Raw genomic sequence first — 114,366 nt, forward strand, 5'->3', positions numbered from 1 at the left:
ACCTTCGACTACACCGCGACGCTTTCGGGACTTTCGATGATGCCTGGCGGCATCGCCATGCTGATGCTGATGCCGATTTCCGGCTTCGCCTCCGGCTTCGTGCAGCCGAAATACCTGATCATGATCGGCATGTCGGCGGTTGCCGTGGGATTGTGGCACCTGACTTCACTGTCGCCGAATGCCGGTTTCAGCTATTTCACCTATGCCCGCATTTTCATCACGGTAGGGCTTCCCTTCCTGTTCATCCCCATTTCGACGGCCGCCTATGTCGGCCTGCCGCCGCAAAAGACCAACCAGGCCTCGGCGCTGATCAATGTCGCCCGCAATATCGGCGGCAGCGTCGGCGTATCGCTCTCCAACACCGTCGTGGCGCAGAACGCACAACTGCATCAGACCCATCTGATCGGCAACACGGCGCAGTCCTCGCCTGTCTATCAGCAGATGCTTCGGCGCATGACTGACTATTTCGTCGCTCAGGGCTCGCCCGCGGTCGAGGCGAAAGTCCAGGCGGTCGGCTGGATTGGCCAGACGATAGGCCGGCAGGCGACGCTTCTGGCTTACGTGGACTTGTTTCGCTACTCCGCGATCGCGACCGCCCTGCTCGTGCCGCTCGCACTTTTGCTGCGCTCTCCCAAGTCGAGTTCCTCCGCGAAATAGCTTCTACCGAGGCAGGCGCTCCTTCGAGCAAGGCAGTTTCATGGAACCGGGCGGCGCTTGTCTGGTTACGTCCCATGACACGGAAAAAAGGAGACAGACCGATGGCCAAGGAAAAGATCCGGCCACAAGACGAAGATCGCGAAGCCGTGCATCTGGCCGAAACGACCGACGTCTCGCCCAAGCAGGCGAAAGATCTTATCCGCAAGCACGACAACGACAGGAAAGAGGTGAAAAAGGAAGCCAAGAACTTCAAGGCTGAGGGGTAGGCGTTCGGGCGGATACTGCCGGCCGCTTCGACGCCGCGCGCCTGCCGCAATATGGAACCGGGACGCGAACGGTTCGTTCGAATAAGTGGGCCGGCCTGAAAATTCACCGCCAAGGTTTCTGCACCTTGGCCACAGGACAACGGCAATGAAATCGAAACTGGTTTCGAAAGTCGCGGGACAGAGGACCTTCGTGGTGGTGCTCGAGCCTGGCGAAGAGGCGATTGGCGTGCTCACTGCCTTTGCCAGCGAAGAACAGATCGACGGCGCATCGCTGACCGCGCTCGGCGCGTTCGAGCGAGCAGCGGTCGGTTGGTTCGATTTCGAGGCAAAGGACTATCGCAAGATACCGGTCAACGAGCAGTGCGAGGTTCTCAGCGCGATCGGCGACATTGCCTTGGGCGATGACGGCAAGCCCAGCCTCCACCTGCATGCCGTGCTCGGACTGAGCGACGGAGCGACGCGGGGCGGACATCTGCTGGGCGGCGTGGTGCGACCGACCCTGGAGGTCACACTGGTCGAGTCCCCCGCTCATCTGCGCCGCACGAAACACGCCGATCTCGGCATCGCCTTGATCGACCTGAGCGCCTGACCTGGACATTGCTTCGAGATCAGGTCCAGTTGGAAAGAACCGTCTCCATCTCGACCGTTTCGACCTGCTGCGCGAACCGCTGATGATAGACGGTCATCAGCGCGTCGTGTGTTGCATCCGAAGAGCTGCACAGGGCATCCGTCACCAGAACCACGCGGTAGCCGATATCGATCGCGCCAAGCACTGTCGCCAGAACGCAGACGTCGGTCTCGCCGCCGGTGATGACGAGAGTGTCGATCCGGCGGGATGAAAGCAGCGTGTGCAGATGCCCTTCGGGCCACGGTGAGTAGATGTGCTTGTCGACAACGATCGCCGGCGGGCAGCATGCCGCCAGCGGCGGCAGGAGTTCGATCATCTCCTCGCCGATCCTGTCGATGGTCATCGATGCCCAGCGTTCATAGTACCGCTTCCAGGTGCCGGTGCCCTGCCCCGGGCGTCGCGCCGGAAGGAAGCGAGTGAAGATCGTTTGTGAAGGATATCTTTCGGCAAGGCTGACGATCCGGGGAAGGACACGGGTGATCCAGGGTGTCGCCCACTCCGACGGCTCGGCGAACAGCCGCTGCATGTCGACACACAGATGGGCACAATGATCGCCCAGAGGTCCATATGCCAGACCCGGAGCCGACATCAGCAGCGACCCGCTTTGTCGTCTTCGGCGTCGAGCCGGCACAAGGCGGCCAGGGACGGATACCTGAACGCACATGCCAGCCGCATAGGGGTTCCGTTCAAGTCGACATCCTTGCGCTAGTCCCCAGTTTCTCGAGTGCCGACCAAACGCGAGGCAGCGAAACTCGTTCCCCTCGGGCTCTCGGAAACCACATCATCGGTGGAACGTTGACCAGCATCGAGGTTCGAGAGATCGGCCAATGGTCGCGCAGCAAGAAATGAGAGAACGAACCGGGGGATGCCTGTGCGGCAACGTCCGCTATCGCACCATCTCCAGGCCGCGCACTCACTATTGCCACTGCGACATGTGCCGACGCTCGACCGGCAGTGCGTTCGCAGTCCTGGCGTGGGTACCATCAGCCAGCTTGGAATGGCTTTCCAACAAGCCTTTCTGCCGCAGGTCATCACCCATCGCACAAAGAAGCTTCTGCCGCGACTGCGGATCGCCCGTCGCGTTGGCCTACGATGCATCGCCGGATGAGATCGCCCTGCATGTCGGAACCTTCGACGATCCCGCCGATCTCGAGCCACGCTACAATTACGGATCCGCGCAACGGCTCGGATGGACATGCTGCGGTGTGGACCTGCCGCACCACGACGCCGAAGAGCGGTGGTAGAAGCCGTGGCCGCTGCTTTTCCGCTGCCTTTGGATACCCGCCCCATGGAGGCCAAGGCGGCCGACGCACTGCCGGGCGACGACGGTCTCTGGCAGTATGAGCCGAAGTGGGACGGATTCCGCTGCCTGGCCTTCAAAGGCACCGCAAGCGTCGATCTCAGGGCCAAGTCCGGCAAGCCGCTCAGCCGGTATTTTCCGGAAATAACGACACTGTTGCGCGATCTCGATACCCAGTCTTTCGTTCTTGACGGCGAGATAGTCATCGAAGTGAATGGCGATCCTTCCTTCGAGGCCTTGCAGATGCGGCTTCACCCTGCCGAAAGCAGGATTCGCATGCTGAGCGCGCAAACCCCGGCCCGTCTCGTCCTGTTCGATATTCTCGCCGATCCGGACGGGGGGATCATGCTCGACAAGAGCTTGACGGAACGACGGGCCGCGATTGAGCGCTTCGTCATGAGGTCGGGCGTTTCCTCGTTGCGGTTGTCGCCGCGCACCACCGACGTGACCACCGCCAGGCGCTGGCTGGGCGAGGCCGGCCACGGCTCCACCGATGGAGTTGTCGCCAAACTGCTGATGGACCCTTATCGGCCGGGCGAGCGCACCATGATCAAGGTGAAGCGGCTGCGCACCGCGGACTGTGTCGTCGGCGGGTTCCGCTACCTGACGGGCAGCAGCCAGGTCGGATCCCTGCTGCTCGGTCTCTATGACGACCACGGCAAACTCGACCATGTCGGGTTTACGTCGACGATCGGCAAGGACGACAGGGCAGAAATTACCGCGAAGCTCGAGAACCTGAGAGGCGGACCCGGCTTTACCGGCAAGGCTCCCGGCGGGCCGAGCCGCTGGAGCACCGAACGCAGCGGGGAGTGGGAGCCCGTGCGGCCGGAGTTGGTGGTCGAAGTCCGTTTCGATCACGTCACCGGCAATCGGTTTCGCCATGGAACGAAACTGCTGCGATGGCGGCCGGACAAGGCGCCCCGGCAATGCGGGTTCGAACAGATTGAATGAAGGGAGGCTGGCAATGAGCATGCTCTACCGCGCGGCCAAGATTGCCGAGGACGCGCATCGATCGCAGACCGACAAGACCGGGCAACCCTATATCGAACACTGCAGGCGCGTGGTCGACACGGTCGAAACCCTTGACCAGAAGATCGTGGCTTATCTGCATGACGTCCTCGAAAAAGGGGAAGGCTGGACAAGGACAAGGCTGAAATCGGCGGGGTTTGGTCCCTCGATTGTCGCTGCGGTCGATGCGCTGACGAAGAGGCCTGGCGAGAATGAAATCGCTTTCGTGCGCCGGGCTGCGTCAAATCCCCTGGCGCGGCCGGTCAAGCGTGCGGATCTGGCCGACAACCTGTGGCAAGCGCGGCGGGCCGGGATTCCCCTCGCGAAATTTGAAGAGGGCCTGCGCATTCTCGACGAAGACCGCGCAGCGTGAAGGCGACCTGGGCCCGGTGTCATCGCACGACAACCCAATGGAATCGGTTCCCTTGGATAAATCCTGCCGCTGTCCTGCTATTCCACTATGTGAGGCGTGTGGCGCTCGTCTTCAGCGGGATCGGCGTCTATGCGAGCCTTGCCGGGATCGAAGGCGGCGTGGCGAGCAAGCACCCGGACAGGCGCCTCGGGCTCTTCATACGCCCACATGAAATCATCCGCCGATCCGCCAACGGCATGCACGCGCCAATAGCTCGCAGTGCCTTTTGGCGATATCGAGGTGGTATCGGTTTTCTCGAGCAGGTCGAAATAGATGTCCTGGAACGGGATGTAGAACACAGGATCCCTCCCCGTTTCCTGGACCTGCAGCGCATGTTCGGTGGAGGCGATGATGGCGTCGGAGAATCTGACAGTCACCGTTCCATGGAAAGGCTGAATATGGAGATTGTTTCCCGACGGTGATCGGGGCTCGGCTGAAGGGTTCATTTGAGTGTCTCTGAGATTTCCAATTGGTAAAGTTCAAGGGCCGGTCTCAAAGGCAAAACGAGGTAATGCGGGATTGGTTGCGCGAATGCGGCGGCTACCCCGCGATGCTGCATCCCAGGCCCAAGGCGGAACACCAACCGATCCCACTGAGAGGAACAACGGGCCGGGTCGGCGGTTATCCGTTAGCCTTTCCGATTCCACGATCCATCAGGATAGCCGAGTTCTGGCGGCGGAAAGCGACGCAACTGGCGACAAAGGGGCCACATGAGGCACCCGTTCATATCGGAGACATGAGATGGAACCGCGCAAGAAGCAACGATCCGAACAACGGGACGAAACTGAAGCCCCGGCAATCCAGCAGGCGGACTGGGATGCAATCAAGGGCGGCAGGGTTCTTCCAGACAAGGTGTCCGACAATGTCGACGCCGTCGTCGACGTCGAGAAGGAAGGCGACCTGCCGGAGGAGGACGATGACAACGCCTACCAGAACAGCGACGAGGCATTGCCCGATGACGAAGAGGAAGGTGCCATATCGCGCGATCTGGCCAGGCGAGCCGGGCCTTTTGACGAGCCCTGACCCCAAGGGCGCCGACACGGGCACTCCGTGCGTCACGAAAATCTCTTCACTTTCCGACGCCGGGATACTGCCTTTCCTTCAGCACGCTGGCCAGATGGGCCGCATTCGAAGCCGTCATTTCGATCATCTCGACCACGGCTTTCGGCGTTCCGGGCAGGTCGACATAGTTGACGTCGCCCATAGCCTGCCCAACCCAATACACGCCGCCATTGGCAGGAATCGTGAAGCCGACGTCGTTTAGCGCCTGAAAGCACGCCGCGTGACAGGCGTGAGCGCCGTCTTCATTGCCGACGATCGCCACGATCGCGACCTTGCCGGCGGCCGGCATCCGGCCTTGTTTGTCGGTCTCCGATAGAAACGCATCCATGCGCTCCAGGATGCGCTTGGCGACACTCGACGGCTGGCCGAGCCAGATGGGCAGGCCCAGCACGAAGATGTCGGCGTCGAGGATCTTCCTGCGGAGCTGCGGCCAACCGTCTCCCTCGCCCATGTCCGACAGCACGCCGGGTTTGACGTCATAGTCGAGGGCGCGAACAATCTCGCCGCGGACCCCATGCGGCACCATTGCCGCCAGCAGATCCGCCAGCAGGCGGTCCGTGGACGACTTCTCGGCGTCGTCGGAGGCCTTCAAGGTGCAATTGAGCGCAAAGGCGGTGAGCGGCATGGAAAGATCTCCCGAGTGAGTTCTGTGCCAAACGCAGCGGGACGTCATGGGTTTCCTGAAACCCGACAAGAAGCTTCACCTTCCATCCTTGGGAACCATCGAACGCTCCGCGGTGTTGGAGAACGAGCCATTGCGTGAGTCGTCCCCGCTATGACCATGCCGCTTCATCCAACCTTGACCGACCTAGCCCTGCGCCTGGCTCTTGCTTTTGTTGCCGGCGGGATCATCGGAATGAACAGGGAAGCCCGCGGCCACACCGCCGGGCTCAGAACAACCGTTCTGGTCGGCCTGGCGGCCGCGATCGCGATGATGCAGGCCAATATCCTGCTCGAGGTGGGTGGCAAGGATGCGGATTCGTTCAGTGTGATGGACGTGCTGCGTTTTCCGCTGGGCGTGCTGACGGGTGTCGGTTTCATTGGCGGCGGAGCCATTCTCCGCCGCGGCGATTTCGTGACGGGTGTCACCACGGCCGCCACCTTGTGGGTCATGACCGCAATCGGCCTCGCCTTCGGCGGCGGGCAACTGGCACTTGGCACAGCGGGGACGGTTTTGACGTTGATAACGCTTCAGGTGCTGAAGCAGGTCGATCTGTGGGTCCCACGAACCCATCATGCGATCCTGGCGATCTCGTCGGCGAACGGCGTTCCGCCTGACCTCGACGCGCTGGTTCAACCGCTGGGCTATCGCTGGCGCTTTCTCGGAATGCAGCACGACATCGAGCGCGGCCGGTTCGTATTCTCCTTCGAGCTGAGCTGGAAACAGCCCGACGCGGCCAAACCCTCCGTCGAGATACTGGCGCGGATCAGTCCGCGCTACGACATCGAACGGTTTGACGCGATCAGCGATAAAGGTCCCCGACCATAGGCAGGGCAGCGATGCGTCCTCGTCCCTGCCTTGGATTCGATCGGAGCCGGAACAAATCCGGACTTCGCGCTTTGAACACGCAACACTGTTCGAGGCGATGGCTTGCTGTCCCTGTCGCGCGTCATCCCGATCGACCCTCCTCGAACAAGGAAGGAAGATATCATGAATAAGGCAATCATCATCCTGGCGGCACTCACTCTGGCTTTGCCTGCCCATGCTCAGTCCCAAAACGCACCCCTTCCCCCGGACGCACCGGCACCGGAAGCCGTGCCAGGTCAGACCGGCCCCGACCAGGGCATCACCGGACAGACATTCACCAACATAGCCATCGTCGCATTGGCGGACTTGCCACCCGACCTCAAGGCCAAGGTCGAGACCGTGGTTGCCCAGACCAGTCAGGAAGACCTTCACGTCCTGCAGCGCTCGGTCAGCGCGTCGCCGGAAGCCTCCTCGGTCCTGGCCGCGAATGGGCTCGATGCCTCCGAAGTGGTGGCGGCCAACATTGACGGCGACGGCACGCTGACGCTGATCATCCAGACCACGACCTGACGGCGTGGGGCAGCACTCGATGCTTCGGCGGATGTCCCATTTCCGCTGCCAGGCGGCAAAGGTCGAAGGACGGCGTCATGGCTGACGCGACGGTCCGCAATTTCACGATAAACTTCGGGCCGCAGCACCCTGCGGCGCATGGCGTCCTGCGGCTGGTACTCGAACTCGATGGCGAAGTCGTCGAACGCGTCGATCCGCATATCGGGCTGCTGCATCGAGGCACGGAGAAGTTGATCGAGTACAAGAACTACCTGCAGGCCCTGCCCTATTTCGACAGGCTCGACTATGTGGCGCCGATGAATCAGGAGCACGCCTTCTGCCTGGCGGCGGAGAAGCTGCTCGGGATCTCGGTTCCACAGCGCGGCCAGCTCATTCGCGTGCTGTATTGCGAGATCGGCCGGCTGCTGTCCCATCTGCTCAATGTCACCACGCAGGCAATGGATATCGGCGCCCTCACGCCGCCGCTCTGGGGTTTCGCCGAACGCGAGAAACTGATGGTGTTTTATGAACGGGCATCGGGCGCCCGCATGCACGCCAACTATTTCAGGGTCGGCGGCGTACATCAGGATCTTCCCCCGGACCTGTTGGACGATATCTGGGATTTCTGCGACCCGTTCCTCAAGGTCTGCGACAATCTCGAAGAACTGCTCACCGAAAACCGCATCTTCAAGCAACGCAATGTCGACGTCGGTGTCATCGGTCTCGACGATGCCTGGGCTTGGGGGTTTTCGGGCGTAATGGTGCGTGGGTCGGGCGCGGCATGGGATTTGCGCAAGGCGCAGCCTTACGAATCCTACCCGCAGATGGAATTCGATATTCCCATCGGCAAGAATGGCGACTGCTATGACCGCTACCTCGTACGAATGGAGGAGATGCGCCAGTCGGTCCGGATCATGAGGCAATGTCTTGACAAGCTACGGTCGCCGCAAGGCCAAGGACCGGTCGCAATTCCCAACCGGAAGATCACGCCGCCACGCCGCGCGGAGATGAAACGCTCCATGGAAGCGACCATTCACCATTTCAAGCTTTACACGGAAGGCCATCACGTGCCCGAGGGCGAGGTCTATGCCGCCGTCGAGGCGCCGAAAGGCGAGTTCGGCGTCTATCTGGTTTCGGATGGGGGCAATGTTCCTTACCGGTGCAAGATTCGCGCGCCGTCCTTCGCACATCTGCAGGCGATGGACTATCTGTCCCGGGGGCACATGATCGCCGACGTCTCGGCGATCATCGGCTCCCTCGACATCGTCTTTGGAGAGATCGATCGCTGAACCGCCGTCGCCGCCCGCTGGGCGCGGGCAGCGCTCTCGCTCTGTCATCGATGGTCAGTGTGCCGTCTGCGAATGCGCGCCGCCTGGCTGTGAGATGCCGTTCAGCGCTTCGCCGGCTCGTGCGGCCTCGCCATTCTTCGTGAGATCGCCAAGCGAGATGATGCCAACCAGCCGTTTTTCACGGCTGATCACCGGCAGCCGTCTAACCTGAATGTCCCCCATCTGCTGGAGCACGTCTTCGATCTCCTCGTCGTCGTAACAGTACCTGATCTCGGCGCTCATCACTTCGCGTATCCGCGTATCCGGGCCCCTACCCTGGGCGACGCCACGGACGGCGATGTCGCGATCAGTGATCATTCCGACCAGCCGGTCGTCCTCGCCTACGGGCAGAGCGCCGGCATCGAGGCTGGCCATGGCGGCGGCGGCCTCCCGCAGGGTCTGGTCCGGACTGGCGACCTGAACGCCTTGCGTCATGCAGTTGCCAACTTTCATGATGTTCTCCTTTGGTTGAAGCGCCCCTTGCCGTTGCTGTGATGGAAACACGATGGAGGGACAATGGCGCCGGCCCAAGAGGTTCCATTGCCACGGGATCGGGATTCATGCGTCGCACGTTCAGACGACGCGGCTGCCGGCATGCATCGGCGACTCTTCGTTCTCGTCGGGATTGGGCAGAGGCGCCTCGTCCGGGAGTTGTTCCGGATCAGGCTCCTCGATCGGTTCGGGCTTCCAGGTCGGCGCCGGCATCGGCACGTCGCGATTGGGATCTGGTTTTCCTGGGTTTGGCATCGGGATCACCTCCCTTCATTCGGGACGCAACTCCTGGCCGGCGTCATTTGTTCCATGGCCAATTCGCGGTCGCCTCCGGCCTTGCCGCCACGGATCGAGACGGCGCGCTGCCGATCGGATCCGCCGGTCGACTTCAGCCCCGTCTTTCGGAACCGGACGGTTTTCCAATCCGTTGTCTCGACATCGATCGAGGAGAAAGACGATGGCTGGTGACGAGAGAATTTCCGGCAGCAACTTGCCCCAAGTCGCGGTCGACAGTGAACAGGTCCGGCAACTGGTGGCGACAGCCGATCTGCCGTCCAATCAGGCACGCGAGCTCGTGCGCCGTCACGGCAACGATCCGCACAAGCTCGAAGAACTGGCAAAATCGATCAAAGCGGTAAGCTGACCGTCGGGACGGCGCCCCGACTCCGTCAGATTTCAAGCAAGGCATAGGGTCGGCCGGTCGGTTTGGAAACGTGCATGGCGACGTTGTAGACCCTCGCCCCGCCGGGCGTGCGGCCCTCATAGCTTCCCCGATGCGCATGGCCGTGCACGACAGCACTGACCTGGAACCGGTCGATCGTTTCCGCCAGCCGCGACGAGCCCAGAAACGGAAATATCTCCAGGGGTTCGCCGGCGATGGTCTCGACGATCGGAGCGTAGTGCAAAATGACAAGCGTGCGTTTTGCGCGAACCTGGCGCATCGCGTTCTCAAGCCGCATGGCCTCGCTGACGCTCTCGGCGACCATCGACTTGATGGCCGGCTCGCCGAAGGAGCCGAGCATGCGTGAACCGAACCCCCCGACGAACCCTTTCACGCCGACAAAACCGACCTCCTCTATTTCGGTCGTCTGCCCGTCGAGGAGATGGACGCCCGCTTGACGCAGGATTTCCGCGACGTCCTCGACCGCACCGGATTCATAATCATGGTTGCCGAGCACGCCGACCACCGGGATAGAGCAGGCGCGCAGGTCTTCGGCGAGGATCTCGGCTTCGCGGGGCTTGCCCAGATTGGTCAGATCGCCTGGAAGAACGAGGATATCGGCCTCGCGCGACATTTCGCCGAAGAGATCGCGATACGATGTCTGGGCGTCCTCCTTCACATGCAGGTCGCCAACGGCCGCCACCTTGATCGTGGCGGTGCCCTCCATCGCCGGAGCGTCTTCGGTCCGTTCAGCCATCACGAAATTCTCCTGTACCGCCGACGCCGGCGAAGCCCCATTCCTTGACGTCGATTTCGTAATCGGTCTGCGAAAGCAGGCGCCCGCGGCAGATCTTCATTCTGGGGGAAGGCAATTGGCGCTGCTTGGCAAGGCGGTCGAGCAGTTCGTCAAGCAGCCATGTGGGGATGCGGTCGCGCTCGCTCGGATAGATCCATCTGAAACTGAGAATCTGCATCAGCAGCACTTCCCAGTGGACTTCCAGGTAGGACAGCAGCCTGTGCCAGTCGATCTGGTCCTGCGCCTTGAGGATCGTATGGGCGATGTCCGCCCCGTCATGACGCCCTCGGTCCTGGATGAAGCATTTGGACCATATGAGCTCGGTCGGGCCGACGATCCTCACCCGGCTTCCCAGCAGTTCGGTTTGGCGGGCATGCTCCATCCACTGGTCACTTACCGGCATCGTTCCATTCGCCGAGGCGAATATGATGTCGAAGAAATGCGTGCCCTTGAAGACCTTCCCAAGCCACCGGTCATCCTCGATTTCGACCGCATAGCCGAGCTGCTTGAAATGGGCCAGGATGCGCGAGAAGTCGCCTGCCTTGCAGAAGATATCGAGATCCTTGGTCTGACGGATGACGCCGGTGTAGGCGCTTACCGCATAGGTTCCGGCGACAAGGAAAGGAATGTCGGTGGCGGCGAGTTCGCGAATGGCTTCGGTATAGAACACCTCCGCCTCGGCGTTCTTGAGCGTCGGGGCGGCCTTTGCGTCGATCGCGGGAAGGGATGCCGGAACAGTTCCCGGCAACGGATCGTTGATCATGGCACGCATGGCTCCCACACATCGGCAACCGATTGATCGCCCGCGTTGTTAACAGCGGGAACCCTGCCTGGTTCCGCCACGGTCGCGTTGCGGCCTGAAGGAAATCGGGCGCGACGGGCAAAATTACCCGCGGAGTCCTGGGTTTCAATATGGTTGCATGGGCCGTTTCCCTGCATGGAACCATCGCCATTCGGCATCGTTAGCCCGGACAGCCGAAGCTGCCTTCGGGCGATCGGGGTGTCTGGTTTCAAGCGCAGACGATATCCAGGATGTATGTTCTTGCCCTAGCGACAGACTATGACGGCACGCTCGCCGAAGACGGGGTCGTCTCCGATGCGACCTATGCTGCGCTCGAACGGCTGAAGCAGACGGGCCGCAAGCTGATCATGGTGACCGGCCGCGAGCTTGCCGATCTTGAGCGGGTCTTTCCGGCACTCGACATCTTCGACAGGGTGGTCGCCGAAAACGGCGCGTTGATCTATACGCCCGCTTCGAAGAAGGAACGGCTTTTGGCGCCGGCGCCTCCGGCTGAATTCGTCGACCGGCTGAAGCGTCGCGGGGTCGCGCCGCTGTCGGTCGGACGCTGCGTCGTGGCCACTTGGGAACCACAGGAAGCCGCCGTGCTGTCGGAAATCAAGGAGCTTGGACTTGAGCTCGAGATCATCTTCAACAAGGGCGCGGTGATGGTGCTGCCAAGCGGGGTCAACAAGGCCACCGGCCTTGCCTGCGCACTCGAGGAATTGGGGTTTTCCGCCCACAACGTCGTCGGTGTCGGCGATGCCGAGAACGACCATGCATTCCTGCGCGCCGTCGGCTTCGGCGTCGCCGTGGCCAACGCATTGCCGACCGTTAAGGAAACGGCGGATTTCGTCACAGCCAGCCCTCGAGGTGCCGGCGTGGTGGAACTGATCGAACAGCTCATATCGCGCGATGCCGGCTTCGTGGAGACGGCTCGCCAACACGTGGAAGTGGGAACCGACATAGCGGGCGCGCAGGTGCACCTTTCACCGCATGGCGGCGGCGTGCTGCTGGCCGGCACGTCCGGGATCGGCAAATCCACGCTTGCCACCGCGTTGACCGAGCGCTTTGTCGAGAAGGGGTTTCAGTTTTGCGTTCTCGACCCCGAAGGCGACTATCAGGAACTCGAGAATGTGGTGGTGGTTGGCGACGCCAAGACCCCGCCGATCTCGCGTGAGGTCTTCGATCTTCTGTCCAAGCCAACCAACAATGTCGCTGTCAACATGCTGGGGCTGAAGACCGCCGAACGGCCCGGCAATTTTGCCAAGCTGCTGCCGGACATGGCCAGCATTCGAGCGCGCACCGGCCGACCGCATTGGCTGATCATCGATGAGGCGCACCATCTTTTGCCTCAGGCCCGGGACGGCGCGTCTTTCGCGCTGCCCAAGAGCCTCCCCGCGACCATTCTGATCACCGTGCACCCCGATCTGGTTTCGCGCGACGTCCTGGCTGGCGTCGAAACCGTTCTGGCGCTTGGACCGGAAGCCGACAAGATCGTCGCAAGCTTCTGTGCCGCTACCGGCATCGACGTTCCCGACGGCGCCGTGCCGCCTCCAAAGGACGAAGTCCTGTTTTGGAACCGATCATCGGGCGAGCCGATCAGGACGGTCAAGGTCGAACGGCCTCGCCAGGTTCGCAAGCGGCACATGCGCAAATATGCCGAGGGCGACCTTGGCGACAACAGCTTCTATTTCCGGGGGCCGGACGGAGCGCTTAACCTGAAAGCGCAGAACCTGATGATGTTCCTTCACATCGCAGAAGGCATCGACGATCGCACCTGGGAACATCACCTGCGCGCCGGCGATTATTCGAAATGGTTCCGCAGCAAGATCAAGGACAAGAACCTCGCCGACGAGGTGGCGGACATAGAAACGGATACCGGCACGGACATGCAGGAGAGCCGCGCGGCCATCGCCGAGGCCATTGGCCGCCGTTACACTGCTCCCGCGGACTGACCTTGAGCCGGGGTAGACGCAAGCCCATCCCGATTCCTCGGGATGGACCTTTCTCATGTCATGATACGGAGCGAGCGTCAGCGCGCCTGGCTGAAATGCCTAGCGGTTTTTGTGGCTCTGTTGGCCCGCTCTTACATGTTGTTCGTGCGAGCCGCCCCGCATGTTGGAGCCGTCGCCCTGTTGCCGCTCATTGTTGCCTGCGGCCTGTTGCTGCTGGCGGTTCTTGTTTTCCGTGTTCTTGTGGCTCTGCTGGCCCGCCTTCACATGTTGCTCGTGGCTACCACCTTGATTGGGCATGGTAATTCTCCTTTCAATCCAACTTCGAGACGACGGTCGTCTCCCCCGGAGAATGCAGATTTCGGCGCCGACGTTCCCTCACGTAATATTTCGTGACATCCTGCCAAAGGGACGAAGGCGGACCGAGCTTGATGCCGACCGGCGGGAGAGCGACATGCCTGAACCAGCGATCATCACCCCGAGGGTGTGACGCGCCACACTGTGTTTCCGACATCGTCCGCGATCAGCAGCGCTCCGGTTTTGTCGATGGCAACGCCGACCGGCCGACCACGCGCCTCCTCTTGGTCGTTGAGGAAACCTGTGACGACGTCTTGAGCCATGCCGCTCGGACGGCCACCGCTGAATGGCACGAAGACGACTTTGTAGCCATTCAGCCCGGGACGGTCCCAGCTGCCGTGCTCGCCGACAAAGGCGCCGCCTCGATATGTCTGCGGCAGGCTGGTTCCGGTGTAGAAGGCCATGCCCAACGGTGCCACATGCGAGCTCAGCGCATAGTCGGGAACGATCGCCTTGGCGACCAGATCGGGGCGCTGCGGCATTACCCGGGGATCGACATGCTGGCCGTAATAGCTGTACGGCCAGCCGTAGAAGCCGCCATCCTTCACCGATGTCATGTAGTCCGGCACCAGATTTGGCCCAAGTTCATCGCGCTCGTTGACGACGGTCCAGAGTGCTCCGGTCTGCGGCTCGAAGCTCAAGCCGTTCGGATTGCGCAATCCGCTGGCAAAAATGCGCGATCGTCCGGTGGCCCTGTCCACCTGCCAGATCGCGGCACGATCCTTTTCCGCGCCGATGCCATTTTCGGTGATGTTGCTGTTCGAACCGACGCCGACATAGAGCAACGAACCGTCCGGGCTGGCGACGAGGCTTTTGGTCCAATGATGATCGATCGGACCGCCCGGCAATTCCGTCAACCTGACACCCGGCGCGGTGATCTTGGTGTCGCCTGGTTTGTAGGGGTAGCGCATGATCGCATCGGTGTTGGCAACATAGAGGTCGTTTCCCACCAGGGCGACGCCGAAGGGCGAATTCAGGTGATCGAGGAACACATCCCGGACGTCAGGCACGCCGTCGCCATTGCTGTCACGCAGCAAGGTGATGCGGTTGCTCGGTCCCGTATCGCCGCCCGAGGTGACAAGCGATTCGATCAGGCCCATCACGATATCCTTCGGCCGTTTGGCTGGCGGTTCCGGCGGGGCCTTCGATTCGACGACCAGCACATCGCCGTTCGGCAGGATGTAGAGCGAGCGCGGATGCTGAAGCCCGGTCGCCAGCGCATGGATCTGCAGGCCCTGCGCTACCGTCGGCGTTTCGTCCTTCTTCCAACCGACGACGGATGCAAGATGCATCGGCGGGAACAGATATTGCTTTATCTCCGGCAAATTCGGGTTGGGGCCGATCTGAGTGCTTGGGTCGGCGGCGTCGTCGCTGCAGCCGGCAGTGCCGAGCGTGGCAAAGCAAAGGAACGCAAGCCCTGTACCATAAGCGCGTCGCTTGCCGGATCGATCAAACGGTTTCATCGGCCACTCCCACGTGGTGGCGGTAGACAAGGGCCCAGCCCAGCCAGCCGGTAAATATCAGGATGAGTACCACCAGTGCCGACAGGATCAGGCCTGTCGGCAGGACCGAGGTCCAGGCATCACGGGTATGTATGAGCATGTTGAAGAAGGAGAGTATGACCGCCAGCGCATTGCCCAGCATGTGCAGCCACGCCGTTTTATGTGCGCGCACCCGGCGATCGCCCAGGAAGTCGGTGAAGCCGGCAATGGCGGCCAGCACGCCGACGATCACCCCGACCGTCAGCAGCCAGGCGGAGAAATTCGCCCACATCATCTCCGCCGTCCGCCAGTAGTTCAGGTCCGTCAGCAATGCGCCGACGAAGCAGGCGATGGGAATGGGCACGAGCATCGGATGGATGGGATGGCCGGCGATGCTGGCCGTGGAAGCCGGATTCTCCCTTGCCATGAGGAAGTCCTTCCATATCAACTCTTGGTTGGCCCATAAACAATCCCCAAGGCCGGAGGTTCCTGCCTGATGGTCCCGGCGGGTCGCCGCGGACCGAGTTCAGCGGTCAGATCGGCACGGTCGCCAGCACCTGGCGGGCGATGATCAATTCTTCGTTAGTGGCGATTGCGTAAACATCGACCGCGCTGCCCTCGCCGGTGATCCGCCCTTTTCCCGACCGGTTTGCATTCGCGTCGAGCAACACGTCCAGCCATCGCAGGCGCTCGCAAACCGCTTCACGGATCTGCCAGGAATGCTCTCCGATCCCTCCCGTGAACACCAGCGCCTCGATACCCTGGAGCGTGGCTCCCATCGCCGCGATCTCGCGGGCGATCCGAAACGTGAAGAGATCGATCGCCTCCGCCGCACGAGGATCCTTGCTGCCAAGCAAGGTCCGCACATCTGCCGACACTCCCGAAACGCCGAGCAGGCCGGACTTGTGATAGAGCAAGGTCTCCAACTCTTTCACGGACATGCCGCGCGCCTGCTGAAGGTAGAGAAGCACGCCGGGGTCGATGGCGCCCGGCCGCGTGGCCATCATCAACCCGTCAAGCGCGGTGAACCCCATGGTGGTGTCGAGACTTCTGCCTTCGCGCATGGCGCACAGGCTGCATCCGCTGCCGAGATGCGCGACCACGCAACGCTTGCCCCGGAGTCCGGGCGAAAGCGCCTGCAGCTGGCCTGCGACGAATTCGTAGGAAAGGCCGTGGAAGCCGTAGCGGCGGATCCCGCTTTCCTCGAACTCGCGCGGCAGCGCATAGCGGTTGACGGGCGGCTCCAGCGTGCGGTGAAAGGCGGTGTCGAAGCAACCGATCTGGGGTAGGCCGGGCAGCAGTTTGGAGATCGCACGAACCGGCGCCAGGCCGGCCGGCTGGTGGAGCGGTGCCATCGGCGTCAGCGCGTCGAGCGCCTCGACGATCTCGCCGGTCAGCAGGACCGGAGTCGAAAACCGCTTGCCACCATGGACGATGCGATGGCCGACCGCGCTCAGCGGAGCCTGCGCAAGATACGGATCGAGGACATCGAACAAGTCCCGCAGGAGAACCTCTACGGGCGGGCTTGCGGGCTTGACGGCGCGTTTGAAGATGGATTTGCCCGACGCGTCCTTGGCGACGAGGCTTGGCTCGTCGTCCAGGCCTTCGAATGCGCCGCTCAGCCTGAGCACTGGCCCCTCTTGCGATCCAGCTTTGAACAGGCCGAACTTCAGGCTGGACGAGCCTGCATTGAGGGCGAGTATTGCGCTGGTCACGAGCGGCACTCCCCGGCGGGCACAGCCTTAACCATCCGCCGCGCCCGCTTTGTCGCGCCAGGCCCAGTTCCGGATCTCGGGCATGTCCTCGCCATGTTCGCGAACATAGCGCGTGTGCTCGTTCAGGCCGTCGGCAAATCGGGCCCTCGCATCGGCTGCCCTGGCGCTCAGCCCCGGCACCCGGTCGATCGCCTCGATGGCTAGGTGAAAACGGTCCAGTTCGTTGAGCACCGCCATGTCGAAGGGCGTGGTCGTCGTGCCCTCTTCTTTGTAGCCGCGAACGTGGAAGTTGTCGTGATTGGCCCGTTTGTAGGTCAGCCGGTGAATGAGGTAGGGATAGCCGTGGTAGGCGAAGACCACCGGTCTGCCGGTCGTGAACAGCCTGTCGAATTCCGCGTCCGCCAGGCCGTGGGGGTGCTGCTCCTTGGGTTGCAGCGCCATCAGGTCCATTACGTTGACGACGCGTATGGCGAGATCCGGTATCGCCTGGCGAAGAAGGTCGACAGCCGCGAGCGTCTCCAGCGTCGGCACGTCTCCCGCGCAGGCCATCACCACGTCGGGATCCTCCCCTCCACGCTCGGTTCCCGCCCAATCCCAGATCCCGATGCCGGCCTCGCAATGACGTATGGCGTCGTCCATCGGCAGCCACTGGGAAGCCGGCTGCTTGCCGGCAACGATCACGTTGACCCGATTGTAGGTTCGCAGGCAGTGATCCGTGACCCAGAGCAGCGTATTGGCATCCGGCGGGAAGTAGATGCGCACGATGTCCGCCTTCTTGTTGGCGACGAGATCGACGAAGCCGGGATCCTGGTGGCTGAAACCATTGTGGTCCTGCCTCCACACATGGGAGGTCAACAGATAGTTGAGCGACGCGATCGGCCGCCGCCAGACAAGTTCACGCGAGACCTTCAGCCATTTGGCGTGCTGGTTGAACATGGAATCGACTATGTGGATGAACGCCTCGTAGCATGAGAAGAGGCCGTGCCGGCCGGTCAGCAGGTATCCTTCCAGCCAGCCTTGGCAAAGATGTTCGCTCAGCACCTCCATGACGCGGCCGTCGCGCCCCAGATGCTCGTCATAAGGCTCGATCTTTTCCATCCAGACGCGCTCGGTCGCGTCGAACACGGCGTCCAGCCTGTTTGACGATGTCTCGTCCGGTCCCATGAGCCTGAAATTGCGGGCATCGGCATTCAGCCGTATGACCTCCTCGATGAACGCTCCCATGAGCTTCGTCGCCTCGGCCCTTGCGCCGCCGGGTTTCGGGACCGCGACCCGGAAGTGGCGGAAATCCGGCAATCGCAACTCCTGCTTGAGCATCCCTCCATTGGCATGTGGATTGCTGCCCATGCGCCGCTCGCCGTCCGGCGCCAGGGCCTGTAGCTCGTTTCGAAACCTGCCCGCTTCATCGAAAAGCGTCTCGGGCCGATAGCCGCGCATCCAATTTTCCAGAGCTGCGAGATGGCCTGCATCGTTTCGCGGGTCGGTGATCGGCACCTGGTGCGCGCGCCAGAAACCCTCGACCTTCTTGCCATCCAGCTCCTTCGGGCCGGTCCAGCCCTTCGGGCTTCTCAGCACGATCATCGGCCAGCGGGGCCGATGATCCACTCTGCCGGTCTCGCGCGCTTCCTTCTGGATTTCATCGATCCGATCGAAGACAGTATCGAGCGTTTCGGCCATCAGCCGGTGCATCGCCCGCGGTTCGTCGCCTTCGACGAAAAAAGGTTCATAGCCATATCCAGCCAGCAGGCTCCGCAACTCTTGCGCCTCGATCCGGGCGAGCACCGTCGGGTTCGCGATCTTGTAGCCGTTGAGATGAAGGATCGGCAGGACAGCGCCGTCATGGACCGGATTGAGGAATTTGTTCGAATGCCAGGAGGCTGCCAGCGCGCCCGTTTCCGCCTCGCCGTCGCCGATCACGCAAGCCACGACGAGCTCCGGGTTGTCAAACGCGGCGCCATAGGCGTGAGCCAGCGCATAGCCGAGTTCGCCGCCCTCGTGGATCGACCCCGGCGTTTCCGCGGCCGCATGGCTCGGGATGCCGCCCGGAAAGGAGAATTGGCGAAAGAGCTTGCGCAACCCATCCTCGTCGCGACTGACCTCGGGATAGATTTCGCTGTAGCTCCCTTCGAGATAGGTATTGGCGACCATCCCCGGTCCACCATGGCCTGGGCCGCAAATGTAGATTACGTCGGCATCACGCTGCCTGATGATGCGATTGAGATGGACGTAGATGAAATTCAGCCCAGGCGTGGTCCCCCAGTGGCCAAGCAGGCGAGGTTTGATGTGCTCCGGCCGCAACGGCTCCTTCAGCAGCGGGTTGTCGATCAGATAGATCTGTCCGACCGACAGAAAATTCGCCGCCCGCCAATAACGGTCGATAAGATCGAGCTCTCCTTGTTCAGGCCGGCTACGCATTGCCCGCACGAGTTTCTCCTTGGCAAAGCTGGTTGAAATACGATGCGTCCCGCCCGCATTGAATAATCCGACAGCGAAGTCGAGGTTCCCATGAAATGCGAGCCGCACCACGCGGGCGGCCGGGTAAATCTTGCCTCAGCCGCGGATTTCACCATCTAAGGGCGATGCCATCGCCCGGATCCAGCAATCCCACGGACCCTCGCCAGGACGACCTCTTTGGTGCGCCCGACAGCTTGCCGGAAGGATTTCGTTACCGGCCCGAACTGATCACGCTGGCGCAGGAAGCTGAACTGGTGCGGGAGCTCGAGAGCCTGCCCTTCCAGCCATTCGATTTCCACGGCTATCTCGCCAATAGGCGCGTGGCAGGCTTCGGCCTGCGCTACGACTATGAGCGGCGCCAGGTGATGGAGGCGCCGCCCATACCAGGTTTCTTGCTGCCCTTGAGGGACAAGGTAGCCGGCTTTGCCGGCCTGCCTGCCACCAATTTCGTGCAGGTCCTGATCAACGAATATCGGCCGGGCGCCGGCATCGGATGGCATCGCGACAAGCCGCACTTCGGCATTGTCGCCGGAGTGTCGCTGTTGGCTGCGTGCAGTTTCCGCCTGCGCCGCAGGAACGGTGCGAAATGGGACCGCGAAACCGTCACGGTCGAGCCGAGATCCGCATATCTGATGGCGGGCGCCTCGCGGACCGAGTGGGAGCACAGCATACCGCCGGTGAAAGAGCATCGCTATTCGATCACGTTGCGGACGCTCCGGCCGTTGTGATTGTCGGACAGCGACTGCGACAGCCGGTGCAGCATCTCGCGTGAACTGCCGAAGCGAAGAAATTTCGGCCGGGCATGAAACTTTCCCTGCCACCGATGGTTTTGCCGACGGGTTTTGCGGGTGAGCGATTCGATTGAGGAGGCGGCGATGAGCGCTACCGGACTCGAGATTTTCGACAAGACCACCCAAACCACCAATGTCTGGCTGGACGAGATCATGGCCGACCACGGACAGGATCGCCAGTTCGCTTGGCACCTGCTCGGCGTCGTCTTGCGCACCGTCAGGGACCGGCTTCCGGTCGACATGGCTTCGCATCTTGGAGCGCAGTTGCCGCTGCTCGTGCGCGGCACCTACTATGAGCAGTTCGAGCCGTCACGCATGCCGCAAAAGAGCCGTTCCCTGGAAGAGTTTCTCGGCCCCGTTGAGCAGGGCATGGACGATACGCGTCCCGTCGACCCGAAAGCCGCGGTTCAATCGGTCTTCAAGGTCCTCTTTCACCATATCGACCCCGGCCAGATCAGAAAGGTCCGCGCCTCGCTGCCTGAGGACGTACGGCAGCTCTGTCCCGATCCCGATACGAAACACTGAACCTCCTCCCGGTTCGAGAGGCCGGCGTGCTCAATAAAGGAAATCCGCCATGCCCAATGCCGCCGAAATCCTCGTCGACACGCTGATCAACTGGAAAGTGGAGGTCGTCTTCGGCCTGCCGGGCGACGGCATAAACGGCATCATGGAGGCGTTGCGCACCCGTCAGGACCGCATCCGGTTCGTCCAGGTCAGGCACGAGGAATCTGCCGCCTTCATGGCGTGCGCCTATGCCAAATGGACCGGCAGGCTGGGCGTCTGCCTGGCCACCTCGGGACCGGGGGGCACACACCTCCTTACCGGGCTCTATGACGCCAAGCTCGACCAGGCTCCCGTGCTTGCCATCACCGGCATGCAGTTCCACGACCTTATCGAGACTTTTACGCAGCAGGACGTCGACCTGACCCGCGCCTTCAACGACGTAGCGATCTTCAACGCACAGGTCTCCGATGCCGCCCATATGGAAAACCTGGCCGGTCTCGCCTGCCGCTCGGCCCTTGCCCGGCGCGGCGTCGCCCATCTGTCGATTGCCAGCGATGTACAGGAAAACGAGTTGCCCGAGGCGGACCGCTCGAAGCGAAACCGGCCCTCGCACACCCCCGATCGATGGTTCGAAGGCAGCCGGCTTCCGGCTGCCGACCAGCTCGACCAGGCGGTTGAGATTCTCAATGCAGCGAAAAAAGTCGCTATCCTGGCCGGGCGCGGCGCACTCGGCGCGCGCGAAGAACTTGAACGCGCGTCGGACCTGCTGGCGGCGCCCGTCGCCAAGGCGCTGCTCGGCAAAGCCGTGCTGCCCGACGACCATCCGAATACGACCGGCGGCATCGGCATTCTCGGCACCCGCGCCTCGCAGGATGCGCTGAGCAAATGCGACGCCCTGCTGATCGTCGGATCGACCTTCCCCTACATCGAATACTATCCTGAACCCGGCAAGGCGCGCGGCGTCCAGATCGACCGTGACGCGCAGAGGATCGGCCTGCGCTATCCCGTCGAGGCGGGGCTTGTAGGCGATACCGCCGAAACCTTGCGCCTTCTCAACGAACGCCTCGAGCGCAAGAGCGACCGCTCCTTCCTGGGAAAGGCGCGGCAGGAAATGACCCGCTGGCGCAACGCAATGGCATTGTCCGAAGCCAAGCCGGACGTGCCGCTGAAGCCGCAACTCGTGGTCAAGGCGTTCGGCAGGCGTATGCCCGAGAACGCGATCCTGGCAGCCGATTCAGGACAGAATACCGAGATGGCTGCCAGGCACATCGACATGAAGGCCGGACAGGCGTTCGGGGTTTCTGGAGCGCTCGCCTCGATGGCCTGCGGCCTTCCCTATGCGATTGCCGCCGGCATTGCCTTTCCGGGGCGCCCTATCTTCGCAGTGGTTGGGGATGGTGGGCTTGCCATGCAACTCGGCGAATTCTCGACTGCGGTACGGCACGGCATTCCCCTCAAGGTCCTCGTGCTCAAGAACGGCATGCTGAACCAGATCGCCTGGGAGCAGATGATGTTCCTTGGCAATCCGCAATTCGGCTGCGAGCTGCAGCCCATCGATTTCGCCATGGCCGCCGAGGCCATGGGCGGCATCGGCTACAGCGTCTCGCGGCCGGAAGAGGTCGAGGGCGTGCTTGAGGCGGCCTTCGCCACGCAGGGACCGGTGATCATCGAGGCCGTCGTGGACGCCTATGAGCCAATGATGCCGCCCAGGATGCCGCCGGATTATGCGAGGAATTTCCGCAAGGCGCTGCCGGACACGCCTGGACACGACCAGATCGAGGACAATGTCGGCGAGGAGCCGCTGAAGTCCATGATGAACGAAGTTTCCGAGGAAGCGTAGGCACAGCCGATCTCGCCCCACGTCCGCGACGGATGGCGACGTGCGCGGCGACACTGCATAGGGATACTTCTACCGAGTCCGTGGGATCGGTATCGGCGCCCCGACCATCGCGGAAGTCTCGGGCCATGTACCGCTTCGGGGCAGATCCTGCTGTTGCAAGAGTGAAAGGGTCGTGCGGCAGAACTACCGCAAGCCACTGTTCTTGCATGGCAACTTAGCATCAAAAAATTTTTGGGACCCCTCTTGAAGAGATTTCTGGCCGTTCCCAGATCGTTTCGCGTCGAGGCTCCGGCTCGATGAAAAAGGCGTCGCGACACCTGCGGCGTCCCATGTTGCTTTTCGGAGGATATGGATATGAGAAGCGTGGATTTTGCACCCCTTTACCGCACGACGGTCGGCTTCGACCGTCTTTTCGACATGCTCGACAGCAGCATTCGCTCGGACTGGCCTCCCTACAACATTGAAAAGAAGAATGAGAACAATTACCGCATCACCATGGCGGTAGCAGGCTACGACCTGGACGAGCTCGAACTCGTGCAGAACGGCGCCGAACTGTGCGTTACCGGACGCAAGAAGCCCGATCCAGAGCAGCGGCAAGTTCTCCACCAAGGCCTTGCGACAGGTAATTTCAGACAGGCCTTCAGGCTGGCCGACCACCTAAGGGTGAAGGCTGCGACGCTGAACTGCGGTTTGCTCGCCATCGAGCTCGTGCGTGAGGTGCCCGAGGAACTCAAGCCGCGTCGCATCGAGATTGGCGTCCGCGGCCCTGAAAATACAACGAAGTCGATAAGCCAGGATGTGTCGCGCAAGGCGGCCTAGAATGTCGCAACAACCTGCGGTCCGCCTCCCGGCAACGCCGGGAAGCCAAGATTGCGGAGAACGGAGATGAGAAGCGAAGCTGATATCTTTCTTCAAGCCGGCACAAGAAAACCGACCCGCATCGACGTCTCGCCGGTGCCGAAAAACCCCGGCGACGTTCTCAACTGCTCAACCATGAGCCTTGAGGCGAAGCGTGCCTTGCTTGCCTCATGGGCCTCGGACGCGCATGCGGTTGACGACGCTCCGTCGCTGCGCAGGCTGGATGACGGCTCGGTCATGAATGTGGATGAGATCCTTCGCGCGCTGAAGGCACTGGATGAGCGCGAGCAAGGGCATCCGCCGCACAGGGCGGCGTCTCGGTCCCAGCGGCGTTCTTTCGGCCGCTTCCGTCGAGGGAGTTGGTCCCGCTGGATCGCGGGCATCCGAGGTGAAGACGATGATGACGATCCACCTCCGAGCCCGGTCTGCGCGGCGATCCCGCCGAGGGCAGGCGGTGGCGGGGCATTTTCCCTGCCGGAACCTGAAGCAGCCTAGAGCAATCCCGGGAAAAGCGCATACCGCTTTTCCCTGGAAATTACGTGGAAACAAACAGTTAGAGCAGTTCGGCGTCTCGTGAAACGATGAACTGCCCCAATGAAGGGGTTGGGGCCAACCCCTCAAAAGCATCCAGCCAATGGAGGAAGTTCATGAATGACAAAATGTTCGAGCAGCCTGTTCTGGTGAAGAACGGGGATTTCATGATCGAGGAAGTAGCGTGCCTCGAAGATGCATTCGAGTTTCTGCAGAATTGGCCCCGGAACCGCAGAGGCCCGATTTTCGAAACCGCCCTGCGCGCGTGTCAACGCGCCTATGACGGCCATGTCCCAGCCTCGCTGGCACGCGATGCTTTTGCCGGCTTTGCGCGCTCGGCCAGGATCCTTGAAGACGTCTCGACCTCCATACCCTGGATGGCGGGGATCAAGACGGGCAGAGGCGGCATTTCCGCCTGAGGAGAACGTTCGCCGAACCTTCGGTTTCAAGTATGTCAGGTTCCGAGCAAAGTCATGGAGAGCGCCTAATTCCGTAGGTCGTGCCGCCGGCAGGGCGCGGTGACCGGTGCTAACGCCGGTCACCATGCTTGGCGGTGCCGGTCAGCGGAACATCGAGCCGCCATCAACGTCGAGCGCCGCGCCATAGACGAAGCTCGCGGCGTCCGAGCAAAGGAATAGGATCGCGGCGGCCATGTCGTCGGGCCGGCCCATGCGGCGCATCGGCAAATTGGCCGCGATGCGGTCCTTGAGAGCCTGGTCGATATGGGAATGCATCGGCGAATCGGTCGGCCCCGGATTGAGGGCGTTGATGCGCACCTTCTTTCCCGCCAATTCGCGCGCAACCGACTTCACCAGCGACAGCGTGCCGGCCTTGGACGCCGCATAGGCGGTGTCGGCGATGAGCCCGCCGCCGCCATGCACACCGGCGTCGGAGGCCACGCACACGATATTCCCCCCGCCGGCATTGCCTTGCATGCGCTGCACCGCCCCCTGGACGGTGAAGAAGGTGCCCAGCAGATTGACGCCGAGGACGCGCTGCCAGTGCGCCCAATCCTGCTCCGCGATTCTCTTGGCAGTGATGATCGCCGCGCAGGTCACGACGTTGTCGAGCCGCGCCAGCCTGGCGTCGCAATAGTCGAACATGCGCGCGATGCTGTCGGGGTCGCCCATGTCGGCCACCACCTTGTGCGGTGGGGTCCCGGCCCTTCCGCTCAATTCGTCATGGCGCTTCGCCAACCCCTCGGTATCGCGGTCGCACATCACGACCTCGGCGCCCTTGGAAAGAAAGGCACGGGCGGTCTCGAAACCCATGCCGCTCGCGGCACCGGTCACCAGCACGGTCTTGCCGGCAAAACTGTCCTGGGCAAACGTCGCATAAGGGTCGATCATGATGTCTCCGTGAACAGTAAGGGTTGGCCGGCGGCAACGTTTGGCGAGGCGTGTTCAGGCCTTCAGGTGCAGCGTCACGAGCACGCTGCACTCCGCGCCGCTGTCGAAACGCGCCGCGACGCGCAGCCAGTTGCCAAAATGGCTAAGCCGCGCCATTGCCATGCCGTCGCGCTCGGCCGGCATGACAAACTCGGTGCCTTCGCGCAGCCAGTGCATTCCATCCGGCGAGATCTCGATCCACGCCGTTGCCGCAGGGCCGACAGGTTGCTTCAACGCGCGCACGAAGAAGATCGCCTCGCGCGCCCATCCTGCCTCGTAAGGCTCGCTGGCGGCCTCGCCGCGCCAGCGCTCGTTGCGCGAGACGACCGCGGTGATGTTCTCGGGCAGCATCAGAAGTCTCCGGAAATGCAGATGGAATCGACATAGAGGAAGGCCCGTTTGGCAACGTCGGTTTCAGCGAAGAGGCCGAAATTGAGCATGCACCACAGGTTCTTCATCGCCGGAATGCGGATCGAATCGAATCCCGAGAGATCGAAGCTGCGATCGTTGCAGCGCAGCCCGAGCGCCGTCATCGATTCCAGATCGAAATCGAAGCACAGATAAGTCCAGTTCACCTTGGTGGGGATCTCGTTGTAGCACAGGCGCTGCGATCCGCCGGGAAGGTCGAGCCATCCCTCCGGCGACAGGTGATAGTGGCTGATCGTCTTGTCGTCGCTGCCGATCGGGATGATCTTCTCGGTCTCGCGCTTGTATTGCCATTTTTGCAAGTGCTGGCCGTCGAGCGCGTTCAAAAAGCGCAGATGCGGCATGACCCGATCGCTGTTGCTATCCTGGTCTCCGCCCTGCAGGTCGAACAGGAAGCCGACGGAGCGCACATCGGTTTCGGACAGCTTCAGCGCATTGGCTTCGGGCTTGAAGGTGAAATACATTTCGAAGCGGATCGGTCCGCGCTTCCTGAATGTGTGGCGTTTGATGGCGACGTTGCGGGCTCCCGGCAGGGGACGTGTCGCAACCTTCAACGCATAGGATGAATCCATCCCCCCGTGTGAGCCGGCGTCCCAGTGCGCGAGCGTCGACAGCATCGCGCTGGTATGTTGCGCGTAGCCCGGCAGCATGGTGTCCAGATCGTTCTCATAGTTGCCGACAAGCTGCGACCAGCCGCAATGGCCGCGCGCGAAATCGTCGAACGACAATATCCGCGGCAGCGGGTCGAAGCGGCTGAGCGCGGGGTCCGCGCGCAACAACGCCAGCCGCATCGCCTCGGCGAGGTCAGCGCCCTGGTTTGGAACCTGGTTCTTCATCTCGGCCTCATCCGGCTTTCAGTTTCTTGACGGCGTCCCAGTCGATCTCGATGCCGAGCCCGGGTTTCTGCGGGACGTCGAGCGTGCCGTTCTTCTGCCTGACGCAACCGGGCGCGAGATCGGCCAGGCTGGCCTTGAACGGGCTGGCGTCGCACTCGCACTCCATGACGCCAAAGTTCGGCATCGCGGCTGACAGATGGACGCTTGCGGTCTCGCAGACGATGCCCGACATGCCGATATGCGGCGCGTAGCGGACATCATGCGCCGCGGCGTAGTCGGCCATGCGACGCGTCTCGGAGATGCCGCCCGCGCGCGCCACGTCGGGCTGCAGCACGGACAGGGTCCGGTTGGCGATCAGGCGCTGCGCCTGGTCCAACGTGAAATTGCTCTCGCCCGCGGCCAGCGGCACGTCGCAGCGCCGGCGCAGTTCCTCATAACCCTGCTCGTTTTCCGGTTGCAGCGGCTCCTCGAACCAGAAATAGCCGTTTGCCGAAAGCGCATGACCTACCTCGACCGCCTCGTCCAGATTGTAGGCCCAGTTCGCATCGACGCAGAGCCCGATCGCATCGCCGGCGCGCTTGCGGATGCGCTCGATCCGTTTGCAGGCTTCGCGCACGGGCCGCGCCATCTTAACCTTGATGCGCGTAAAGCCCTCGCCGAGATAACGATCGAGTTCAGCGTCGGCGGCATCGTCGTCGACCCAGTTGACCGCGGCGGCATAGACGTCGATGCGGTCGCGTCCGACACCGCCGAGAAGCTTCGCGATCGGCTGCCCGGTCGCCTTGCCCAATATATCCCATAGCGCGATGTCCACGCCGGCGATGGCCTCGATCAGCACGCCGCCCGCCCTGCCCGAAAGCACGCGGCGCATGGACTGCCATAGGGCGCCGATGTTGCGCGCGTCCTGGCCGAGCAGGCGCGGCTTGAGCGAGCTTTCGATCAGCTCGACATAAGCCTTGGGCGAGAACCGCGCCAGGGTTTCGCCTACGCCGACAATGCCCTCGCTCGTGCGCACTTCGACCAGGACCAGCGAGACCTTTTCATAGACGCCCCAGGACGTGACCGTGGGCCGGGGCAATGTCTGGCTGAGGGGATGGGCAATCACCTCGGCAATCTTCAGCGGCCCCGCCGCGATTGGATCGCTCACGTGCATCGGCTCCAGATTTCTCCCTTGGTCCTCTCGCACCGCCTTCATAGCTTTCACTTGTAAACTTAGCAACCAAAAAACTTAGTTGCTATGTTCGGGAAAACCGTGCTAGTGAGCTCGGAAAGGATTCCGAATGCCCCTGGACGAAGCACGCAAGCCGATTTTCTCCGCGAAACTCGCGAGCCCTTCCCGCCTCGCGGACGGCGTCTCGGATGCGATCGCCGCGGCGTTGTTCGACGGACGCATCGCGCCTGGCGAAGCGCTGCCGCCGGAAGGCGAGATCGCCCGGGAATTCGGCGTCTCCAAGCCCATCGCACGCGAGGCGCTGCGCCAGTTGACCAGCGCCGGCCTCGTTTCGACGCAGCAAGGAAAAGTTGCCCGCGCCAAGGCACTCAGCGGCGAGCCGATGGAGCGCATCTACGCCTATGCGGTCCGTTCGAGCCTGACGCGGCTTCAGGAAGCCAACGAGATGCGCCGCGTCATCGAGGTTGGCATAGCCAGGCTGGCCGCCGAGCGCCGCGATCCGCGCGGCCTGGAAATGATGCGCCAGGCCGTGCTCGACATGCACGCCGGCATCGGCAGGCCTGGCGATTTCACGCAAGCCGACATTCTGTTCCACCTCGGCCTCGCGACGGCCACGGGCAACTCCATGATCCGTATTCAGATGGAAGGGATGCGGTCTGTCCAACGCGAGGTTTCGGAACTGTTCTCCCAGCGCTCCAACCGCACGGAAGCGGATTGGAGGGCCACCGTCGAACGGCACCAGGCGATCTACGACGCGATCATGGCGGGCGACACCGATCTCGCGGACCGGCGCATTCACGAGCATTTCGACGCGGCCGACATCGCCTCGTTCGAGGTGGCCGGCAAGCTCGGGGAGCCGTCGCCGTGAGCAAGGACCGTTTTTCCCTTGCCGGACGGCGGGCGCTGGTGACCGGCGCCAGCTCCGGCATCGGGCGCGCGGTTGCGATCGCCCTGGCGCAGCATGGCGCCAGCGTCGCGCTGCATCACTTCGGTGACGCCGCCGGCGCGCGCGAAACGGCTGCCGCTATCGGCCCGGGCACCGCGGTTCTCGAGGCCGATTTCACCGATAGCAAGTCAATGTCGGCCTTTACCGATGAAGCCGCCGGCGCCGGGCCCATCGACATCCTCGTCTCGAACGGCGCGATCGAGCGGCGCCGTGCATGGAGCGAGATCGACGAAGCGCATATCCAGGCCCATGTGGCGGCAAACTTCACGGCCCTGCTCACCTTGGCCACGCGGCTCGTTCCCGCCATGGCCAAGCGCGGATGGGGACGCGTGGTCGCGACCGGCAGCGTGATGGCGAGGCGTCCGCGCGCGGAAACGATCGTCTATGCCTCGCTGAAGGCGGCGCAACTTACGGCGGTGCGCGCCCTGGCGCGCGAGGTTGCGCCGCATGGCGTCACCATGAATGTGGTATCGCCCGGCGCGATCGAGACGGAGGCAACGGCCGAGCGCTACCGGGACGCCGCCTTCCGCCAAGCGGTCGCCGCGAAGATTCCCGCCGGCCGCCACGGCCAGGCCGACGACCTCGTCGGCGCCTTCGTTTTTCTGTGCAGCGACGCCGCCCGCTACGTCACCGGGGCTGACCTGCCCGTTGACGGCGGTTGGACGATCGGCGACGCGCCCGGCGCGCTGCCGGGGACAACGGCATGACAAGTCGCCGCCGCCTGCCGGCCCGTTCGTTGCGCGCCCGCAGTTGTTGATTGGACCATCGGCGTTTCGGGAGGAAACCATGAAGACCGCAATAAAGCTTGCACTATCGACCTTGGCGCTGTGCGCCCTGTCGGCGCACTCGCTGGCCCAGGAACTCCGAGTGACCGTGTGGACGGGCAGCGAGGCCCACCTCAAGATGCTGAACGGCATCGCCCAGGGCTTCATCGCCAAGCATCCGGGCGTCACGGTGAAATTCGAGACCGTTCCGGTCGCCGACTACACGCAGAAGCTCACTTTCCAGGTCGCCGGGGGCAACGCCCCCGACATCGCCTGGATGATGGAGGATGCCGCACCCGCCTTCGAGAACGCCGGGCTGCTGATGGACATCGGCCCGACGCTCAAGGCGACCGAGGGATACAATTTCGACGATTTCTCCCAGCCCGCCATGGCGCTCTGGCAGAAGGACGGCAAGGTCTACGGCGTGCCCTTCTCCACCTCGCCTTTCCTGATCTACTACAACAAGGACATGTTCGACAAAGCAGGTGTCGAAGATCCCAACCAGCTCGCCGCGAAGGGCGAGTGGAACATGCAGAAATTCCAGGAGGTCGCCAAGAAGATCACCGAGGCCAATCCCGGCAAATGGGGCTTCGAATTCAAGGATGGCGAAGGTTACGCATCGCGTATGACGCACGCCTTGCTGCCGCCCGTGCGCGCTTACGGCGGTGATCTGTGGGCCGACGGCCAGTGCGGCCTCGACAAGCCTGAAGCGGTGGCTGCCATCAAGCAGCTCCATGATATGGTGTTCAAGGACAGGTCGATCGTGCCGCCGGGAGAGCAGGGCGACTACTTCTCCGGCAATTCGGCGATGACCGTGAACCAGATCTCGCGAGCCTCGAAGATGCCCGAGGCAGGCTTCAAATGGGGCATCGCCCCCTTGCCTTCGGGACCCGCCGGCGAAGCTCCGGTCATCGGCCAGGCCGCGCTGACAGTCTTTGCGTCCGGCAAGAACAAGGAGCTTGCCGCGCAACTGGTGGCCGACATGACCAGCAAGGACAATGTGGCTGTCATGGCCCAGTTCTTTCCGCCGGCCCGCAAGAGCGTCCTGGAGAGCGACGCCTTCGTCAACTCCAACAAGCTGATCCCGCCCGAGCAGATGAAAAGCGTCGCCGCAGCGATCGTCAACGGCCGCGTTCACCCTTCGCATGAGCATGTGCCGCAGATATTCGCCGCGATGGCGCCGCGCGTCGACGCGCTGTGGCGGGCCGACGCCAATGTCGAAGAGGCGCTGAAGGGCGTCTGCGCCGCCATTCAGCCATTGCTCTGACAGGATTTCGGTTCATGGCCGGCATGGCATCCCGGGACAATGCGGCGCGCCCTGCCAGCGCGCCGTGGCTGAGCTTGAAGGCCAGGGAGATGCTGGAGGCATGGCTGTTCGTCAGCCCGACCTTGATCGGCTTCCTGGTCTTCTTCCTTGGGCCGCTGGTCGCCATCTTCTATTATTCGACGACCGAGTGGAACCTGCTCAGCCAGCAGGCGACCTTCGTCGGGCTTCGCAATTTCCAGAATGCGCTGCTGGAGAACCCCGACTTCTGGCATGTCGTGCGCAATTCCGTGATCTTCGCGCTGGGGCTCGTTCCCCTGAACATGGCGCTGGCGCTCTCCCTCGCGCTGGCGCTTTCGCGGCCGTTCTTCGGTGTCGTCTTCTTTCGCACGGTCTTCTTCGCGCCGGTGGTCACATCGGCAATCGCCTGGGCCATCGTCTGGAAATTCATGCTGCAGGGCGAAGGCGGCGCCGTGAACCAGATGCTCGCCTGGATCGGCATCGATGGCCCGAATTGGTTGCGCGAGCCCAACTGGGCGATGGCGGCCGTCATCGTCACCCGAGTCATCAAGATGGTCGGCCTCAACATGATCCTCTACATCGCCGCGCTCCAATCGATACCGCGCGACTACGAGGAGGCAGCGGCGCTGGAAGGCGCCTCGCGCTGGCAGGTCTTTCGCATGATCACCTGGCCGCTGCTCGCGCCGACGACGCTGGTCATCATGGTTCTGACGACGATCGGCTCGTTCAAGGTGTTCGACCACATCTACCAGATGACCGGCGGCGGCCCGGAAAACGGCACCCTGGTGCTGGCCTTCTACATCTATCAGCAAGGCTTCAAATTCTTCAACGTCGGCTACGCGGCCGCGCTGGCCCTGATCATGTTCGTCATCGTGATGGCGCTCACCCTCGTGCAGGTGATGTTGCGGCGGAAGGAGATGGAGTGACCCAGCGCCGGACCGAGATTCTCTATCGCATCTGCTGGACCATGGCGCTGCTGCTTTTGGCCGTGCCCTTCGTGTTCCCGTTCCTGTGGATGATTTCCGGCGGCTTCAAGAGCACCACCGAAATCTTCGGCGCGCCGACCTTGATTCCCCGCGTCTGGCGCTTCGAGAACTTCGCGGAAGTGTTCACCTATCAGCCCTTCGCGCGGCAGTATTTCAACTCGCTCTACATCGCCGCGACGGTGACGGTGCTGACCTTGTTCATCGCCTCGCTCGCGGGCTACGCGCTGGCGCGCATCCGCTTTGCCGGCGCCGGGCTGTTGATGCTGTTCCTGATGATGGCACTGATGGTGCCGGAAGAGGTCACCATCATCCCTAATTTCTTCCTGATCCGCGCCATGGGCCTGATCGACACGCACTGGCCGCTCATCCTTCTGCCGGTCTTCGGCCCGCAGGGCGTCGTGGCGACCTTCCTGATGCGTCAGTTCTTCCTGGCGCTACCCAGGGAACTCGAAGAGGCCGGCAAGATGGACGGCCTCTCGCGCTTCGGCGTCTGGTTGAAGATCGCCCTGCCCATGGCGCGGCCGGCGCTTGCGGCGGTTGCGATCATCACCTTCCTGCATTCGTGGAACCTGTTCCTCGAACCGCTGATCTTCCTCAGTTCGCTTGAAAAATTCACGCTGCCGCTGGCGCTGTCCAACTTCAACGACAGCTACGGCCTGCCCTTGTGGAACCTGCAATTGGCGGCGACGAGCCTGGCCGTGGTTCCCATCCTCATCATCTATCTGATCGCCCAGCGCCAGATCATCGAGAGCTTCGCCCTCTCCGGCGTCAAGGGATAAGGGGAGTCATGACAAAGCTTCTGCTCAAGGACATCCGCAAGCGGTTCGGAACGGTCGAGGTCATCCGTGGCGTCGATCTCGAGATCGAGGATGGCGAGTTCGTGGTCTTCGTCGGCCCGTCGGGATGCGGGAAGTCGACGCTGTTGCGGCTGATCTCCGGCCTCGAGCATCTCAGCGAGGGCGAACTCCACATTGGCGGCCGTCTGGTCAATGAGGTTCCGGCGGCCAGGCGCGGCGTGGCCATGGTGTTCCAGTCCTACGCGCTCTACCCTCACCTGACCGTCCGCGACAATATGGGCTTCGGCCTCAAGGTCCGCAAAGTGCCGGCCGGCGAGCGCGCCCGGCGCGTCTCGGAGGCCGCCGCGACGCTGAAGCTCGAGCCGTTGCTCGACCGTTTCCCGCGTCAGCTGTCGGGCGGGCAGCGCCAGCGCGTGGCCATCGGCCGCGCCATCGTCGCCAATCCCGACGTCTTCCTTTTCGACGAACCGCTTTCGAACCTCGACGCCGAACTGCGTGTGCACATGCGCTCCGAGATCGCCGCGCTCCACCAGCGCCTGTCGACGACGATGATCTACGTGACCCACGATCAGATCGAGGCCATGACGCTTGCCGACAAGATCGTGGTTTTGCGCGACGGAAAGATCGAACAGGTCGGCTCACCGCGCGAGCTCTACGACAGCCCCCGAACCATTTTCGTCGCCCAGTTCATCGGCAGCCCGAAGATGAACATCCTGCCGCTCGCCGATGGACGGCCAATCACCCACGGGGCGTCCGTGCCCGCGACGGCCGTCTCGGTCGGCGTTCGGCCCGAGCACCTGTCGCTGGCCCAGCCCTCGTCCGCCACGCTGCGCGGCAAGGTAAAGCTTGCCGAATACACTGGCGCCGTCACGCTCATCCACGTGGAATTGAACGCGGGCCAGACATGCCTTGTCATCCACAATCAGGGGACGGCGCCCGAGATTGGCGCCGAGATCGGCCTGAAAGCAGCCCCCGCGCACCTGCATTTCTTCGACGGCGAAGGGCGCGCGGTCTGACGCGATCATGAATGGCCGCCAGCGCGTAGCCGGCGTGCGGACGCGATAACCCGCGGAAGCATGGGAACGCGGCGAATGACCGGCCGCATTGCCTTCTGTATCCGCTCGCTGGATAGTTCCGGCCATGCTGCAGAGCCTGGCGACTCACTGGCCTCAAATCCTGGCGATCATCTCGGTGGTGATCGCGAGCGTTGGCATTGCCCATGCCGTCATGACCAAGGAGGACGTCCGGGCCGCCACCGGCTGGGTCGGCGTGATGGTGCTGTCGCCGATCCTGGGCGTGCTGATCTATGCCGTGGCCGGCATCAACCGCATCCGGCGCGCCTCGATCAGCGCACAGCGCTCGCTTGCCGGCGATCTGGCGTCCGCCAGGCACGACCGCGACATTGCCGCCGAGGAGGCCCTGATCGTCGAACGATACGGGCCGCGCTTCATCGGCCTCAGGACGCTGGGCGATAGGGTGGCGCGGCGCGCGCTTCATCCGGGAAATGCCATCACGGTCCTGGAAACAGGCGACGAAGCCTACACCGCGATGTGTGCGGCCATCGACGGCGCCGAACGCAGCGTCCTGCTCGAAACCTATATTTTCGACAATGACCCCGTCGGCCTGCTCTTCGTGGAATCCCTTGCCCGGGCGGTCCGCCGCGGCGTCAGCGTGCGCGTGTTGATCGACGCCGTAGGCGCCCGCTATTCCGTGCCCAGCATATTGGGCCACCTGCGCGGCGCCGACATCACCGCCGGGCTCTTCAACGGCAACATCGTCATGGGCCTGCACCTGCCCTATGCCAATCTGAGGACCCACCGGAAGATCCTGGTGGTCGACGGCACGGTTGCCTTTACCGGCGGCATGAACATTCGCAAGGGCTTTTCCGCCGAGTTTGCCGGCTCCAACAGTTCCAGGGACACGCATTTTCGCGTGACCGGTCCAGTGGTAGCCGACCTCTTTTCGGTTGCCGCCGAAGATTGGCGTTTCGCCAGCAACGAGGCGCTGAAGGGCGATGCCTGGCGAATTGCCCCGCTGTCGCCGGCGCCCGCCACGCCCATGCTGGTGCGGGCGGTCGCGTCCGGCCCGGACGCCAGCGTCGAGACCAATCACAAGCTGCTGATCGGCGCCTTCTCCGTCGCGCGCAAATCGATCCGCCTCATGTCGCCCTATTTCCTGCCGGACCGCGAACTGATCAGCGCCCTGACGACCGCGGCAAGACGCGGTGTCGAAATCGATATCGTGGTGCCGGCGGTGAACAATCTTTTCCTTGTCGACCGTGCGATGACGGCGCAATTCGACCAGGTTCTGAAGCACTATTGCCGCGTCTGGCGCACGGAAGGACCTTTCGACCATTCGAAGCTGCTTTCGATCGATGGCGCATGGGCCTATATCGGGTCTTCCAACCTTGACGCCAGGTCGCTACGGCTCAATTTCGAGATCGACCTGGAGGTACTCGACGCCGGCTTCGCCAGCGAGGTCGAAAAGCGGATCGCGGCGGCGATCGAGACGGCCGTCCCTGTCACGCTGGAAGCATTGCGGGCGCGGCCATTCGTCATCCGTCTGTTCGATCGCATCCTGTGGCTGGGCTCGCCCTATCTTTAACAAAAGGACGTGTTTGCCAGATAGCTTGAAATCGATGATGGAACAGATGCCGAAAGGTTCTATTTTTTGAGGTGCATGGTGCAAGCAGCAGGAATGGCGGGCAAACGATGCGGGTGAACGGGCGCAGCCTGCCGGCAAGCATGCTTTTGTCCATTCGCGACAAGCGGATGCGGAAGGCCAATGCCACGTCGACCAACAAGGCGGACGCCACCGGAACGCTGGTCGCCTCCTACAATGTCCACAAATGCATCGGCGTCGACCGCAAGTTCGATCCCGAGCGCACCAGTCGCGTCATCCGCGAGATCGACCCGGATGTCATCGCCCTGCAGGAAGCGGACAACCGTTTCGGCGACCGGACCGGACTTCTCGACCTGTCCCGGCTCGAACTGGAAACCGGCCTGGTGCCGGTGCCGATTTCGGCGACCGGCAAGGGCCATGGCTGGCACGGCAACGTCTTGCTTTTCAAAAAGGGCGTCGTGCGCGACGTGCATCAGATCAGGCTTCCCGGGTTGGAACCGCGTGGCGCTCTGGTGGCGGAAATCGACCTCGACGGAAGCCAGTCCCTGCGCGTCATCGCGGCGCATTTGGGCCTGCTGCGCCGTTCGCGGTCGCAGCAGGCACAGGTCGTCCTGGATATCATGAACAGCCCCGACGAGAAGCCGACGCTGCTGCTCGGCGACCTTAACGAATGGCGCCTCGGAAACCGCTCCGCGCTGAACACGCTGCATCTGACGTTTGGACCGCTGCCTCCGGCTGTTCCCACCTTCCCCTCGAACCTGCCGCTGCTGGCGCTCGACCGCATCATGGCCAACCGGCACGGAATGATCGCGGCCGTCGAAGCGCATGACACGCCGCTGTCGCGGGTCGCCTCCGACCATCTGCCGCTGACCGCCTTTGTCCGCCTGTAGCCACGCGCCGATAACGCCTTGATGTCGACCGCGTTGGAAAGCGTGTAGGGCGGTATCGGAACGGCGGCTCCTTTTGCGAGTTGATATGGCTTGGACAACAGGAGGACGAGACATGAGAAGCTTTTTCCTGGCCTCGATGATGGCGTTGGCCGCTTCGGCTTCCGTCATTGCGCCGACGCAGGCCGCGAGCGTCACCATCCAGTCCGGCGACGAGCCCCAGTATTCGCCCGACGACGACTATGACAATGGCGAGGTCGTCGTGCGCCGCCATCACGATCGCCAGCGTTATATCGACAATCGCTATAACGACGACGAGGACAGCGATGTTCGTTACAGCGACCGCGAATACCGCCGCTACCATCGTCACCACCGCTGCCACATCGAGTTGGTGAAACACTGGCGCCACCATCACAGGGTGATCGAAGAGGTTCGTGTTTGCACCTGACCCGAGGATCGCTGAAGTGCATCTGCGTGGCCTGATTGCAATGCGGTAAGCTGCGGCCACGCCCCTTCCGCTGCACTGGCTATGCCGCATTGCACAATTCCGCGACCTTGCCCACAATGCGGGGCATGGTCCTATCCTCCCCAGCCGTCCTGGTGATCGACGAAAACCGTATCCGCGCCTCGATCATCGAGGCGGGACTGCGCGAGGCCGGCCATCAGCGGGTGACCGTCGTCCATGACGTGGCGGGCATTGCGCGCCGCATCGCCGAGATCGAACCCGACGTGATTGTCATCGACCTCGAAAACCCCAACCGCGACATGCTGGAGAACATGTTCCAGCTGTCGCGCGCGGTGAAGCGCCCGATCGCCATGTTCGTCGACCGTTCCGACCAGGCCTCTATCGAGGCCGCGGTCGATGCCGGCGTGTCCGCCTATGTCGTCGATGGCCTCAGGCAGGAACGCGTGAAGCCGATCCTCGACATGGCCGTCAGCCGCTTCAACGCCTTTTCGCGCATGGCACGCGAACTGGAGGAAGCGCGCAGCGAACTCGAGAACCGCAAGGTCATCGACCGCGCCAAGGGGATATTGATGAAATCGCGGGGTCTGAGCGAAGACGCGGCCTACACGCTGCTGCGCAAGACGGCGATGAACCAGAACCGCAAGATCAGCGACATCGCCCATAGCCTGGTGACGACAGCCGGGCTGCTCGGGCCGCTGGAGGATGAATGAGCATGACAGCTGCGCATCAGATCACCGCCGGCTTCATGCCCCTGTTCGACAGCGCCGTGCTGGTCGCGGCCGGCGAAATGGGCTTTGCCGCGCGCGAAGGCGTCGATCTCGTCCTCCACCGCGAGACCTCCTGGGCCAACATCCGGGACCGCATCGCCATAGGCCATTTCGACCTTGCCCATATGCTTGGGCCGATGCCGCTCGCCTGCAACCTCGGGCTCACGCCGCTGGCATCCGAGACGATCGTGCCCTTTTCGCTCGGCCTCGGCGGCAATTGCGTCACCATCTCCAACGCCGTCTGGGAAGGCATGGCGGCGCATGGCGCCGTATCGGATCTCGATCCGGCCCGCGCCGGCACGGCGCTCGGCGCGTTTATCCGCGAACGCGCGGCGGCCGGCCGCGACCCGCTGCGCTTCGCCGTCGTGCATCCGCATTCCGGGCACAATTACGAACTGCGCTACTGGCTCGCCGCCTGCGGCATCGACCCCGACGGCGAGATCGAGATTGTTATCGTGCCCCCGCCCTTCATGGCCGACGCGCTGGCCGCCGGCCGCATCGACGGCTATTGCGTCGGCGAGCCCTGGAACAGTGCGTCCGTCGCGGCCGGCACCGGCCATATCGTCACCGTCAAAGCGCTTTTGTGGCGCAACAGTCCCGAAAAGGTAATCGGCGCGCGCAAGGCCTGGGCCGAAGCGCAGCCGGAGGCGCTGGCGGCGCTGCTCAGGGCATTGCACCACTCCGCCCGCTGGTGCCAGGACCCGGCCAATCGAGGCGAACTGGCGGCATTGATGGCGCAGCCCGGCTTCCTGGGCCAGTCCACCGAGATCCAGATGCCGGTCCTGACCGGACATCTCCGCCTCGGCAGCGGCGCCGAGCGGAACGTCGAGGACTTCTTCGTTCCGTTCGACAAGGCGGCGAACTTTCCCTGGAAGAGCCATGCGCTGTGGTTCTACACCCAGATGGTGCGCTGGGGCGATATCGCGCACACGCCTGAAAACCTCGCCGTCGCCCGCGACTGCTACCGGCCCGACCTCTATCGGGCGGCGCTGAAGCCGCTCGGCGTGGCGCTGCCGGGCGCCAATGCCAAGGTCGAGGGGGCGTTGAAGATCGCAACGCCCGTCGGCTCGGCCGGGGCAAGCCTGGTGCTCGGCCCCGACGGTTTCTTCGACGGCCGCATCTTCGATCCGGACCAGATCGACGCTTATATCGGGGCGCAGCGGCCAGGGTGATCATTTCCGCGCCGTTCTTGTGCATTGCACAAAATTTATGCGGACTGATCGCATAGCTGACCAATGTTTGGCCTTGTCACTTGGTGGCCGGATCTGCCCGTGAATCGGCTATTCAGCTGAATTCATTCGAAATTCCTTTCTAAGGCGAGACTGGCACGGTTCCTGCATTGAAATAACCGGACCCTTAGTGGGTCACGGAACAGGCGTCCAATGGCGGGCGCCCACAGGCAAAGCTGCCGCTCAGGTCAAGACGCGATCCGGATTCCCGGACGCGAAGACCTGGCCGGCGGCTTTTTTGTTTGGCCGTTCAACCGGAGACGATGATGAAGAAGACGATGAAGAAATGGCTCGGCACCGGTACATCGGTCGGTGATGTGACGCGCCGCGATTTCCTGATCAGCAGCGCCATGACGGCAGGCTTGTTCGTGGCCGCCCGCAAGCTCTTCCCCTCCGGCGCCTATGCCGCCACCTCCGCTCCCGAAGTCACCGGCGCCAAGCTCGGCTTCATCGCGCTGACCGATGCCGCGCCGCTGATGGTCGCCAAGGAAAAGGGCCTGTTCGCCAAATTCGGCATGCCCGATGTTGAAGTGCTCAAGCAGGCTTCCTGGGGCGCGACGCGCGACAATCTGATGCTCGGCGGTGCCGCCAACGGCATCGATGGCGCCCATATCCTGACGCCCATGCCCTATCTGATGCACACTGGCAAGGTGACGCAGAACAACCAGCCGCTGCCGATGGCGATCGTGGCGCGGCTCAATTACGACTGCCAAGGCATTTCGGTCGCGCAGGAATATGCCGTCACCGGCGTCGGCCTCGACGCCTCGAAGCTGAAGGAGGCCTTCGCCGCCAAGAAGGCTGCCGGCAAGGAGGTCAAGGCCGCCATGACCTTCCCGGGCGGCACGCATGATCTATGGCTGCGCTACTGGCTTGCCGCCGGCGGCATCGATCCCGACAAGGACGTCTCGACCATCGTCGTGCCGCCGCCGCAGATGGTGGCCAACATGAAGGTCGGCAACATGGACGTGTTCTGCGTCGGCGAGCCGTGGAACGAGCAGCTCGTCCATCAGGGCGTCGGCTTCACCGCCGCCACCACGGGCGAATTGTGGAAGGAGCATCCCGAAAAGGCGCTCGGCCTGCGCGCCGAATTCATCGACAAATATCCGAATGCCACCAAGGCGATCCTGATGGCGGTCATGGAAGCCCAGCAATGGTGTGAGGCCACGGAAAACAAGAATGAGATGGCCGCCATCATCGGCAAGCGGCAATGGATGAACGTGCCAGCCGCCGACATCATCGGCCGCCTCCAGGGTGACATCAATTACGGCAACGGTCGTGTCGCCACCGGCACCGATCTCTACATGAAATTCTGGAAGGGCGGCGTCTCGTACCCGTTCAAGAGCCATGATTCCTGGTTCCTTGCCGAGAACATACGCTGGGGCAAGTTCGCGCCGACCACCGACATCAAGGCGCTGGTCGACCAGGTCAACCGCGAGGATCTGTGGCGCGAGGCGGCCAAGGACCTCGGCGTGGCGGCCGCCGACGTTCCGGCGTCCTCCTCGCGCGGCGTCGAGACCTTCTTCGACGGCAAGGTCTTCGATCCGGCCAATCCGTCCGCCTATCTCGACAGCCTGAAGATCAAGGTCGCGGCGTAGGCGCTAAGGCCGCCTCCAGTGCAATGGCGCGGAGCGCGGTTGTCGCTCACCAAGACCCGCCCAAGGAGTTTTTCCCAGACATGTCGATCCAGACTATCGAGGACAGCAAGGTGAAGGCGTTCCCCGCCAAGTCGGCCGAAATCATCACCTTCACCGCCAACGCGCGGCGGCGCTTCGATCCGCTCGCGATCGTCGGCAGGCTGGCCAGCACGCTGGTGCCGCCGGCCATCGTCATCGCGCTCATGCTGGTCGTCTGGCAGACCGCCTGCTCGTCGCCCACATCGAGCCTGCCGCCGCCCAGCCAGGTGTGGAACGAGGCCTACGACCTGATCGCGCATCCGTTCTTCGACAACGGCCCGCAGGACATCGGGCTCGCCTGGCGGGTGCTGATCTCGCTGCAGCGCGTCGCCATCGGCTTTGGCCTGGCGGCGATCGTCGGCGTCGCGCTCGGCGCGCTGGTCGGCCAGTCGATCTGGGCCATGCGCGGCCTCGATCCTGTGTTCCAGATCCTGCGCACCGTGCCGCCGTTGGCCTGGCTGCCGCTATCACTGGCGGCGTTCCGCGATTCCAGCCCATCGGCGCTGTTCGTCATTTTCATCACCTCGATCTGGCCGATCATCATCAACACCGCGGTGGGCGTTCGCAACATCCCGCAGGACTATCGCAACGTCGCGCGCATCCTGCGGCTCAACCAGTTCGAATTCTTCGTCAAGATCATGGTGCCGGCGGCCGCGTCCTACATCTTTACCGGCCTGAGGATCGGCATCGGCCTGTCCTGGCTTGCCATCGTCGCCGCCGAAATGCTGACCGGCGGCGTCGGCATCGGCTTCTTCATCTGGGACGCTTGGAACTCGTCGCGGCTGCCCGACATCATCGTCGCGCTCGCCTATATCGGCGTCACCGGCTTCTGCCTCGATCGCATGGTCGCGGCGGTCGGCGCCTTCGTCACCCGCGGCACAACGGCAAAGTGAGGAGACGCTGATGCCCGCCTATCTGAAACTTGACCATATCGACAAATCCTTCGCCCGCGGCGGCCAGGTCAGCGAGGTCCTGAGAGACATCAGGCTGACCATCGACAAGGGCGAATTCGTCTCCATCATCGGCCATTCCGGTTGCGGCAAGTCAACCTTGCTGAACCTGATCGCCGGCCTGACCACAGTGTCCGCCGGCGCCGTGCTGCTCGAGGACAGGGAGGTCGACAGCCCCGGTCCCGAACGCGCCGTGGTGTTCCAGAACCATTCGCTGCTGCCCTGGCTGACAGTCTACGAGAACATCAACCTGGCGGTGTCGAAAGTCTTCGGCCGTTCGAAAAGCAAGGCCGAGCGGCATGACTGGATCATGCGCAATCTCGACCTCGTGCAGATGGCGCACGCCAGGGACAAGCGGCCGGCCGAGATCTCCGGCGGCATGAGGCAGCGCGTCGGCATTGCGCGCGCGCTCGCCATGGAGCCGAAGATCCTGCTGCTCGACGAGCCGTTCGGCGCGCTCGACGCGCTGACGCGAGCCCACCTCCAAGACGCGGTGATGGACATCCACGCCAGGCTCGGCTCGACGACGATCATGATCACCCATGATGTCGACGAGGCGGTGCTGCTCTCCGACCGCATCGTCATGATGACCAACGGTCCGGCGGCGACCATCGGCGAGGTGCTTCCGGTGCCGCTGGCGCGGCCGCGTAGGCGCATCGAGCTCTCTTCCGACCGCACCTTCCTGCACTGCCGCGAGGCGGTGCTGAAATTCCTCTACGAACGCCACCGCTTCGTCGAAGCCGCGGAGTAACGCCATGACCCAAAAACTCGTCATCATCGGCAACGGCATGGCCCCCGGGCGCATGCTGGAGCACCTGCTGGAACAGGCGCCGGACCGCTACAGCGTCACCATCTTCAACGCCGAACCGCGCGTCAATTACGACCGCATCATGCTGTCGCCGGTCCTCTCGGGCGAGAAGGCCTACGAAGAAATCATCATCCATGGCGACGGCTGGTACATCGCCAACAACATCACCCTCTACAAGGGCCATAAGATCGTCGCCATCGACCGCGCAGCGAAGACCGTCACGTCGGACCACGGCGTCACCGAACCCTACGATAAGCTTGTCATCGCCACCGGCTCGGTGCCGTTCATCATCCCGGTGCCCGGCCACAACCTGCCCGGCGTTCTCACCTATCGCGACCTCGACGACGTCCAGGCGATGATGCTCGCGGCCCAGTCGCGCGCCAAGGCTGTGGTCATCGGCGGCGGACTGCTCGGACTGGAAGCAGCAGCGGGCCTCAACGCGCAAGGCATGGACGTCACCGTGCTGCATGTCATGCCGACGCTGATGGAGCGCCAGCTCGATCCGGCGGCAGGCTATCTGTTACAGCGCGCCGTCGAGCAGCGCGGGATCAAGGTTGTCACCAAGGCCAATACAAACGCGATCACGGGCAACGGCAAGGTCGAGCAGGTCGAACTCGTCGACGGCACCGTCATCCCCGCGACGCTGGTGGTGATGGCCGTCGGTATCCGGCCGAATGCAGCGCTGGCGAAGGAGGCGGGCATCGCCGTCAACAGAGGCATCGTCGTCGATGCCGGCATGCGCAGCAACGACCCGGACATCTACGCGCTCGGCGAATGCGCCGAGGTGAACGGCCAGATCTATGGGCTGGTCGCCCCCCTATACGAGATGGCCCGCGTCGCCGCCCGCCAGCTCGCCGGCGACGAGGCGGCCGGTTTTGTCCACATGGACACGCCGACCAAGCTCAAGGTCACCGGCATCGACCTGTTCTCGCTCGGCGACTTCGCAGAGGGCGAGGACCGCCAGGAGATCGTGCTGCGCGACGCGGCGGCCGGCGTCTACAAGCGCCTCGTGCTCAAGGACGACCGCATCATCGGCACCGTGCTCTACGGCGAGACCGCGGACGGCGCCTGGTTCAACGACCTCAAGAAGAAGCAAACAGACATATCGCAAATGCGCGATACGTTGATCTTCGGCCAGTCCTACCAGGGGGGTGCCCCACTGGACCCTATGGCGGCCGTTGCAGCCTTGCCGGATGATGCGGAAATCTGCGGCTGCAACGGCGTCTGCAAGGGCAAGATCACGGGCGCGATCGCGGCCAAGGGGCTGACTTCGCTCGACGACGTGCGCGCGCACACCAAGGCGTCGGCCTCCTGCGGCTCCTGCACCGGGCTGGTCGAAAAACTGATGGTGCTGACCATCGGCGACAAGTACAACCCGGCCGCCGTACAGCCCATGTGCTCCTGCACGACGCTCGGCCATGACGAGGTGCGCCGGCTGATCAAGGCCAAGGCGCTGAAGACCATTCCCGCGATCATGCAGGAACTGGAATGGAAAACCTCCTGCGGCTGCGCCAAATGCCGGCCGGCACTCAACTATTATCTCGTCTGCGACTGGCCGGACGAATACGCGGACGACTACCAGTCACGCGTCATCAACGAGCGCGTCCACGCCAACATCCAGAAGGACGGCACCTATTCGGTGGTGCCGCGCATGTGGGGCGGCGTCACCAATGCCGCCGAACTGCGCGCCATCGCCGATGTCGTCGATAAGTTCGATATCCCGATGGTCAAGGTCACCGGCGGCCAGCGCATCGACATGCTGGGCATCCGCAAGGAAGACCTGCCAGCGGTGTGGGCCGACCTCGGCCAGGCCGGCTTCGTCTCCGGCCACGCCTATGCCAAGGGTCTGCGCACGGTGAAGACCTGCGTCGGTTCCGACTGGTGCCGCTTCGGCACGCAGGATTCCACCGGTCTCGGCATCCGCATCGAGAAATTCATGTGGGGCTCGTGGACGCCGGCCAAGGTCAAGATGGCGGTTTCGGGTTGTCCGAGGAACTGCGCCGAGGCGACCTGCAAAGACGTCGGCGTCATCTGCGTCGACAGTGGCTACGAGATCCACTTCGCGGGTGCGGCAGGCCTCGACATCAAGGGCACCGAAGTGCTTGGCCTGGTCAAGACCGAGGACGAAGCGCTGGAGCATATCGTGGCGCTGACGCAGATGTACCGCGAGCAGGCCCGCTATCTCGAACGCATCTACAAATGGGCCAAGCGCGTCGGCATCGCCGAGATCAAGCGCCAGATCATGGACGATGGCGACAAGCGCAAGGCCTTCTACGACCGCTTCGTCTTTTCCCAGAAATTCGCCCAGGTCGATCCGTGGTCGGAACGCGTGTCAGGCAAGGACAAGCACGAGTTCCGGCCGATGGCCTCGGTCGGGTTCGCGGAGGCGGCGGAGTGATGGAGATGTTCGCGCGAGCCACCCTCTGTCCCGCCGGCCATCTCCCCCTCAAGGGGGGAGATTGGATGCCACAACGGCCTTTGCCAATCGCCAACTTCGCAGAACGGACGCCATCAGCAAAACTACCGATCTCCCCCCTTGAGGGGGAGATGTCCGGCAGGACAGAGGGGGGCGCCTGGGCGCATTCGTATCAAATAAAGGCGACCCAATGACCTGGACACCGATCGGCTCCCTGTCCGACATCCCCCGCCGGGGCGCGCGCTGTGTTGCCACGCCGCAGGGCAAGATCGCTATCTTCCGCACCGCCGAGGACCAGGTCTTCGCCATCGACGATCATTGCCCGCACAGAGGCGGGCCGCTGAGCCAGGGCATCGTGCATGGCGCGGCGGTCACCTGCCCCCTGCACAATTGGGTCATCTCGCTGGAGACCGGCAAGGCGCTCGGCGTCGACGAGGGCGCGGTGCGCACCATTCCGGTGAAGATCGAGGGCGAGCGTTTGTTCATCGCGCTCGAAGCGCTGGCAAGCCGCGCGGCCTGACCCATGCAGATTGGCGAAGCACGCGAGGTGAGGACCACTTGCCCCTATTGCGGGGTAGGCTGCGGCGTGCTGGCGAAGGTCGCCGCGGACGGACAGGTGTCGGTCCGCGGCGACCCCGACCATCCCGCGAATCTCGGCCGGCTCTGCTCCAAGGGCTCTGCTCTTGCCGAGACCATCGGCCTCGACGGCAGGCTGCTCAACCCCGAGATCCACGGCCGCCGCGCCTCCTGGAATGAGGCACTCGATCTTGTCGCGTCGACCTTCTCGCAAACCATTGCCGAACATGGGCCGGATGCGGTCGCCTTATATGTCTCCGGCCAGTTGCTGACCGAGGACTATTATCTCGCCAACAAATTGATGAAGGGGTTCATCGGCTCGGCCAATATCGAAACCAATTCGCGCCTCTGCATGGCCTCCTCGGTCGCCGGCCATCGCCGCGCCTTCGGCTCCGACACGGTGCCCGGAACCTACGAGGATCTGGAGCTTGCCGATCTCATCGTGCTGGTCGGCTCGAATCTCGCCTGGTGCCATCCCGTGCTCTACCAGCGCATAGCTGCCGCGCGTGAGAAGCGCTCGGAGATGAAAATCGTGCTGGTGGACCCGCGCCGCACCATGACATCCGATATCGCCGACATGCACCTGGCGATCGCGCCCGATGGCGACGTCGCCCTGTTCACCGGCCTGCTCGCCTGGCTCGGCCAGCACAATGCGCTCGACCGCGCCTACATCACGGCGCACACGACCGGCTTCGGACAAGCCCTTTTCGCCGCCTCGGCACTCGACCTTGCCGGCATCGCTGCCGCCACGGGCCTGAGCGAGGACGAGCTCGCCCGCTTCTACGGCCTGTTCGCCGCGACCGCCAAGACCGTCACGGTCTATAGCCAAGGCGTCAACCAGTCGTCGTCCGGCACCGACAAGGTCAACGCCATCATCAACTGCCACCTCGCCACCGGTCGCATCGGCAGGCCCGGCGCCGGGCCGTTCTCGGTCACCGGCCAGCCCAACGCCATGGGCGGACGCGAGGTCGGCGGCATGGCCAACATGCTGGCCGCGCATATGGAGATTGAAAATTCGGGGCATCGCGAACGCGTGAAGCGCTTCTGGAATGCACCTGACATCGCGCAAAAGCCCGGCCTGAAAGCGGTCGACATGTTCCGGGCGGTCGCCGACGGGCGGATCAAGGCGCTGTGGATCCTCGCCACCAATCCTGTCGATTCGATGCCCGATGCCGACGCCGTCGAAGCAGCGATCAAGGCCTGCCCGTTTGTGGTGGTGTCGGACGTGCAGGCCGACACAGACACGGTGCGCCATGCCCATGTCCGGCTGCCGGCCACCGCCTGGGGCGAGAAGGACGGCACCGTTACCAATTCCGAGCGCCGCATCTCGCGCCAGCGCCCGTTCCTGGCCGCGCCCGGCGAGGCGCGGCCAGATTGGTGGATCATTGCGGAAGTGGCGCGGCGGATGGGGTTTGGCGAGGCGTTTTCCTATGACGCGCCGGCCGGGATATTCGCCGAGCACGCGGCGCTGTCGGGCTTCGAGAATGATGGCGCGCGCGATTTCGATATTGGTTGGTATGCCGGTGTCGATGAGAAAGCTTACGAAGCGCTTGCGCCATTCCAATGGCCGGCGCCGAGCCCAGGCGCCCCCCTCTGGCCTGCCGGCCATCTCCCCCTCAAGGGGGGAGATTGGATGCCACGACGGCCTTCGCCAATCGCCGATACCGCAGGACGAGCGCCGTCGACAAAACTGCCGATCTCCCCCCTAGAGGGGGAGATGTCCGGCAGGACAGAGGGGGGCGCCTGGGCTCGACATCTCTCGGAGGGGAACGTTCAAGCTGAGCCCCAACCGGAGAACGATAAAGCAGGGCCACCGAACACCCGCTTCTTCGCCGACGGCAATTTCTACACGCCCGACCGCAAGGCGCGCTTCATCGCCGTCCGCCCTGTCACGGAAACCCGCACGGACGAGAAATTCCCCCTCATCCTCAACACCGGCCGTGTCCGCGACCATTGGCACACCATGACACGCACCGGCAAAAGCCCGCGTCTGTCGCAGCACATCGCCGAACCCTTCGTCGAGATTCATCCCGACGACGCCGCGCGATACGGCATCGGCGACGCCGACATCGCGCGCGTTTCCAGCCCGCGCGGCGCCGTGCTCGTGCGCGCGCTGATCACGTCCCGCCAGCGCCGGGGCAGCATCTTCGCGCCGATGCACTGGACGGACCAGTTCACCGCCAAGGGCCGGCTCGACACGCTCACCGCGCCACTCACCGACCCAGTTTCCGGCCAGCCGGCACTGAAGCACGTCGCGGTGCACATCGAGAAATTCGCCGCGATGGCGTTCGGCTTCGCCGTGACCCGACAAAGGCCCGAAGCGATCGCCGGCGACTATTGGGCCGTGGCCCGCTGCAGGGATGGCTGGCGGGTCGAGCTCGCCTTTGCAGACGACAAAATCGACTGGACGACTTTTGCCCAATCCCTGTTCGGCGCCTCGACCGATGCCGAAATACTCGCCTATCACGACCGCGATGCCGGCCAGCATCGCATCGCCGCCTTCGATGGCGTACAGCTCGCGGGCGCCCTGTTCGTCGCTCCCGGCCCGGTCGCCGTGTCGCGCGGATGGGCAACGCAGCAGCTCGAAGAGGCCCATGCCAGCCAACGCGAGCGCTTCCGCATCGTCGCCGGCCGCGCCGGTGCCGAACGGCCCGATGCCGGCGCGACCGTCTGCTCCTGTTTCAACGTCGGGATCAACCAGATCACGGCGGCGGTGGCTTCCGGCTGCACGAACGTGGAAGCCATCTGCGCCGCGCTGAAGGCAGGCACCAATTGCGGCTCCTGCCGCTCTGAGATCCGCGCCATCATCCAGGCACATCGCGTTCAGGCGGCCGAGTAGGCGGCAGAACCCGCCATCGGCGGCCTCCCGATGCGTATGCGCCGGCGGACCCCGCGTCAGCCCATCATAGCCGGGCGGCAGGACGACAACCGCGGCTAGCTGCGGTTGTCCAAGATCGCTGAACGCGCCGTGCTTGCCCGTGTGGGGTTGCCGCCGACGTCTCGCCGCCATCATTGGCTACAGAACTGGACTTTAGTCCGAGCCGTCTCATCTGGACACAAATGCGCAAGGCTGAAAATGTCTAAATGCGTGTCGCCCAAGAGTGACCTCGGTTTTGGGAGAACGACATGCACTAAAGAAGCCAAAAGCGCGTCGCATGAATCCGCTTCGACGCGACCCGCTCTTGGAGCGCAGTAAGCTTGGCCAACCAGAAGGAGGCGGATGCTGGACATCGAGGACATAGCCGCTCATCCGGATCTGCACCGCCACGTCCAGGAGCAGTCGCTGGCGCTGATCCACATCTACGAAGCCAGCCCGCGGCTTGCTTCCATATTCGCCACGCAGCAGCGCTGGCTGATGGGCCATGTCGGCCTTGCCATGCATTTCAGGCGCGACCCGGGCGACCGTCGCACCGCGTTGACGGTGTCGCGCTTCATCGAGTTCGTGCATCAGCACAAGATCGCCAGCCGCAACACCGCCGACGCTTTCATCAAGGAGATGCTGAATTACCGCATCGCCGAATACGTCGCGGGCGGAGACGGGCGCACCCACCCGTTGCAGCCGACAGCGGACACGGTGCGGACATTCACCGGATGGGTGCACGCACATCTACGGACCCTTGACCGACTCGACGGCGCGGACCGGCTGGCGAAATACCTGGAGCGGCCCGATATGCTCGCCGCCCTGCAGCCCCTCGTGGCCGACGGCCTGCTTTCGTCCAAACCGGTGCGCGAACCCAACCAGACCTTTTCCCTGTTCATCTGGCTCAACAATGGCGGCATCGTCATGGATCGGCTCATGTCCGGCATCGACCCCGACCATGCCGGCCTAGATCGGATTCCGACCAGCGTGGTCTCGGTGGCGGAATTCGCCAGTTGGCTCAAACTGTCGCGCACCCACCTCGCCCGAAAACTACGCGATGCCGAGGCGCTCGGCAGCATCGGCTGGCTGGGCCAGCGCGGCAATTCCGTGATGTGGGTCTCGCACCGCTTCTTTCAGGAATACATGACCGTCCAGGCCGCCAAGCTGGCCATCGTGGATGCCGCCTTCGCAGCATGCTTTTCCACCGACCACTGAGAGACTCGCCGCTGCCCAGGCTATGAAGGGGGTCCGTGCCGCTGCGTATCCTTCGAAACAAAAAACCGCCTCGGCGGCGGGACGTCAGCACCATACGAAGAATGACAGCATAACTGCCCTCAGCAGTGAACCTCAGGCCGCAGAACGGCCCGGGTGCGCAAGGTCACCCGAGCCGGAACCCGCAATGTCACTCGATGTCGAAGGAGACACCCTGGGCGAGCGGCAGCGCCTTGGAATAGTTCACCGTGTTGGTGGCGCGGCGCATATAGGCTTTCCACGCATCGGAGCCGCTCTCGCGGCCGCCGCCGGTTTCCTTTTCACCACCGAAGGCTCCGCCGATCTCGGCGCCCGACGTGCCGATATTGACATTGGCGATGCCGCAGTCCGAGCCGTCGACGCCGAGAAAGCGCTCGGACTCCTGCAGGTCGCGGGTGAAGATCGACGACGACAGCCCCGCTCCCACCGCATTGTGCTCGTCAAGCACGGCGTCGAAATCGGAATACTTCATCACATAGAGGATCGGCGCGAACGTCTCTTCGGTCACCGGCGACACTTGGCTGGGCATTTCGACTAGCGCCGGATGCACGTAGTAGGCGTCCGGATGGCCATTCTCGACCCGCGTGCCGCCGGTCACCTTGCCGCCGTGGGCGGACGCTTCCTGCAGCGCCTTCCGCATGGCTTCGTAGGCTGCCTTGTCGATCAGCGGCCCAACGAGCGCCGACGTCTCCAGCGGATTGCCGACAGAGACGCTCTGATAGGCCTTCTTCAGCCGCGGTACCAAGGCGTCGTAGACGCTGTCATGCACGAACAGGCGCCTCAGCGTCGTGCAGCGCTGGCCCGCCGTGCCCATCGCGCCAAAGGCAATCGCGCGCAACGCCATGTCGAGATCGGCGGTCGGGCAGACGATGCCGGCATTGTTGCCGCCGAGCTCCAGCACCGCGCGTGCAAAACGCTTGGCCAGGCGCGGGCCGACGTCGCGGCCCATGCGGGTCGAGCCGGTGGCGGAGACCAGCGGCACCTTGGGATGATCCACCAGAATCTCGCCGACGGCGCGGTCGCCGATCAGCACCGACGCGAGCCCTTCCGGCGCATCAGTGCCGAAGCGCTTGACGGCGCGCTTGAAGATCGCCTCGCAGGCAAGCGCCGTCAGCGGCGTTTTTTCGGAAGGCTTCCATACCACCGCGTCGCCGCAGACCAGCGCGAGCGCCGCATTCCACGACCACACCGCGACTGGGAAGTTGAAGGCGGAGATGACGCCGACCACGCCGAGCGGATGCCAGGTTTCCATCATGCGGTGTCCTGGGCGCTCGGTGGCGATGGTCAGTCCGTACAATTGCCTGGAAAGACCGACGGCGAAGTCGCAGATGTCGATCATCTCCTGCACTTCGCCGAGCCCTTCCGAGGGGATCTTGCCGACCTCGATCGACACCAGCCGGCCAAGTTCGGCCTTGTGCGCGCGCAATTCCTCGCCGAGCAGCCGCACCAGCTCGCCGCGCTTCGGGCCCGGTACCAGCCGCCAGGCCTGGAACGCCTTGTGCGCGGCATCGATGGTCCTGGCCGCATCGGCCTGTGAGATCGTGCTCAATGCCGCGATCTGCTCGCCCGTGACCGGGCTGCGCACGATCAGGTCGCCGCCGACAAGCGCCTCCTTGGCAACACCCAGTTTCGCCAGCAGCTCGGCGGTTTCCTTCGCTATCGTCATGTCTGTCCCTTTCAGATCCCGCCATTCATGTGGCGTGGTCAAGCATTGCGCCGTGCATTCCCTGTGCGGTCAGGCGCAGGGTGGCGCTGTCTTGGCGTGCCAATAGCGGTTTCAGGAAAAAATCGCCACCCCGGCATGGTCCAAGCTCGGGCCAGACCATTGAACCAGGGTCAGCTTGCGGTGCGCGCTGCGCTGTCCTTCATCAGCCGGTCGATGTGCATGCGTATATGGGCCGCTTCCGCCGCGGTGTTGGCAAGCGCGATGGCGCGATCGAAGGCGACTCGCGCCTCCTCGCCCCGGTCGAGTTGCATCAAAAGCCCGCCCTTGAGGCCGAAGAAGTGGAAATAGCCGGAAAGCCTCTGCTCCAGCGGCTCGATCATGGCGAGCGCGGCCTCCGGGCCACGCACCTTGGAGACCGCAACCGCACGGTTGAGGGTGACGACAGGCGACGGCTGCATTTGTTCGAGCAGGCCGTAGAGCAGGTCGATCTCCACCCAGTCCGTGTCCTCGGCCTTTTCAGCCCGCGCATGCAGCGCGGCAATCGCCGCCTGCACCTGGTAAGGGCCGGGCTTTCGGTGGCGCAGCGCCTTGTCGACCAGCGCCAGCCCCTCGTCGATCATCTTGCGGCTCCACAGGCTGCGGTCCTGATCCTCGAGCAGAACGATCTCTCCGTCCGCATCGAAGCGGGCCGGTGCGCGCGCATGCTGGAGAAGCAGCAGCGCCGTCAGCCCCATGATCTCCGGCTCGGTCTGGAACAGCCTGAGCAGCAGCCGGGCCAGCCGGATCGCCTCCTCGCACAGCGGCGCGCGGGCTGGCGCCTCGCCGCTGTTGATCGAATAGCCCTCGTTGAAGATCAGGTAGACCATGGCTGCGACTGCGGCGAGCCGCTCCGAGCGCTCCACCGCGCCCGGCGTCTCGAACGGCACGCCGGCGTCGGCGATACGTGCCTTGGCGCGGGTGATGCGCTGCTCCATGGCGCTTTCGCCGACCAGGAAGGCGCGCGCGATCTGCTTGACCGTAAGGCCGGAGACAATGCGCAGCGCCACCGCGATCTGCTGCGTTGCCGGCAGGTCGGGATGGCAGCAGATGAACAGCAGTCGCAATATGTCGTCGCGGTAGTGCGCGCCATCGAGCCGCTCGGCGATGTCGCTCTCTGCGTCCTCGAGATCAGATATCTGGTCCTCTTCCGGCATCGGCGCCTGCTTGGCGCGCTTGCGCACCGCGTCGATGCCGCTGTTGCGTCCGACGAAGATCAGCCAGGCCGCCGGATCGCGCGGCGGACCGTTCTGCGGCCAGTTCTTCAGCGCCCTGAGGCAAGCGTCCTGGAAAGCTTCCTCCGCCGTATCGAGGTCGCGGAAATAGCGCAGCAGCGCACCCATCGCCTGCGGGCGGGCGGCGCTGATCGCTGAGCTGATCCAGGCAAGTTCGGTCATACGGCGACCCTAGTGGGATTGAAGATGGATACCGGCCGGATTTCGTAGGAGCCGCCGCTCGGATTGACCTCGGAAAGTTCGCGCGCGAACTCCACCGCCTCGTCGAGATCGGCGCATTCGAGCGTGTAGAAGCCGAGGAACTGTTCCTTGGTCTCGGCGAACGGCCCGTCGATGACGATCGATTCGCCCTTGACCTTCCTCAGCGTCGTCGCCGCCGTCGTCGGCAAAAGCCGCGCCACCGGGCCAAGCCGGCCGGCGTCCGCGTATTTCTGCTGGACATCGAGAATGTTGGCCATGACCTTGTCGTCCTGTTCCTTGCTCCAGGAGCAGACGACGTCTTCGGAAGCATAGCACAAGATCGCGTAGAGCATGGTTTGTCCTCTTCTGTGTCAAAGGACGAAACACTAGGACCGATCCCGACACGGCGTCGATAAAAAAATCGAGGCGCCGTGGATTCAGCGGCCGGTGGTTGCCGCGGGTCCGCTTTCGTGCGTCTTCAGCCATCGCAGCACGAGCGCTTCCTCGTCATCGAGACCGTCTATCGACCGTTTGCGCTTGTTGGCTTCCGCCATTTCGGCAAGCAGCCGTCCCTGCAGCCATGCTTCGAAGACTTGCGGATGGATATAGCATTGGCGGCAGACGGCGCGCGTGTTGCCCAGCCGCTCGGCGACCCTGTCGATGACGCTGTTCATCGCCCGTTTCTGCTGTGCCTGGCTGTCGGGCAGCACCGTTTGCGCGAACAGCGACGCGGCGTGAATGGTGCCGCCCCATGTACGGAAATGTTTCGAGCTGAATGCATCGCCGATGGCCTCGCGGATGTAGCGGTTGACGTCCTCGGAGCGCACCGGGTGTCTGTTGCCGTCCTCATCGAGATACTGGAACAGCTTTTGGCCCGGCAGGTCCTGCGCGCCCCGCACGATTCGCGCGATGCGGCGATCGACCAGCTTCAATTTCCATTCCTTGCCCGATTTGCCCTTGAAGGCGAACCGCAGGCTCGATCCCTTGATGTCGACATGGCGGTCCCGCAGCGTCGTCAGGCCGAAGCTCTTGTTGTCGCGGGCGTAAGCGGCGTTGCCGACTCGGATCATGGTGTTGTCGAGCAGCCAGACGATCGCGGCGACGACGCGTTCGAGCGGCAGGCCATGGCGGCGCAGGTCGCTGTCGATCCTGCGCCGAAGCTCCGGCAGGCTTTCGGCGAAAGCGACAAGGCTCGAATATTTGGCGCTGTCGCGTTCCTCGGCCCAACGCGGATGGTAGCGATATTGCTTGCGCCCGCGCTGATCCCTGCCGGTTGCCTGGATATGGCCGTCCGCCTCGGGCGAGATCCACACATCCGTCCAGGCCGGCGGGATAACGATCGCCTCGATGCGCGCTCGGGTGGCATCCGAGACCGGCCTTCCGTCAGCTCCCCTGTAGGAAAATCCCTTGCCCGCTTTCAGTCGGCGGATACCGGGCTCGGTATCGCTGACATAGATCAGTGCGGCATCCTCGGCAGAGATCTGAGCGCCGTTCTTTGGTGCGGCCTCGCCGTCGATAGTCAATCCGGATTTCTGCAGCATGCTGGCCCCACGGAAACACCCGTAGATAAGCCTCTGGGCCGAGCGCTGGTTCCATTCCTGTCCGAAAAGTCGGCGGCCACCCACGTCGGGCGGAACCCTGCAAGGCGCTTTGCGCAAGCAGGCCTGACGTCAGGTCTTCTCCAGCACCACCGGAATAACGTCGACGGCTTGCTCTCCGACCTGTCCGCCGGTGGTCTTGAGAACGCCGACGATCGGCGCGACATCCGAATAGTCACGGCCATAGCCGACGGTGATGTGATCGTTGGAGGCCCGCATGCCGTTGGTCGGGTCGAACTCCTGCCAGCCGGCATCGCGCCCGCACCACACCTTGACCCATGCATGCATGGCGTCGGCGCCCTCCAGCCTGGCCTTGCCCTTGGGCGGAATGGTGCGCAGGAAGCCGCTGACATAGCCGGCCGGTATGCCAAGCCCGCGCAGGCCGGCGATCATGATATGCGAGAAATCCTGGCACACCCCGCGCTTCAGCCGGAATGCGTCGCCAGCCAGGGTCCGCACGGTTGTCGCCTCGCCATCATAGGTGAAATCGCGGTGGATGCGATTGCAGAGGTTCATCGCCGTACCGGCGGCCGAGCCGCCGACGCTATCGCGCGCATAGGCGGTGATCGCCGCATCGATGCCGGCGTGACCGCTGGCGGCCAGGAAATGGTGCGGTGTATCCGGCGCCAGGGAGCGCATGGCGGCGAGCTCCTGACGCAGCCGGCTAAGATCGGGCGACACGTCGAGCCCGAGTTCCGGTCGCGACACCGCCACGCGCGCGCTCATCCTGATGTCGAGCGCGTCATGCGCGTCGCGGAAGGCGATCGAGGTGACGTTGTTGCCGAAGAAATCGGAAAAATCCGAGCGTTCGTTTGGCGCCGGCGCGAAGGATAGCGACGCTGCGACGACGCGCTGCACGCCGTCGATGGTCGGCGGCAACACGCGGACCTGGTGACGGCCGCCGCCGGCGACGGCGGCGTAGTCGTAGTGAAGGTGAAGCCTGATGTCGTAGAGCATGCCGGAGCGCCGCCTTAACCGAAATAGGCCTTGGCGAGGCTGCTGTAGAGCCCGCCTATCTCGCCGGCGAGATCGTTCAGCGCCTTCACAGTCATGTCCGCTGGCTCCTTGATGGCGATGGCTGTGTTGAGCTGCAGGATTTCCTTGGCCGCAGGCGACATGTGCCCCTCGCCGCCGATCGCCGGCAGCAGCCCGATCTCGGCCTTCAGCCGTTCGAGCTGGAACAGGATGGAACGCGGATTGAGCGGATCGAGCGCCAGAAGGTCGATCACCGTGCGGCGGCCGGCTTGCACAGGGTACTGCCGCCGGTGCGTCATGACGCTGTCGCCGATCTCCAGCATCATGTCGAGCGCGCCGTCCGGCGCCTTGTCGCTGGTCAGCCGGGCGAGCGTGCTGGCGATCTGTATGCCGCGTTCCAGCCGCCGGCCGATCTCCAGGAACCGCCAGCCCGCGAAGCGGTACATGTTCTCGTGCAGCAGGCCGGAAAAACCGGCGAGCTTGCGCAGGATGACGGTCATCGCCCGCGTCGCGTCATCCCCCGGCGCCACCGTCGTCGCGAACTGATGGATGGTCTTCGACAAGTCCTTGAGCGCCAGCCAGCCGTCCGGCGAGAAACGGTCGCGGATCTGGCCGGCGCTGTAGACCGCGCTGTCCAGCGTACCGATCAGCCCCGATGGGATCGCTGTTTCGACATCGATGCCGAACGGTTCGAGATGATCCCTGATGTCGGCCAGCAGCGGCATATCCGGATCGGAAGTTTCGGCGAGCCGCACATGATAGGCGCGCAGGATGCGCACCGTGTCTTCCGAGCGTTCGATGTAGCGGCCGAGCCAGGTCAGGTTTTCCGCTGCGCGGCTGGGCAGGCTGCCCGGCCTGGTGCGGCTGAAGCTGTCGCCCTCTTGTGGCAGCAGCGTCTCGCGCTCCACCGGCCGGTCGCTGACCACCCAGACATCGGCCGCCTGGCCGCCGCGCTGCATGGCGATCGCGGTCGGATCGAGCGACAGGCCGACGCGGGCGAACCCGCCCGGCATCACCGTCCAGCCCTCGGGCGTGCGCGCCAGGTAGACACGCAGGCTTGCCGGCCGCGGCTCCAGCCAGCCGCCGACATAGACGGGCGTCGTCGAAAGCGTCACCGCTTCCTGGCCGAAGAAAGCGTCGCCGTCGCGTTCGATGCGCGCCACCAGGTCCGCCCGCTCCCCGGCCGACAGCGCGGAGCCAAGCCTAGTCTGGTCGTCGTCCTCGAAGGCCAGCCTCGTCGACAGCGCCGGCCCGATCACCATGCGGTCGATATTGGCGAGCACATGCGCTCGGTCGGATGCCTGACCGCACCACCATGTCGCGACGGTGGGCAGCTCGAGTTCCTCGCCCCGCAATTCGCGCGCGATCTTGGGCAGGAAGGCAAGCAGCGCGCGCGTTTCCATCAGGCCCGAGCCGAGCGCATTGACGGTGGAGACGCTGCCTTGCCGGATCGCCTCGACCAGGCCCGGCGTACCGATTTGCGACTCCGAGCGCAGTTCCAACGGATCGGCGAACGCCGCGTCCAGCCGTCGCCACAGCACGCTGATCGGCATCAGCCCGGAAACGGTGCGCACCATCAGCCTGCCCCCGGAAACGGTCAGGTCCTCGCCTTCGAGCAGCATGATGCCGAGATAGCGGGCGATATAGGCGTGTTCGTAATAGGTTTCGTTGAGCGGTCCAGGCGTCAGAATGGCGACGCGGCCGTCGGCTTCCCTGGCCATGCCGATCAGCGCATCGCGAAAGCGCCGGAAGAAGCCGGCGAGGCGATGCACATGCATCTCGCCATAGATGTCCGACAGCGCGCGGGTCGTGGCGACGCGGTTCTCCAGAGCGAAACCGGCGCCGGATGGTGCCTGAGTACGGTCGCCCAACACCCACCAGCGGCCGTCCGGCCCGCGGCCGAGTTCGAAGGCGCAGAAATGCAGGAAATGGCCGTCGGCCGGCCTGGTGCCGACCACCGGCCGCAAATATTCGGGGCTTGCCGCGATCAGACCGGCCGGCAGGATGCCCTTTTCGACCAGCCGGTTCGGCCCGTATATATCGGCGATGATCTCCTCGAACAGCTCGGCGCGCTGCACCAGGCCGGCGCTGATCGCTGCCCACTCGGCGTCCTCGATGAGCACCGGGACATGCGCCAGCGGCCATTCGCGCTCGTTGGCGCCGGCCTTGTCGTAGACGCGATAATAGACGCCGGCGTCGCGCAGATACTGGTCGGCACGGGCAAAACGCTGGGCGAGTTCTTCGGCGCCGAGATCGTCGAGCGCCTCGATGAAATGCTTCCAGGCCGGACGGGGATTGCCCGAAGCGTCGACCATCTCGTCGACGACGCCGTCGATCGGCTGGTAGTGCTCCAGCAGGCAATGGATCTGCGCCTTGCCGCGTACCCGCTTGTGATTCCCCTTTGCCATGTCAGATCAGAATCTTGGTGGACGCCGAAGGTCAAGCGTCATGGGGAAATCTTCCGTGGGTTGTTCCTCGCGCAACACATAGGCCGACGGCGTGTGGCCGCGCGCTTCGAAGCGGGCGAGCCGGCGCGCTTCCGCCTCGTTGCCGTTGACCGGAAAAGTGTCGTAGCTGCGCCCGCCCGGATGCGCGACATGATAGACGCAGCCGCCAACCGCCCGACCCGACCAACGGTCGTAGATATCGAACACCAGCGGCGTATTGACCGGCAGTGCCGGATGCAGGCCCGAAGCGGGCTGCCACGCCTTGAAGCGCACGCCCGCCACCGCGACTTCCCTGTTGTCGGTAACCTTCATCGGCACGATGCGGCCGTTGCAGACGACGGCATGGCGCTCCGGATTGAGACCTTCGGTCTTGACCTGCAACCTTTCGACCGAGGAATCGACGAAGCGCACGGTGCCGCCGATGGCCCCCTGCTCGCCCATAACATGCCACGGCTCCAGGGCCTGCCGCAGTTCCAGCTTGACGCCCGCATATTGGACCTCGCCGCAGAAGGGAAAGCGGAACTCGAGCTGCGCGTCGAACCATTCGGGGCGGAACGTGAAACCGTTGAGCTTGAGGTCGTCGAGAACGTCGAGAAAATCTGCCCAGACATGATGCGGCAGCATGAAGCGGTCGTGCAGCGACGTGCCCCAGCGCACGAAACGGCCGTAGAGCGGGTTCTTCCAGGCGCGAGCGATGATCGCCCTGACCAGCAGTTGCTGCGCCAAGCTCATGCGCGCATTGGGCGGCATCTCGAAGCCGCGGAATTCCACCAGCCCCAGCCGTCCCGTCGGTCCGTCAGGCGAAAACAGCTTGTCGATGCAGATTTCCGAGCGGTGCGTATTCCCGGTGACGTCGGTCAAAAGGTTGCGGAACAGCCGGTCGACCAGCCATGGCAAAGGCGCGTTGCCGTGGTGCGGATGCGGCATCTGCGCCATGGCGATTTCCAGCTCGTAGAGCGAATCGTGGCGCGCCTCGTCGAAGCGCGGCGCCTGGCTGGTCGGGCCGATGAACAGGCCGGAGAAGAGATAAGACAGCGAGGGATGCCGCTGCCATTTCAGCACCAGGCTCTTCAAAAGATCGGGGCGGCGCAGAAACGGGCTGTCATTGGGCGTCGCGCCGCCGACCACAACATGGTTGCCGCCGCCGGTGCCGGTGTGGCGGCCGTCGATCATGAATTTATCCGCGCCAAGCCGCGTTTGCCGCGCCTCCTCGTAGATCGCCGTGGTCGTCGCCACGCAGTCCTGCCAGTTGGCAGCCGGGTGGATGTTGACCTCGATGACGCCAGGGTCCGGCGCGACGCGGATGACGTTGAGGCGCGGATCATGCGGCGGGCCGTAGCCCTCGATATGCACTGGCAACCTGATCGCCTTGGCCGCGTTCTCGGCTGCCGCCACCAACTCAAGATAATCCTCCAGCGCCTCGACCGGCGGCATGAACACGCAGAGCCGTCCCTCGCGCGGCTCGACCGAAAGCGCGGTACGCACCGCGCCGCCGATCTCGGTGATCTCCTGCTCGACCCGGTCCTGCTGGGCGGTCGCGGCCGTGAACGATGCCGCCTGCTGGCGGCGTGCCATTTCATCGGCGCCCTGAGGTTCGGCCGGAGCCGCCATGGGCAAGATCGCCTCCCGCACGGGCAGCGCACCGCGCGGCTGCGAAGGATCGACCGGAACGATATAGGGAAACTGCTCCGGCGGCACGTGAGGCAGCGTGCCGAGCGGCAGGCGGTAGCCGACCGGTGAATCGCCCGGCACCAGGAACAGCCGCCCGCGCCGCGTCGTCCATTTTTCCGAGCGCCAGCGCTGGCCCGACGCCTGGCTGTTCCAGCGCTGCACCGGCAGCACATAGCCCGACGGCTTGGTCAGCCCGCGTTCGAACACCGTCGCCATGCGGCTGCGCTCTTCGGGATCCTCCAGCTTCGAATTGGACGGATCGACATTCTCCGGCAGCTTGCCTTCCTTGAGCAGCCACTCGGCCGGATCCTCATAGGCTTCGCTGACCATGGACGTTTCGATGCCGAGCTCGCCGGCGATCGCGGTCAGCAGGCTCTCGGCCTGCTTCGGACCGATATCGGCTTCGCTTTTCTCCCGCGCGATCAGCGACGGGTCGCTCCACACCGGCTGGCCGTCGGTGCGCCAGTAGAGCGAAAAGGTCCAGCGCGGTAAGCTTTCGCCGGGGTACCATTTGCCTTGGCCATAATGGAGGAAGCCGCCAGGCGCGAAGCGCTCGCGCAGCCTCCGGATCAGCGCATCGGCCTTTTCGCGTTTTGTCGGGCCGACGGCGGCGGTGTTCCACTCGGCGGACTCGAAATCGTCGATCGACACGAAGGTCGGCTCGCCGCCCATGGTCAGCCGTACATCCCCGTCCGCCAGCGCCGCATCGACCTTGTTGCCGAGCGCATCAAGCGCATGCCAGCTTTCATCCGAGAACGGCTTGGTGATGCGCGGATGCTCCGCGATGCGGTCGACCCGCATGTCGAAGCCGAACTCGACATTGGCAAAGCTCGCCATGCCGGAAATGGGCGCTGCATTGCGAAAATGCGGGGTGGCGGCAAGCGGTACATGGCTCTCGCCGGTAAGCAGGCCCGAAGTCGGGTCGAAACCGATCCAGCCAGCGCCGGGAAGATAGACCTCGCACCAGGCGTGCAGGTCAGTGAAATCCACTGATGTACCGGCCGGCCCATCGAGCGCGACGAGGTCGGGCTTGAGCTGGATCAGATAGCCCGAGACAAAGCGCGCGGCGATGCCTAGATTGCGCAGGATCTGCACCAGCAGCCAGCTTGAATCGCGGCACGACCCTTTGGCGGCCGCCAGCGTTTCCTCCGGCGAGAACACGCCGGTCTCCATGCGCACGATATAGGCGATTTCGCGCTGCAGCCGGGCATTGAGGTCGACGAGAAAATTGACCGTGTTTTTCGGGCTGGTATCGATGGTTTTCAGGAACGCCGACAGCAGCGGGCCTGCCGGTTCCGGTGTGCGATAGATGGCGAGGTCGTTGCGTGTCTCTTCCGGATACTCGAACGGGAAATTTTCCGCCGTCTCCTCCACGAAGAAATCGAACGGGTTGTAGACCGTCATGTCGGCGACGAGGTCGACCTCGATCTTGAGTTCGCTCACCGGGTCGGGAAAGACGAAACGGGCGAGGAAATTGCCGTAGGGGTCCTGCTGGAGATTGACGAAGTGGTTCGCCGGCTCGACCTTCAACGAATGGCTGAGCACTTTGGTGCGCGAATGTGGCGCCGGCTGGAGCCTGATCACCTGGGGACCAAGAACCACCGGCCGGTCGTATTTGTAATGGGTCAGGTGATAGACGGCGGCCAGAATTGCCATGGAGCCCCGGAAGATCGGCGTTTAGCTGGCCGAACCCTGACACATCTGGCCGTCATTCTCCAAGCGGATGTTGCGCTGCACCTAACTTAAACGGCTACCGAACCTCAGAAAAACGCTTGGATCCCCGTCTGCGCCCGTCCCAGGATCAGCGCGTGCACGTCATGCGTGCCCTCATAGGTGTTGACCGTCTCCAGATTCTGCGCATGGCGCATCACGTGATAGCCGATCTGGATGCCGTTGCCGCCATGCATGTCGCGCGCCTGGCGGGCGATGTCGAGCGCCTTGCCGCAATTGTTGCGCTTGACGATCGAGATCATCTCCGGCGCCATCTTGCCTTCGTCGAGCAGCCGCCCGACGCGCAACGAGGCCTGCAGCCCGAGCGCGATCTCGGTCTGCATGTCGGCGAGCTTCTTCTGATAGAGCTGCGTGCTGGCCAGCGGCTTGCCGAACTGCTTGCGGTCGAGGCCATACTGGCGCGCGCGATGCCAACAATCTTCGGCCGCGCCCATCGAGCCCCAGGAAATGCCGTAGCGAGCCCGGTTGAGGCAGCCGAACGGCCCCTTCAGCCCCGACACGTTGGGCAGCAGAGCATCCTCGCCGACCTCGACGCCTTCCATAACCACCTCGCCGGTGATCGACGCCCGCAGCGACAGCTTGCCGCCGATCTTCGGCGCCGAAAGCCCCTTCATGCCCTTTTCCAGGACGAAGCCACGGATCTCATCCTTGCCGTTCTCGCCCTTCAGCTTCGCCCAGACGACGAACACGTCGGCGACGGGCGCATTGGAGATCCACATCTTGGAGCCGGTAAGCTTGTAACCATTGGCGGTCTTCTCGGCGCGCGTCTTCATGCCGCCGGGGTCGGAGCCGGCATCCGGTTCGGTCAGGCCGAAACAGCCTATCCACTCGCCGCTGGCGAGCTTGGGTAGATACTTCCTGCGCTGTTCGTCCGAGCCATAGGCATAAATGGGATACATCACCAGCGACGACTGCACCGACATCATCGAACGATAGCCGGAATCGACGCGCTCCACTTCGCGGGCGACCAGGCCGTAGGTGACATAGTTGGCGCCGAGGCCGCCGAATTCTTCCGGAATGTTGATGCCGAGCAGGCCGGCCTCGCCCATCTCGCGAAAAATCGCCGTGTCGAAGGTTTCGTTGAGATAGGCCTCCTCGATGCGCGGCGCGAGCTTGTCGGCGGCGAAGGCCGCCGCCCCATCCCGCACCATGCGCTCGTCTTCCGAAAGCTGGTCCTCGATCAGGAACGGGTCTTCCCAGACGAATGCATTCTTGTCGGCAGCCATGGCGTCTCGATCCTTAAAAACGGGTGAAGTCCGGCTTATCGGCCCACGGCCTGAAAAAATCAAACGAAATTGCTTCACCGATCAATGAGCGTTAGGAATAGATCATGAGCGTCCAACGTCGTCTTTTGCCTAACATCAACGCGCTTGCCGCCTTCGAAGCGGTGGCCCGGCTTGGCAGTTTCACCGCTGCAGCCCAGGAGCTGGATTTAACCCAGGGCGCCGTCAGTCGGCAGATCAGGCTGATCGAGGACCAGTTTGGCCGCCGGCTGTTCGAGCGCGACAGCCGCAATGTCCGGCTGTCGGCGGCGGGCGAAACCTACGCCGAAGTGGTCCGTTCGGCACTTGGCCAATTGCGCGACGCAGCGCTTGGATTGATGAGTAATCGGCATAGCGGCATCCTGAACCTCGCAATCCTGCCGACCTTCGGCACGCGCTGGCTGATGCCGATGATCCCAGACTTCGTCGACAACAATCCCGACATCACCATCAACTTCGTCACCCGCGTCGGCCGCTTCGACTTCGCCAGAGAGCGGCTGGACGCCGCCATCCATTATGGCCTGCCGGACTGGCCCGAGGCAGACTCGACGCTGCTGGTGCGGGAGGTGGTGGCCCCGGTGGTGTCGCCCGAATTTCTCGCCGAGCGCTCCATCGCCACGCCGGCCGACATCGGCCGTCTGCCGCTGCTGCACATGGCGACGCGGTCTGGCGCCTGGACAGAATGGTTTGAGCATCAGGGCCTGAGCGCGCCGACCGGACCGGGTATGCAGTTCGAACAGTTCGGCACCGCCGCCCAGGCCTGCATGGCGGGTCTGGGCGTGGCTCTGCTGCCGCAAATCCTCATCTCAGGCGAGTTGCAGCGCGGCCAGCTGGTGCCCGCGCCCGGCCAGCCTATGCACAGCCGCAGCGCCTATTATCTAGTCGTCCCGCACGACAAGCGCGGCCATCCGCCGGTCGCGAGTTTTCGAGATTGGCTGACGAGCCAGGTTGAAAAGGACCCGGCTGTTCTGGCGTGGTAGCTACTTCCGCTTCAACGCATCCGCCAACGCCGCGCCGAACGCACCTTGCTGTGGCGGCCGCTCCGGCTGGCGCTGCGGCGCGGGCGAGCGTGGCGCCGGCCTGCCGCCGCCATTGTCTCGCGGGCCGCGCGATGCGCTGCCCTCGCCACCATCCCTGCGCATGGAAAGCGCGATTCGCTTGCGCTTGATGTCGACGTCGACGACCCGCACCTTGACCACGTCGCCGGCCTTGACCACCTCATGCGCGTCCTTGATGAAACGGTCGGCCAGTTGCGAAACGTGCACCAGCCCGTCCTGGTGGACGCCGATGTCGACGAAGGCGCCGAAGGCGGCGACATTGGTGACGGTGCCTTCCAGCAGCATGCCGGGCTTCAGATCCTTGATGTCGTCGATGCCATCGGCGAAGGTTGCCGTCTTGAAGCCGGGGCGCGGATCGCGGCCGGGCTTTTCCAGCTCAGCCAAAATGTCGCGCACCGTCGGCAGGCCGAACCGCTCGTCCACGAAAACGCGCGGATCGAGCGCCTTCAGCGCCGCACTGTCGCCCATCAGCGAACGCACATCGCGCCCGCAGGCGGCGACGATCTTTTTGGCCACGCCGTAGGCTTCCGGATGCACGGCCGAGGCGTCGAGCGGCTCGGAGCCGTTCGGGATGCGCAGGAAGCCGGCGCATTGCTCGAACGCACGCGGCCCGAGGCGGGAGACCTTGAGCAAATCCTTGCGGCTGGCGAACGGGCCGGTGGCATCGCGATGCGCGACGATGGCGTCTGCGAGCGACGCCCCGAGCCCTGAAACCCGCGCCAGAAGCGGCGCCGAAGCCGTGTTGAGATCGACGCCAACCGCGTTGACGGCGTCCTCGACCACCGCCTCCAGCGAGCGGCCAAGCCGGTACTGGTCGACATCGTGCTGATACTGGCCGACGCCGATCGATTTCGGCTCGATCTTGACCAGTTCGGCCAGCGGATCCTGCAAGCGGCGCGCGATCGACACCGCACCGCGCAATGATACGTCGAGACCGGGGAATTCCGCCGCCGCCGTCGCCGAAGCCGAATAGACCGAAGCGCCGGCCTCGCTGACGATCACCTTGAGCGGCTTCGGCCCGCCGTCGGAAGGCATGTCGGACAGCATGTCGGCCACCAGCTTCTCGGTTTCGCGGCTGCCGGTGCCATTGCCGATCGAGATCAGCTCGACCTTGTGCAGGCGAACGAGCTTGGCGAGCTCCGCCTGCGTGCCACGCACATCGTTCCTGGGCGGGAACGGATAGACCGTTGTCGTCGCCACCAGCTTGCCGGTGCCGTCGACCACCGCGACCTTGACGCCGGTGCGGATGCCAGGGTCGAGCCCCATCGTCGGCCGCGATCCGGCGGGGGCGGCGAGCAGCAGATCCTTCAAATTGCGGGCGAAGACGTGGATCGCCTCTTCCTCGGCCCGTTCGCGCAGGTCGCGCATCAGATCGAGCGTCAGGTGCAGGGATAGTTTTATGCGCCAGGTCCAGCCTGCGACCTCCATCAGCCAGCGATCGCCCGGCAGGCTGCCGCCGATGGCGTAGGCATTGGCGATCATCCGCTCTACCGGCTTCACCGGCGAAGAGTCGTCGGCATCGACCTCGATGTCGAGCGACAGCACCTCCTCGTTGCGGCCGCGCAGCATCGCCAGCGCGCGGTGGCTCGGCACGGTGGCCCAGCGCTCGACATGGTCGAAATAATCGGAGAATTTCGCACCCGCCTCCTGCTTGCCGTCGACCACCCTGGCGCGCATGAAGGCGCGTTCCTTCATGTAGCTTCGCAGCTTGCCGACCAGGTCGGCATTCTCGGCGAACTGCTCCGACACTATGTCGCGCGCACCCTCAAGTGCCGCCTTGGCGTCGGCCACGTCCTCGGTCAGATAGGCCAGTGCGAGTTCCGCCGGCACCAGCGAGCGGTCGGCCAGGATGGCTTCCGCCAGCGGCCCCAGCCCACGCTCCCGGGCGATCTCCGCCCTGGTGCGGCGCTTGGGCTTGTAGGGCAGGTAGATGTCTTCGAGCTCGGCCTTGGTGACGGCGGAGGCGAGCTTGGATTCAAGCTCGTCGGTCAGCTTGCCTTGCTCCCGGATCGAGCCAAGGATGGTGTCACGCCGCGCGTCGAGCTCACGCAGATAGGCAAGACGCTCCGACAGCAGGCGCAATTGCGTGTCGTCGAGCCCGCCCGTCACCTCCTTGCGGTAGCGCGCCACGAACGGCACGGTCGCGCCTTCGTCGAGCAGCCCGATGGCAGCGGCGGCCTGTTCGGGCCGCGCTGTGATCTCGGTCGCGATAATGGCTGCGATGCGCTTGATGTCGGATGCCATGCCGTTCCTGCTCTTCTCGAAAAGAGCGGCGACCATAGGCGCAGTTATCCTGCCCGCCAACCTTCGCGGTTTCACCGGCGACAGAGGTCCACAGGAAAGCGCGCCCTAATGTTGCGGCCGCTCAGACCATCCGGCTCAGCGCTTCGAAGAATACGACGATCTCGAGATCGAGCGGATCGTCGACCGGCTCGGGCTGCGACGACATCTTGGCGATCACCACTTCCGTCCGGGGGTCGACATAGAGCCACTGGCCATGGATCCCGATGCCGCAATAGGCCCCGTTCTCATGTCCTGTCTGGTACCATTTGTTGCGGTAGCGGCCCTTGGGAAACAGCGGCAGCATGGCGCCACGCTGCCAGGCTTCAGAACTGCCGCCGGTTACCGTGGTGTCTCGCACCCAGGCCTCGGGCACGATGCGGCGGCCATTCGCAGTGCCCCCTTGCCGCATCATCTCGCCGACGCGCGCCAGATCGCGCGGCGTCACCGAGATGCCGCCGGCAGTGCGCGCCGTGCCCTCCATGTCGACCGCCACCGAAGCTTCGCCGGCAGCACCCAGCGGCAGCCACAGTTTCTCGCGCATCAGGTCGGCGAAGCGCTGGCCGGACGCCCGTTCGAGCAGCAGGCCAAGCAGGTCGGAATTGGGGGACCGGTAGCGGAAGGTCTGGCCATGCGGCTCGGCGAGCCGCTGCAGTGTCAGGAGGAATTCACGCAGGCTTTCCGTGCCGCCGCCCGGGTTCCACAAGGTGGCGCGACGGTAACGAGCAAAGGCGCTTTCGGGATCGAGGTAGGCCTCCTCGAAATCGAGGCTGACACTCATATCGAGCACATGCCGCACGGTAGCCTCGCCATAGGCCGAATCGCCGGCTTCCGGTATGTAGGCCGTCACCGGGGCTTCCGGATCGAACACGCCCTCGCCTTCCAATATGCCGGCCATGATCGCGGTCACCGACTTGCTGATCGAAAAGATGATGTGGCGGGCGCCGAAATCCATATGCGGCGCAAACCAGTCGCCGACGATCCTGCCGCCTCTCATGACGGTCAGCGCATCCGTGTGCGAGCGGCTGAGAAAAGCCGCGACGGTTTCCGGCGTGCTCGCCACCGCGATCTTTTCGTCGAGCAATCCGCCGAAATCCTCGGCCGGCGCCTCGTTGACCGGCAGGGCGGCGACACGCGCGCTCGGCACCAGTTCGCCGACGTTCTGGAATGACCATCGGTTGAACGGATTTTCCCGCCAGTTGGCGAGCAGCACCTGGTTGCGGCGGAAGCCGTAACGGGTCTCGAACGCGGTCTTGCCGGTCATGGCATTTCCTTCCAGGTCGTGTCTTGTGGGGGTTCAGCTCAGCGCGGCGGCGATGGCATGCACGGCCTTCAGCGTCGCCATGGAATAGGCGACGTTGCTGAAATCCGGCCAGCTCGAAAGCTTGACCACGACCATCCGCGTATTCCAGTCGATGTGGATCATCTGCCCGAACACGCCCCGGCACATCAGCGCCCGCGAATGGGGATTCTCGATCCAGAACTGGTTGCGATAGCTGCCCTCTGGCAGGCTCGGACTGAAGCCCGGCCCGTGGCTGCCGCTGCGCGTCGCCTCGATCCAATCGGCCGGCACGATGCCGCCGCCATTATCGAGGATCAGCTGGCCGAAGCGGGCATAATCGCGCAGCGTCGCGTTGAAGCCGCCATCGGCCAGCGCGTAGCCGGCGCTGTCGACGGTGAAGCAGGCGCTTTCATCGGCGCCGAGCTTTTGCCAGAGTTCTTCCGAGACCAGTTGCGCCAGCCGCTTGCCGGTCACCCGCTCCAGGATGAACGCGAGCACATCGGTTTCGACCGAGCGGTACTCGAATGCCGCCCCATGTGGCCGGACCGTCTCCGTCAAGCCCAGGATCAGCTCGAACATGTGCGCGGGCCAGCGAAAGTCCGGGTCGCTGCCCGGCGGCACCGGCTTCCAGCCGGTGGCGACATCGACCTGGCCTATGTCGGAATAACGGTCGTTATATTCCTCCGAGAAACACACGCCCGTCGTCATGTCGAGCACGTGCTGGACTCTGGCGCCGGCCCACCCGGTTGCCTTCAATTCCGGCAGGTAGTCCGTCACCGGCCTCGCCGGATCGACCAGCCCGCGCCCGGCCAGTATGCCGAACACCGAGCCGGTGACCGACTTGGCCATCGACTGCGACAGATGCAGCGTGCGCTCGTCCATGCCGTTGAAGTAGCGCTCAAAGGCTATCTTGCCGTCCTTGAGCACCAGGAAGCCATCCGTATAGGTCTCGTCCAGCAGGCCCGCGAGCGTCGTCTTCCGTCCCGTGCTGTCCTCGACCGGCAGCCCGTCGAGATCGACCTCGGCGCGTTCGAGGCGGTGACGGTGGCCGTTGCCGCGCCAGACTTCGACGGTCGGCAGAATTTCCCTGATGTGCTGGAAAGCCCAGCGGTTCCAGGGCGGCCTGTCCCAGTCGAGCCTTGGTGGCACCATGGCGGGCGGCGAGCCCTGCATGATCGGCGGCCGCGGATCGCTGTTGCGATAGGAGTCCATGAAAGCCATTCCCGGAAACGGAAAAGACCCGGCGGCATGTGCCGCCGGGTCCGTCATGCGGCGATTACTTCTGCAGTTCGGTCCAGATCTTGGTGTAAAGTTCCTGCGTCTCTGGCGCGCACATCTGCTGCAGTTCGCCAAGCGGCTTGGCGTCGGCCGGAATGACGACTTCCGGCGCGTCCTTCATGTCGGCCGGCATGTACTTGTCCGAACCGGCGATGGCATTGGCGTAACGATGGAAGGCCGAGAGGCCGGCCGCGTTTTCCGGATCCATGATGAAGTTCTGGAACAGCTTGGCGTTCTCGACATTCTTGGCCTCTTTCAGGACGACGACGTTGTCGCTCCACAGGCCATAGCCTTCCTTCGGGTAGTTGAAGTGGATGGCCGGGTTGGCGAGGCGCTGACGCAAAGCCGAGCCATTCCAGTCGCTGGTTGCCTTGAAGTCGCCGGCGCCCATCTTCTCAATAGTGTTGTATTCCATGGCGATCCAGTTCGGCTTGGCCGCCACCAGCAGGTCACGTACTTTCTTCAGCACCGTCTTGTCGTTGGTGCATTGCTGGCCGCCGACATACTTGATCGCGGCGAACATCACGTCGCCCATCTCCGGTACGACGTTGACCTTACCCTTCAACTCGTCGGGCGTGTTGAAGATGATGCCCCACGTGTTGGCCGGGCCCTTGTAGGCGTCGGTATTGACGACGACGCCGATAGTGCCCCAGGCCCACGGAACCGTGTATTTGCGGCCCGGATCGAACTCAGGATTGGCCCATTCCGGCGCCACGTTCTTGAAGTTCTCCATCTTGCCTGGATCGGTTTCCTGAACGAGGCCTTCCTTGATCCAGATCGGCACGTAGGTCTGCGAAGGCACGGCGATGTCGAAACCGGTGCCGCCCTGGCGCACCTTGGCAAGCGCGGTGTCGTTGGAATCGTAGTCGGTGATGGTCACCTTGACGTTGTATTTGGCTTCGAACTTCTTGATCACGTCGGGGCTGGTGTAATTGCCCCAATTGTAGATGTTGAGCACGCCGTCGGCGCGGGCAAGGCCCGTCGAAGCGAGCAACGCCAACCCCATGGCGGACGCCGTTGTCTTCCAGTTCATCGTTTTAACTCCCATTATCGGTTTCAGTCTCGTTTCCTGCTGACAAAGAAAAACAACGTGACGATCGCGACCGAAAGCAGCAGGAAGGCGGTCGATATCGCGTTGATCTCGGGTGTGATGCCGCGGCGGATCTGGCCGAGCATGTAGGTGGGCAGCGTGTCCTGGCCGCCCGACTTGACGAATTCGGTGATGACGACGTCATCGAGCGAGATGACGAAAGCCAGCATCAGGCCGGCGAGGATGCCGGGCCACAAAAGCGGCAGCGTGATGCGGCGGAAGGTCTTCCACGGCGTCGCATAGAGGTCGGCGGCGGCGCGTTCCAGCGTCAGGTCCATATTCTCCAGCCGCGCCCGGATCGGCAGGTAGGCAAACGGGATGCAGAACGCCGTATGCGCGGCGATCAGGTAGCCAAGGCCGGAATAGCCGGTGAAGATCTTGATGCGCGAGAAGAAGATCAGCAGCGCCACGCCGGTGACGATTTCGGGCACCATCAGCGGCTGGTTGATGGCCGCGTATTTGAAGGTCAGCCCGGGATAGGGCGGTGTGCGCGTGGTGGCGAGCGCGGCCATGGTGGCGAAGATGGTGGCAAGGGCCGCCGCTATGGCGCCGATCTGGAAGGAACGCATCGTCGCATCGATGACCTGCGTGTTCTGCCAGGCCGACTGGAACCATTTGAGCGAAAACCCGCCCCATTCCGAGGTCGAGCTCGCCGCGTTGAAGGCGTAGATGACCAGCACGATGATCGGCAAATAGAGCACGACGAAACAGGTTGCCGCGATGGCGGTGAAGCCAGGCTGGTGCTTGATGGAGAAATTGCTAGCCATGACGCACCCCCGACTTGCCGGCGTTGCGCACATAGGCCAGCAGCGCCACCATGACGATTATCATGACCGTGATCGACAGCGCCGAGCCAAGCGGCCAGTTGCGGCCCTGTCCGAACTGCAATTCGATCAGGTTGGACAGCATCATGTTCTTGCCGCCGCCAAGCACGCTCGGCGTCACATAGGCGCCAAGGGCCGGAATGAAGACCAGGATGGAGCCGGCGATGACCCCGGGTTTGACCAGCGGGAAAATGATCTTGCGCAGCACCTTGAAGCGCGTCGCGTAGAGATCGTAGCCAGCCTCGACCAGCCGGAAATCGAGTTTTTCCATGCTTGCATAGATCGGCAGCACCATCAGCGGCAGGTAGACATAGGCCATGCCGATCAGGATCGCCGTGTCGGTGTAGAGGATCTGCACCGGCGCCGAGACGATGCCGAGCTTCAGAAGGATGGTATTGACGATGCCTTCGTTGCGGATGATCTGCAGCACCGCGAAGGTACGGATAAGGAGGTTGGTCCAGAACGGAATGGTGATCAGGAATAGCCAGAGATCCCTGGTCTTTTCACTGCGCGTCGCCATGAAATAGGCGGTCGGGAAGCCGAGCGCCAAAGTCGCCAGCGTCGTCACCACCGCGAGCTTGATCGAGCGCAGGAAGATGGTGACGTGGGCGGCCGCGAGCGACAGCGTGTCGTCGAAAATGTCGCGTTCCATGAACACCGACACCCAGGCTTCCGGCGAAAATTGCCACTTCACGTCGCCATAGGCGCCGGGCGTCAGGAACGAATAGACGAGCACGATCAGCAACGGGCCGGTCGCGGCGAGCAGAATGACCAGCAGCGCCGGCGCTGACAGCAACCAGCGGTCGCGGACGTCGCGCCGCTCCGCTGCCTTGGCGACTTCTTCGGCGGTGGCCATCAGTCCCTCAGCACTTGCGCGGCGTCGTTGCCGATCAGGATGCCGACCTTGTCGCCGCGCTCGAAACCGCAGCCGGCGCTGCGCGTGTTCTGCTGGCGCACGGTGAAGGCTTCGCCGCTGTCGAGCTGGACATGGATATGCGTGTCGGTGCCGAAATAGACGATGTTGTCGACCCTGCCCGCCAGGTCGCCCTTGCTCTTGGTCAGCTTGGCATGCTCCGGCCTCACCACCACGGTGGCGTTGTCCTTCGGCTGGAAACCTTCGGCGACGGTCGCCTCGATGGTGGTGCCGGATTTGAGCGTCGCGCGCGCCTTGCCGTTGCCGGTGCCCGATATGGCCGCGGTGAGAAAGTTGGTCTCGCCGATGAAGTCGGCGACGAAGCGTTCGGCAGGCTTGTCGTAGATATCCCAGGGCGAGCCGACCTGCAGGATCTTGCCCGACGACATCACGGCGATGCGGTCCGACATCGTCAGCGCTTCTTCCTGGTCATGGGTGACGAAGATGAAGGTTATGCCGGTCTCGTGCTGCAGCCGCTTCAACTCGATTTGCATCTCCTTGCGCAGCTTGTAGTCGAGGGCGGAGAGCGGTTCGTCGAGCAGCAGCACCTTCGGTTGCGGCGCGAGCGCCCGGGCCAGCGCCACGCGCTGCTGCTGGCCGCCGGAAATCTGGCCGGTGCGCCGGCCCGCCAGCGCCTCCATCTTGACCAGCTTCAGCATCTCGGCAACGCGCGCCTTGATCTGCGCCTTGGGCTTGCCCAGCATCTCCAGGCCGAAGCCGATATTGTCTGCCACCGTCATGTGCGGGAACAGCGCATAGGACTGGAAGACGGTGTTGACCGGCCGCTTGAAGGGCGGCAATGGCGCGATGTCCTGGCCGTAAAGCAGGATTTCGCCGGCGGTTGGAAAGTCGAAGCCGGCGATCAGCCGCAGCAAGGTGGTCTTGCCGCAGCCGGATGGTCCCAGCAGTGTGAAGAATTCGTTTTCGCGGATGGATACCGAGACTTTGTCGAGGGCAGCGACCTGCCCCTCACCCGATCCGAAAATTTTGCTGACGTTTACTACTTCAATCGCATTCCGATCCGGTTTGTCCGGCACGATTACGCCTCACTGTTGACCCCGCTCTTGCTGGCGGAGCTTTTCCCCTGTTGGATGTGACCACACGGCCGATGGGTTGGCAAGTCCGGCATTGAATCACAGTTCAGTCGGTCATTTCAGTCCGCCATTTCAGCAGGCAAGCCGCATGCCATGTCAGGCCTGGTAGGTGACTTTGCCGCCGCAGATCGTTGTTACCGGGCGCACCTTGTGCAGGTCGGCCGGCATAGTCTTTTCGATGTCGGCCGACAAAACCACCAGATCGGCCATATAGCCCGGCTTCAGCGTGCCCTTGCGGTGCTCGGCGAATTCGGCATAGGCGCCCTCGACCGTGTAGGCGGCAAGCGATTCACGCAGCGAGAAGCTCTGGTCCGGATCGCTTGATGCCCATGGTTTGCGCATCGCTGCCGCCTGGATGCCCAGGATCGGATCGATCGGCGACACCGGCCAGTCCGACGCGAACACGACATGCGCGCCGGCATTCTTCAGGGTGCGCCAGGCATAGCTCAGCGGCCAGCGCGCCGGCCCGATGCGCGACACAGTCGGCTCCAGCGGAAAATCCATGGCGCCGGGCGGATGCGGCGGCTGCATCGAAGCGATGGCGCCGAGTTCGGCGAAACGCGGCACATCAGATGCGCCGATGACCTCTATATGTTCGACACGATGCCGGCTGTCGCGCCTGCCATTGGCCTTTTGCGCCGCCTCGTAGCCGTTGAGGACGGCGCGCACCGCGCCGTCGCCGATCGAATGCACGGCGATCTGCAGGCCGCGCCTGTCGACGGCGACGGCGAGATCGATGAATTGCTGGGGCGTGAACAGTGGTTCACCCACCCAGTCGGGACGGTCGGCATAGGGCTCGATCATGACGGCCGTCCAGGAATCGAGCACGCCGTCGTAGAACACCTTGACCATGCCTGACGACAGCCACTCGCCATTGTAGCGCTCGGCCATCGCCGAGGCCTTGTCGAGTATGTCGAGCGTCATGAAATTCTTGTAGTGGAAGGGTATCTGCACCCGGCAGGACAGACCCTCCTCGGCCTCGATCTCGGCCAGCAATTCGAGCTGGTAGAGATTGCCGTCCATGTTCTGGATCGAGGTGATGCCGTGGCGCGCGCACCAGGCGAGCCCGCGCCGCATGATGTCGCGGTCGGCGGCGCGTTCTTCCGCCGATGGCATCGGGTCTGGCTCGCCGCCCGTCGCCAGCCCGAGCCGCACCCGGCCCTCGCCGGCAAGATCGAGCACCGGGCCGAAAGCCTCGCCCTCGCGCAGTTCGCCATTGGCCAGGCCGTCGTCGCCCATGACGATCTCATTGCCGGGGCCAAGCGTGCGCCCATTCAGGATGCCAGCCAAGTCCAGCGCCTTGGTGTTGGCCCACATCGTATGGTGGTCGGGCGCGGCCATGATGAAGGGCCGGTCCGGCAGGATCGCATCGAGATGATGGCGCGTCACTCGCTCGTCGTCGAGCACGGTGTAGTCGACGCCCTGTCCGACCAGCATCTTGGCATCGGGGTGCGTCGACGCGTAGTCGCGGATCGCCTTTTGCAGCGCCTCGAAACCGTGGACGCCCGACAACTGGAGATGGGCAAGCTCGGCCGCGCCTGAAAACAGATGCATGTGGGCTTCGATGAAACCCGGGATCACCGAACCGCCCCTGGCGTCGATGACCCTGGTGGCCGGCCCCTTGAACTCTTCGATGGAGGCGTGGCTGCCGAGAGCGACGATGGCGCCATCCTTGACGGCAACGGCTTCGGCGGTCGGATTGTCATCGTCCATGGTCAACACACGACCATTGATGACGATCAGATCCGCCTTGTGACCCGCACCCGTGACAGACATCGCGACTCCGCGCTTTTGACTGAGACCGACAACCACTGCCCACGAGCTGCCGCTCCGCGGGAGGGGCGATGGGGAAAGATGATGCCGGCGCGCTGTCTTCGAAATTCCCCTTGTTATCCCCAAGGCAGCGTGGATAAAAGAATGCGACTAATCATTCGCGTTTGTCAACATGCGGAATTTGCAATGTATTGTGGACAACACTCTGCGCCGATGTTGGGACTGGGCGGGGAACGAGGACGTCAAGCCGTGAAGCGCAGTCTCGATCGCAAAACCAGGATAGCGCTCGAACCGCGCAAGCAGCCGCGCCAACAACGGTCGAGCAAGGTGGTGGACCGGATTCTCGACGCGGCGCTGATCCTGACCCGCGAGCAAGGGACAAGGACGCCGACGACGCTCGCCATAGCGCAGCGCGCGGGCCTGTCGGTCGGTTCGGTGTACCAATACTTTCCCAACAAGGAAGCCATTCTCCTGGACCTCGCCCGGCGCTGGCTGTCATCCTTTCCCGAAGTGATCGCGAGGCGCATCAGGGTCGATCCGCCCACCAACCGCGAGGAGTTTCGGCGGGAGGTGCGCAGGCTCTTCACCGATACCTCCAGGCTTTATCTCGACAATGCCAGCCTGATGCCGGTGATCGAGGCTATTTCAGGCAACGCCGACCTGAGACCGATCCAGAACGAGTATGACGACCAGATCATCGCCCTCTATGCGGCATGGCTGCGGCACGTGAACCCGGCTCTCGAAGACAAGGTCGCCAACCGGCTCGGCGTGCTGATGATGGAGGTCGGACACGCCTGCCGTCTTGTCGGCCTGAAAAGGGATCGCCGGACATACGACCTCATCGAGGACGATGTCGAAACCATGTGGCTCGCTCTGGTGACCCCCTACCTCAACCTTGACTGATTTCGCATTTCGAGAGGAATTTTATGAAGACTGTCTATTCGCCGCTTCACGCCGGCCACGCCGGCCAGATGGAACTGGTCACATCGGCGATCGTGCCGGGTTTCGAAAAACCCTCGCGCGCCGAGTTCATCAAGGCGCGGGTCGACAGCGAGAAACTCGGGCCGATCATCGCGCCGGCCGAGCATGATCTTGCCGCCGCCAAGCGCATCCACAGGGCCGACTACGTCGATTTCCTGCCGACGGTCTGGCCGCAATGGATCGCCGAGGGCCACACAGGCACAGCCATGCCCTTCACCTGGCCGACACGCGGCCTGCGCGGCGACGTGCCGCCCAAGCGCGTCGACGCCCTGCTCGGCTATTATTCCTTCGACGGCGGCGCCACCTTCGTCGAAGGAACATGGGATGCGATCAAGTCCTCCTACGACGTCGCGCTGACCGCCGCGGGCCTGGTCAAGGCCGGCGAAGCCTCCGCCTTCGCGCTCTGCCGTCCGCCCGGCCACCATGCCGGAGCCGGCTTCATGGGCGGCTATTGCTACATCAACAACGCGGCCGTTGCCGCGCAATGGTTCCGCGACCAGGGGGCCGGCCGCATCTCGATCCTCGATGTCGACTATCATCACGGCAACGGCACACAGGAGATCTTCTACGACCGCGCCGACGTGCAGGTCCTCAATTTGCACGGCGACCCGATGGTCGAATATCCGTTCTTCCTCGGCCATGCCGACGAGCGTGGCGCCGGCGCGGGCGAAGGTTTCAACATCAACTATCCCATGCCGTTCGGCACCGGCTGGGACGCCTGGAGCGCCTCGCTGGAAGACGCCTGCGCCAGGCTCGCCGCCTACGCGCCAGACGTCGTCATCGTCTCGCTCGGCGTCGACACGTTCGAGAAGGATCCTATCAGCCAGTTCAAGCTGAAGTCGTCGGACTATCCCATGATCGGCCGCCGCATCGCCAGGCTCGGCCTGCCGACGCTGTTCGTCATGGAAGGCGGCTACGCCGTCGAGGAAATCGGCATCAATGCCGTCGGCGTGCTGACCGGCTTCGAGGGCCGGTGACACCGGCTGCCCGAAGCGCGGCAGCTTTCAGGGAAACACGAAAAAGGGCGGCGTCAGCCGCTCTTTGACATCCTCTAGCCCGTTGGTGGGCGCGACCGAAACAGCCCCGGCCGAGAAGACTGGCTTGCACGGCTCGAACATTTTCACGCACCGAAACGCGCGAAAATCGGCCCCTGAGTCGCAGCTTGAGTCCACTCGATTCGATTTTGTCAAATCGCGTTTGATGTCAGATTCATCTACGGGTAGATTAGACCCGAATCAGCCGGTCCTCGGGGGGCGCGGCGACCACCCAAAGTCTCAAGTGCCGGAATTTTCTGGCGCCAGACGCGGACGGCTTCGCGTTCCCTGAATGGATTCCGTCTGATCGGGCGCGACCCCGCGCTTGTGTGTGTCTCGTAAATGTAACGCGTTTTCAGGTTCGGCGGCTGGCTCTCCAGCATCCGGACATCAGCATCGATTCCGGCCAAAAACAGCAATGAGCAGTCCCGCCGCGCTTCTTCAATCCGACACATTGGGCTCGCGCCTGACGTCGCGCGGCGATCTCACCAGCTTTTTCATGGAGTTGACCGCCGAGATCGGTGCCGACAGCTATATGCTGGTCGCCATCGTCCACGATCAGGACCGCAACGACGCGCGCATCGTCTCGTCCAACTGGATTTTCGACGCCATCGAACTGATCGGCAAGCGGCTGATCGCTGGCCTTGCCCAGGGCGCGCTCACCGTTGCGCCGGGCATGCGTCCAAGGCCGCTGGTGTCGGCGCAGGCACCACAGGCCGAGGGGCTGGTCTCCGGCGAAGAGGCACGTCTGCTCGACGTGCTCGGCCATGCCGAAATCTATTCGCTCAGGCTGAATGTCGGCCGCCAACGCCTGTTCGCGCTGTTCTCGGCGGCAGCCGCCGGTCGGATCGACCAACCGGCGCTGATGAAGGCGCAGTTGAAGTGCTGCTACGCGCTCTCGCATATTCCGCAACTGATCGCCGCCGCCGCCATGCAGGATCCGCTGTCGGACCGCGAGCGCGAATGCCTGTTCTGGGTCTCGGAAGGCAAGACCACGGACGAGGTTGCCGTCATCCTTGGCGTGTCCTCCAACACCGTCAACAGCTACATCACCCACGCCATCCAGAAATTCGCGGCCAGCAACCGCGCGATGGCCATCGCCACGGCGATCAGGAGCGGCATCATTTGAAACAGGCCGACGTCAAGCAGGCCGCCGAGGCCCTTTTTAACGACCAGCGCAATCCGTTCGGTGCCTTCTCGCTCGGCTCCGAAACGCATCACGCCGTGACCATTCCCGATGCTGTGCGGCGCTGCCGGTGGATCGCCGTCGACATCAATGCCTCGGCCTTCGGCCTGTTCTTCGTCAGCCCGTCGCTCGAGCGGGCGCGGCTGGTGCCGTGCTTCGATTCCGACTATCCCGGCATATCGGTGGCGACCAAGTTCATCTCGGGCGCCAATGGCGAGGAGATCGTGCGCCATAGCAGGATCTCGACCGAACCGCGCTGGTGGACGGATGACGGTGTGGCGGCCATGAGCGAGATGTTCGGCGGCCTTGCTTGGACCGAGCAGATGGCGCCGCTGGCGCCCGGCAGCAGCGGCATCGCCTTTCCCGTCCACGCCGATCGCGGCCAATGCGGCCTCGTCGTCTTTCTCGGCTCGGAGATCGCCCTGCCGCAGGACGCGCTCTATGAAATCCACGCCCGTTGCTTTTCGCTGTTCGCCGCTGTCGCCCGCATGCGGCCGGGCGATGTCGGCAAGACGCGCGCGATCTCCAAGCGCGAGCTCGAATGCCTGAAGCTAACCGCCAACGGCAATACCAGCGAGGAGATAGCGCGGCTGCTGAAACTGTCGGTGCATACCGCCAACCAGTATCTCACCCAGTCGACCCAGAAGCTCAACGCCGTCAACCGCAACCAGGCGGTCGCCAAGGCGCTGCGGCTCGGCCTGATCGAATAGTTAGAACGCCAGCGGCTCGACCTTGCGGATACGCGCCTGTTCGACCACCGCCTCGAGCAGGGCGGTGTTGTGCTCGGGGTCCTCGCCGGGCTTTTCGAACGACACGTAGTTGACCGCGACCGAGGCGCCTTTTTCGCTCAGCGTCAGCTGGAAATAGACCGTGACGCCGGGCGGCCGAAGCTCGAGATCGAGCACGATGCGCGGGCTGCCGCTCCAGTCGACATGCGCCTCGCCGCCATGGCCGAGCCTCAGCGTGCCCGGCTTGAAGAACAGTTCCGCCGCGGAATCGACCAGGTCCGACAGGCAGGCGAAATGCTCCAGCCGGATGAAGGCGATATAATCGGCGACATCGATCAGCCTGAGCTCCGCCACGACTTGCTCGATGGCGCTGGCGACGATGATCTCGCGGGAGTTGGCGTGCGGTTGGCGGTTCATGAAATCTGTCTGCGCTCAGCCTTTTTCGAGTAGACGATCCGCACCAGTTCGGCGACGGCCTGGTAGAATTGCGACGGGATCACACTATCGACCGAAACTTGCTTGTACATGGAGCGGGCGAGCGCCACGTCCTCGAAGATCGGGATGTTGTGCTCGCGCGCGATTTCGCGGATCTTGAGCGCCACCAGATCCTGCCCCTTGGCCAGCACCAGCGGTGCCGAATCCTCGTCGCGCACATATTTAAGCGCGATCGAGAAGTGCGTTGGATTGGCGATGATCAACGTCGCGCGCGGCACCGCCGTCATCATCCGCTTGCGAGCGCGGTCGCGCGCCAGCGAGCGCAGCCGCGACTTAACGATCGGGTCACCCTCGGACTGCTTGAACTCGTCCTTGACCTCCTGCTTGCTCATGCGCAGGTCCTGCTTCCAGTGGAAGCGCGACCAGACGATGTCGATCGCCGCGATCAGGCCCATGACGAAGACGATCGCCACCAGTATGTCGACCGCGATGCCGCGGATGACGAGGCCGAAGGCGACGGGATTGGTGATCATGCCGGCGAGCAGCTTGCGGTGATCCTCGGACAGCGTGAAGGCGAGCACGACGATGGCGAAGCCCACCTTGCCGAGCGCCTTCAGGAACTCGACCCAGCCCTGCACCCCGAACAGCCTGTTCCAGCCCTTGACGATCGAGATGCGCGACAGCTGCGGCCTGATGCGTTCGCCGACGAACTGCGGCATGTTCTGGAACACCGAGGCGCCGATGCCGGCGATGGTCAGGAGCACCAGCAGGCTGAGGATGGCACGGCCCACCTCCAGCATGACGATCTTGTAGAGCGCGATGACGTCGGTCTCGGTGTCCATCGGCCAGGCTTCCGGCTTCTCCAGGAACATCGACAGGAACATGCCGAGATCGACAATGGCATCCTTGGCGTAGAAGACGGTGAACACCAGTATGGCGACGAAGGAGGCCAGGAGCGCGGTCTCCCTCGAATGGGGCAGCTTGCCCTGTTCGATGGTGTCGCGGATCTTCTTTTCCGTCGCTTCTTCGGTTTTGGAATCCTTGTCGACCGCCTCTGCCATGATCCGGCCTTAGGCGGCGGCGTTCTGGGTCGCGGGAAGCTCGAACGCGCCTTCGCGCGCCAGCCGGATTGTCGTCGTCACGATCGTCTTGCGCGCCGCCATGATGTCGGCGAGGGGAACCCCTTCGGATCCTTGTCCGAGTTCGGCTTCGATCATGCGCCGCGAGCGCGCGCCGATCGCCGACAGCGCCGCTTCGGCAAGGATCGCCGAAGTGCCGCGCAGCGCCAGCGTGACCAGTTCGGTCGACAGCCCATCGAATAGAAGCACGCGCGCTTTCTGGGTAAGCAGCGGCAAATCGTCAAAGGCGAACAGCCGAGCCCGGACGCCGTCGAGATCGGGCGTGCCGGCGGCCTCCAGGTCCTGCATGACCTCCTCGAGCAGCGGCTTGTCCAATTCGTTGAGAACGCTGGCGACGCGCGCCTGTCCGGCCGATGTATCCTTGGTCGCGGTTTCCGCCAGCACGCTGGTGCGCAGCCGGTTTTCGACGATCCTGCTGGCGGCGTCGGGAACATTGGCCATCGTCACCATGCGCTTGATGATCTCGCCGCGCGTCGGCTTGCTCAACGTCAACAGCACGCTCGCCGCCGCCTGCGGCGCCAGCTTCGACAGCACCATGGCCGCAGTCTGCGGATGTTCACCGGCCAGGAAAGTACCAAGCCGCACCGGCTCGAGCTTCTCGAGCTCGGGCCAGATCGGCGGCGGACCTTCCGGCGCAACCTCGAATTTCTTGTCACCCATGATCGCGCTCATCTCTTCGGGTGACAGCGATTCATTGAGGATGGTGTCCATCCTGTCGGCGGAATCGAGCAGTCCCGCCCCTTCGGTGAACTCCGCCTCGAACTCGGCGACGATGCGCTCGAGATCGCCTTGCGGAATGGTCCTGAGCAGCCGGGCGCCCTCGATAAGCGCCTTCAATTCCTCCTGCTTGAAGAATTTCAAGAGGCGGCTGGCCGACGGCTTGCCCATCGCCACCAGTATGGCGGCCGCCTTCTGCGGACGCGTCAGGGAAAGGGACGTCGTCATGCCTTTCGCTCCCGCTGTCGCCGGCAAGACCCGCGGCGCATCTTCACGCGCCCTTCGTGCCGGCGATGATTTCGGTCAGCCTGATGCCGAAGCGCGACGGGTCGCTTTCGAGCACGGTGATCTCGCCGCGCGCTATTCTGCGGCCGTTGACCACCACGTCGACCGGTTCGCCGATGCGGCGGTTGAGCGCCACCGTGGAGCCCTTCTGCAGCGCCATCAGGTCGGACACCGGCATCTCGGTGCTGCCGAGGATGATCTGGACGTCGACGGGGATGTTCATGATGACGCTCGAATTGGCAGCGGACGCGGCCTTGAACGCAATATCGGGGCGCTGTTCCTCTTCATGCAGAACCCCGCGCAATTCCTCGATGGCGCGGTCGAGCTGCTCGTCCGGTTGGTCGATTTCGGCTTCTGCCTTGGTCTTGGCCATGCATCGTCTCCAAAAGCTCAGGCGTGCCCGGCACCAGCCGGCATGAGCCCGTCGATAAAATCCTGTCCGGCATCATAGGGATGCTTGATCCGGACGGTGTAATTCTGTCCCAGCTTGCCGAACTCGCATACGAACAGCGTCTTGCCGCGCGCGCCGAGACGCGCTTGCGATTGCGCCGTTTCCTCGAATTCGATGATCTGGCCAATTTCGAAATCGGCAAGATCGCCGAGCGTCAGTCGGGCCAGCGGCATGGTCGCCTCGAGCGCTACCGTGGAGCGCATCACTTCTTCCGAAAAGCGCGCGCGCCAGCTGGCGCCCTGATCGTTCTCGCCGCCGGCAGCAGCGCTGTCTCGGCTGGCCAGCACGACACGCTGCGGCATCGTCACCGTGACGGTGCCGCTGTCGGCCGGCGTCGAGATGCCGAAGACGATGCGGATTGCAGCGCCGTCGCGCAACACGTGTCGTTTGGCTTCGGTGCCCGACATCGCCCGCGGCACTGGCAGGCGCAGGTCGAGCGACCGTCGTCCCGATCCGTTCAGTGCCTGCGCGACCTGCTGGAACATCATGGTCGAAACATCGACCTCGATCTGCGACAGATCACGCTCTATCGGCGATGCCGGCATCTCCGGGTCGCCGCCGAACAGCGTGCAAAGCGTGACCGCGATCGCCGGCGCATCGATCACCAGGGTCATGGCATCGGAGGACGTGGCTGACGCAACGATGGTCATGGCAAACGTATCGCCGGCACGGGAGCGGGCCTCCGCGACGCGGCTGACCTCGACCCCCCTGAGATCGACGGTGACCGGAACTCCAAGCTCACTGGTCAGGCTCTTCTGCAGCAGCGGCGCAGCGCGCTCTGCCATGCCCCGGCCGGCGCCGATGACCTGGGCGGCCTCGCCGCTGTCGCCGACCAGGCGCTCGATGATCAGGGAGCGCGCTTGTGAGGGACTGCCGGGACTGGTCATGACAATGTCGGCACCGATCTGTCGCGCATCGCTCAGGCGGCCCTTTTCTCGGCGGAGCCGGTGTTCATCGTGCTCTGCTCGACGGCGTCGATGGTCGGCCGTTCATAGGACGATATGGTCTTGCGGCCGAACTCGATCGCCACCTGCGGCAGGGCGCCGTTCATATAGGCGAGCAACGTCTGCTTGACGATGATGTAGAGCCGGTTCTTCTTCTCGCGCACCGTCTTGATCTTGGTGGCGACGGGCCCGACCACCGCGTAAGACAGGAAGATGCCGAGGAAGGTACCGACGAGGGCGGCGCCGATCAGGCCGCCAAGGATTTCCGGCGACTGGTCGAGCGCGCCCATCGCCTTGACCACGCCGAGCACGGCGGCGACGATCCCGAGCGCCGGCAGGCCGTCGCCGACCGCCACCAGCGCGTGGTAGGCTTTCATCTTGTCGGACTTGATGGTCTGGATTTCCTCATCCATCAGCGCCTCGATCTCGTGCGAACGGGCGTTGCCGATGATGATGATCCGGCAATAGTCGCAGATGAAATGCGTCAGGTCGTGGTTCTTCAGCACGGTGGGGAATGCCTGGAAGATCGCCGATTCCTCGGGATTGTCGATATGCGCCTCGACCTCGCTGCGCGACTTCGAACGCAGTTCACGCATCAGGCTGTGCAGCACGCCGAGCGTTTCCAGATAATCCTGCTCCTTCGGCACGGCCTGCTTGAAGGCTTCGAGGATGCCCCTGCCGGTGTCCTTGACCGTTTTCATCGGATTGGCGACGAGGAAGGTGCCGAGTGCGGCGCCGCAGATGACCACCGCTTCCCAGGGCTGCATCAGCACATGCAGATGCCCGCCCATGGCCATGAAGCCGCCAAGGACGCAGCCGAGCGTCACCACCAGTCCAATCAGAATGCCCACGAGAGGTCCTTCCGCATTTCAAGTCAGGTGCAAGGGATAGTCCCCGTGCCTTGTGTGAGGCTTGAATCGGAGCGGCATCGAGCCGATCGGCGCGATTCAGTTTCGCGCAAGGAAGTGAGTCTATTGTGCTGGCATAGCTTCGGCCGGAGGCGCGTCCTTGCTCAGTACCTATACCAGCTACCAGTTGATCACCAGGGACATCGACAAGTCGATCGACCGCATCGAAAAGCAGCCGGCGGTCGATCGCGACACCAAATATTATCTGGACAACATCACCAAGGTGAAATCGATCGACGATTTCGTCAACAATGACCGTTTGTTCAAATATGCCATGAAGGCCTACGGCCTGGAGGACATGGCTTACGCCAAGGCGTTCATGGTCAAGGCGCTCAAGGAAGGCGTTTCCGACCCCGACAGTTTCGCCAACAAGCTGACCGACAAGCGCTACGCCGAATTTGTCAGCGCCTTCAACTTCGCAGCCAACGGCGCCAATACCACGGTTTACAACAAGGCGCAGCAGCTGGTGACCGGCAACTATGCGCTGCAAGTCCAGATCGGCGCCTCGCAGGCGGGCTTCTCTTACTATCAGAGCGAAACCGCCTATTATGTCACCAACATCTCCAAGGTTAAGTCGATCGACGACCTGATGGGCGACAGCCGCCTGCTGACATACGCGATGGCCGCATTCGGGCTCGACGCCGAAACCGAACCGGCCGCAACGGTCAGGGCGATGCTCGAAGGTGGCGTCAGCGATACCAACAGTCCCGCCAACAAGCTGACCGACAAGAGTTACGCCAACTTCGTCTCGGCGTTCGACTTCGCCCAGTATGGCGATCAGACGACCACGCGCGACAACGTCCAGCAGGCGGTGCCTAAGGGCTACATGGCCGGAGCCGGGCTGACGTTGGTCAAGCCGAGCGCGCAGTACGTCAAGGGCGAGGCCGACTACTACGCGGCAAACATTTCCAAGGTGAAGTCGATTGACGACCTCATGGCGGACAAGCGCCTGCTTACATTCGCCATGGCGTCCTATGGACTGGATGCGTCAACCGAAACCCCGCGGCAGATCCGCGCCATGCTCGAGGGCGGCGTGAGCGATCCCAACAGCCCTGCAAACAAGCTGACCGATAAACGATACGCCAACTTCGTCACGGCCTTCGATTTTGCCCAATATGGCGATCAGACGACCACGCGCGACGCAGTGCTGAAAGATACGCCGAAAATCTACACGACAGGGTCGGCGCTTGGCCTGATCAAGCCAAATGCGGACTACATCAAGTCGGAGACCGCATATTATCTGGCCAACATCACGAACGTGAAATCCATCGACGATCTGATGGCCAACAGCCGCTTGTACAATTATGCCCTCTCGGCCTACGCGCTCGATCCGGCGACAGAGAGGAAGGATCTCATCCGCAGCGTTCTGGCCGGTGGCGTCCGCGACCCCGACAGCGTCGCCAACAAGATGACCAACAAAGCCTATGCCGGGCTCGCCTCCGCCTTCAACTTCGAACAATACGGCGAAGCGGCCACCACGACCAATCCGGCACAGCAGCCGACCGTCGACAAATACATGCGCCAGACGCTGGAGGAGGATGCCGGCCAAACCAACGAGGGCGTACGGCTGGCGCTCTATTTCCAGCGCAAGGCGCCTGATATCACCAGCTGGTACGATGTGCTCGCCGACACCGCTCTTGCCAGCGTGGTGCGCACAGTGCTCGGCTTGCCCGATTCCTTCGCCACCGCCGACGTCGACAAGCAGGCGCAGCTGTTCGAGCAGAAGCTCGACATTTCCGATTTCTCCGACCCCGAAAAGCTCGGCAAGTTCCTGACCCGCTTCACCTCCATGTACGAGATCAACCACCCGACCTCGTCAGCCGTGTCGTCGATCAGCGTGCTCTTCGCCAAGCCGGTCACGGCGGGGATCTCCACCGACCTGATGATGGCCATGCAGAAGTTGAAGTTCTGACCATGCGGGACAGTCTCTACGTCGCCCTTTCCTCGCAGATCGCGCTCGAGCGTCGGCTCGACACGATCGCCGACAATGTCGCCAACGCCTCGACCGTCGGCTTTCGCGCCACCGGCGTGAAGTTCGAGGACGTGGTGTCCGGCACCGGGCCGAAATCCGTGTCCTTCGCCTCCTCGGGCAAGACCTACCTTTCCGGCGCCCATGGCTCCCTGACCGAGACCGGCAATCCGTTCGATTTCGCCATACAGGGCGACGCCTGGTTCGCCATCGAGACGCCGGTCGGCACCATCATGACCCGCGATGGCCGCTTCTCGATGAACGAGAATGGCGAGCTGATGTCGGTCGAGGGCCATCCCGTGCTCGACGCCGGCGGCGCACCGATCCAGCTCGACCCCCGCAACGGCCCGCCCAAGGCCGGAGCCGACGGATCGTTGCGCCAGAACGATCAGCTGGTAGGCTCCATCGGCCTGTACAATTTCGATCCGGGTGAGAATTTCGTGCGCTACGGCAATTCCGGCATCGTGCCGGCGCGCACGCCCGAGCCGGTGACCGATCGCGCCGATATCGGCGTCGCCCAGGGCTTCGTCGAGGAATCCAACGTCAATCCGGTGTTGGAGATGACGCGGCTGATCATGGTCCAGCGCGCCTTCGAGAACACCGCCGCCCTGATGCGGCAGACTGATTCCTCAACCGACGAGGCGATCAAGACGCTCGGCTCGAAGTAGCATGTCGCTCGACCAGCCAACCCTGCGCGCACCCGAAAGACTGCCCCAGCCAACGCCGGAAGACCGGCTTGCCGCGCTGGAGCGGATATGGCGGCGCTTCAGCGATGCCGAGGGACTGCTCAAACGCGGCGGCCTCGTCACCGAAGTCACATCGACGCATTACAAGGTGCGCGGCCTTTCGGATTTCGCCAGGCTGGGCGATCTTGTCGAACAGCGCGGCCATGCCGGCACGCGCCGCGGCGAGATCGTCAAGATCAGCCGCGACGAGATTGTCGTGGCCCCCTTCGAACGCAGTGCCGATGCCGGCATAGGCGACGCCGTTTTCCGTCGCGGTCCGCTCGCGGTGGCGCCGCATGCCTCGTGGCGCGGCCGCACGATCGACGCGCTCACAAGGGCGATCGACGGCGGTCCGCCATTGGTCAGGGGCGACGGCATGTCGGCCGCCGCCGCAACGCCGGGCGCCATGGCGCGCCAGCGCGTCGGCACCGCCTTCATGACCGGGGTCAAGATCATCGACATTTTCACGCCGCTCTGTTTCGGCCAGCGCATGGGCGTCTTTGCCGGTTCCGGTGTCGGCAAGTCGACGCTGCTGGCCATGCTCGCCGGCGCAGACGCCTTCGACACCGTGGTCGTGGCGCTGATCGGCGAACGCGGCCGCGAGGTCCGCGAATTCCTCGAGGACACGATCGGCGACAGCATGGCCAAGACCGTAGCCGTCGTCGCCACCAGCGACGAAAGCGCCATGATGCGCCGGCGGGCGCCGGACACCGCGATGCGTGTCGCCGAACATTTTCGCGACCAGGGCCACCGCGTGCTTCTGGTGCTGGATTCGATCACCCGCTTTGCCCACGCCCTGCGCGAAGTTGCGACGGGAACGGGTGAGCCGCCGGTCGCGCGCGGCTATCCCGCTTCGGTTTTCACCGAGCTGCCGAAGCTGCTCGAACGCGCCGGGCCGGGAGTGGAAGGGAAAGGATCGATCACCGCGATCATTTCCGTGCTGGTCGACGGCGACGACCACAACGATCCAGTGGCCGATTCCGTGCGCGGCATCCTTGACGGCCATGTCGTGCTCGACCGCGCGATCGCCGAACAGGGCCGCTATCCGCCGGTCAATCCGCTGTCGTCCATATCACGCCTGGCCGGCAAGGCCTGGAGCGTCGAGCAGCGCGCGCTGGTGACGCGGCTGAAGTCGATGATCTCCCGCTTCGAGGACACGCGCGACATCCGCCTGCTCGGCGCCTACCAGGGCGGCGCCGACGTGGAACTCGATATGGCGGTGCGCCAGGTACCCCTGATCTACGAAGCGCTGATGCAATCGCCGAAGGACCGCCCGTCCGCTGATCCGTTCTCCGATCTCGCCCGCCATCTCAAGGGAAAGCAGAATGCCGAACAAGGGGACTGAGCTCCAGCATACCGAGCGTATCCTGCGCGAAATGATCGCTGAGGCGAAAGCCGAAGAAGAGATCGAAGCCAGCCGCAACTCGGCCATCGACGGGCTCTTCGCCGCGCCGCAATGGCCGCAGCCGCCCAAGACCGCGTTTCCCAGGCTGGGCAAGAAGGCCGGCCGGCGCAGCGATTTCGTCATCGCCGCGCTCGGCATCACGCTCGGCCTGATCTGCGCGCTGTTCCCCTGGTATATCTTCTTCAATCAGGAACAGTTCGGCGTCCAGGCAATCAAGTTCGGCGGCACCGGCACCAATTCTGGACGCGAGGGCGGCGGCGTGGTTGCCGAGCGCAGCGCGCCGCTGACGGCCAAGGACGTTCCGAATGCCAATATCGACCTGCTTGCCACCGGAACCGTGCAGGACGATCCCAGCGCCGCCCCGGCACCAGATGACCAGCCCTTTCCGGCCGACGTCACCAAATTCCGCATGGTCCACGTCGCCAATGGCCGCGCCATGATCGAGGACGACACCGGGCTGTGGATGGTCCAGCGCGGCTCGATACTGCCGGATTCCAACAAGGTGTCGTCGATCGAGCAACGCAACGGCAAATGGGTGATGGTCACCAGCGCCAACCAGGTGATCGAGCTTTCCAGATAAGTTCGCCGCGCTTGCCGGTTGCGTCCGCCCGCAAGGTCCGCGCAAGACTGGCGGCTTAGTCTTTGGGCACACGCCCGGAGATTCCCATGGAGCCCGTTTCTCTTTTCGATCTCGCCGCCAAGCAGGCGCAATGGCTGGCCGTGCGTCAGTCGGCGGTCGCCGGCAACATCGCCAACGCCAACACGCCGGGCTATACGGCAAACGATGTCGAGCCGTTCGAAAAGGTGCTCGACCGCGCGGCGGTGTCGTTGCAGACGACACAGGCCGGACACCTCGGCAGCGCCGCGACCAATGCCGGTTTCGCGATCAAGCCACAGGAAGACGACGGCGTCGTCATGCCGTCCAAAAACACCGTCGTGCTCGAGGACCAGCTTCTCAAGGCCGGTGAGGTGCGCCGCTCCTTCGAGCTCAACACGGCAATCGTCAAGGCATTCCATTCGATGATGATGATGGCGGTGAAGAGCTGACCATGGACGCGCTCACAGCAGCCCTCAAAGTAGCAGCCTCCGGCCTCGGCGCCCAGTCGGAGCGGCTGCGCGTGGTTTCCGAAAACCTCGCCAATGCCCAGTCGACCGGCACCACCCCCGGCTCCGACCCCTATCGCCGCAAGACCATCAGCTTCGTCTCGGAGCTCGACCGGACCACTGGCAGCTCAACGGTCGAAGTGAACTCGATCGACCGCGATCCCAGCGATTTTCCCGTGGAATTCCAGCCCGGCAACGAGGCCGCCGACGACAAGGGCTACGTCAAGATGCCCAACGTCAACGTGCTGATCGAAATGGCCGACATGACCGAGGCCAACCGCTCCTACGAGGCCAACCTGCAAGTCGTGAAGCAGGCGCGCGATCTCATTTCAATGACCATCGACCTGATGAGGAACCAATGATCGTGAACGGCATCGGCGCGCTAAACCTGAAGCCTGGACTTGGCGACACGGCGACTGAGCTGCTTCAGGGCGGCGTTGCGCCCGCGAGCGCAGGCAACCTCGGCACCTCCTTCGCCGAGGCGCTGAGCCAGGCGGCCACAAAGACCGTCAACACGCTGCAGAACGCCGAGCAGGTCTCGGTCCAGGCGCTCAAGGGCGACGCCGACACCCGCCAGGTCGTCGATGCCGTGATGAGCGCCCAGCAGGCGCTGCAGACCGCCGTCGCCATCCGCGACAAGGTCGTTTCGGCCTATCTCGAAGTCAGCCGCATGGGCATCTGAGGAGTTCGGCCATGAAAGCACTCGCCATCGCCGCCACCGGCATGAACGCCCAGCAGACCAATCTGGAAGTCATCGCCAACAATATCGCCAACATCAACACCACCGGCTACAAGCGGGCGCGGGCCGAATTCTCCGACCTGCTCTACCAGGTCGACCGCACGCAAGGCGTGCCCAACCGCTCCAACGCTTCGCTGGTGCCGGAAGGCGTCTCGATCGGCCTCGGCGTCAAGACCACCGCCGTGCGCAACGTCCACACCCAGGGCGAACTGACCAGCACCGGCAACAGTTTCGACATGGCGCTCACCGGCAGGGGCTGGTTCCAGATCGAAGGCGCCGACGGCGGCACGCTCTACACCCGCGCCGGCGCCTTCAACACCAACGCCACAGGCCAGCTGGTGACGGTGGACGGCGCCAGCGTCATTCCAGCGATCAACGTCCCGGTCGACGCCGTCGAGGTCATCGTCAACAAGACGGGCCAGGTCTTCGCCCGCATCGATGGCCAGACCGACCTGCAGAATCTCGGCCAGCTCCAGATCGTCAACTTCGCCAACGAAGCGGGACTGGCGCCGCTCGGCGACAATCTGTTCCAGGAAACGACCGCCTCTGGCCCGGCCAATGCCGGCGTGCCCGGCGATCCCGGCTTCGCCACCATCCAGCAAGGCTATCTCGAGGCCTCCAACGTCGACCCGGTCAAGGAAATTACCGAACTGATCTCGGCGCAGCGCGCTTATGAGATGAATTCCAAGGTCATCCAGGCCGCCGACGACATGGCCTCGGTCGTCTCCAAGAACATCAGGTAACGACAATGGCCGGTCCGGTCTCCTGCTCCGCGTTCCGCCGCACCGCGCTCGTCCTTGCGCTGGTGACCGGCGGCATGCCGGCTTTCGCGCAGGACGCGGCCAACCGGTCGGCAACGCAGATCGCCAGCAGCCAGCCTGCCGGCGAGGTCGTGCTGATCCCAAACCGGGTCATTTATCCCGGCGAGACCATCGAGCTCGCGGCCCTCAAGCAGGTGACCCTCATCCCCGGCAAGCACAAGCCCGACGCGGTGGCCACCCTTGCCGAGGAACTCCAGGGCAAGATCGCCAAGCGCACGCTGCTGCCCGGCCGCTACATCCCCGCCGCCGCCATTCGCGACGCCTGGCTGGTCGAGCAGGGCGCAGCCGTGCAGGTCTTCTTCATCGCCGGCGGATTGACGATATCGGCCACCGCCGTGACCTTGCAGCCAGGCTCGGCCGGCGATCTCATCAAGGTTCGCAACAGCGACAGCGGGAAAATTCTCTCCGGCACGGTGATGGCCGACGGAACCATCCAGGTCAGCGCTTCATGATGCGTCCGCTTGCTCTTCTGCTTGCAGCCGCGCTCGGCCTGCAGCCTGCCTTGGCCGACGGCCTCACGCCCAAGGCCAAGCGCGAACTCGCCGCCAGGAATGGCGGCGTCTATGACGATCCTGAATATGATCCGGCCACCACCACGCGCATGTTCCGCGTCTCGCCCGGGCCAAGCTCGCTGCCGCCGGGCCAGGTCGCCTCGCGCATCAAGGACATCGCGCAGCTGCAGAGTTCGCGCGACAACCAGCTCGTCGGCTACGGCCTGGTCATCGGCCTCGCCGGATCGGGCGACAGCTTGCGCAACTCGCCGTTCACCGAACAGTCGATCCGCGCCATGCTGGAGAATCTCGGCATCGCCACCGAAGGCGGCAGAGCGCGCGCCAAGAACGTCGCCGCCGTCATCGTCACCGCCAACATGCCGCCCTACGTACAGTCGGGCGCGCGCATCGACATCGACGTCTCCTCGATGGGCGACGCCACCTCGCTCGCCGGCGGCACGCTGATCATGACGCCGCTGAAGGCGGCGGACGGCGAAATCTATGCCGTCGGCCAGGGCGCGGTCATCGTTTCGGGCTTCACCGCCCAGGGTCAGGCCGAGCAGTTGACGCAAGGCGTCCCGACCGCGGGCCGCGTGCCGAACGGCGCCATCATCGAGCGTGCCGTGAAGGCCGAGTTCGATGACCAGCCGATACTGACGCTGCAGCTGCGCAATCCCGATTTCTCGACCGCCATTCGCATCGCCGACGCGATCAATGACTACACCAGCCAGCGCTTCGGCATGCGCGTGGCGGCCGAGCGCGATTCCCGCACCGTGCAAATCAGACGGCCGAAAAGCGTATCGGCGGCCCGCTTCTACGCCGAGATCGAGAACCTCGTGGTCGAATCCGATACGCCGGCCCGCGTCGTCATCGATGAGCGCACCGGCACCATAGTCATCGGCAACGACGTCAAGATCTCACGCGTGGCCATCAGCCACGGCACGCTGACGGTGCGCATCACCGAAGCGCCGCGCGTCGTGCAGCCCGAACCATTCTCCAAGGGCGAAACCGCCGTCGAGCCGTTCACCGCCATCGACGCCAGCCGGCCCGACGCGCGCGTCGCCGTGCTCGACGGCCCGGACCTGCAAACCCTTGTTTCCGGCCTCAACCGCCTCGGCGTGAAGCCCGACGGCATCATTGCCATCCTGCAAGGCATCAAGTCGGCCGGCGCCCTGCAAGCCGATCTGGTTCTCCAATAGGCGATGCCGATGATCTTCTTCCCCTCATTCCATCAAGGATGCCGCCCCGCCGCGATCCTGTTCGCGGCCTGCGCTCTGGCGGCCTTTTCCAGCGGCGTGCATGCCGAGGAAGCCGTCCGCCAGGTCCTGCCGGGGGCGCCGCCCGCACCCGCGCCGCAGCTGTTGGCCCGGGAGAAGGCTCCCGACCAAAGCGAGATCGAGCGCTTCTGCTCCAACATAGCCGACGCCGCCCGCGACCGCCGCTACGTGTTGCAGGCGGAGGAGTTGAAACAGCTCCAGGCCGGCATCGACCAACGCATGAAGGCACTGGACGAAAAGCGGGCCGAATACGAGACCTGGCTGAAGCGGCGCGAGGTGTTCCTGGCCCGGGCCGAGGACAGCGTCGTCAAGATCTATGCCGGCATGAAGCCCGACGCGGCGGCCGAGCGCCTGGCCATCGTCAATGCCGATCTCGCCGCGGCCATCCTGATGAAGCTGGATTCGCGCAAGGCCGGCGTCATCCTCAACGAAATGGACCAGAAGGCGGCGGCGACGCTCACCGGCATCATGGCCAGCGCAGCCCGAAGGGTAGATCCGTCATGATCCGCAGAACGCTCATCCTGTGCGCGGTCGCAGCTTTGTCCGGCTGCGGCACCAATCTCAAGGAGATCGGCAGGGAGCCTTCACTGTCGCCGGTCGGTTCCGGCATCGGCAGTGAAGGAGCTTCGCCCTACAGCTATCCTGAGCCGCCTGCCGCGCTGGTCAAGAAATTCTCGCTGTGGGACGATCGCCAGAGCCGGCTGTTCACCGACCCCAGGGCGTTGCGCGAAGGCGACATTCTCACCGTCAGGATCAAGCTCAACGACAAGGCCAACTTCAAGAACCAGAACGACAGGAGCCGCACCGCCTCGCGCAAGCTGGGTTACGACGTCACGCTCGGATGGGAAGACAAGAGCACGAGCGGCAAGGGCGACGCCGGCCTGAGCTCCAGCACCGAAACCAATGCGGACGGCGAGATCAAGCGCTCGGAGAACCTGGAGCTCAACGTTGCTGCCGTCGTCACCGAAGTCCTGCCCAATGGCAATTTGATGATCAGGGGCTCGCAGGAAGTGCGTGTTAACTATGAGCTCAGGGTGCTCACCATCGCCGGCATGGTGCGCCCGTCGGATATCGGCGCGGAGAACACCATCTCCTATGAACGCATCGCCGAGGCGCGCATCTCCTATGGCGGCCGCGGCCGCGTCAGCGAGGTCCAGCAGCCGGCCTACGGCCAGCAGATCCTCGACCAGGTTCTTCCATTCTAGGGCATTGGAGACCGCAGCACCGTGGCCAGCGTCGAACAGGTTCCGTCTCGCAAGGGTCCTTCCCTTGCCGTCCAGGGCGCCATGCTGCTCCTGGTGACGGCTGCCGCCATCGGCATGGGCTGGCTGTCCGGCGGCTATCTCAAGGGTGTGGGGGCACCGGCATCGGTACCCGTCGCGCCGGAAAACGAGGGCAAGGTGCCCAAGCCCGCCGACGCGCAAGAGCCCGGCACGGGACCGTCACTCGTCGCGCTGGCGCCGATCACCACCAACATCGCCTCGCCCGCCGAGACCTGGATCAGGATGGAAGTGTCGGTGGTCTACGACGCGCCGCAGCCGCCGGCAATGTCGGATGAGATCCATCAGGATCTTCTGGCCTTCGTGCGCACCCTGAAGATGCACCAGATAGAAGGCGCCAGCGGCTATCAGCACCTGAAGGCCGATATCGAGGAGCGCGCCTCGATCCGCAGCCAGGGGCATGCCAAGGAGGTACTCATCAGGACGTTGCTGCTCGAATGAAGAAATTTCTTCTCGCCGCGGCGCTGCTCGGCGCCGCCACATCGATCGCGACGGCCCAGCAACTGGACCTCGGCGGCATCGGCAAGGCCGACGGCGCCACCGTTGGCTACATCATCCAGATGTTCGGCCTGCTCACCGTGCTTTCGGTGGCGCCGGGCCTGCTGATCATGGTGACAAGCTTCACCCGTTTCGTCATCGCCTTCTCGATCCTGCGCGCCGGCATCGGCCTGCAGTCGACGCCGGCGAACCTTATCCTCATTTCGCTGTCGCTGTTCATGACCTTCTATGTCATGGCGCCGACCTTCGACCAGGCCTGGAATACCGGCGTCAAGCCGCTGATGGACAACCAGATCAGCCAAACCGAGGCTTTCGAGAAGATTTCCGATCCCTTCCGCACCTTCATGCTGCACAATGTGCGCGACAAGGACTTCGACCTGTTCGCCGACCTCGCGCGCGAACGCGGCCAGACCGTTGCGAAGGAAACCGTCGACCTGCGCATCCTGGTGCCCGCCTTCATGATCTCCGAGATCAGGCGCGGCTTCGAGATCGGCTTCCTGATCGTGCTGCCGTTCCTGGTCATCGACCTGATCGTCGCCACCATCACCATGGCGATGGGCATGATGATGCTGCCGCCGACGGTGGTGTCGCTGCCGTTCAAGATCCTGTTCTTCGTGCTGATCGACGGCTGGAACCTGCTTGTCGGCAGCCTGGTGCGCTCCTTCAACTGATCGCGCCCGGCGCCGAACCGCGCCCTCCCGTTTTTTCGACAATATTTTTCGATTAACCGTCCGGTTTAGTCCTTTGGTAGGGACTTGCCGCCATATTCCCCGCAGATGGCGGGTGATCGGGTCTCAGACAGATCATTGGCATGATGCCGCTCCGTCATACCGGCCAATCCGGTATGTCAAAAAACACCTGTAAAAAGTAAGGTACGAGTAGACATGGCCAGTATCATGACCAATGCCTCGGCGCTGACCGCGCTGCAGAGCTTGAACGCCACCAACAAGAACCTCGAAACCACCCAGGCCCGCATCTCGACGGGCTATCGCGTTTCCCAGGCTTCGGACAACGCCGCTTACTGGTCGATCGCCACCACGATGCGTTCCGACAACCAGCAGATGTCGACCGTTTCGGACGCGCTCGGCCTCGGCGCCTCGAAGGTCGATACCGCTTACACCGGCATGAACAGCGCGATCGACACCATCAACCAGATCAAGACCAAGCTGACCGCCTCTTACGGCCAGACGGATGCCGACAAGGAAAAGACCCAGACCGAAATCGCCGCCCTTCAGAAGCAACTGAAGGCCTATGCCGATGGCGCCAGCTTCTCCGGCACCAACATGCTGTCCGTGGACAGCGGCACGGGCACGTCCGTGGCGGACATCAAGATCGTTTCGGCCTTCAACCGTGACGCTTCCGGCGCGGTATCGATCTCGACGATCGACGTCAACGTGGAAAGCACCAAGCTGTACGAGGCGGGTACCACGGCCGGCACCGCGAAGGGCATCCTCGACGCCGCGCGTCTGGGCACCGACGGCAGCGTCACCGCCACGGCGGCTACTCCGGCTGCTGGTGCTACCGTTGCGGCCGGCGACACCTATTCGGTCGCCAGCCTGAAGATCTTCGACTCCGCAACGGGCAAGGGCTTCAGCGACGACCAGATCTCGGGGATGATGAACGTCGTCGACGCTGCGCTCAAGGACATGACGAACGCCGCCACCACGCTCGGCGCCGCCAAGAGCTCCATCGACCTGCAGAAGACCTTCACGCAGAGCCTGATGGACTCCATCGACCGCGGCGTCGGCCAGCTCGTCGATGCCGACATGAACAAGGAATCGACCCGCCTCCAGGCCCTGCAGGTTCAGCAGCAGCTCGGCATCCAGGCGCTGTCGATCGCCAACGGTTCGTCGCAGTCGATCCTGTCGCTCTTCCGCGGCTGATCGCCTTCACCATCCACGAACAGCACCAAGATATCGGGCCGCGCCAAAAGCGCGGCCCGATTGCGTTTGCTCCAGCCCCGCGCAATCCTCGTTCCTTAACTGTCGAAAGCTGACTTTTAATAGGGCGTTAACCATATCGCGCTAGCTATGGTTAACCAATAGCTTACGACAGGTTGTCGAATCGGCCCGACCGGCACGATCGCAGCCGATGGGCAGGCCGACCAGGCCTGTGGGCATGCCGGCTTAGAGAAGGAGCGAGTTTCTTGGCGAGCATCATGACGAACGCTGCGGCGTTGACTGCACTTCAAAGCCTCAACGCCACCAACAAGTCGCTCGAGCAGACACAGGCCCGCGTCTCGACGGGCTATCGCGTCTCCGAGGCCTCCGACAACGCCGCCTACTGGTCGATCGCCACCACCATGCGCTCCGACAACCAGGCGCTCTCGACCGTGCAGGATGCGCTCGGCCTCGGCGCCTCGAAGGTCGACACCGCCTATACCGGCATGAACAATGTGCTGGACACGATCGGCAAGATCAAAACCAAGCTGCTTTCGACCGTCGGCCAGACGGATGCCGCCAAGGCAAAGACGCAGACCGAAATCACGGCGCTTCAGGCGCAGATGAAATCCTTTGCCGACGCCGCCACCTTCTCCGGTTCGAATTTCCTGTCGGTGATCTCCAAGCAGGTGTCGGCCGCCAATGACGGCGTCCAGCCCGACTCCAAGATCGTGTCCTCGTTCAACCGCACCTCGTCCGGCGCCGTCCAGCTCGGGACGATTGACATCGATGTCGAGAGCACCAAGCTTTTCGATTCCGGTCTTGCCGGCGAGGTCAAGAACCAGGGCATTCTCGACCGCAAGACATCGGTCTATTCGACCGCGGCCGCGCAGACCCTGTATGACACCGCCTATGCGGCATCGATCGCGGGTGGATCAACGGATATCGCAGCCAACACCGCCGGCCAGACAGCGGCGGGGGCGGTTACCAAGGTCGACAATATTTCCGCCTACAATCTCGACATCACTGCGGCAGGCGTGACCGACGACATCATCACCCAGATGATCACCAAGATCGACAACGTCATGAGCCAGCTGACCGATTCCGCCACCATCCTCGGTTCGGCCAAGAGCAGCATCGACCTGCAGAAGACCTTCACGCAGAGCCTGATGGACTCCATCGACCGCGGTGTCGGCCAGCTCGTCGACGCCGACATGAACAAGGAATCGACCCGCCTTCAGGCGCTCCAGGTGCAGCAGCAGCTTGGCATCCAGTCGCTGTCGATCGCCAACAGTTCCTCGCAGTCGATCCTGTCGCTGTTCAAGAGCTGACCGCCCACTCGACGTCTTCACCTCAAGGTTGACGGGCCGCGCGCCGAGCGCGGCCCGATTTCATTTTCGCACAAGCTTCGAGGGCTAGTGTTCCAGCGGACAGTCATGCTGGGAGTAGTCGACCGTGCCGGAACAGATCCAGAGCATCATCGCGAATCTCCGCGGGTTTGGCGTGAAGCGCCTGGCCATGCTGGCGGGCATCGCCGCATTGGTGATGAGCGTCATCGGTGTCGCTTCCGTCTATCTCAACCGTCCGGCCTACGACACGCTCTATGTCGGGCTCGACCGCGCCGACGTGAACCAGATCGGCCTCGTGCTGGGCGAGGCCGGCATCGGCTTCGACGTCGGCTCCGACGGAACCTCGGTCCTGGTCCCGGCCGGCACCACCGCGCAGGCCCGCATGCTGCTTGCCGAAAAGGGCCTGCCGACCAGCGCCAATGCCGGCTATGAACTGTTCGACAATGTCGGCTCGCTCGGCCTGACCTCCTTCATGCAGCAGATCACGCGTGTGCGCGCGCTGGAGGGCGAAATATCGCGCACCATCCAGTCGATCGCGGGCGTCAAGGCTGCGCGCGTCCATATCGTTATGTCCGAGCGTGCCAATTTCCGCCGCGACGAGCAGCAGCCCTCCGCGTCGGTCGTCATCCGCTACGCCGGCATCGACGCCGAGAAAAGCGCCATGTCGATCCGCCATCTCGTCGCCGCCGCCGTTCCCGGCCTGTCGGCCGACAAGGTGACGGTGCTCGATTCCAACGGCAATCTGCTGGCGGCGGGAGATGATCCCTCCAACACAAGTGCCGCCCGCACGCTGGGCGTCGAGCAGACCGTCGAGGCGCAGATCGGTGACAACATCCGGCGCGCCCTCACCCCGTATCTTGGCCCGGACAATTTCCGCGCCAGCGTCAAGGCCGACGTCAACACCGATACCCGCCAAACCGAGGAGACGATCTTCGATCCGGAGTCGCGCGTCGAGCGTTCGGTGCAGTCGGTGCGCGCCAACGAGAACAACAACCAGAAGCAGGCCTCCACCCCGGCCAGCGTCGAGCAGAACCTCCCCGAGACGCAGACGACCGCCACCGAGGGTCCGCAATCCTCCTCGCAGAACGACCGCAGGGAAGAGATCACCAACTACGAGATCAACTCCAAGAAGATCGCCACCGTCTCCAACGGCTACAGCGTCACCAAGATGTCTATCGCCGTGGTCGTCAACCAGGATCGGCTGAAGGCGATCCTGGGCAAGGACGCCACGCCCGAACAGATCGCCAAGCGCGTCGCCGACATCCAGAAGATGGTGACCTCTGCCACCGGCTTCGACGACAAGCGCGGCGATGTCATCGACGTCTCGGCGGTCGAGTTCATCGACGGGCTCGACGGCGAGGCGATCCCGCAGGCCGGAATGCTCGATTCCGTCGGCCAGCACGCCGGCACGCTGATCAATGCCGGCGCTTTCATCGTCGTCGTGTTCCTGGTGGCCTTCTTCGGCCTGCGCCCGATGGCGGCGGCCCTGACAGCAAAGGCGACGCCGTCCATAGCGGGTCCCAATTTCGACGAGGTCCAGCGCTCGCTGCCGACGCCGGAGGGCACGGCTTCCGCCGAAGCCGGCTCGGCCGTCGGCGCCTTGCCGGGCGTGCGGGCCGGCTCCACGCCGCTCGACGACCTGCGCCAGAAGATCAGGCCCGCGCCGCAGGAGCGGCTTGCCCGCATGGTCGACCTCAACGAGGAGCGCACAGCGCAGATCCTGCGCAAATGGGCGGCCCAGGAAATCGCGGTGTAGTCCATGCCTTCCCTAGCCCTTTTCGATCTCCTGCCGGATTTCGGCACGCGCCCGCAACGTGTCAGCCAGCCGAAGGCTCCCGCCGACCACGAGCCGGAAGCAGCCGCGCCTCAGGCCGATATCGGCATGCTGATTGCCGAAGCGGTCGCCCAGGCGGAGGCGGCGCTCGGCGAGCGGCTTTCGGCTGCCCACGAAGCAGCGATGGACGCTGAACGCCGGGCGAATGCCGAGGAAGCGAAGGCCTTTCTCGAGAGCTTCGGCGGCGATGTCGGCGAGGCGGTCTCGCTGCGCATTGATGCCATGGAGGCGCGCGTGACGGACCTCGTCGCCGCCACGGTCGCCCGCATCATCGGCGGCATCGTCAGTGACGACCTGCAAAAGCGCTCGCTTGAAGCGCTTGCCGGTGCGGTCCGCGAAGCGGTCGGCGATGGCGAAGCGGTGCGCATAGTCGTTCGCGGCCCGCTTTCCCTTTTCGAAGCGCTGAAGGCGTCGCTCGGAGCGCGCGCCGCCAATCTCGACTTCCTCGAAGCTCCCGGCTTCGATCTCACGGTCTCCATCGACGAAGCGGTGTTCGAGACGCGCATGGCCGAATGGTCGGCAACGCTCTCTCAGGTGTTGGCATGAGCGTCGCCGATGCCGATCAGGCCAGGCACGAGATCATTATCGTGCGTCGCGGCCATGACGACCACGAGGAGGGCCATCACGGTGGCGTCTGGAAGATCGCCTTCGCCGACTTCATGACGGCCATGATGTGCTTCTTCCTGGTCATGTGGCTGATCAACGCCGCCAACGAACAGACCAAGGCGGCGGTCGCCAGCTATTTCAATCCGGTCAAGCTGGTCGACCGCACCTCGAGCCGCAAGGGCCTGGAGGATCTCGGCGACGGTCCGCGCGCCATCGGGCTGACCGCCGACAATCCGGAAGAGGCGGCCACCAAGGCCGGACAGGATGGAGCCGGCGGCGCGGGTTCATCCGATCCCAAAAAGGAAAAGCAGGAGCCGCAGCAGTCGGAGCAGTCCGACGAACACCTGTTCGCCGATCCCTACGCGGTGCTTTCGGAAATCGCCACCAACACCGGCATCATGCAGAACGTCAGCCAGAAGGGCGATGGCGGCGCGCAGAGTGCCGGCCCGGCAACGGGCGCTTCCGGCGGCGCCTCCTATCGTGATCCGTTCGAGCCTGATTTCTGGTCTCAGCAGGTGGCCTCGCCGGGCGCCGAGGCCAGCGCGCAGCGCGCCAGGATCGAAGGTGATCCGGTGAAGCCCGGCGACAAGGCCGCCGAGGCGCAGGTCGCCAAGGTTAAGGCCGTGCCGCCTGCGCCGCCGGTCATCGCGGCGCCGCTTGAACCTCTGGCAAAGGACGGCAAGGCCACAACGGCAATCGCCGAGGCGGGTGATGCGAAAGCCGGCGCTGCCGGGCTCGCGGACGCCAAGGTTGCCGCCGTCGCCGAGGCGGCCAAGCCCGATGCCGGCGAAAAGAAGCCGGGCGCGGCCGCGCTTAAGGCTGCGGCCGATGTCAGGCAGCAGCTGGCCGAGGCCTTCAAACCTGGCGACAAGTTGCACGACGGCGTCTCGGTCGAAGCCACCGACAAGGGCGTCCTCATCTCGATCACCGACCAGCTTGACTTCGGCATGTTCGAGGTCGGCTCCGCGATGCCGCGCCGTGAGCTGGTGCTCGCGATGGAAAAGATCGGCCGCATCGTCAACAGCCAGAAGGGCACGATCAGCATCAACGGCCACACCGACGCGCGGCCGTTCCGCAGCGCCGGCTACGACAATTGGCGGCTGTCGACGGCGCGCGCGCATTCGGCGTACTACATGCTGGTGCGCGGCGGCGTCGACGAGCGCCGCATCACCGAAGTCGCCGGCTTCGCCGACCGCCAGCCGAAGGACCCCGCCGATCCGCTGTCGGCGGTGAACCGCCGCATCGAGATACTGATGGCGACCGGCGGATGAGGCGGGCGGTCTTCACCAGCCGCTTGATGGGCCTTTTGCTGTTGGCCGGCCAGCCTACGGCCGCCCTCGCGCAGGATTCGTTGCAACCCTATCAGCTGGTGCGCTCGCTGCAGCTTATTCAGGACCGTATCGCCGTCGGCGACCACGCCGCGCTGCCGATGCAGTCCAAGCTGCTGGAGATGATCGATACGCGCTTGCGCGAGGCGGACAAGGACGATTTCAGGGATCCGAAGAATTTTCGCGCGCTGCTGGTCTACGGCATGAGCGGCGGCAACCCGGTGACCGTCGAGGCGGCCGTGTCGCGCGCCACCGCCGATGCGCGGGACCTAGCCCTTGCCAGGGGCGTCATCGATTACCTGAACGGCCGCCCCGGCGAGGCCATCGAAGCCTTGAAGCCGGTCGATCCGATGGCGGAGCCCAGCGACCTCGCCGCCTCCCTTGCCCTGGTCAAGGGTTCGCTGCTCGCCAGCGACCAGCCGGCCGCGGCGCTGGTGCTGCTCGACGAGGCGAAATTGCTCGGCCCCGGGACACTGGTCGAGGAGGCGGCATTGCGCCGCTCGGTCGGCATTGCGGTCGCGCAGCGCGACGCGGCGCGCTTTGCGCTTGCCTCCACACAATATGTCGAGCGCTATCTCTATTCGCCCTATGCCAGCCAGTTCGCCGACTCCTTCGTCTCGGGCGTGATTGAGCTGCACATGTCGATCAGCCAGGACAAATTGGCCGATATCACCTCAATGATGGATCCCGAGCGCGAGAAGGTCATTTATCTGCGCATCGCCCGCCGCGCCGCGATCGACGGCCTGAACGAACTGTCCGCCTTCGCCTCGGCGCGGGCCGAGCAAGGCCGCGACGGCAACACCAATCAGGGCGATCCGCGCGCCCTGCTCTACTCAAGCCTGTCCACCGTGACATCGGGTACCATCGAGGACGTGCGCGCCAAGCTGGGCAAGATCGACCGCAGCCGGCTGTCGGACGGCGACCGCGCGCTGCTCGACGCCGCCGAGGCCATCGCCGGCGAAGTGGTGGCGCCGCCCGCTTCCCTTCCGACCGCCAGCCCGGCACCTGCCGAAGTCATGCCATCGCACGAGCCCGAGCCTGCCGCCGCGCAGGCGGCCGACGCCGCCGGATTGCCGCCCGTCGAGGGTGCTGTGTCCGAACGGCCGGCCGTCGCGCCATCCGGCGATACAGTGGCAGTTGCGCCGAACGCGCCGGCTCCGGGCGATGCGGCAACTGTCCTGCCGGCATCGGCGCCGGCGGCCGCGGCCAGCACCGACACGTCAGACCCAACCGATGCCGCCATGGTCAAAACCCGTCGACAGCTCGACCTGATCGACCAGATGCTTGGAGCCGCTCCGAAATGACCCCCAGCCTCGGTCCGGCGCTGCCGGGAATCACCACCGCGCGCACGACGGCGGAACAGCCGGCGACCGGAAAAAATGACGACACGGGTTTCGGCAAGATGCTGGACGACAAGGCCGGGCCGGCCCACCCGGACAAGCATCCGGCAGCCGGGGCCGAATCGCGCGATGAGCGCTGGAGCAGGCTTGCCGCCGGTCCTGCCGGGCAGAAGGACGAGCCACTGCCGGCTGGCAACGCAAGGATCCCATCCAGCGGAATGCCGGCCGCGAAAACAACCAGGGAGGACAAGACCGCCGAGCCGGACAAGGACGCCGATGGCGCAGCGGCCGAGACAGGTACGACGCCGCTCGAGGACCATCTGCCGTTGCTGATCGCGTTCCATGACCTGCGCCATTTCTCGACATCGGCCAGACCGGCCGATACGAGCGAAACCGGACAGGAACCGGCGCTCGACGGGCAGCTCCTGCCGAAGGCCTACCGGCCGAAATCCGCCGCCGGGCATGACGATCTCGAACCGATCTCGAAGCCCGAGCGGACATCGCTCGTGGATGGGTCGCTGACCAAGCTCGATGGCCAGACCGTCCACGACGCCGCCGGCAGGCCAAAACGCGACAATGCGATCGCGGCCGGGCCACTGCCCCAGACAGCGCCGGCCGAAGTGCCGGACCTGGATCCGAAGCAGGCGGCACCGCAGCTGAAATCCATGGCCGATGTTCAGTCCTCGTTGCGGCACGAGCCCGGAAAACAACTGTCGGCGGCAGGGCGCATCGACGTGGTTTCCGAGCGCAGCTTCCCTGCCCCGCCGCAGGCGCCGATGAGCCAGGCCGCCCTCAACGTGATCGGCGCCATAACAGCCGATGGCGGCCCGAAAACGACGCTTTCGACACACTCCGCAACTGCGCAACTGACAGGCCCTGTTGCCGCCGCGACACATGTGTTGAAGATCGAACTTCATCCGGCCGAGCTTGGCATGGTCACCGCCAATCTTCGCCTCTCCGGAGAACAACTTTCGATTGAGTTAAAGCCTCAAACACATGACGCCTACCACCGGCTGTCCTCTGATAGCGATGCCATCGTCAAGTCCCTGCGCGGACTCGGCTTCGAGGTTGACAAGGTCACGATACTACAACCTTCGGTAGCGGTCCCCGCAACGACCCGCACTGATGCGACCGCATCCTTGCAGACGGCGGCGGGCCGCGACCAGTCGTCCTTTCAACCCGGGAATTCCGGCGGCGGCAACAGCGGCGCCGGCGGCCAGCAACCGGGCCAGCAATCCGCCGGAAGACACAATGATGACGCGCAAGCACACGGCCGCCCCGCTTCGCCTTCTCGCGAGCGCGCTGGCGGCGATATCTTTATCTAGTCTTGCGAGCGCCGCCGCTGCCGCCGCCAATGCTTGCGAACCGGAGATCCTGCGCGCCGCCGACCGCTACGGCGTGCCGGCTGGCATCCTCTATGCCGTCGGCTTGACCGAGACCGGCAAGAAGGGCAGCTTGCAGCCCAACGCATTGAATATAGAAGGAAAAGCGGTCTTCCCGACAAGCCGCGCCGAAGCTCTTGCCACCTTCGCCAATGCCCGACGCGAAGGCAAGACGCTGATTGATCTCGGCTGCATGCAAATCAATCACCACTACCACGGCGCGCATTTTCGCAGCGTCGAGGACATGCTAGATCCGCGTCAGAATGTCGACTATGCGGCGCGGTTCCTGGCCAGCCTTCATGCCCGTCACGTGACCTGGTCGATGGCTGTCGCCCGCTATCACGCGGGGCCCGACAACGACCCGGCGCAGAAGGTCTATGTCTGCCGCGTGATATCAAACATGGTGGCCACAGGCTTCGGCAAATGGACCGGCAACGCTCGCACGTTCTGCAATCCATGAGTGTATTGTTGCATCTCATGCAATCGGTCGCAAAGTCTCGGCGTTGCGCTTCGACTTGGCCGGGACTTGGAGCACGAAGCATATCTCACCCCACGCTAATGCAACCGATGCGATTCCGGACTCCCAAGAAACTAGTTACAAGAAATGACGGTTGTTCAGGATTCCTGCCAGCGGATACGGCTTTCCCCACGGGGCAGATGAGCTGATTCGGAGGCGGGGCCGATGATCGTTATCGTTGACGAGCGAGAGCTCGTGACAGACGGATACAATTCACTTTTTGACCGCGAGGGCATCGCCTGCGCGGGCTTCGCTTCCGGCGAATTCGGCGAGTGGGTGAACTCGGCCGCCGATGCCGATCTGCGCTCGGTCCGGGCCTTCCTCATCGGCGACTGCCGCGAAGGCGCGATCTCTCCGCGCCAGATCCGCGACCGCACCGGAGCCCCGGTGATTGCTCTCAGCGAGCAGCATTCGCTGGAGAACACGTTGCGGCTGTTCGAGAGCGGTGTCGATGACGTCATCCGCAAGCCGGTCCATATCCGCGAGATCCTGGCCCGCATAACAGCCATCCGCCGCCGCGCCAACGAGGATGCCGCCTTTACCGAGATCGGCGCCATGCGCATCTTCATGGATGGCCGCGACCCTGAAATCAATGGCCAGCCGCTTCCCTTGCCGCGCCGTGAGCGCCGCATTCTCGAATATTTGGCAAGCAATCGCGGCCGCCGCGTCACCAAGACCCAAGTATTCAACGCCATCTACGGCATCTTCGACGAAGAGGTCGAGGAGAACGTGGTGGAAAGCCACATCAGCAAGCTGCGCAAGAAGCTGCGCGAGAAGCTGGGCACCGATCCGATCGATTCCAAGCGCTTCCTCGGTTACCGGCTGGTGTTCTGATGCACCGCCGCGCCAGCCTCGCGCAAGACAGGACGCGTAGCCTCGCTGCCAATGGCATGGACATTGCGGAGACATTTCGATGAGCCTCTACGGGATGATGCGGACCGGCGTTTCCGGCATGAACGCGCAGGCCAACCGTCTGTCGACGACAGCCGACAACATCGCCAATTCCGATACCACCGGCTACAAGCGGTCCTCCGCCGAATTTTCAACGCTGGTCATGCCCTCGACGGGCGGCGCCTATAATTCCGGCGGCATCACCACCACGATCCGGCAGGCGGTCAGCGATCCCGGCGTTCTCCAATACACCACCTCTGTCTCCGACCTTGCCGTCAGCGGCGACGGCTTCTTTGTCGTCCAGGACCCGAGCGGTACGCCTTTCCTGACCCGCGCCGGCGCCTTCGTTCCCGATGGACAGGGCAGGCTCGTCAACTCGGCCGGCTTCCAGCTGATGGCCTACAGCTACGAAAATGGCGTGCCGGCGGCGACGGTGAACGGTTTTGAAGGATTGGTCCCGGTCGTCATCTCCGACCAGGGAATGACCGCGACCCCGAGCACCGAGGGTCTCTACAGCGGCAACTTGCCCGCAGGCGCGACGCCGGTCGCGGCCGGCAACCTGCCCACCACCAATGCCGCAGGCGCGCAGTACACCTCGAAATCCTCGATGGTCGCCTATGACAATCTCGGCAACAAGAAGCTGCTCGACGTCTATTTCACCAACACCGGCGCCGGCACCTGGCAGGTGTCGGTCTTCGACCAGTCGAAGGCGACCGCCGGAACGTCATTCCCCTACGCCGGCGGCGCGCTGGGCTCGGCCAACCTGACCTTCGACACGACCACGGGCAAGCTCACCGGCGCCGTCGACAGCGTCTCGCTCACCGTGCCCAACGGCAGCACCTTTTCACTGGATCTGTCGGCATTGACCCAGCTCGGCACCGGCTTCACGGTTTCGGACGCTCAGGTCAACGGCAACGCGCCGAGCACCATCGACAAGGTGCAGATCAGCAAGGACGGTACCATCTACGCCCAGTACAAGGACGGCTCCACCAAGCCGCTCTACAAGATCCCGCTGGCCGATGTGCAGAGTCCCGACCAGCTCACCGCGCTGCCCGGCAATGTGTACTCGCAGGGCACCGAATCCGGCGCGGTCCGCGTCGGCTTTGCCAATGAAGGCAAGCTCGGCTCCATCATCTCCGGCGCGCTCGAGAATTCGAACGTCGATATCGCCGAGGAACTGACCAACATGATCGCGGCGCAGCGCAGCTACACCGCCAATTCGAAAGTCTTCCAGACGGGTTCCGACCTGATGGACGTCCTTGTCAACCTGAAGAGATAAAACCGGGCAACGCCCGTGAAAGACCCGCATGTCGCTTTCCACCGCATTGAGCATCGCCCAATCGGCGCTGATGAACACCGCTCGGCAGACCAGCGTTGTCTCGCGCAACGTCGCCGACGCTTCCAATCCGGACTATACGCGCCGTATCGCCGTCGTCACCAGCACGGCGCCGGGCGCGCGCTCGGTTGACATCCAGCGCGTAGCCAACGACCTGCTCTTCCGCCAGAATCTCAGCGCCCTGTCGGCATACAGCGGCCAGAACGCGCTCTATAGCGGCCTGGATCAGCTGGATGTTTCGGTCAATGGCGTCGACAATGCGTCCTCTCCCTCGACCGCGATCGGCAATTTGCAGCAGGCGCTGCAGCTCTATGCCACCTCGCCGTCCAACCAGAATCTCGGCTCCAGCGTTATCGACGCGGCCAAGCAGGTCGTGCGCTCCCTGAACGAAGGCTCCAGGGCCATTCAGGACTTTCGCACCCAGACCGACGGCCAGATCGCCACCGCGGTAGACGATCTCAACTCGCTGCTCAGCCAGTTCCAGGATGCCAACAAGGCTGTCATATCAGGCACGCGCTCCGGCACCGACGTTTCCGATGCGCTGGACCAGCGCGACGCGCTTTTGAAGAAGATCTCGGACTATGTTCCGGTTTCGACCTTCACGCGCGGCGACAATGACATGGTCATCACCACGGGTGACGGCACGACGCTGTTCGAAACCATCCCGCGCACGGTCAGCTTCGCCCCGTCCTCCGGCTACAGCGCCGGTACCGTCGGCAACGCACTCTACATCGATAATGTGCCGATCTCGGCGGGAACCGGCGGCAACACCAGCGCCAGCGGCGAGCTTGCCGGTTTGCTGCAATTGCGCGATGGCGTAGCCTCGACCATGCAGAGCCAGCTCGACGAGACCGCGCGCGGCCTGATCACGGCCTTCGCCGAGACCGCGCCGTCAATGCCCAACGCCGCCGGGCTGTTCACCTGGTCGGGCGCGCCGGCGGTGCCGGCCGCTGGCACGCTGGTCAATGGCCTTGCCGGCACGATCAGCGTCAATGCCGCCATGGATCCAAGCGCCGGCGGCAATCCGGCACTGCTGCGCGACGGCGGCGCCAACGGCGCGGCCTATGTCGTCAACACTGGCGGCGCCTCTTATTCCAGCCTTCTGGTCGCGTATGGCGACCGGCTCGATCAGCCGATGACATTCGACCCCGCCGCCGGGATTTCGGCGACGTCGAGCGTTGCCGACTATGCCGCCAATTCGATCGGGTGGCTCCAGGGCGTGCGCCAGCAGGCGTCGACCGCAGCCGACGCCAAGCAAGCCCTGGCATCGCGCAGCGCCGAGGCGCTGTCCAACGCGACCGGCGTCAATGTCGACCAGGAAATGTCGCTGCTTCTCGATCTCGAACACACCTATCAGGCATCGGCCCGAATGATGAAAACCGTCGACGACATGTTGGCGGCTCTGCTCAGCGCGGTGGGATAATCCATGACCTCAGTCTCTTCGGCCGCTCTCTCGAACGCCATGCGCTATCAGCAGATGCGCATGCAGGCCGAGCTCGTCAAAGCCACGAAGGAGTCCTCGACCGGCAGGGTCGCCGATGTCGGCCTGGCGCTGGGCGGACGCACCGCCCAGTCCGTCACCTTCTCGCGCGATCTCGACCGGCTCAATGTCATTATCGATTCCAACGGCCTGGTGGCCGCCCGGCTCTCCTCGACGCAGACCTCGCTCGGCCAGCTCTCCAGCGTCGCGCAGACCTTGCTGTCGAGCCTGACCACCTCAACGTCGGGCGATTCTTCCGCCAACCTCACCCAGTCGGCCGGCAAGACGGCCGTCCAGCAGCTCGCCTCGATCCTCAACACCAGCGTCAACGGCGAGTATCTGTTTGCCGGCACCAACACCGATGTCAAGCCGATCAACGATTTCACAGCGGCCGGATCACCCGCCAAGGCTGCCTTCGACGCCTCCTTTGTCGCCAATTTCGGTTTCACGCCGGATGACCCCGCCGCGGCAAACATCACCGCGGCCCAGATGGACGATTTCATCACCAACGACGTCGAGCCGCAGTTCTTCGGTTCGGGCTGGCAGGCCAACTGGTCGAACGCCACCGACCAGCAGATCGTCAGCCGCATCGCGCTCAACGAAACCACCGCGACCTCGACCAGCGCCAACAGCGACGGCATCAAGAAGCTCGCCATGGCGGCGGCCATGGTCTCCAGCCTGATGTCGACCAACATCAGCCAGGCGGCGAAGGACACCATCGTCGGCCGCTCGCAGTCGCTGGTCGGCGAAGCGCTGAGCGGCATCGGCCAGGTTCAGTCCGAAACCGGCATCGTCCAGAAGCGCGTGTCCGACGCTGTCGACCGCATGAAGACGCAGGTCGACCTGTTCGAGCGCCACATTCTCGATCTTGAAGCGGTCGACCCGGCCGAAGCCGCGACCCGCGTCGCCGACCTGACGCAGCACATCGAGACCTCCTTCGCATTGACGGCGCGGCTCCAGCAGCTCAGCCTGTTGAATTACCTGACCTGACAACTCTGAACCGGAACGGTAGAGCCAACGATGTACCAATTCTCCTACGCCGACATCCAGAGCACCTCTGTCGCCGATGCGAAGGACCGTGAACGGGAGCTGTTGACCCGCTCGATCGACATGCTGGCGGCGGCCGCCGCCCTTGGCCCCGCTTCGATGGAGGCAGTGGAGGCGCTGCATTTCACCAACCGCGTCTGGACCGCCTTTGTCGAGGATCTCGGCTCCAACGACAACGCGCTTCCCAAGGAACTGCGCGCCAACCTGATTTCGATCGGCCTTTGGCTGCTGCGCGAGGCGGAAGACATCCGCCAGGGCCGCACCCAGAATTTCGAGGGACTGATCGAGGTATCCCAGATCATCCGCGACGGCATTCAATGACCAACACGCTGAAGATATCGCTGAAGCCGAACGAGAAGATCTACATCAACGGTGCCGTCATCCGCGTCGACCGCAAGGTCACCGTCGAACTGATGAACGACGTGCAGTTCCTGCTCGAAAGCCATGTGATCCAGGCCGATGACGCCTCGACGCCGCTCAAGCAGCTGTATTTCATCCTCCAGGTGATGCTCATGAATCCGGCCGGCGCCGGCGAGGCGCGCGAAATGTTCCGCCGCTCCCTGCCGCTGCTGCTTGCAAGTTTCGAGGACGCCGAGATCGGCAGTGCGCTGAAACAGATCGACCGCATGGTCGGCGAGGACCACATCTACGAGGCGCTAAAGGCGATCCGGTCGCTCTATCCGCTCGAACGCCGCGCGCTGGGCGGCAATGACGACGTTCCGGGCGCCTCGCGTCCGCTGGCTGTGGGAGCACGCTGATGACCGTGGACATGACGACGACGATACCGGTTGGCACCAATCAGGCCAGCCAGCAGACCTCCAAGACCGCTGTCGACTACCAGTCCTTCCTGAAGCTTCTGATCGCCGAGATGAAGAACCAGGATCCGACCAAGCCGATGGATTCGACACAGTACGTCGCCCAGCTCGCCACCTTCTCGCAGGTCGAGCAGTCTGTGCAGACCAATACCAAGCTGGACCAGATCATGCAGTCCTCGGCGCTGTCGCAGGCCGATGCGCTGATCGGGCGCTCGATAACGTCCGCCGACGGCAAGACGACGGGCACCGTCGCGTCCGTGCGCCTTGCCAGCAGCGGCCTCATCGCCGTGCTGGGCAACGGCACCGAGATCGCGGTCGGCCCCGGCGTCTCGGTCAAGGCGGCAAGCTGACGGCTCCGGCGGGCCGACCCCATGAACGAGGCCGACGCACTCGACATCGTCCAGTACGCGGTGTGGACGGTGCTGACCGCATCCGCCCCGGTGGTGCTGGTCGCCATGGCGGTGGGTATCGGCATCGCCTTGATCCAGGCCCTGACGCAGGTCCAGGAGATCACCTTGACCTTCGTGCCGAAGATCGTCGCCATCATGCTCGTGGCGGCGCTGACCGGTCCCTTCATCGGCAGCCAGATATCGGCCTTCACCAACGTCGTCTTCGAGCGCATTGAAAACGGGTTCTAGCTGCTTGCGGCGAGCCGGCCCGTTCTGTCCCGACGACTTACCGGCAGCAGCCTGCTGTCGCCGATGCGGACCGTGTACGGCATAGGGCTGCATCCGCGGCGCGGCGTCGAAGCAACGCCGCACGGCTGCGTGGTCCTCCTCTATCCTCTTGTTGGACCATGATCTTTTTTTCAGGACGTTCGCTCTTTGCGGCACGATGCCATAGTTTCGGCAAACCATCCGGGGAAACGGATCACCGCAACGATCGGCAAGCCATGACAGGGCCTTTCCTATGATTGACGAAAAGCCGGAGAGCGAGAGCGTTTCGGCGCTGGCGCCGTTCCGGCACGGCATCTTCCGCGCCGTGTGGTCGGCCAGCCTCGTGTCGAATTTCGGCGGCCTCATCCAGGGCGTCGGCGCCGCCTGGATGATGACCACGATCGCCACCTCGCCCTATCAGGTCGCGCTGGTGCAGGCCTCGACCACCTTGCCGATCATGCTGTTCGCGCTCGTCGCCGGCGCCATCGCCGACAGCTTCGACCGGCGCAAGGTTATGCTGGTCGCCCAGACCTTCATGCTGGTCGTCTCGGTGCTTCTGACCCTGTTCACCTATTCCGGCTTGATGACGCCGTGGACGCTGCTTGCCTTCACCTTCCTGATCGACAGCGGCACGGCCCTGAACAGCCCGTCCTGGCAAGCCTCCGTCGGCGACATCGTGCCCCGCAACAAGGTGCCGGCCGCCGTCGCGTTGAACTCGATGGGCTTCAACCTGACCCGCAGCGTCGGTCCGGCGATCGGCGGCATCATCGTCGCCGCAGCCGGGGCGGCGGCCGCCTTCGCGGCCAACGCGGTGAGCTATATCGGTCTCATCGTCGTGCTGGCGCGCTGGAAGCCGCAGGTTCAGCCATCGACGCTGCCGCGCGAATCGCTTGGCGCGGCCATGGGCGCAGGCCTGCGCTATGTCGCCATGTCGCCCAACATCGGCAAGGTGCTGGTCAGGGGCTCCGCCTTCGGCTTCAGCGCCGGCGCGGTGCTGGCGCTCCTGCCGCTGGTGGCGCGCGACGTCGTCAAGGGCGATGCCTTGACTTATGGCATCATGCTGGGCGCCTTCGGCATCGGCGCGGTCGGCGGCGCGCTGATCAGCGTGCGGCTGCGCCAGCTTTTGTCCAGCGAGACCATGGTGCGCTCGGCCTTCGCCGGCTTCGCCGTCTGCGCCTTCAATGCCGCCGTCAGCCACAACGCCTGGCAGACATCGCTCGGCCTGCTGGTCGGCGGCGCGTGCTGGGTGATCGCGCTTTCGCATTTCAACGTCACCGTGCAGATGGCGACGCCGCGCTGGGTCGTCGGCCGGGTGCTGTCGGTCTATCAGACCGCGACCTTCGGCGGCATCGCGCTCGGCAGCTGGATCTGGGGCATCGTCGCCGACGCGCATGGCGCCGGGACAGCGCTGATCGCGGCGGCCATCGCCATGCTGGCTGGCGGCGCCATCGGCCTCGTGCTGCCGCTGCCGCAGCAGCAGGTGCTGAACCTCGATCCGCTCAACCGCTTCAAGGAGCCGCATCTCGCGCTCGACCTGAAGCCGCGCAGCGGCCCCATCGCCATCATGATCGAATACATCATCCGCGACGAGGACGTGCCGGAGTTCCTGGCCACCATGGCCGAGCGCGGCCGCATCCGCCGCCGCGACGGTGCCCGCAACTGGACGCTGGCGCGCGATCTCGAAAATCCGGCGATCTGGATCGAGCACTACCACACGCCGACCTGGCTCGAATATGTCAGGCACAACGGCCGCATCACCCAAGCCGACGCCACGGTCGGCGAGCGCCTGCGGGCGCTGCACAGCGGCGACGAGCCGCCGCGGGTGCGCCGCGTGATCGAGCGCCCGACAACCGCGGGCACGGCGCTGGTCATGGCAAAGGGCCCGATCGAGCATTAGGAGTGCAGGATAGCGCGAAGACGTTTTCGTCCGGGCTTGCATCAACACAAAGCGTTAGAGCGGACCCAGCCAGCGGAACGCGCGCTTCAGTTCGGCGACGCCATCGCGTTCGTACCAACGGCCGTGCGCCATGATCACGCGTTCCGGATTCCATTCTAGCATCTTTTCGACTGCCGCCTTGAGTTGCCCCCTGGGGAAGGTCAATCGCAAATCGCGCGGCGTCTTGCCATCCGGATCAACGACACCAGCCGCCCTGGCAAGCCAGCGCCACGGCCAGCCAAGCTTCCGCGATTCGAAGTTCTCGATCAGGTCTGTCAGGATCAATGTTCGGCTGACGGAATGGAAGAACACCATCTCCGTCATGAAGCTGCCCTCCACCGGCAGCGACTTGAGGTCATCGTCCCACGGGTAGCCCCTCTCGGCACCAAGCTCGTTCGCCTCGAAATCGATCCTGTCGCCCGCCTGCTCGCGAATGCCCGGTGCCAGCCAGATACCCGCATCCGCAAAGGCCCTGCGCCACATCGGAATCCACCAATAGTGGATCCGGTTCGGCCCGATGATGTAGCGGACCTTGCCCAATCCAGCGATCTCGGCCTCGAGGCTCCCTGTCAGCAAGGTGGGTGAATGGACGAACAAATCGCCGTCGTTGACGCGGATGACGGTCATCCGTGTCGGAAACCGCATTTTCGGCCAAGGCATGCCGAAGCGGATGACCGGGCCATCCACGATCCAGACGTCCTTCGAAACCAGCTTTAACGTGTTGAGCGGCGGATATGGTGTGCGGTCGGCCATGGTCTGCTGATGTAGGGTGGAGAACAAGCTTGGCACGGCAGCTTCGCCTTGCACGAGCTCAGCCGGGCCGGCTCGGCAGCCTACCTTCGCCCGACCTACCCTTCGCCCGACAAGTCCCGGCGCGCTTTTTCCAGCTCCTCGGCATAGCGCCGCATCAGATGGCCCTCGGTCAGCAGTCCGAGCACGATGTGGTCGGTGAAATCCTCGACCACGGCCAACTCCTCGGCGCCGGCCCGCTGGAAGGTCTCGGCGGCCGACTGCACGTTCATGCTCGGCACCAGGACGGCATCCTTGTATTGCGCCAGATCGCGCACCGCCGTCTCGCCGTCGGACAGGTCGCTGTGCAGTTCGGCAACGATCAGCACGCCGACATACTGATCGCCCGCGTCGACGGCGATGACGCGCTGGGCCGAGCCCAGCGGTACCTGCTTGCGGAAGGCCGCAAGCGTCGTGTCGGCATTGATGGTCTTGATGTCCTTGCGCATCATCGAGCCGACGGTCAGGCTGCGCATCCAGCCGACGTCATGGGCGCTGCGGATCGTTTCGCCGCGCAGATGAAAGCGCCACGTCGAGAAGGAGTAGCCGAAGGTCTCGCGCACCAGGATCGCCGCCATGATCGAGGCCGCCAGGACGACGCCGGTTAGCGTCAGGTCGCGGGTCGATTCCAGCGCCAGGAACGTCATCGTCAGCGGCCCGCCGACGACGCCGACCGCCAGCGATGTCATGCCGACAACGGCAGCGACGGCGGGATCGATGCCGGTCGACGGCGAGATGAAAGCCATCACATCGGCGAATGCCTTGCCGAGCAGGGCGCCAAGAAACAGAGAAGCGAAGAACAGTCCGCCGCGAAACCCCGAACCCAGCGAGATCGCGGAAGCCGCCAGCTTCAGCACGAAGACGCTGGCCACCACGCTCAGCCCATAGTTCATGGCGAATTCGCGATGCAGCGCGCCGTGGCCGCTCGACAGCACCTGTGGCGTGACCAGCCCAAGCAGGCCGACGATGACGCCGCCGATGACGGGACGCAGCGACGCATCGACCGACAGTTTGGCAAAGGCGCGCTCGACCAGCGTCACCAGATGCATGATGGCGATCGAGGCGGCCCCGCCAAGAAGCCCAAGCAGCAGGAAGGGCACGTACTGGCTGGCCGTGAGTGCCGGCAGGCCCGCAAGCTCCAGCGGGAACGGCACGCCGCCGAACATCTCGGCGGTGAGCGAGGCGGAGATCGCCGCGGTCATGACAGGCACCACATTGGCGACCGAATAGATGCCGATGACCAGTTCGAAACCATAGAAAGCGCCGGTCAGCGGCGCATCGAAAGCCGCCGCGATGGCGCCGGCGGCGCCGCAGCCGACCAGGATGCGGACATCGTTGCGGCGTAGCTTGAACAGCCGCGCCAGCCGCGAAGCCAGGCCGGAACCGACCTGCGTGTAGCCGGCCTCCAGCCCGACAGAGGCGCCGAAACCGCTGGAGAGCATGGTCTGGCCGGCGATGATGAACGTATCGGTCAGCGACATGCGACCGCCATAGAGCGCGTTGGCCTCGATCGGGTCGACAGGCGTGCGAAATCTCCGCTTTCTCAGCCAGATCACCGTCAGCCCGAGCAGGATGCCGCCGATCGCCGGGATCAGGGCTTGCATGGGGTGGGCGAGAGAGAACATGCCGGAAAGCCGGCCGCCGGCCTGCACGCCGAACAACAGCCCGTGCAGGTCCTGCACGATCTGGCTCATCGCGGTGACCAGTATGCCCGCCATCACGCCGACGATGCCGGCAAGGACGACAACCGCGATGCCTCGCGCTTCGAGCAGCGGGATCGAATTGATGAGCACCGCGCGCAGCCGGCGGGCGTAGACTTGCGGTTGATTCCTGGGCGATTGGTTTTTGGTAAGCACCGGAGCGGCTCGCCGACATCAGCAAGGCATTGAAAAGACTGCCGTGCTGATACGCCGAGCGGCACCGCATGGCAACCACAATGACGGCGCCCGCGCGCCGTTTGGAGGGGCCCGTCCGGCCGCCGATGGTCAGGTCGGCTTCGGGTCGCCGGCCTCGTAGAGCACGAGATTGCGCTCGCCGATGCCGAGCGACGGCCAACTTGCGCGCCAGTCCACAAGGTGTGGCGCGGCGAAATGTGCGTCGAGCGCCGCCCTGTCATTCCAGACTTCCGTGACCCGGATCAACCCGGCGTCGAGGACATCCTGCGCATAGGAGTATGCGAGGCAACCGGGCTCGGCACGGCTGGCAACAACCATGCGTTCCATCGCTGGCCTTGCCTGTTCGAGCTTGTCGGGTGGCAGACGAACCGTGCCGATGACCAGCAGCATGAGATTTCCTTTCGATGGTTGGGCAGGCCACTCTCCCACCCTCGCGCAAGCTTGGCCAGCTACCCTCGCCGGGCTGTCGCATGCTCGGCAGCCCACGGTTTTCGAGGACTAGAATGGCGATAAGCGAAAGCATCCAGCCCGGCGCCGTGGCCAAGAACGGTCGCGACGTCTTCTTCGCGCTGGGCATCGTCATCATCCTGGCCGTGCTGTTCCTGCCGATCCCGGCCTTTCTCATCGACGTCGGCCTTGCCTTCTCGATCGCCCTTTCGGTGCTGATCCTGATGGTGGCACTGTGGATCCAGCGGCCGCTCGACTTCTCCTCGTTTCCGACCGTGCTGCTCATCGCCACCATGCTGCGGCTATCGCTCAACATCGCCACCACGCGCATGA

The 114,366-nt window shown here is 63.9% G+C and carries 112 protein-coding genes and 1 pseudogene (1 of these 113 only partly in view); 72 read left to right on the plus strand and 41 right to left on the minus strand.

The features are described 5' to 3' along the window. The 3 genes and pseudogenes from FJ986_RS23850 to FJ986_RS23855 all read left to right on the plus strand — a co-directional run. Nucleotides 1–657: pseudogene (locus FJ986_RS23850) on the plus strand (EmrB/QacA family drug resistance transporter); the annotation flags it as partial. A gap of 101 nt (nt 658–758) precedes the next feature. Then, nucleotides 759–923, plus strand: a complete 165-nt coding sequence (locus tag FJ986_RS30550) for a hypothetical protein (protein ID WP_181165226.1) — start codon at nt 759–761, stop codon at nt 921–923. Between the two features lie 145 nt (nt 924–1,068). Next, complete coding sequence (locus FJ986_RS23855; RefSeq protein ID WP_140522248.1) at nt 1,069–1,512, plus strand: PPC domain-containing DNA-binding protein; 444 nt, start codon at nt 1,069–1,071, stop codon at nt 1,510–1,512. A gap of 19 nt (nt 1,513–1,531) precedes the next feature. On the opposite strand, the gene FJ986_RS23860 is transcribed toward FJ986_RS23855, so the two are convergent. Further along, the gene (locus FJ986_RS23860) at nt 1,532–2,140 is read right to left on the minus strand and encodes an isochorismatase family cysteine hydrolase (RefSeq protein WP_140522250.1); all 609 of its coding nucleotides are present in this window, start codon (nt 2,138–2,140) and stop codon (nt 1,532–1,534) included. Nucleotides 2,141–2,396: 256 nt separating this feature from the next. Here FJ986_RS23860 and FJ986_RS23865 point away from each other — a divergent pair, with 256 nt between their 5' ends. The 3 genes from FJ986_RS23865 to FJ986_RS23875 are packed head-to-tail and all read left to right on the plus strand — an operon-like array spanning nt 2,397 to nt 4,232. Continuing rightward, nucleotides 2,397–2,795 carry a GFA family protein gene (locus tag FJ986_RS23865; RefSeq protein ID WP_224704864.1) on the plus strand — a complete coding sequence of 133 codons (399 nt, stop codon included), beginning with the start codon at nt 2,397–2,399 and terminating at the stop codon, nt 2,793–2,795. After that, on the plus strand, nt 2,747–3,802 hold the full coding sequence (locus FJ986_RS23870; protein WP_140676116.1) for an ATP-dependent DNA ligase: 1,056 nt from the start codon (nt 2,747–2,749) through the stop codon (nt 3,800–3,802). Before FJ986_RS23865 ends, FJ986_RS23870 begins: the two co-directional genes overlap by 49 nt. A 13-nt stretch (nt 3,803–3,815) precedes the next feature. Beyond that, a complete protein-coding gene (locus FJ986_RS23875) occupies nt 3,816–4,232 on the plus strand; it encodes an HD domain-containing protein (protein WP_140513578.1) in 417 nt (138 codons plus the stop codon). 77 nt (nt 4,233–4,309) lie between these two features. On the opposite strand, the gene FJ986_RS23880 is transcribed toward FJ986_RS23875, so the two are convergent. Beyond that, on the minus strand, nt 4,310–4,648 hold the full coding sequence (locus FJ986_RS23880; RefSeq protein WP_318012459.1) for a DUF427 domain-containing protein: 339 nt from the start codon (nt 4,646–4,648) through the stop codon (nt 4,310–4,312). 364 nt (nt 4,649–5,012) lie between these two features. On the opposite strand from FJ986_RS23880, the gene FJ986_RS23885 reads away from it, so the two are divergent. Continuing rightward, on the plus strand, nt 5,013–5,294 hold the full coding sequence (locus tag FJ986_RS23885; RefSeq protein ID WP_140496145.1) for a hypothetical protein: 282 nt from the start codon (nt 5,013–5,015) through the stop codon (nt 5,292–5,294). A 46-nt stretch (nt 5,295–5,340) separates the two neighbouring features. Here FJ986_RS23885 and FJ986_RS23890 read toward each other — a convergent pair whose 3' ends face one another. Further along, nucleotides 5,341–5,958, minus strand: coding sequence for an NAD(P)H-dependent oxidoreductase (locus FJ986_RS23890; protein WP_140675992.1), 618 nt, complete (start codon nt 5,956–5,958; stop codon nt 5,341–5,343). Nucleotides 5,959–6,108: 150 nt separating this feature from the next. On the opposite strand from FJ986_RS23890, the gene FJ986_RS23895 reads away from it, so the two are divergent. From FJ986_RS23895 to FJ986_RS23905, 3 genes are all read left to right on the plus strand, one after another. Further along, nucleotides 6,109–6,822 carry an MgtC/SapB family protein gene (locus FJ986_RS23895; protein ID WP_348640451.1) on the plus strand — a complete coding sequence of 238 codons (714 nt, stop codon included), beginning with the start codon at nt 6,109–6,111 and terminating at the stop codon, nt 6,820–6,822. 162 nt (nt 6,823–6,984) lie between these two features. Continuing rightward, nucleotides 6,985–7,371 (plus strand): hypothetical protein, encoded by a 387-nt coding sequence (locus FJ986_RS23900; protein ID WP_140513581.1) that lies wholly within the window; start codon nt 6,985–6,987, stop codon nt 7,369–7,371. 77 nt (nt 7,372–7,448) lie between these two features. Next, nucleotides 7,449–8,639, plus strand: a complete 1,191-nt coding sequence (locus FJ986_RS23905) for an NADH-quinone oxidoreductase subunit D (protein ID WP_140513582.1) — start codon at nt 7,449–7,451, stop codon at nt 8,637–8,639. A 54-nt stretch (nt 8,640–8,693) separates the two neighbouring features. On the opposite strand, the gene FJ986_RS23910 is transcribed toward FJ986_RS23905, so the two are convergent. Continuing rightward, nucleotides 8,694–9,131 (minus strand): CBS domain-containing protein, encoded by a 438-nt coding sequence (locus FJ986_RS23910; RefSeq protein ID WP_140675995.1) that lies wholly within the window; start codon nt 9,129–9,131, stop codon nt 8,694–8,696. Nucleotides 9,132–9,251: 120 nt separating this feature from the next. After that, nucleotides 9,252–9,425 carry a hypothetical protein gene (locus FJ986_RS23915; protein WP_140522262.1) on the minus strand — a complete coding sequence of 58 codons (174 nt, stop codon included), beginning with the start codon at nt 9,423–9,425 and terminating at the stop codon, nt 9,252–9,254. A gap of 202 nt (nt 9,426–9,627) precedes the next feature. On the opposite strand from FJ986_RS23915, the gene FJ986_RS23920 reads away from it, so the two are divergent. Next, on the plus strand, nt 9,628–9,813 hold the full coding sequence (locus FJ986_RS23920) for a hypothetical protein (RefSeq protein WP_140496151.1): 186 nt from the start codon (nt 9,628–9,630) through the stop codon (nt 9,811–9,813). Between the two features lie 25 nt (nt 9,814–9,838). Here FJ986_RS23920 and FJ986_RS23925 read toward each other — a convergent pair whose 3' ends face one another. Beyond that, nucleotides 9,839–10,588 (minus strand): metallophosphoesterase, encoded by a 750-nt coding sequence (locus FJ986_RS23925; RefSeq protein ID WP_140496152.1) that lies wholly within the window; start codon nt 10,586–10,588, stop codon nt 9,839–9,841. Further along, entirely contained in the window at nt 10,581–11,390 is an 810-nt protein-coding gene (locus tag FJ986_RS23930; RefSeq protein ID WP_140496153.1) for a nucleotidyltransferase family protein, read from the minus strand. The genes FJ986_RS23925 and FJ986_RS23930 overlap by 8 nt, the downstream gene beginning before the upstream one ends. A gap of 269 nt (nt 11,391–11,659) precedes the next feature. Between FJ986_RS23930 and FJ986_RS23935 the strand changes: the two genes are divergently transcribed. After that, nucleotides 11,660–13,363, plus strand: coding sequence for an HAD family hydrolase (locus tag FJ986_RS23935; RefSeq protein WP_140556677.1), 1,704 nt, complete (start codon nt 11,660–11,662; stop codon nt 13,361–13,363). Nucleotides 13,364–13,462: 99 nt separating this feature from the next. Here the strand turns inward: FJ986_RS23935 and FJ986_RS23940 are convergent, their stop codons facing one another. The 5 genes from FJ986_RS23940 to FJ986_RS23960 form a co-directional block, all read right to left on the minus strand. Then, entirely contained in the window at nt 13,463–13,660 is a 198-nt protein-coding gene (locus FJ986_RS23940; RefSeq protein ID WP_140496155.1) for a hypothetical protein, read from the minus strand. A gap of 173 nt (nt 13,661–13,833) precedes the next feature. Then, complete coding sequence (locus tag FJ986_RS23945) at nt 13,834–15,180, minus strand: sorbosone dehydrogenase family protein (protein WP_140566331.1); 1,347 nt, start codon at nt 15,178–15,180, stop codon at nt 13,834–13,836. Further along, nucleotides 15,167–15,625: a DUF2231 domain-containing protein gene (locus FJ986_RS23950; RefSeq protein ID WP_140496157.1), complete on the minus strand. Its 459-nt coding sequence runs from the start codon at nt 15,623–15,625 to the stop codon at nt 15,167–15,169. The genes FJ986_RS23945 and FJ986_RS23950 overlap by 14 nt, the downstream gene beginning before the upstream one ends. A 106-nt stretch (nt 15,626–15,731) precedes the next feature. After that, a complete protein-coding gene (locus FJ986_RS23955; RefSeq protein ID WP_140675998.1) occupies nt 15,732–16,913 on the minus strand; it encodes an acetate/propionate family kinase in 1,182 nt (393 codons plus the stop codon). A 27-nt stretch (nt 16,914–16,940) separates the two neighbouring features. Continuing rightward, nucleotides 16,941–19,328, minus strand: a complete 2,388-nt coding sequence (locus tag FJ986_RS23960) for a phosphoketolase family protein (protein WP_140676119.1) — start codon at nt 19,326–19,328, stop codon at nt 16,941–16,943. A 164-nt stretch (nt 19,329–19,492) separates the two neighbouring features. Between FJ986_RS23960 and FJ986_RS23965 the strand changes: the two genes are divergently transcribed. The 5 genes from FJ986_RS23965 (at nt 19,493) to FJ986_RS23990 (ending at nt 24,310) form a co-directional block, all read left to right on the plus strand. Continuing rightward, a complete protein-coding gene (locus FJ986_RS23965) occupies nt 19,493–20,095 on the plus strand; it encodes an alpha-ketoglutarate-dependent dioxygenase AlkB (protein WP_140522269.1) in 603 nt (200 codons plus the stop codon). Between the two features lie 147 nt (nt 20,096–20,242). Beyond that, nucleotides 20,243–20,683 (plus strand): DUF2267 domain-containing protein, encoded by a 441-nt coding sequence (locus FJ986_RS23970; protein WP_140522271.1) that lies wholly within the window; start codon nt 20,243–20,245, stop codon nt 20,681–20,683. 49 nt (nt 20,684–20,732) lie between these two features. Then, the gene (locus tag FJ986_RS23975) at nt 20,733–22,502 is read left to right on the plus strand and encodes a thiamine pyrophosphate-dependent enzyme (protein ID WP_140676001.1); all 1,770 of its coding nucleotides are present in this window, start codon (nt 20,733–20,735) and stop codon (nt 22,500–22,502) included. A 354-nt stretch (nt 22,503–22,856) separates the two neighbouring features. Continuing rightward, the gene (locus FJ986_RS23980; RefSeq protein WP_140676004.1) at nt 22,857–23,321 is read left to right on the plus strand and encodes an Hsp20 family protein; all 465 of its coding nucleotides are present in this window, start codon (nt 22,857–22,859) and stop codon (nt 23,319–23,321) included. Nucleotides 23,322–24,007: 686 nt separating this feature from the next. Next, entirely contained in the window at nt 24,008–24,310 is a 303-nt protein-coding gene (locus FJ986_RS23990) for a DUF982 domain-containing protein (RefSeq protein ID WP_140496450.1), read from the plus strand. 141 nt (nt 24,311–24,451) lie between these two features. On the opposite strand, the gene FJ986_RS23995 is transcribed toward FJ986_RS23990, so the two are convergent. Genes FJ986_RS23995 through FJ986_RS24010 form a run of 4 tightly spaced genes read right to left on the minus strand, consistent with a single transcriptional unit; the run spans nt 24,452 to nt 27,688 of the window. Next, nucleotides 24,452–25,240 carry an SDR family oxidoreductase gene (locus FJ986_RS23995; protein ID WP_140496163.1) on the minus strand — a complete coding sequence of 263 codons (789 nt, stop codon included), beginning with the start codon at nt 25,238–25,240 and terminating at the stop codon, nt 24,452–24,454. Nucleotides 25,241–25,294: 54 nt separating this feature from the next. Then, nucleotides 25,295–25,630: a hypothetical protein gene (locus tag FJ986_RS24000; protein ID WP_140496164.1), complete on the minus strand. Its 336-nt coding sequence runs from the start codon at nt 25,628–25,630 to the stop codon at nt 25,295–25,297. Continuing rightward, nucleotides 25,630–26,496, minus strand: a complete 867-nt coding sequence (locus FJ986_RS24005) for a DUF6772 family protein (protein ID WP_140556704.1) — start codon at nt 26,494–26,496, stop codon at nt 25,630–25,632. The genes FJ986_RS24000 and FJ986_RS24005 overlap by 1 nt, the downstream gene beginning before the upstream one ends. Nucleotides 26,497–26,548: 52 nt before the next feature. Continuing rightward, nucleotides 26,549–27,688 (minus strand): mandelate racemase/muconate lactonizing enzyme family protein, encoded by a 1,140-nt coding sequence (locus FJ986_RS24010; protein ID WP_246671676.1) that lies wholly within the window; start codon nt 27,686–27,688, stop codon nt 26,549–26,551. 133 nt (nt 27,689–27,821) lie between these two features. Here FJ986_RS24010 and FJ986_RS24015 point away from each other — a divergent pair, with 133 nt between their 5' ends. The 18 genes from FJ986_RS24015 to FJ986_RS24100 all read left to right on the plus strand — a co-directional run bounded on the left by FJ986_RS24015 (nt 27,822) and on the right by FJ986_RS24100 (nt 48,959). Next, nucleotides 27,822–28,580, plus strand: coding sequence for a FadR/GntR family transcriptional regulator (locus tag FJ986_RS24015; protein ID WP_140513598.1), 759 nt, complete (start codon nt 27,822–27,824; stop codon nt 28,578–28,580). Further along, nucleotides 28,577–29,365: an SDR family oxidoreductase gene (locus tag FJ986_RS24020; RefSeq protein WP_140676007.1), complete on the plus strand. Its 789-nt coding sequence runs from the start codon at nt 28,577–28,579 to the stop codon at nt 29,363–29,365. Before FJ986_RS24015 ends, FJ986_RS24020 begins: the two co-directional genes overlap by 4 nt. Before the next feature lie 79 nt (nt 29,366–29,444). Further along, on the plus strand, nt 29,445–30,689 hold the full coding sequence (locus FJ986_RS24025; RefSeq protein WP_140496168.1) for a sugar ABC transporter substrate-binding protein: 1,245 nt from the start codon (nt 29,445–29,447) through the stop codon (nt 30,687–30,689). Between the two features lie 23 nt (nt 30,690–30,712). Continuing rightward, a complete protein-coding gene (locus FJ986_RS24030; RefSeq protein ID WP_140496454.1) occupies nt 30,713–31,633 on the plus strand; it encodes a sugar ABC transporter permease in 921 nt (306 codons plus the stop codon). Then, nucleotides 31,630–32,472, plus strand: a complete 843-nt coding sequence (locus FJ986_RS24035; protein WP_140496169.1) for a carbohydrate ABC transporter permease — start codon at nt 31,630–31,632, stop codon at nt 32,470–32,472. Before FJ986_RS24030 ends, FJ986_RS24035 begins: the two co-directional genes overlap by 4 nt. An 8-nt stretch (nt 32,473–32,480) precedes the next feature. After that, the gene (locus FJ986_RS24040) at nt 32,481–33,506 is read left to right on the plus strand and encodes an ABC transporter ATP-binding protein (protein ID WP_140676010.1); all 1,026 of its coding nucleotides are present in this window, start codon (nt 32,481–32,483) and stop codon (nt 33,504–33,506) included. A 124-nt stretch (nt 33,507–33,630) separates the two neighbouring features. Continuing rightward, nucleotides 33,631–35,094 carry a phosphatidylserine/phosphatidylglycerophosphate/cardiolipin synthase family protein gene (locus FJ986_RS24045; RefSeq protein WP_140624246.1) on the plus strand — a complete coding sequence of 488 codons (1,464 nt, stop codon included), beginning with the start codon at nt 33,631–33,633 and terminating at the stop codon, nt 35,092–35,094. Between the two features lie 107 nt (nt 35,095–35,201). Continuing rightward, nucleotides 35,202–36,002: an endonuclease/exonuclease/phosphatase family protein gene (locus tag FJ986_RS24050; protein WP_140549708.1), complete on the plus strand. Its 801-nt coding sequence runs from the start codon at nt 35,202–35,204 to the stop codon at nt 36,000–36,002. Nucleotides 36,003–36,114: 112 nt separating this feature from the next. Beyond that, nucleotides 36,115–36,447 carry a hypothetical protein gene (locus FJ986_RS24055; RefSeq protein ID WP_140496173.1) on the plus strand — a complete coding sequence of 111 codons (333 nt, stop codon included), beginning with the start codon at nt 36,115–36,117 and terminating at the stop codon, nt 36,445–36,447. Between the two features lie 125 nt (nt 36,448–36,572). Further along, a complete protein-coding gene (locus FJ986_RS24060) occupies nt 36,573–37,175 on the plus strand; it encodes an ANTAR domain-containing response regulator (protein WP_140676013.1) in 603 nt (200 codons plus the stop codon). 2 nt (nt 37,176–37,177) lie between these two features. Beyond that, nucleotides 37,178–38,404, plus strand: coding sequence for a CmpA/NrtA family ABC transporter substrate-binding protein (locus FJ986_RS24065; protein ID WP_181181920.1), 1,227 nt, complete (start codon nt 37,178–37,180; stop codon nt 38,402–38,404). Nucleotides 38,405–38,739: 335 nt separating this feature from the next. Beyond that, nucleotides 38,740–40,056, plus strand: a complete 1,317-nt coding sequence (locus FJ986_RS24070; protein WP_140676122.1) for a CmpA/NrtA family ABC transporter substrate-binding protein — start codon at nt 38,740–38,742, stop codon at nt 40,054–40,056. Nucleotides 40,057–40,136: 80 nt separating this feature from the next. Then, complete coding sequence (ntrB, locus tag FJ986_RS24075; protein ID WP_140676019.1) at nt 40,137–41,027, plus strand: nitrate ABC transporter permease; 891 nt, start codon at nt 40,137–40,139, stop codon at nt 41,025–41,027. 10 nt (nt 41,028–41,037) lie between these two features. Continuing rightward, nucleotides 41,038–41,835 (plus strand): ABC transporter ATP-binding protein, encoded by a 798-nt coding sequence (locus tag FJ986_RS24080; RefSeq protein ID WP_140676022.1) that lies wholly within the window; start codon nt 41,038–41,040, stop codon nt 41,833–41,835. Between the two features lie 4 nt (nt 41,836–41,839). After that, on the plus strand, nt 41,840–44,290 hold the full coding sequence (nirB, locus tag FJ986_RS24085) for a nitrite reductase large subunit NirB (RefSeq protein WP_140676025.1): 2,451 nt from the start codon (nt 41,840–41,842) through the stop codon (nt 44,288–44,290). 208 nt (nt 44,291–44,498) lie between these two features. After that, nucleotides 44,499–44,828: a nitrite reductase small subunit NirD gene (nirD, locus tag FJ986_RS24090; RefSeq protein ID WP_140676028.1), complete on the plus strand. Its 330-nt coding sequence runs from the start codon at nt 44,499–44,501 to the stop codon at nt 44,826–44,828. A gap of 3 nt (nt 44,829–44,831) precedes the next feature. Then, nucleotides 44,832–47,723: a nitrate reductase gene (locus FJ986_RS24095; protein ID WP_140676031.1), complete on the plus strand. Its 2,892-nt coding sequence runs from the start codon at nt 44,832–44,834 to the stop codon at nt 47,721–47,723. 381 nt (nt 47,724–48,104) lie between these two features. After that, nucleotides 48,105–48,959, plus strand: coding sequence for a hypothetical protein (locus FJ986_RS24100; RefSeq protein ID WP_140676034.1), 855 nt, complete (start codon nt 48,105–48,107; stop codon nt 48,957–48,959). 187 nt (nt 48,960–49,146) lie between these two features. Here the strand turns inward: FJ986_RS24100 and FJ986_RS24105 are convergent, their stop codons facing one another. The 8 genes from FJ986_RS24105 to FJ986_RS24140 all read right to left on the minus strand — a co-directional run bounded on the left by FJ986_RS24105 (nt 49,147) and on the right by FJ986_RS24140 (nt 61,760). Beyond that, on the minus strand, nt 49,147–50,661 hold the full coding sequence (locus FJ986_RS24105) for an aldehyde dehydrogenase family protein (protein WP_140676037.1): 1,515 nt from the start codon (nt 50,659–50,661) through the stop codon (nt 49,147–49,149). A gap of 170 nt (nt 50,662–50,831) precedes the next feature. Further along, a complete protein-coding gene (locus FJ986_RS24110; RefSeq protein ID WP_140522297.1) occupies nt 50,832–52,094 on the minus strand; it encodes an RNA polymerase sigma factor in 1,263 nt (420 codons plus the stop codon). Continuing rightward, nucleotides 52,091–52,465 (minus strand): YciI family protein, encoded by a 375-nt coding sequence (locus FJ986_RS24115; protein WP_140496184.1) that lies wholly within the window; start codon nt 52,463–52,465, stop codon nt 52,091–52,093. Before FJ986_RS24115 ends, FJ986_RS24110 begins: the two co-directional genes overlap by 4 nt. An 84-nt stretch (nt 52,466–52,549) precedes the next feature. Then, entirely contained in the window at nt 52,550–53,653 is a 1,104-nt protein-coding gene (locus FJ986_RS24120) for a DNA topoisomerase IB (RefSeq protein ID WP_140658524.1), read from the minus strand. A gap of 129 nt (nt 53,654–53,782) precedes the next feature. Next, entirely contained in the window at nt 53,783–54,667 is an 885-nt protein-coding gene (locus FJ986_RS24125) for a transglutaminase family protein (RefSeq protein WP_140522300.1), read from the minus strand. A 14-nt stretch (nt 54,668–54,681) separates the two neighbouring features. Then, entirely contained in the window at nt 54,682–57,093 is a 2,412-nt protein-coding gene (locus FJ986_RS24130) for a circularly permuted type 2 ATP-grasp protein (RefSeq protein WP_140676040.1), read from the minus strand. Nucleotides 57,094–57,099: 6 nt separating this feature from the next. Further along, nucleotides 57,100–60,459 (minus strand): transglutaminase family protein, encoded by a 3,360-nt coding sequence (locus tag FJ986_RS24135; RefSeq protein ID WP_140624266.1) that lies wholly within the window; start codon nt 60,457–60,459, stop codon nt 57,100–57,102. A 104-nt stretch (nt 60,460–60,563) separates the two neighbouring features. Then, a complete protein-coding gene (locus FJ986_RS24140) occupies nt 60,564–61,760 on the minus strand; it encodes an acyl-CoA dehydrogenase (protein WP_140496189.1) in 1,197 nt (398 codons plus the stop codon). 104 nt (nt 61,761–61,864) lie between these two features. Between FJ986_RS24140 and FJ986_RS24145 the strand changes: the two genes are divergently transcribed. After that, on the plus strand, nt 61,865–62,776 hold the full coding sequence (locus tag FJ986_RS24145) for a LysR family transcriptional regulator (protein WP_140624268.1): 912 nt from the start codon (nt 61,865–61,867) through the stop codon (nt 62,774–62,776). Here FJ986_RS24145 and FJ986_RS24150 read toward each other — a convergent pair whose 3' ends face one another. From FJ986_RS24150 to FJ986_RS24185, 8 genes are all read right to left on the minus strand, one after another. Then, nucleotides 62,777–65,098, minus strand: coding sequence for a Tex family protein (locus FJ986_RS24150; RefSeq protein WP_140496456.1), 2,322 nt, complete (start codon nt 65,096–65,098; stop codon nt 62,777–62,779). Between the two features lie 121 nt (nt 65,099–65,219). Beyond that, nucleotides 65,220–66,398, minus strand: a complete 1,179-nt coding sequence (locus FJ986_RS24155; RefSeq protein WP_140676043.1) for a serine hydrolase — start codon at nt 66,396–66,398, stop codon at nt 65,220–65,222. A 33-nt stretch (nt 66,399–66,431) separates the two neighbouring features. Then, nucleotides 66,432–67,628, minus strand: a complete 1,197-nt coding sequence (locus tag FJ986_RS24160; RefSeq protein WP_140496192.1) for a serine hydrolase — start codon at nt 67,626–67,628, stop codon at nt 66,432–66,434. Between the two features lie 64 nt (nt 67,629–67,692). Beyond that, nucleotides 67,693–68,727 carry an extracellular solute-binding protein gene (locus tag FJ986_RS24165; protein ID WP_140496193.1) on the minus strand — a complete coding sequence of 345 codons (1,035 nt, stop codon included), beginning with the start codon at nt 68,725–68,727 and terminating at the stop codon, nt 67,693–67,695. Between the two features lie 23 nt (nt 68,728–68,750). Beyond that, a complete protein-coding gene (locus tag FJ986_RS24170; RefSeq protein WP_140496194.1) occupies nt 68,751–69,551 on the minus strand; it encodes an ABC transporter permease in 801 nt (266 codons plus the stop codon). Continuing rightward, complete coding sequence (locus FJ986_RS24175) at nt 69,544–70,464, minus strand: ABC transporter permease (protein WP_140496195.1); 921 nt, start codon at nt 70,462–70,464, stop codon at nt 69,544–69,546. Before FJ986_RS24175 ends, FJ986_RS24170 begins: the two co-directional genes overlap by 8 nt. Then, entirely contained in the window at nt 70,464–71,558 is a 1,095-nt protein-coding gene (locus tag FJ986_RS24180; RefSeq protein WP_140496196.1) for an ABC transporter ATP-binding protein, read from the minus strand. Before FJ986_RS24180 ends, FJ986_RS24175 begins: the two co-directional genes overlap by 1 nt. 153 nt (nt 71,559–71,711) lie before the next feature. Next, the gene (locus FJ986_RS24185) at nt 71,712–73,391 is read right to left on the minus strand and encodes an amidohydrolase (RefSeq protein ID WP_140676046.1); all 1,680 of its coding nucleotides are present in this window, start codon (nt 73,389–73,391) and stop codon (nt 71,712–71,714) included. 246 nt (nt 73,392–73,637) lie between these two features. On the opposite strand from FJ986_RS24185, the gene FJ986_RS24190 reads away from it, so the two are divergent. The 4 genes from FJ986_RS24190 (at nt 73,638) to FJ986_RS24205 (ending at nt 77,299) form a co-directional block, all read left to right on the plus strand. Then, nucleotides 73,638–74,291 (plus strand): TetR/AcrR family transcriptional regulator, encoded by a 654-nt coding sequence (locus FJ986_RS24190; RefSeq protein ID WP_140496198.1) that lies wholly within the window; start codon nt 73,638–73,640, stop codon nt 74,289–74,291. A gap of 23 nt (nt 74,292–74,314) precedes the next feature. Further along, a complete protein-coding gene (locus FJ986_RS24195) occupies nt 74,315–75,346 on the plus strand; it encodes a histone deacetylase family protein (RefSeq protein ID WP_140632582.1) in 1,032 nt (343 codons plus the stop codon). A gap of 475 nt (nt 75,347–75,821) precedes the next feature. Further along, entirely contained in the window at nt 75,822–76,532 is a 711-nt protein-coding gene (locus FJ986_RS24200) for a helix-turn-helix transcriptional regulator (protein WP_140496200.1), read from the plus strand. Beyond that, a complete protein-coding gene (locus FJ986_RS24205) occupies nt 76,529–77,299 on the plus strand; it encodes a helix-turn-helix transcriptional regulator (protein ID WP_140513628.1) in 771 nt (256 codons plus the stop codon). Before FJ986_RS24200 ends, FJ986_RS24205 begins: the two co-directional genes overlap by 4 nt. Here FJ986_RS24205 and FJ986_RS24210 read toward each other — a convergent pair whose 3' ends face one another. The 6 genes from FJ986_RS24210 to motA are packed head-to-tail and all read right to left on the minus strand — an operon-like array spanning nt 77,300 to nt 82,139. Beyond that, entirely contained in the window at nt 77,300–77,734 is a 435-nt protein-coding gene (locus FJ986_RS24210) for a hypothetical protein (RefSeq protein ID WP_140496202.1), read from the minus strand. Beyond that, nucleotides 77,731–78,813, minus strand: coding sequence for a flagellar biosynthesis protein FlhB (gene flhB / locus FJ986_RS24215; RefSeq protein WP_140522313.1), 1,083 nt, complete (start codon nt 78,811–78,813; stop codon nt 77,731–77,733). The genes FJ986_RS24210 and flhB overlap by 4 nt, the downstream gene beginning before the upstream one ends. A 9-nt stretch (nt 78,814–78,822) precedes the next feature. Then, nucleotides 78,823–79,836: a flagellar motor switch protein FliG gene (locus FJ986_RS24220; protein WP_140496204.1), complete on the minus strand. Its 1,014-nt coding sequence runs from the start codon at nt 79,834–79,836 to the stop codon at nt 78,823–78,825. 43 nt (nt 79,837–79,879) lie between these two features. Further along, nucleotides 79,880–80,266 carry a flagellar motor switch protein FliN gene (gene fliN / locus FJ986_RS24225; protein ID WP_140496205.1) on the minus strand — a complete coding sequence of 129 codons (387 nt, stop codon included), beginning with the start codon at nt 80,264–80,266 and terminating at the stop codon, nt 79,880–79,882. A gap of 17 nt (nt 80,267–80,283) precedes the next feature. Next, entirely contained in the window at nt 80,284–81,231 is a 948-nt protein-coding gene (locus tag FJ986_RS24230) for a FliM/FliN family flagellar motor switch protein (protein WP_140650227.1), read from the minus strand. A 32-nt stretch (nt 81,232–81,263) separates the two neighbouring features. Continuing rightward, complete coding sequence (motA, locus tag FJ986_RS24235; protein ID WP_140496207.1) at nt 81,264–82,139, minus strand: flagellar motor stator protein MotA; 876 nt, start codon at nt 82,137–82,139, stop codon at nt 81,264–81,266. A 157-nt stretch (nt 82,140–82,296) separates the two neighbouring features. On the opposite strand from motA, the gene FJ986_RS24240 reads away from it, so the two are divergent. The 31 genes from FJ986_RS24240 (at nt 82,297) to FJ986_RS24390 (ending at nt 110,863) form a co-directional block, all read left to right on the plus strand. Continuing rightward, the gene (locus FJ986_RS24240; protein ID WP_140676049.1) at nt 82,297–84,108 is read left to right on the plus strand and encodes a DUF1217 domain-containing protein; all 1,812 of its coding nucleotides are present in this window, start codon (nt 82,297–82,299) and stop codon (nt 84,106–84,108) included. A 2-nt stretch (nt 84,109–84,110) separates the two neighbouring features. Then, nucleotides 84,111–84,833, plus strand: a complete 723-nt coding sequence (flgF, locus tag FJ986_RS24245; protein ID WP_140496209.1) for a flagellar basal-body rod protein FlgF — start codon at nt 84,111–84,113, stop codon at nt 84,831–84,833. 1 nt (nt 84,834) lies between these two features. Continuing rightward, entirely contained in the window at nt 84,835–86,235 is a 1,401-nt protein-coding gene (fliI, locus tag FJ986_RS24250; protein ID WP_140657408.1) for a flagellar protein export ATPase FliI, read from the plus strand. Further along, complete coding sequence (locus FJ986_RS24255) at nt 86,216–86,875, plus strand: hypothetical protein (protein ID WP_140522320.1); 660 nt, start codon at nt 86,216–86,218, stop codon at nt 86,873–86,875. Before fliI ends, FJ986_RS24255 begins: the two co-directional genes overlap by 20 nt. An 86-nt stretch (nt 86,876–86,961) precedes the next feature. Next, the gene (flgB, locus tag FJ986_RS24260) at nt 86,962–87,342 is read left to right on the plus strand and encodes a flagellar basal body rod protein FlgB (protein WP_140496212.1); all 381 of its coding nucleotides are present in this window, start codon (nt 86,962–86,964) and stop codon (nt 87,340–87,342) included. 2 nt (nt 87,343–87,344) lie between these two features. Beyond that, a complete protein-coding gene (gene flgC / locus FJ986_RS24265) occupies nt 87,345–87,761 on the plus strand; it encodes a flagellar basal body rod protein FlgC (RefSeq protein ID WP_140496213.1) in 417 nt (138 codons plus the stop codon). Continuing rightward, the gene (locus tag FJ986_RS24270) at nt 87,758–88,081 is read left to right on the plus strand and encodes a flagellar hook-basal body complex protein FliE (RefSeq protein WP_181165227.1); all 324 of its coding nucleotides are present in this window, start codon (nt 87,758–87,760) and stop codon (nt 88,079–88,081) included. The genes flgC and FJ986_RS24270 overlap by 4 nt, the downstream gene beginning before the upstream one ends. A gap of 11 nt (nt 88,082–88,092) precedes the next feature. Next, on the plus strand, nt 88,093–88,881 hold the full coding sequence (gene flgG, locus FJ986_RS24275) for a flagellar basal-body rod protein FlgG (RefSeq protein ID WP_140513636.1): 789 nt from the start codon (nt 88,093–88,095) through the stop codon (nt 88,879–88,881). A 5-nt stretch (nt 88,882–88,886) separates the two neighbouring features. Next, nucleotides 88,887–89,411: a flagellar basal body P-ring formation chaperone FlgA gene (gene flgA, locus FJ986_RS24280; protein ID WP_140496215.1), complete on the plus strand. Its 525-nt coding sequence runs from the start codon at nt 88,887–88,889 to the stop codon at nt 89,409–89,411. Further along, nucleotides 89,408–90,649, plus strand: a complete 1,242-nt coding sequence (locus tag FJ986_RS24285) for a flagellar basal body P-ring protein FlgI (protein ID WP_140522322.1) — start codon at nt 89,408–89,410, stop codon at nt 90,647–90,649. The genes flgA and FJ986_RS24285 overlap by 4 nt, the downstream gene beginning before the upstream one ends. Nucleotides 90,650–90,652: 3 nt before the next feature. Next, nucleotides 90,653–91,231 (plus strand): MotE family protein, encoded by a 579-nt coding sequence (locus FJ986_RS24290; protein WP_181167714.1) that lies wholly within the window; start codon nt 90,653–90,655, stop codon nt 91,229–91,231. Next, complete coding sequence (flgH, locus tag FJ986_RS24295; protein WP_140676052.1) at nt 91,228–91,932, plus strand: flagellar basal body L-ring protein FlgH; 705 nt, start codon at nt 91,228–91,230, stop codon at nt 91,930–91,932. The genes FJ986_RS24290 and flgH overlap by 4 nt, the downstream gene beginning before the upstream one ends. A gap of 21 nt (nt 91,933–91,953) precedes the next feature. Beyond that, a complete protein-coding gene (locus FJ986_RS24300) occupies nt 91,954–92,448 on the plus strand; it encodes a flagellar basal body-associated FliL family protein (protein WP_140556614.1) in 495 nt (164 codons plus the stop codon). Beyond that, nucleotides 92,445–93,176, plus strand: a complete 732-nt coding sequence (gene fliP / locus FJ986_RS24305; protein ID WP_140676055.1) for a flagellar type III secretion system pore protein FliP — start codon at nt 92,445–92,447, stop codon at nt 93,174–93,176. Before FJ986_RS24300 ends, fliP begins: the two co-directional genes overlap by 4 nt. Before the next feature lie 213 nt (nt 93,177–93,389). Beyond that, nucleotides 93,390–94,388, plus strand: coding sequence for a flagellin (locus FJ986_RS24310; protein WP_140496221.1), 999 nt, complete (start codon nt 93,390–93,392; stop codon nt 94,386–94,388). Between the two features lie 263 nt (nt 94,389–94,651). Next, nucleotides 94,652–95,716, plus strand: a complete 1,065-nt coding sequence (locus FJ986_RS24315; RefSeq protein ID WP_140513641.1) for a flagellin — start codon at nt 94,652–94,654, stop codon at nt 95,714–95,716. A 124-nt stretch (nt 95,717–95,840) separates the two neighbouring features. Continuing rightward, nucleotides 95,841–97,490, plus strand: coding sequence for a flagellar basal-body MS-ring/collar protein FliF (fliF, locus tag FJ986_RS24320; protein ID WP_140556612.1), 1,650 nt, complete (start codon nt 95,841–95,843; stop codon nt 97,488–97,490). Nucleotides 97,491–97,493: 3 nt separating this feature from the next. Next, nucleotides 97,494–98,114, plus strand: a complete 621-nt coding sequence (locus FJ986_RS24325) for a hypothetical protein (protein WP_140556610.1) — start codon at nt 97,494–97,496, stop codon at nt 98,112–98,114. Continuing rightward, nucleotides 98,111–99,445, plus strand: coding sequence for a MotB family protein (locus FJ986_RS24330; protein WP_140556609.1), 1,335 nt, complete (start codon nt 98,111–98,113; stop codon nt 99,443–99,445). The genes FJ986_RS24325 and FJ986_RS24330 overlap by 4 nt, the downstream gene beginning before the upstream one ends. Next, the gene (locus FJ986_RS24335; protein WP_140676058.1) at nt 99,442–100,806 is read left to right on the plus strand and encodes a chemotaxis protein MotC; all 1,365 of its coding nucleotides are present in this window, start codon (nt 99,442–99,444) and stop codon (nt 100,804–100,806) included. Before FJ986_RS24330 ends, FJ986_RS24335 begins: the two co-directional genes overlap by 4 nt. Nucleotides 100,807–101,168: 362 nt before the next feature. Further along, nucleotides 101,169–102,167 (plus strand): flagellar hook-length control protein FliK, encoded by a 999-nt coding sequence (locus FJ986_RS24340; protein WP_224646433.1) that lies wholly within the window; start codon nt 101,169–101,171, stop codon nt 102,165–102,167. Then, on the plus strand, nt 102,097–102,684 hold the full coding sequence (locus FJ986_RS24345) for a transglycosylase SLT domain-containing protein (protein ID WP_181167718.1): 588 nt from the start codon (nt 102,097–102,099) through the stop codon (nt 102,682–102,684). The genes FJ986_RS24340 and FJ986_RS24345 overlap by 71 nt, the downstream gene beginning before the upstream one ends. Before the next feature lie 222 nt (nt 102,685–102,906). Continuing rightward, entirely contained in the window at nt 102,907–103,575 is a 669-nt protein-coding gene (locus tag FJ986_RS24350) for a response regulator transcription factor (protein ID WP_140496228.1), read from the plus strand. Nucleotides 103,576–103,654: 79 nt separating this feature from the next. Beyond that, nucleotides 103,655–104,911 (plus strand): flagellar hook protein FlgE, encoded by a 1,257-nt coding sequence (locus FJ986_RS24355; protein WP_140513647.1) that lies wholly within the window; start codon nt 103,655–103,657, stop codon nt 104,909–104,911. Nucleotides 104,912–104,939: 28 nt separating this feature from the next. Then, nucleotides 104,940–106,391: a flagellar hook-associated protein FlgK gene (flgK, locus tag FJ986_RS24360; protein ID WP_140676064.1), complete on the plus strand. Its 1,452-nt coding sequence runs from the start codon at nt 104,940–104,942 to the stop codon at nt 106,389–106,391. A gap of 3 nt (nt 106,392–106,394) precedes the next feature. After that, on the plus strand, nt 106,395–107,438 hold the full coding sequence (locus FJ986_RS24365; protein ID WP_140496231.1) for a flagellar hook-associated family protein: 1,044 nt from the start codon (nt 106,395–106,397) through the stop codon (nt 107,436–107,438). 30 nt (nt 107,439–107,468) lie between these two features. After that, the gene (gene flaF, locus FJ986_RS24370) at nt 107,469–107,816 is read left to right on the plus strand and encodes a flagellar biosynthesis regulator FlaF (protein WP_140496232.1); all 348 of its coding nucleotides are present in this window, start codon (nt 107,469–107,471) and stop codon (nt 107,814–107,816) included. Then, nucleotides 107,813–108,253 (plus strand): flagellar biosynthesis repressor FlbT, encoded by a 441-nt coding sequence (gene flbT / locus FJ986_RS24375; RefSeq protein WP_140496233.1) that lies wholly within the window; start codon nt 107,813–107,815, stop codon nt 108,251–108,253. The genes flaF and flbT overlap by 4 nt, the downstream gene beginning before the upstream one ends. Beyond that, nucleotides 108,253–108,660, plus strand: a complete 408-nt coding sequence (flgD, locus tag FJ986_RS24380) for a flagellar hook assembly protein FlgD (RefSeq protein WP_140513649.1) — start codon at nt 108,253–108,255, stop codon at nt 108,658–108,660. The genes flbT and flgD overlap by 1 nt, the downstream gene beginning before the upstream one ends. A gap of 21 nt (nt 108,661–108,681) precedes the next feature. Further along, nucleotides 108,682–108,948, plus strand: coding sequence for a flagellar biosynthesis protein FliQ (fliQ, locus tag FJ986_RS24385; RefSeq protein ID WP_140496235.1), 267 nt, complete (start codon nt 108,682–108,684; stop codon nt 108,946–108,948). Nucleotides 108,949–109,219: 271 nt separating this feature from the next. Continuing rightward, nucleotides 109,220–110,863: an MFS transporter gene (locus tag FJ986_RS24390; protein ID WP_140665849.1), complete on the plus strand. Its 1,644-nt coding sequence runs from the start codon at nt 109,220–109,222 to the stop codon at nt 110,861–110,863. 54 nt (nt 110,864–110,917) lie between these two features. On the opposite strand, the gene FJ986_RS24395 is transcribed toward FJ986_RS24390, so the two are convergent. The 3 genes from FJ986_RS24395 to FJ986_RS24405 all read right to left on the minus strand — a co-directional run bounded on the left by FJ986_RS24395 (nt 110,918) and on the right by FJ986_RS24405 (nt 113,976). Then, complete coding sequence (locus FJ986_RS24395) at nt 110,918–111,655, minus strand: DUF4336 domain-containing protein (protein WP_140665854.1); 738 nt, start codon at nt 111,653–111,655, stop codon at nt 110,918–110,920. 95 nt (nt 111,656–111,750) lie between these two features. Further along, nucleotides 111,751–113,547, minus strand: a complete 1,797-nt coding sequence (locus FJ986_RS24400) for a chloride channel protein (RefSeq protein ID WP_140522344.1) — start codon at nt 113,545–113,547, stop codon at nt 111,751–111,753. Between the two features lie 129 nt (nt 113,548–113,676). Then, nucleotides 113,677–113,976, minus strand: a complete 300-nt coding sequence (locus FJ986_RS24405) for a putative quinol monooxygenase (RefSeq protein WP_140496239.1) — start codon at nt 113,974–113,976, stop codon at nt 113,677–113,679. A gap of 113 nt (nt 113,977–114,089) precedes the next feature. On the opposite strand from FJ986_RS24405, the gene flhA reads away from it, so the two are divergent. Then, a protein-coding gene (gene flhA / locus FJ986_RS24410) for a flagellar biosynthesis protein FlhA (protein ID WP_140496240.1) crosses the window boundary here: on the plus strand, nt 114,090–114,366 show its start. The gene runs 1,811 nt beyond the window's last position; the window shows 277 of its 2,088 coding nt (coding positions 1–277); its start codon is at nt 114,090–114,092; its stop codon lies off the right edge, out of view.

It is taken from the genome of Mesorhizobium sp. B1-1-1 (genome assembly GCF_006442955.1).
Taxonomy (GTDB): domain Bacteria; phylum Pseudomonadota; class Alphaproteobacteria; order Rhizobiales; family Rhizobiaceae; genus Mesorhizobium.

Coding starts and splice junctions, on each gene's coding strand:
- FJ986_RS30550 (WP_181165226.1), top strand. CDS start 759: ATGGCCAAGGAAAAGATCCGGCCACAAGACGAAGATCGCGAAGCCGTG.
- FJ986_RS23855 (WP_140522248.1), top strand. CDS start 1,069: ATGAAATCGAAACTGGTTTCGAAAGTCGCGGGACAGAGGACCTTCGTG.
- FJ986_RS23860 (WP_140522250.1), bottom strand. CDS start 2,140: ATGTCGGCTCCGGGTCTGGCATATGGACCTCTGGGCGATCATTGTGCC.
- FJ986_RS23865 (WP_224704864.1), top strand. CDS start 2,397: ATGAGAGAACGAACCGGGGGATGCCTGTGCGGCAACGTCCGCTATCGC.
- FJ986_RS23870 (WP_140676116.1), top strand. CDS start 2,747: ATGCTGCGGTGTGGACCTGCCGCACCACGACGCCGAAGAGCGGTGGTA.
- FJ986_RS23875 (WP_140513578.1), top strand. CDS start 3,816: ATGAGCATGCTCTACCGCGCGGCCAAGATTGCCGAGGACGCGCATCGA.
- FJ986_RS23885 (WP_140496145.1), top strand. CDS start 5,013: ATGGAACCGCGCAAGAAGCAACGATCCGAACAACGGGACGAAACTGAA.
- FJ986_RS23890 (WP_140675992.1), bottom strand. CDS start 5,958: ATGCCGCTCACCGCCTTTGCGCTCAATTGCACCTTGAAGGCCTCCGAC.
- FJ986_RS23895 (WP_348640451.1), top strand. CDS start 6,109: ATGACCATGCCGCTTCATCCAACCTTGACCGACCTAGCCCTGCGCCTG.
- FJ986_RS23900 (WP_140513581.1), top strand. CDS start 6,985: ATGAATAAGGCAATCATCATCCTGGCGGCACTCACTCTGGCTTTGCCT.
- FJ986_RS23905 (WP_140513582.1), top strand. CDS start 7,449: ATGGCTGACGCGACGGTCCGCAATTTCACGATAAACTTCGGGCCGCAG.
- FJ986_RS23910 (WP_140675995.1), bottom strand. CDS start 9,131: ATGAAAGTTGGCAACTGCATGACGCAAGGCGTTCAGGTCGCCAGTCCG.
- FJ986_RS23915 (WP_140522262.1), bottom strand. CDS start 9,425: ATGCCAAACCCAGGAAAACCAGATCCCAATCGCGACGTGCCGATGCCG.
- FJ986_RS23920 (WP_140496151.1), top strand. CDS start 9,628: ATGGCTGGTGACGAGAGAATTTCCGGCAGCAACTTGCCCCAAGTCGCG.
- FJ986_RS23925 (WP_140496152.1), bottom strand. CDS start 10,588: ATGGCTGAACGGACCGAAGACGCTCCGGCGATGGAGGGCACCGCCACG.
- FJ986_RS23930 (WP_140496153.1), bottom strand. CDS start 11,390: ATGATCAACGATCCGTTGCCGGGAACTGTTCCGGCATCCCTTCCCGCG.
- FJ986_RS23935 (WP_140556677.1), top strand. CDS start 11,660: ATGTATGTTCTTGCCCTAGCGACAGACTATGACGGCACGCTCGCCGAA.
- FJ986_RS23940 (WP_140496155.1), bottom strand. CDS start 13,660: ATGCCCAATCAAGGTGGTAGCCACGAGCAACATGTGAAGGCGGGCCAG.
- FJ986_RS23945 (WP_140566331.1), bottom strand. CDS start 15,180: ATGAAACCGTTTGATCGATCCGGCAAGCGACGCGCTTATGGTACAGGG.
- FJ986_RS23950 (WP_140496157.1), bottom strand. CDS start 15,625: ATGGCAAGGGAGAATCCGGCTTCCACGGCCAGCATCGCCGGCCATCCC.
- FJ986_RS23960 (WP_140676119.1), bottom strand. CDS start 19,328: ATGCGTAGCCGGCCTGAACAAGGAGAGCTCGATCTTATCGACCGTTAT.
- FJ986_RS23965 (WP_140522269.1), top strand. CDS start 19,493: ATGCCATCGCCCGGATCCAGCAATCCCACGGACCCTCGCCAGGACGAC.
- FJ986_RS23970 (WP_140522271.1), top strand. CDS start 20,243: ATGAGCGCTACCGGACTCGAGATTTTCGACAAGACCACCCAAACCACC.
- FJ986_RS23975 (WP_140676001.1), top strand. CDS start 20,733: ATGCCCAATGCCGCCGAAATCCTCGTCGACACGCTGATCAACTGGAAA.
- FJ986_RS23980 (WP_140676004.1), top strand. CDS start 22,857: ATGAGAAGCGTGGATTTTGCACCCCTTTACCGCACGACGGTCGGCTTC.
- FJ986_RS23990 (WP_140496450.1), top strand. CDS start 24,008: ATGAATGACAAAATGTTCGAGCAGCCTGTTCTGGTGAAGAACGGGGAT.
- FJ986_RS23995 (WP_140496163.1), bottom strand. CDS start 25,240: ATGATCGACCCTTATGCGACGTTTGCCCAGGACAGTTTTGCCGGCAAG.
- FJ986_RS24000 (WP_140496164.1), bottom strand. CDS start 25,630: ATGCTGCCCGAGAACATCACCGCGGTCGTCTCGCGCAACGAGCGCTGG.
- FJ986_RS24005 (WP_140556704.1), bottom strand. CDS start 26,496: ATGCGGCTGGCGTTGTTGCGCGCGGACCCCGCGCTCAGCCGCTTCGAC.
- FJ986_RS24015 (WP_140513598.1), top strand. CDS start 27,822: ATGCCCCTGGACGAAGCACGCAAGCCGATTTTCTCCGCGAAACTCGCG.
- FJ986_RS24025 (WP_140496168.1), top strand. CDS start 29,445: ATGAAGACCGCAATAAAGCTTGCACTATCGACCTTGGCGCTGTGCGCC.
- FJ986_RS24030 (WP_140496454.1), top strand. CDS start 30,713: ATGGCATCCCGGGACAATGCGGCGCGCCCTGCCAGCGCGCCGTGGCTG.
- FJ986_RS24040 (WP_140676010.1), top strand. CDS start 32,481: ATGACAAAGCTTCTGCTCAAGGACATCCGCAAGCGGTTCGGAACGGTC.
- FJ986_RS24045 (WP_140624246.1), top strand. CDS start 33,631: ATGCTGCAGAGCCTGGCGACTCACTGGCCTCAAATCCTGGCGATCATC.
- FJ986_RS24050 (WP_140549708.1), top strand. CDS start 35,202: ATGCGGGTGAACGGGCGCAGCCTGCCGGCAAGCATGCTTTTGTCCATT.
- FJ986_RS24055 (WP_140496173.1), top strand. CDS start 36,115: ATGAGAAGCTTTTTCCTGGCCTCGATGATGGCGTTGGCCGCTTCGGCT.
- FJ986_RS24060 (WP_140676013.1), top strand. CDS start 36,573: ATGGTCCTATCCTCCCCAGCCGTCCTGGTGATCGACGAAAACCGTATC.
- FJ986_RS24065 (WP_181181920.1), top strand. CDS start 37,178: ATGACAGCTGCGCATCAGATCACCGCCGGCTTCATGCCCCTGTTCGAC.
- FJ986_RS24070 (WP_140676122.1), top strand. CDS start 38,740: ATGAAGAAATGGCTCGGCACCGGTACATCGGTCGGTGATGTGACGCGC.
- ntrB (WP_140676019.1), top strand. CDS start 40,137: ATGTCGATCCAGACTATCGAGGACAGCAAGGTGAAGGCGTTCCCCGCC.
- FJ986_RS24080 (WP_140676022.1), top strand. CDS start 41,038: ATGCCCGCCTATCTGAAACTTGACCATATCGACAAATCCTTCGCCCGC.
- nirB (WP_140676025.1), top strand. CDS start 41,840: ATGACCCAAAAACTCGTCATCATCGGCAACGGCATGGCCCCCGGGCGC.
- nirD (WP_140676028.1), top strand. CDS start 44,499: ATGACCTGGACACCGATCGGCTCCCTGTCCGACATCCCCCGCCGGGGC.
- FJ986_RS24095 (WP_140676031.1), top strand. CDS start 44,832: ATGCAGATTGGCGAAGCACGCGAGGTGAGGACCACTTGCCCCTATTGC.
- FJ986_RS24100 (WP_140676034.1), top strand. CDS start 48,105: ATGCTGGACATCGAGGACATAGCCGCTCATCCGGATCTGCACCGCCAC.
- FJ986_RS24105 (WP_140676037.1), bottom strand. CDS start 50,661: ATGACGATAGCGAAGGAAACCGCCGAGCTGCTGGCGAAACTGGGTGTT.
- FJ986_RS24110 (WP_140522297.1), bottom strand. CDS start 52,094: ATGACCGAACTTGCCTGGATCAGCTCAGCGATCAGCGCCGCCCGCCCG.
- FJ986_RS24115 (WP_140496184.1), bottom strand. CDS start 52,465: ATGCTCTACGCGATCTTGTGCTATGCTTCCGAAGACGTCGTCTGCTCC.
- FJ986_RS24120 (WP_140658524.1), bottom strand. CDS start 53,653: ATGCTGCAGAAATCCGGATTGACTATCGACGGCGAGGCCGCACCAAAG.
- FJ986_RS24125 (WP_140522300.1), bottom strand. CDS start 54,667: ATGCTCTACGACATCAGGCTTCACCTTCACTACGACTACGCCGCCGTC.
- FJ986_RS24130 (WP_140676040.1), bottom strand. CDS start 57,093: ATGGCAAAGGGGAATCACAAGCGGGTACGCGGCAAGGCGCAGATCCAT.
- FJ986_RS24135 (WP_140624266.1), bottom strand. CDS start 60,459: ATGGCAATTCTGGCCGCCGTCTATCACCTGACCCATTACAAATACGAC.
- FJ986_RS24140 (WP_140496189.1), bottom strand. CDS start 61,760: ATGGCTGCCGACAAGAATGCATTCGTCTGGGAAGACCCGTTCCTGATC.
- FJ986_RS24145 (WP_140624268.1), top strand. CDS start 61,865: ATGAGCGTCCAACGTCGTCTTTTGCCTAACATCAACGCGCTTGCCGCC.
- FJ986_RS24150 (WP_140496456.1), bottom strand. CDS start 65,098: ATGGCATCCGACATCAAGCGCATCGCAGCCATTATCGCGACCGAGATC.
- FJ986_RS24155 (WP_140676043.1), bottom strand. CDS start 66,398: ATGACCGGCAAGACCGCGTTCGAGACCCGTTACGGCTTCCGCCGCAAC.
- FJ986_RS24160 (WP_140496192.1), bottom strand. CDS start 67,628: ATGGACTCCTATCGCAACAGCGATCCGCGGCCGCCGATCATGCAGGGC.
- FJ986_RS24165 (WP_140496193.1), bottom strand. CDS start 68,727: ATGAACTGGAAGACAACGGCGTCCGCCATGGGGTTGGCGTTGCTCGCT.
- FJ986_RS24170 (WP_140496194.1), bottom strand. CDS start 69,551: ATGGCTAGCAATTTCTCCATCAAGCACCAGCCTGGCTTCACCGCCATC.
- FJ986_RS24175 (WP_140496195.1), bottom strand. CDS start 70,464: ATGGCCACCGCCGAAGAAGTCGCCAAGGCAGCGGAGCGGCGCGACGTC.
- FJ986_RS24185 (WP_140676046.1), bottom strand. CDS start 73,391: ATGTCTGTCACGGGTGCGGGTCACAAGGCGGATCTGATCGTCATCAAT.
- FJ986_RS24195 (WP_140632582.1), top strand. CDS start 74,315: ATGAAGACTGTCTATTCGCCGCTTCACGCCGGCCACGCCGGCCAGATG.
- FJ986_RS24200 (WP_140496200.1), top strand. CDS start 75,822: ATGAGCAGTCCCGCCGCGCTTCTTCAATCCGACACATTGGGCTCGCGC.
- FJ986_RS24210 (WP_140496202.1), bottom strand. CDS start 77,734: ATGAACCGCCAACCGCACGCCAACTCCCGCGAGATCATCGTCGCCAGC.
- flhB (WP_140522313.1), bottom strand. CDS start 78,813: ATGGCAGAGGCGGTCGACAAGGATTCCAAAACCGAAGAAGCGACGGAA.
- FJ986_RS24220 (WP_140496204.1), bottom strand. CDS start 79,836: ATGACGACGTCCCTTTCCCTGACGCGTCCGCAGAAGGCGGCCGCCATA.
- fliN (WP_140496205.1), bottom strand. CDS start 80,266: ATGGCCAAGACCAAGGCAGAAGCCGAAATCGACCAACCGGACGAGCAG.
- FJ986_RS24230 (WP_140650227.1), bottom strand. CDS start 81,231: ATGACCAGTCCCGGCAGTCCCTCACAAGCGCGCTCCCTGATCATCGAG.
- flgF (WP_140496209.1), top strand. CDS start 84,111: ATGCGGGACAGTCTCTACGTCGCCCTTTCCTCGCAGATCGCGCTCGAG.
- fliI (WP_140657408.1), top strand. CDS start 84,835: ATGTCGCTCGACCAGCCAACCCTGCGCGCACCCGAAAGACTGCCCCAG.
- FJ986_RS24255 (WP_140522320.1), top strand. CDS start 86,216: ATGCCGAACAAGGGGACTGAGCTCCAGCATACCGAGCGTATCCTGCGC.
- flgB (WP_140496212.1), top strand. CDS start 86,962: ATGGAGCCCGTTTCTCTTTTCGATCTCGCCGCCAAGCAGGCGCAATGG.
- flgC (WP_140496213.1), top strand. CDS start 87,345: ATGGACGCGCTCACAGCAGCCCTCAAAGTAGCAGCCTCCGGCCTCGGC.
- FJ986_RS24270 (WP_181165227.1), top strand. CDS start 87,758: ATGATCGTGAACGGCATCGGCGCGCTAAACCTGAAGCCTGGACTTGGC.
- flgG (WP_140513636.1), top strand. CDS start 88,093: ATGAAAGCACTCGCCATCGCCGCCACCGGCATGAACGCCCAGCAGACC.
- flgA (WP_140496215.1), top strand. CDS start 88,887: ATGGCCGGTCCGGTCTCCTGCTCCGCGTTCCGCCGCACCGCGCTCGTC.
- FJ986_RS24285 (WP_140522322.1), top strand. CDS start 89,408: ATGATGCGTCCGCTTGCTCTTCTGCTTGCAGCCGCGCTCGGCCTGCAG.
- FJ986_RS24290 (WP_181167714.1), top strand. CDS start 90,653: ATGCCGATGATCTTCTTCCCCTCATTCCATCAAGGATGCCGCCCCGCC.
- flgH (WP_140676052.1), top strand. CDS start 91,228: ATGATCCGCAGAACGCTCATCCTGTGCGCGGTCGCAGCTTTGTCCGGC.
- fliP (WP_140676055.1), top strand. CDS start 92,445: ATGAAGAAATTTCTTCTCGCCGCGGCGCTGCTCGGCGCCGCCACATCG.
- FJ986_RS24310 (WP_140496221.1), top strand. CDS start 93,390: ATGGCCAGTATCATGACCAATGCCTCGGCGCTGACCGCGCTGCAGAGC.
- FJ986_RS24325 (WP_140556610.1), top strand. CDS start 97,494: ATGCCTTCCCTAGCCCTTTTCGATCTCCTGCCGGATTTCGGCACGCGC.
- FJ986_RS24330 (WP_140556609.1), top strand. CDS start 98,111: ATGAGCGTCGCCGATGCCGATCAGGCCAGGCACGAGATCATTATCGTG.
- FJ986_RS24335 (WP_140676058.1), top strand. CDS start 99,442: ATGAGGCGGGCGGTCTTCACCAGCCGCTTGATGGGCCTTTTGCTGTTG.
- FJ986_RS24345 (WP_181167718.1), top strand. CDS start 102,097: ATGACGCGCAAGCACACGGCCGCCCCGCTTCGCCTTCTCGCGAGCGCG.
- FJ986_RS24350 (WP_140496228.1), top strand. CDS start 102,907: ATGATCGTTATCGTTGACGAGCGAGAGCTCGTGACAGACGGATACAAT.
- FJ986_RS24355 (WP_140513647.1), top strand. CDS start 103,655: ATGAGCCTCTACGGGATGATGCGGACCGGCGTTTCCGGCATGAACGCG.
- flgK (WP_140676064.1), top strand. CDS start 104,940: ATGTCGCTTTCCACCGCATTGAGCATCGCCCAATCGGCGCTGATGAAC.
- FJ986_RS24365 (WP_140496231.1), top strand. CDS start 106,395: ATGACCTCAGTCTCTTCGGCCGCTCTCTCGAACGCCATGCGCTATCAG.
- flaF (WP_140496232.1), top strand. CDS start 107,469: ATGTACCAATTCTCCTACGCCGACATCCAGAGCACCTCTGTCGCCGAT.
- flbT (WP_140496233.1), top strand. CDS start 107,813: ATGACCAACACGCTGAAGATATCGCTGAAGCCGAACGAGAAGATCTAC.
- flgD (WP_140513649.1), top strand. CDS start 108,253: ATGACCGTGGACATGACGACGACGATACCGGTTGGCACCAATCAGGCC.
- fliQ (WP_140496235.1), top strand. CDS start 108,682: ATGAACGAGGCCGACGCACTCGACATCGTCCAGTACGCGGTGTGGACG.
- FJ986_RS24390 (WP_140665849.1), top strand. CDS start 109,220: ATGATTGACGAAAAGCCGGAGAGCGAGAGCGTTTCGGCGCTGGCGCCG.
- FJ986_RS24395 (WP_140665854.1), bottom strand. CDS start 111,655: ATGGCCGACCGCACACCATATCCGCCGCTCAACACGTTAAAGCTGGTT.
- FJ986_RS24405 (WP_140496239.1), bottom strand. CDS start 113,976: ATGCTGCTGGTCATCGGCACGGTTCGTCTGCCACCCGACAAGCTCGAA.